This is a genomic window from Frankia sp. CcI49, from assembly GCF_001983215.1.
In the GTDB taxonomy this organism is placed as follows: Bacteria; Actinomycetota; Actinomycetes; order Frankiales; family Frankiaceae; genus Parafrankia; species Parafrankia irregularis.
This window is the reverse complement of the sequence record NZ_MOWP01000020.1, coordinates 1-115,343: the sequence shown is the minus strand read 5'-3', so window position 1 is coordinate 115,343 and position 115,343 is coordinate 1. Positions and strand designations below refer to the sequence as shown.

Here is a 115,343-nt window from a genome sequence, read left to right as displayed (position 1 = left end):
GCGACCGCCGGCACGATCGCCATCGACGGCCGTGACATCACGACGGCGCCGTGCTGGCGCCGGGCCCGGGCCGGAGTGTTCCTCGTCCCCGAGGGCCGCGGGGTGTTTCCCGGGCTCAGCGTCGAGGACAACCTGCGCCTCATGGTGAGCCGGAGCACCGACCTCGCGTCGGTGTACGAACGCTTCCCGGTGCTCGGTACCCGGCGGCGTCAGCACGCGGGAAGCCTGTCTGGGGGCGAGCAGCAGATGCTGTCGCTGGCCCCGATGCTGGCCGAGCCGACAGAGATGCTCATCGCCGACGAACCGATGCTCGGCCTGGCACCCCGGATCTCGGACCAGATCCTCGCTGTGTTCGACGACCTCCGGGTGCGCGGTACCACCATTCTGCTGGTGGGCGAGAGCCCGCACGGCATCGTGGACATCGCCGACCAGGTTTCACTGATCCACGCCGGTCGGATGACCTGGTCCGGCCCCGCCGCCGACCTCGACCGAACCGTGCTCGAGCAGGCGTACTTCGGGCACGACGCGGCCGGTCCTCCCAACGAGTCCGTCTCCTGCGCGGGGCGGGCGAACATCTCGCCCGCCGATGGGTCGCCCTCGTAGACGATCCATCGGCACATCCCGGCGCCAGCAGTTTCCACCATTAGCCATGGCGCCCATCGGGCCATCGCACCAGATGCCCTGTGGCGCCCCGCACAGACGGTGTGAGGACGATGTCGAGCGACGACTTCTGGGAACTCAGTAATCTTGTGGCGCGTTACGCCGAGCTGCTCAATCTCGGCCAGATCGAGGAGCTCGGCGCGCTGTTCGAGCATGGCCGGATCTCCTCGTCGAACATACCCGATGTACATGTGGGGTCAGCCGCGGTCACCGAGATGTACCGGCGGTCGGTGGTGTTCCCCGAAAAGGTTCCCGACACCCTGCTGTTCACCAGCAACCTGCAGTTCCGGATCGACGGTGACGAGGCGTCCGGAAAGGCCTGTTTCATGGCCGTGCACGAGGCCGAGGCCGGCGTGGTCCCGGTGCTCGCCGGCCGATATCACGACGAGTTCCGCAAAATCGATGGCCGGTGGTGGTTCCACCACCGGCACATGCTTCCCGACCTCGTCGGGGATCTCTCGTCGCACCTGCACGAGCCGCTCGAAGGCGTGTAGCCGGCGGCCAGGTGGGCCGCCACCGGCCCCGGTCGGTGGCGGCCCGGGGCCTGGCCGGTTGACGGGCCGGCCGTCAGCTGAGGTAGGCGTCCCGGACGGCCTCGTTGGCCATGATCTCCTCCGGAGTGCCGTGCGCGATCAGCCGGCCCAGCTCGAGGACGCTCACCTCGACGCTGTGGCGCATCACGAACGGGATGTGGTGCTCGATCAGCAGAACTCCGCAGTCGTCCGACCCGGTCAGCCGGTCGACAATCTCCCCGAGCTCCTCGACCTCATGGTCCTCCAGCCCGGAGGTCGGCTCGTCGAGCAGCAGCAACCGAGGCGAGTCGACGATCGCCCGAGCAAGCTCCACCCGGCGCAGCTCGCCAATCGACAGCCCACCGGCGAGCTCGCGGCGCAGGCCGAGCAGTCCGCAGCGCTCCAGGACCTCCTCGACGCGCTCGCGCCGCTCGCGTTCCCGGCGCCGCCGGGCAGGCAGCGCGAGCAGGTCACCGATCATGCCACCGCCGCCGCCGTGCCACTCGACCGCGAGGAGGACGTTGTCCTCCACCGACAGCCAGCCGAACACCTGCTGGCGTTGGAAAGTGCGTCGCAGCCCTCGCCGGGCCCGCCGCACGGAGCTCTCCTTCGTGACGTCGTGCCCGTCGAGCAGGATGGTGCCGCTCACGGGCCGCCGGATGCCGGCGATGCAGTCGAAGAACGTGGTCTTGCCCGCGCCGTTCGGCCCGATCAGGCCGTGAACAGTGCCTGCCCGGACCGTGATGCTGGCACCGTCGACGGCCGTGATCCCACCGAAGCGCTGAGTGACGTCGCGAGCCGCCAACAGCGGGGCCGAGTCGACGACAGCGGACTGACTAGACATTTCGCTCCCCAGACGCCGGGCGCGCCGGCCCGGCGCGGGGATCCCGCTGTCGGGGCCGCCGATGGCGATGTCGTGGTGTGGGCACTGTCCTGCACCACCCGGGTCGACGCTTCCGGAGGCGCGCCCGCGCCGGCTCGGAACTACCGAAAGAGCCGGTGCGCACCTGCCCGACCGGTCGGACGACCCCAGGGTGACCTGCAGCGGGACAGTAGCCGATCGCACCGTATGAACGCAATGCCTAGCTAGTGAGCACTGTTCTAATGTGGCCGTCGAGCAGGAATGGATATAGATAGATCAGATCAGCCGGGCCTGACCGGACTGGGGCCGCGCCCGCCGCCCAGGGCGACCGCCACCGCCCTGTGACGCGGTCCAGGACTCCGGGCCGCCCCCACGTGCGTGCCCCGCCTGACCCATGGACGCCCCCAACGAGGTTGACGCCCCGGAACGGTGCGAACGTCGCCGAGGCGGAGAGCCACTCATCCGCGCGACTGATACATCTAGAGATATTGTGCGACGAACGCCGGGCAGCAGAGTCGGAGCAGCTCGGAAGACCGCGACAACCTTCAGGACATCCCGGGCGAACCGCGCGGACGGACAGGACACCCAGGAGGGCCGTTGTTCACGCAGACCGCGGACCAGGACTTACTCGAGACCACCACGGAGCAGTACCTCGAGGCCACCTACCCCCCCACGCGCATCCGTGAGCTGTCCCGGCAGGACTCGACCTTCGATCCGGTGCTGTGGAAGCGGGGCGCCGAGCTCGGCTGGACGGCGCTGCTGGTCCCGGAGGGCTCCGGGGGCGGCTCGGTCAGCGGCAACGGCCTCACCGATCTCCTCGCGGTCGCCTTCCAGTTCGGGCGGCACGTCGCGCCCGGGCCACTGATCGAGACCAACGTGGTCACCGCGGCGCTGGGCCGGTGGGGCGCCAAGGATCGGCATGGCGGACCGCTGGCGGAGCTGCTCGACGGAGCCGCCACCGCCGCCTGGGGGTACACGCCGCGGACGGGTCCACGCGTCGGCACCGGAATACGCGTGGCCCGGTCCGGCGACGGTTTCGTCCTGGAGGGAGCGGTGCCCTGCGTCGAGAGCGGCGCGCCGGACGGCTACCTGCTGGTCGCCGCCTCAGGCGGCACCACCACCGCTGACGGGGACGGGGACGGGGACGGCCCACGGTCGCACTACCTTGTTCCGTTCGACGCCCCCGGCGTGCATGCCTCCCCGCTGGGCGGCATCGACCTCACCCGGCGCTACCGGTCGGTGACGTTACAGGCGGTCGCTGTACCACCGACCGCCCAGGTCGGCGAACCCGGCTCCGCCGACGATCACGACGAGGTGCTCCTCGATCTCACCGCCGTGCTGCAGGCCGGCGAGATCGTCGGCGCGATGGAGCGCGCCTTCGCGATGACCCTTCGGTGGGTGCAGGACCGGTACTCCTTCGGGCGACCGCTCGGGTCGTATCAGGAGATCAAGCATCGGATGGCCGACCTGCGCACCCAGCTCGAGGCGAGCGCCGCGGTCACCGAGAAGGCGGCGCGGCGCGTCGGCGAGGGCGCGCCCGACGCCCGCTCGTGGGCCAGCGCGGCGAAGGCGCACGTCGGACGGGTCGGTCCGGAGGTCATCCAGGACTGCGTCCAGCTGCACGGCGGTATCGGGATCACCTTCGAGCACGACCTGCACCTCTACCTTCGGCGCGCCATCGTCGACGCGCAACTGTTCGGCACACCGGCCGCCTTCGCCGACCGGCTCGTGGGCCTGACCGAGACCGCCCGGGATGGTGGCAAGTGAGCGAGACCGTGATCGACGTCGACGAGTTCGCGGCGCGCGCCCGCGCCTGGCTGGCCGAGAACATGCCGCCCGCGAATCCCGACCGGGACACCTTCTTCCTCTACGCCGCCACCCATCCCAGCGACGAGGAGGTGCTCGCGCGGGCGGCGACCTGCCGCGAGCTGCAGCGCAGGCTCTTCGACGGCGGGTTCGCCGGCATCTGCGTGCCGACGCGGTACGGCGGGCAGGGGCTGACCCCGGCGCACCAGGCCGCGTTCAACCGGGAGATCAAGGGATACGACTATCCCGCCGAGATCCAGGCGTCCACCTTCATTCCCTGCATGGCCGTGCTGCTGGAGTTCGGCACCGAGGAGCAGAAGCAGCGCCACATCCCGCGGATGCTGCGCGGCGAGGAGATCTGGGTCCAACTCCTGTCCGAGCCGGGCGGCGGCTCGGACGCCGCCGGCGCGGTGACCACCGCCACCCGCGACGGCGACCGGTGGATCCTCAACGGCTCGAAGGTCTGGACGACGTCCGGCTGGTGGGGCGACTGGGCGCTCTGCCTGGCCCGCACGAACTGGGACGTCTCCAAGCACCAGGGCCTGACCGTGTTCAGCCTGCCGATGTCAGCCCCGGGGCTGGAGATCAGCCAGATCGAGCTGGTGAACGGCTCGAAGGACTTCTGCCAGGAGTTCCTCACCGACGTCGTCGTGCCCGACGCCGACCGGATCGGCGACGTCGACGCCGGGTGGAACGTCATGGGCCGCTGGCTGTACCACGAGCGCACGATCTCGGGCGGCTCCCCTTATGTGACCGGCGGCGGGAACCGGCCGAACGACGGCCCGTACGAACCCGCGGCGATGATCGACGCCGCCCGCCGGCTCGGCACGATCGACGACAGCAGCACCCGGGCCCTCCTCGGTGAGGCGCAGACGAGTTCCCTCGTCCTGCGGGCCCTGGTCGAGTCCGTCACGCGCAAGATGGCCGGCGGTGTGCTCCCCCACCACGCGGCGGCGATGACGCGGCTGTTCGGCGGCACGAGCAACGCCCGCCGCGCGGCGATCGCGACGGAACTGTACGGCGGCGCGGGAGTGGTCTGGGCCCCGGGCGAGGAGACCGCCGCCCAGGTCGGACTCGGCTACCTGACCAGGCAGGCCTCCTGCATCGGCGGGGGCACCACGGAGATGGCCCGCAACGTCATCGCCGAGCGGCTCCTCGGCCTGCCGCGCGAGCAGCGCGCCGACACCGGCGCCTTCCGGGACGTTCCCCGCGGACCACAGGCCAGCGGAAACCCGTGAGCGACCACCTTTGCGCCGCCACACCAACCCGAGTAGAAACATCTATATATCTTTCATCTGGCCGGGAGGCAGTCATGGCAGCTGAACAGGGACCGGAGCCGGTGGCGCCGCGGCCGGTCGACGCCGACAACCACTACTACGAGACCCTCGACGCGTTCACGCGCCACCTCGACCGGAAGTTCCGCGATCGCGGGGTGCGTGTCTTCCAGGACGGCCGACACACCGAGATGGTCATCGGTGGAAAGGTCAACGGCTTCATCCCGAACCCGACGTTCGACCCGGTGATCGTTCCCGGCTGCCTCGACCTGCAGTTCCGCGGCCAGATCCCGGAGGGGGTCGACCCGCGCAGCCTCACCAGGGTCGAGCCCATCCGGCCCGAGTACCGGGACCGGGACGCCCGCCTCACGACGATGGACGCCCAGGGCCTCGACGCGGTGCTGCTCTTCCCGACCCTGGGCTGCGGGGTCGAGCAGGCGCTGCGGTACGACGTCCCGGCCACGATGGCGAGCCTGGGCGCCTTCAACCGCTGGCTCGAGGACGACTGGGGCTACTTCTACCAGGAGCGGATCATCTCCGCGCCGATGATTTCGCTGGCCGACCCCGAGGCGGCGCTCGCCGAGATCGACCGGGTGCTGGGCCTCGGCGCGCGGGTCGTCCACGTCCGCCCGGCCCCCGTCCCGACCGGCACCGGCAAGGGCCGCTCGCTGGGCAACCGTGCACACGACCCGGTCTGGGCCTGCCTCGCCGAGGCAGGCGTGCCGGTCGCGTTCCACCTCGGCGACAGCGGATACAACGCGATGGTGGGCGCGCCCTGGGGCGGCGCCGAGGAGTTCGCCCCGTTCCGCTCCCCCGACATGCTCGGCAGCGTGCTCGTCGGTGACCGGGCCATCCACGACACCGTCGCGAGCCTGATCGTCGACGGCGTCTTCACCCGCCACCCGACGCTGAGGGTGGCCAGCATCGAGAACGGCTCCGACTGGGTCTACCCCCTGGTCAAGGGCCTGCGGAAGCTGGCGAACCGGGTCCCGTCGAGGTTCGCCGAGGACCCGCTGGACACGATCCGCAAGCACATCTGGGTCACGCCGTACTACGAGGAGGACCTGCGCAAGCTCGCGGACACGATCGGCGTCGGCCGAGTCCTGTTCGGCTCGGACTGGCCGCACGGCGAAGGCCTGGCCGACCCGGCGGCGTTCACCGACGAGCTGAGCGCGTTCAGCCCCGACGAGGTGCAGCTGATCATGCGCACCAACTGCGCCGAGCTCATCGGGCTCCCCACCTCCTGACCCGGGACCGGCGGCCACCCGCAGCCGTCGGGACGAGTTCACTGATGCGCGGCGTGGGCCACCCTCACACGAGCACCTCCGGGGGGAGCAGGCGCCGCGCGACCTTGCCGGTCAGCAGCCGCGGCAGCTCGGTCAGGAACACGACCGAGCGGGGGCATTTGTAGTGGGCGGCGCGACCCCGGGTGAAGGCGATGAGCTCGGCTTCCAGAGCGGCCGGATCGGCGGGCGGCGTCGCCGGCTCGACGATGGCGCGCACCGACTCCCCCATCTCGGCGTCGGGCACGCCGATCACGACCACGTCGGCGACGGCTGGATGCAGGATCAGCACGTCCTCGATCTCACGTGGGTAGATGTTCACCCCGCCAGAGATGATCATGTTCGAGACCCGGTCGGTGAGGTAGAGGTAGCCCTCCTCGTCGACCCAGCCGACCTCGCCGAAGGTGGCCCACCCACGCTCGTCGAACGCGTCGGCCGTCTTCTCCGGGTCCCCCTGGTACTCGAACCGCTGGGGCGACTCGAAGTACACCCGGCCCTCGGTGCGCGGCGGCACCTCGGCGCCCGTCTCGTCGACGATGTGCACCGCGCCGAGCATCGACCTGCCGACCGACCCCGGGTGGGCGAGCCACTCCTGCGGCCCGATCGTGCAGAACCCGGCGCCCTCGCTGCCGGAGTAGTACTCATGCACGATCGGCCCGAGCCAGTCCAGGACGGCCCGCTTGACCTCGGGCGGGCAGGGCGCCGCCGCGTGCACCACGGTCTTCAGGCTCGACAGGTCGAACCGGGCCCGATCGGCCTGCGGCAGCTTCAACAGCCGGACCAGGTGTGTCGGCACCACCTGGATCAACGTCGCCCGGTGCCGCTCCACGAGGCCGAGGAAATCCAGCGCGTCGAACCGATCGGTGCAGACGACCGTCCCRCCGATCCGATGGATCGCGGTCGCCCAGCCCAGTGGGGCGGCGTGGTAGAGCGGCGCCGGGCTCAGGTAGACGGTCGACTCGTCGCCGCCGTACAGGAAACGGATCATCGCGGTGAACCGGCTGGGCTCGCCCAGTGGGGCACCGACGGTCGCCGGCTTGATGCCCTTCGGCCGGCCGGTGGTCCCCGACGAGTAGAACATCCAGGTGCCCTCGCACTCGTCGTCGATCGGCGAGGTGGGCTGGGCACCGATGACGTCCTCGTACCCGTCGAACCCGTCGATCGCCCCGCCGACGGCGAGGCGCACCTTCACCGCCGGCGCGTCGATCCCGGCGACCACGTCGGCGCACGCCGCGGAGGTCACCAGCGCGGCGGCGCAGGAGTTCTCGACGACGTACCCCGCCTCGGCGGCGGACAGGTGCCAGTTGATCGGGGTGACGAACAGGCCGGCACGCAGCCCGGCCCAGATCACCTCGAAGTACTCGGCCCGGTTGTCCATCAGCACGGCGAGGTGACTGCCGACACCGAGGCCTAACGATCTGAGGGCGTGCGCAAGCTGGTTCGAACGCGCGTCGAGCTCCCGGTACGACACCACCCGGTCGCCGATGATCACCGCTGGCCGCTCCGGCGCGGACACCGCGAACCGCTTCGGATGCTCGATTTCCATGCAGACTCCCTGCGGTTGAGTCGACTCAGGACAGCCGGCCCGGGTTCGGCTGTCCGGTCTTGGGCCGGTTCAGGCGGTCGCGTTCTGGGCGAGGTCGAGGGCGTGCACGCCGAGCTGCTTTTCGAAGCGGCCCTGGTCGAAGCTCCGGATGGAGACGTCGTGCCCGGCGACCGCGGCCCGCAGCGCGCCGACGGTGGACTTCTCCCTGGGCAGATGGGCGAACGGGTCGAACGAGTACCAGCGGCACGCGTTCTCAAAGGTGATCTTGTTGATCTCGTCGTCCGGGACACCAGCGGTGACTGCGGCCAGCTCCTCCGCGGCCGAGGGCCAGGACGAGTCCGAATGCGGGTAGTCACATTCCCATGAGATGTTGTCGATGCCGATGTCGTGGCGCAGCTTCACCCCGACCGGGTCGGCGATGAAACAGGTGAGGAACCGCTCGCGGAAGATCTCGCTCGGCATTTTTCCGCCGAAGTTCTGACCGGTCCACAGATGATGCATCTCGTAGGTCCGGTCGACACGGTCCAGGAAGTACGGGATCCACCCGGTACCGCCCTCGGAGAGCGCGATCCGCAGACCCGGGAACTCCTTGATCACCCGCGACCACAACAGGTCCGCGGCGGCCTGGCAGATGTTCATCGGCTGCAGCGTGATCATCACGTCGACCGGCGCGTCCGACGCGGTCACCGACAGCTTCCCGGACGACCCGAGATGGATCGACAGCACCGTTCCGGTGTCCGACAGCGACTTCCACACCGGGTCCCAGTAGGTGTCGTGGAAGCTCGGGTAGCCCAGCGTCGCCGGGTTCTCGGTGAACGTCAGCGAGTGGCAGCCCCTGGCCGCGTTCCGGCGCACCTCCGCGGCGCACAGCTCGGCATCCCACAGAATCGGCAGGCCCATCGGGATGAACCGGCCGGGATAGGCACCGCACCATTCCTCGATATGCCAGTCGTTGTAGGCCTGCGTCACCGCCAGCGCGAGGTCCTTGTCCTGCGCCGCGGCGAACAACCGGCCGCTGAAACCCGGGAACGACGGGAAGCACATCGACCCCAGGACCCCACCGGCGTTCATGTCCTTGACCCGCTCGTGCACGTCATAGCAGCCCGGGCGCATCTCCTCGAACGCGGTCGGCTCGACCCCGTACTCCTCCCGCGGCCGCCCCGCCACCGCGTTCAGCCCGATATTGGGGATCACCGAGCCGTTGAACGTCCAGACATCGCTTCCCTCATCGGTCCGGACGACCTTCGGCCCCGCCTCGACGAACCGCGCCGGCAGCCGCCCCTCGAACACGTCAGGCGGCTCGACGAGGTGGTCGTCAACACTCACCAGGATCATGTCTTCTGCCTTCACGGCACCCTCACCTCGTACATCACCTGGCCGCATCGATGTGCGCCAGCCCTATGGCTTGATCCGTTTGTCTGAAATGTCTTCTCGGGCGGAACCGGCGGGATCGGCGGGATCGGACCGCGGGGGTCAACCGCCTCCGGACGCCGGGCCGGGGGCCTGCGCTCCGGCATCGATCCAGGCGCGCAGCTCGCGCTTGGCGAGCTTGCCGGTGGCGGTCCGCGGCAGCGGACCGTCGATCAGGTGCCAGCGGGTCGGAACCTTGTAGTGAGCCAGCCGCGCACGGCACCACTCGGCCAGCCGCGTGGCCGTCGGCGCGGCGCCCGGGCGTGGCACGACGACCGCGCACACCGCGTCGCCGGTCACCTCGTCGTCGACCGCGAGCACCGCCGCCTCGTCGACCTCCGGCGACTCCTCGAGCGCGAACTCCACCTCGGTGGGCGAGACGTTCTCCGCGCTCACGAGGATCATGTCGCGAGCGCGCGCGTCGATGTACAGCAGACCGCCCTCGAACCGGGCGATGTCACCGAGTGCCAGCCAGCCGCCGTCCTTCAGGACCTCGGCCGACGCCGCCGGGTCGTTCCAGTAGCCGAGCATCGTGTACGGGCTGCGGACATGGACCTCGCCGTACTCGCCACCCACGGCCGGAGCGCCGGTCTCGTCGCGGAGCTCGATCTCGACCGTCACGGTGGGCCGGCCGGTCGCCGTCGGATGCGCGAGGTACTCGGCTCCGCCGATGTTCGCTATCACGGCCCCGGCCTCGGTGCTGGAATAGCCCATGCCCAGCCGTCTGGCGGCCGAGGGGAAGGCCGCGCGCAGGAGCTCCTGGACGGCCGGGCTCACCGGGGCTCCCCCGACCCCGAGGTAGGCCACGCTACTGGTGTCGTACCTGCCGAGCGCCTCGCAGGTCGCGACCCGCAGCGCGGCGCTGCCGAGCGCCGACCAGCCGGTGACGCGTTCCCTCTCGATGGTCTGCAGCACTCGCTCGGGATCAAACCGCCCGGGCAGCAGGACGATGCGGGAACCCTTAGCAGCCGCCGTCAGCGCGGAGCCCTTGAGCATCGACACATGGAACAGGGGCGCGGTGACCAGCACCACGTCGTCGTTCGGCGCCACGTCATCGATCCGTGCCGGAGCCGGGAGCCCGTAGGCCGCACGGGCCGCCACCTCGGAGAAGAGGTTGGCCTGCGCGAAACCGATGATGGACCGGTGCGGGAGCGTCACCGCCTTGGGCCGGCCGGTCGTGCCGCTGGTGAACATCAGCAGAGCCGGATCGTCCTCGGCGCCCATGACACCGGCCGGCACCGAACCCTCATGCTTCCTCAGCAGCGGGAGCAGATCGTCGTCGAGGCTCAGTACCGGGATGTCGACACCGGCCGCGGTGACACGTTCGAGTCGCTGCCGGTCACCGATCACCAGGGCCGGCTCGACCAGGTCGGCCGCGTGGCGGAACTCCGCCGGTGTCCACCAGCCGTTCATCGCACACGGGATCGCGCCGGCACGCACCACCGCCCAGAACGCGACGAGCCAGTCCCACCGGTTGGCGGCGAAGAGGGCGACCCTGTCCCCGGCCGTGATCCCCAGCTCCGACTGCAGGGCGTGCGCGAGCGCGTTGACCCGGTTCAGGTGCTCGGTGAAGGTGAGTCGGACATCCTCGTCCACGATGTACATCCGGTCGCCGAACCGCGCGGTTTCCTCAAGCAGCTCCCGCAGGGAACGAAGCCTGTTCCGGAACACCGGCATGGCTGTTCCGCGCACGTCCTCGGTCTGGATCTCGAACAACCCGCCGGGCCGGGTCAGCGCGGCCCGCACCTCGCGGGGGTCGGAGGCGGGCAACGGCTGGCCTGATCCGGCCTGTGTCTGCATCGGCGGGCTCCCGGGTCGTTGCGGTCGTGCGTGATGAGGGTCGGGCACCGCGGGGCGCCTCCCCGCCTGGGATCTCGCGTACCGCCTGGGATCTCGCGAACCGTCCGGCGCGGGCGCTGCGTCCGGCGCGGGCGGTGTACCGCGTGCACCGGCCCACGAGCAGGTCATCCGCCACCGATGGCGGTCACTCCCCCGGCGGGACCTCGTAGAACTGGGTCGCCCAGCGTCGGTAGGCCATGTACGGCTTGGCATCCTGCCTGGCCATGATGGGACGCTCGATGTACTCCTGGTGACGCCAGATCCCGAGGTCGTCGTCGAGCGTGGAGAGGAACTCCTTCTCCACCCGTTCGAGCACGTCCGGTGGCGGAACGTCGGAGGTGTCGCCCGGGAGCCGGGGCCACCAGATCGAGTAGAACATGTCCGAGGCGCCGTCCTCGACGGGCGTGGTCGCGAAGATGAGGCGATAGTTGTCCACGCCGGCGAACGCGCTGATCGCACCGCCGAGGCCGAACAGGTAGCTGTGGATGCGCAGGACCATCGCATCCGGGTCGCTGCTGCGGCGGTCGGGCCAGCCGGTCTCGAACAGCCACCCGTGGTCGTCGGCCTTCCAGTCGCGCAGGACCGGCGTCACCGTCGAGTGGTGGACGTACTGGAAGTGCATGCTGTCGGCGGCGTTCTCACCCGGGATCTGCGGGTGCACCGGCTCGCGCTCCATCTTGCGGGACAGCGCCGGGTAGGGCGGATAGTAGGCGTCGGGATCGGTCTCGAACTGCGAGAAGATCCGGAAGATGTCGGTCATCGGCCAGCGCGGTGCCTCGCCCTGCGGCTGATGCCAGACGAACACGCAGCCGTACTGCTCATGCACCGGGTAGACCCGCAGCTGGGCGGCGCGGTTGGGCTTGTCCTGGTACGGGATGTAGTGGTTCCTGCCGTCCGGCCCCCAGCCCCAGCCGTGGAAGGGGCACTCGACGCAGTCGCCGTTGACCTTGCCGCCGTAGCCGATGTGGGCGCCCATGTGCCGACAGTGGGCCGCCAGCACATGCATCTCACCGGACTCGTCGCGGTAGGCGACCAGTTCCTCGCCGAAGTACCGCAGCGGCCGGACCTGACCCGTGCTGAACTCGGCCGACCAGCCGACCATGAACCATCCGGTGGGCTTCCAGGTGAACGGAACCTTCATGCGACGTCCCCTCGTCGAAAGCTCTAGATTTATCTTGCACCGGGCCAGGTGCGCCGGCAAGGGTGCGGACGGTGGCGGGTCGACCGTGGGCCGGCCTGCAGCGTGGCCGTCGCGAGGGGCCTCGCGACGGGCCTCGCAAGGGGCCTCGCGACCTCGGACGACGCGGACCGGCCATTCGACCTCGACCGCTCAAATAATATTTATACATATTACGTGGCTCGGCGGTCATCAGGCCGCCGGCTGTGCGGTGACCGGCATTCGGAGGCTTGCATGGACCTGTCGTTGGACGAGGCGTCGCGAGCGGCGCAGGAGCTGGCCAGGGCCGTGCTCGCCCGCAGCCCGGGGCTGGTGGCGGCCCGGGCCGCCGAGCCACTGGGGCACGACCCGGCGCTGTGGGCGCAGCTGTGCGCGACAGGGCTGCCCGGGCTCGCCATCGCGGAGAAGCACGACGGCGGCGGCGCCGGTCTGCACGCACCGGTCATCGCGGCGATCGAGCTGGGGCGTGTGCTCGCGCCGATGCCGTTCGCCGAGCACGTCGCGGCGGCGCGGCTGCTTGCCGCCGTCGCGCCGGACCATCCCGATCTGCCCGCCGTCGTCGCCGGGGAGCTGATCGCGACGCTGGCACCGCGGGTGCACGCCGGCACCGCCGTCGCGGTGCCGGCGGGGGCGGTCGCCGGGCTGGTGCTCGCGGTGCGCGACGGTCAGCTGGTCGCGGCACGCTCCGTCCCGCCCGGCATCGCCGTGGCCAACCAGGGCGACCTGCCGGTGGCCGACCGTGATCTACGCGAGGCGGTGGTCCTCGGCGGCCCGGCGGCGGTGGCGACGTTCGCGCGGGCCCGGTCGGAATGGCTGATCCTGATGGCTGGTTGGCTCGCGGGCCTCGCCGACGGCGCGCTGGACCTGGCGACCCGATGGGTGAAGGAACGCGTTCAGTTCGGCGTGCCGATCGGCTCGTTCCAGGGGGTGCAGCACGGCCTCGCGGACCTGCCGGGGCTGGTGGACGGGGCCACGCTGTTGTCGCGGGAGGCGGCCTGGAGCCTGGACACCGGGCAACGGTCGGTCACCGGAGCCGACGGGGATCAGCTCGCGGCGATGGCGGCGTTGTTCGCCACCGAGGCGGGACGGCAGGCCTCGGACCGGGCGGTTCAGTACCACGGCGGCCTCGGGGTCTCCCTGGAGCACGACGCGCAGCTGTACTTCCGCCGCGCCCGCGCCTACCCCGCGCTCGCCGGCGCGCCCCGTGTACTCGCCCGCGAACTGGGCCGCGACCTCGTGGACGGCCGGTCGACCACCGCGAACGCCCCGGTGCTCACCGGCACCGCCGCGCAGACCGGTGCGCCGACCGGGTCAGCCGCGTCGGGCCTGGGCGGGACGGACTTCACCCACAACCCGTCCGTCGCCGCGTTCGCCGCCGCAGTCCGCGACTTCGTCCGGTCCTGGCTGACGGACGAGGTCCGCCACGAGGCTCGCCGGACCGGCACCGTGCATGTACCCGCGCTGCACAAGGCCCTCGCCGAGCGCGGCTGGCTCGCCGCGTCGGCACCGGGCGGCCGCGCCGCGCGGGATCCCTACGAGCTGGCCGCCCTCTTCCGGGAGCTTGAGCTCGCGGACGCCCCCTACCACGGCATCGGCACCACCATGATCGTCGCCGGGGTCCTCGACCAGATCGGGAGCCCGGCACTGCGCACCGACGTCCTACCGCTCCTGCTGGCTGGCGAGGCGACCGCCGTGCTGGGCTACTCCGAGCCTGGCGCGGGCTCCGACGTCGCGTCCGCGCGAACCCGGGCCACCCCCGTGGACGACGCGCACACCTCCTGGCGGATCAACGGGCAGAAGATGTGGACCACCCTGGCCCACACCGCCGCACACTGCCTGCTGCTGACCCGCACGAATCCCGATGTGCCCAAGCACCGCGGCCTGACGATGTTCCTCGTCCCGCTGGACACCCCAGGGATCACGATCCAGCCGATCCACACGATCGCCGACGAGCGGACCAACATCGTCTTCTATGACGACGTGATCGTTCCGGACTCCTGCCGAGTCGGCGGGGTCGACGAGGGCTGGCAGGTCATGGCGATCGGGCTGAGCCTGGAACGCGGTGTCATGGGCAGCACCGCGACACTCGAGCCGCTGCTCACCGCGGTGACGGCCTGGGCCCGCGTCCCCACGCCGGCGGGCACCTGGCAGGAAGGGGAACGACCCGGCGACGACCCCGCCGTGCTGACCGCGATCGCGCGGGCCAGGGCCGACGCGGAGGTCTCCTTCCTGCTCACCCAGCGGACCGCCTGGCTCAACATCGCCGGCCAGTCTCCCGCCGTCGCGGGCACGATCGCGAAGCTGTTCGCCTCGACCGCCTACCAGCGCGACAGCCGCGAACTCCAGGACGTCTCCGGCCTCGGCGGCATCCTGCGTGCCCCCGCCAGTGGGAGCTCCATCGCGTCGGCCGCCGGCGGCGAGATCGAACGCGCCGCCCGGCACTCCAGCGCGGTCACCATCCAGGGCGGCACCACCGAGATCGCCCGCAACCTCGTCGCCGAACAGCGCCTCGGCCTGCCGAAGACCCGCCGAGGCACCCGTACCTCCGCCGACCAGGCAGGGACGACACCGAAACAGAATCCCGTGCCCTGACCGCCCGCCGGTCCGTTCACCGGCCGACCCGCGGATCGGCTTCGGGGGCGGCGTGACGTCGCCGGGCGGCAGCTCGGCGGCGTCACGGGAGCAGGCTGGGATCGGAGCGCAGTTCGGCGCGGACAGCGGACTCCCAGAAACCGACGAAGCCGTCGCCGTCGGAGTTCTTCAGGTGGTTCAGGAAGCCCGCCGGGAGGACCGGGGCCGGGGAGCCGCCCGCGGCACGGACGTGCCAGGCGCGCTGACAGCGCTGTTCCAGCGCCACGGCGCGCTGGAAGATGGCGCGGGCGGAGCCGCCGAGCACGAAGACGCCATGGCCCGCGAGGAGGGCGAGGTCGCCGCCGTGCATGGCGTCGATCGCCCCCCGGGCGGTGGTGGGATCGTTGACGGGGCCCTGGTACTCGTTGACGAGGACGAGGTCCCCGCCGCCGCCCAGCGCCGAGCTCTGGTCGTAGATCGGTGGGACCTCGCCGAGATCCGCCCAAACGGTGCCGTAGAGCGGGTGGTTGTGCACGGCCCAGGTGACGTCGGTACGCGCGGAATGCAGCGCGAGGTGCAGCGGAATGCCAAGCGGGACGGGCCAGTCCCCCTCGACCACCCTGCCAGCGAGGTCGATGCGGATGACCTGCTCCGGGCGCAGCTCGTCCCAGCGGACCAGCCACGGGTTGCACAGCAGGGTGCCATCCGGCTGCAGGGCCGTGATGTGGCCGGCCAGGTGGTCGTTGTAGCCCTGCCGCCACAGAGCCCGGGCGAGCAGGGCGATCTCCTCGCGGGCGGTGAGCTCCGGCATGAGTTTCTCGGCGGTCGGGATGAACGTCATGGTCGCGTCCTTCAGTCGGCCGGCAGGACCGTCGGCGGGAGGGGGTGGCGGAACAGGGCCGCGGCGTTCTCGCAGCACATCGCCCGGATCTCGGCGAGCGGAACGTGGCCCCAGACGTCGGCGAGCACGCTCTGGGTGTCCGGCCAGGTGCCGTCGCCATGCGGGTAGTCCGTCTCGACCATGATGTTCTCGACGCCGATCCGGTGGCGGGTGTCGATCGTCGACGGGTCGTCAAGGGTGCAGAACCAGAAGTTGCGGCGCAGCACCTCGGCGGGGCGCAGGTCCCAGCCGGTGCCGTAGCCGGACCGGTCGACGATGTTGTCGAGCCGGTCGAGCAGCATCGCGACCCAGCCGATCCCGCCCTCGCTCATCGCGATCTTCAACGTCGGGAGGCGGGCCGGGTGGCCCGACCACAGCCACTCCGCGCAGGCGGTGAGCGAGGCCTGGCCGAACAGCGTCGCACCCAGCTGCAGGCGGGGCGCGCCGGACGGCGCGTCGGACAGCCCCGAGCTGCCGACGTGCAGGGTGATGACGGTGTCCGTCTCGACGCAGGCACCGATGATCGGATCCCAGTGGGCCCGGTCCCACAGAGACGGCAGGCCGATCGTGTGCGGGCGCTCGGGGAAGGTGACGGCGGTGAAGCCGCGGGCGGCGTTGCGGCGGATCTCCGCGGCGGCGAGTGCCGGGTCCGCCAGGTAGGTGATGCCCATCGGCACGACCCGCTCGGGGTAGGCCTGGAACCATTCCTCGTGCAGCCAGTCGTTCCACGCACGCACGCAGGCGAGGCCTAGATCCCGGTCCCGGGCACCGAAGAACACCCGGCCGCAGAAGCCGGTGATCTGCGAGGGGAAGTTCACCGACGCCCAGACCCCGTTGATGTCCATGTCCCGGACCCTGGCGTCGATGTCGTAGCAGCCGGGACGCATGTGCTCGAACCGGAACGGCTCCAGCTTCACCGTCTCCGGCCGCCGCCCGGCGACGGCGTTCATCCCGACCTGGGTGAAGGTCTGGCCCTCGAAGTGCCACACCTGGTGGCCCTGGTCGGTCTCGACGATGYGGGGGGCGGCGTCGGCGAACCGTGCCGGAACCCGCCCCTCGAACAGGTGCGGAGGCTCGACAACGTGATCGTCGACGGAGATGACGGTGTACCGGACAGCCCGCGGACCGGGCTCGGGTAAGAACAGCGCGGGGTCGAGGTCGGTAGGCACGACGGTGCCGCTCTCTGCGGCGGTACCACTCACTGCGGCGGTGCCGCTCTCTGTGGTGCTGCTCATGAAGGCCTTCCCAGGAGGACGAGGGTCAGGAAGAGCGCGCCGGCCCCACCCGCGGTGCTTGGAGCGTGGCCAGCCCGGCCACATTGGGTCGCAACCATGCATCATCACTCGGACTAATAGTCCGAGTGATGATGACGGAACCGCGAGAGAACGGGTCGCTCATGGCACCCTCACCGCCCCTTCGACCTGCCGACTCGGCAGATCATGCTGGACTGAGCATCGTGGAGCTGCCACGAAGACACCGGCTAGTGTGGACAACCCACTTCACCACACTCCAGATTTGAGCTCAATAGTCTTGCAGCCTGGGGGTCGTCGAGGTCCGCCTCGGCGACCGACGAACCGAACCGTGCGTCTCCGCCAGCTCCACCGCCACACACCCATCCGTCGGCCGATTCGCCCGCCCAGGCCCCCGGCGCGGACCCTGGCGATCCTTTCCCTCGCCTTCCCACGGCTCGCGGCCAGCGTGCCCACAGCTGGCGGCGCGGGATGTGACGACCCCTCTTGCGCGGACGCGGACCACGGCCTACAGATATAGACGTCATCCGTCCGAAATGGAGGAGATATGAAGAGCAGTGCCGCCGTGCTGCACGAACAGCCCGGGAAATGGCAGATCACCGAAATCGAGATCGAGCCACCTCGACAGGGAGAGCTCATCGTCCGGATGGTCGCTGCCGGCTTATGCCATTCCGATGACCACGTCGCGACCGGCGACATGCCCTTCACCGGCGCGCTGCCGCTCGTCGGCGGCCACGAGGGAGCGGGAATCGTCGAACAGGTCGGCCCGCACACCGACGGCTGGCAGGTCGGGGACCACGTCGTACTGCCCTTCCTCCCCGCCTGCGGGCGGTGCCGCTGGTGCTCGTCGGGAATGCAGAACCTCTGCGACAACGGCATCCGGACCCTGTCCGGTGCGCGCGAGGACGGCTCCAGCCGGCTGTCCCTGGACGGCAGGCCGCTGGGCCAGATGGCCGGGATCTCGACCTTCAGCGAGTACACGGCCCTGTCCGTGAACTCGGCCGTCAAGGTCTCCGCCGATCTCGACCTGGTGTCGGCCTGCCTGACCAGCTGCTGCGTGTCGACCGGCTGGGGCGCGGCGGTGAACTCGGCCGAGGTCCGGCCCGGCGATGTCGTCATCGTGCTCGGAGCCGGGGGCATCGGCATGAACGCGGTGCAGGGCGCCGCCCATGCCGGTGCGCGGGTCCTCATCGCGGTCGACCCGGTGGAGTGGAAGCGCGAGCAGGCACTGGGCTTCGGTGCCACGCACGCCGTGGCCTCCGCCGAGGAGGCAACCGAGATCGCCCGAGCGCACACCAACGGCCAGGGTGCCGACGCGGCGATCGTCTGTGTCGGGGTGACGAACGGCGCGCACATCGGTGCGGCGTTCTCGAGCATCCGCAAGGCCGGGACCTGCGTCGTCGTCGGGCTGGGCAACATCCTCGCGGACGGCAGCCTGCCGCTGTCGCTGCATGAGCTCGTGCTGTTCCAGAAGCGGCTGCAGGGCTCGTTGTTCGGCGCGTGCAACCCGATGCGGGACATCCCGGCGTTGCTGGAGCTGTACCGCGCCGGCCAGCTGCGCCTCGACGAGCTGATCACGACCCGCTACTCGCTGGAGCAGATCAACGATGGCTTCGCGGACATGCACGCCGGTCGGAACATCCGTGGCGTCATCACCTTCGACTAGCCCCACGACCAGCTCCGGTCGCGTCCGGGACACCCGGCCCCGGCGCGCCRCAGAACAAGGAGGAACGCGATGAGCGTGGCGACAGGCATCGATCGACATGTACGGCACCCCGACCGGCTGTTCATCGACGGCCAGTGGGTGGCCCCCTCGTCCACCGCGTTGATCGACGTCGTCGACTCGGCGACCGAGGAGGTCTTCCTCCGGGTCGCCGAGGCGGGCGAGGGGGATCTGGACCGGGCCGTCGCCGCCGCCCGCTCGGCCTTCGACGACGGGCCGTGGCCCTCGCTCACGCACACCGAGCGCGCGGCGTACCTGCGCCGGTTCGCCGCCGAGCTGGCGACCCGCGGCGAGGCCGTCAAGGAGCTGTGGCCGCGGGAGTCCGGCGCGCTCGCGTCGGTGGCCCCGTATATGGCGCCGATGGCCGCGGGCGTCTTCGAGTACTACGCCGGACTCGCCGACACCTATCCGTTCGAGGAGCCGTTCACGCCGACGATCGGCAGCGGGTTCGGCCTGCTCGTCCGGGAACCGGTCGGCGTCGTGGGCGCGATCATCCCCTGGAACGTGCCACTGCAGCTGGCCGTCCAGAAGGTCGCGCCGGCGCTGCTGGCAGGCTGCACGGTCGTGCTCAAGGCGGCCCCCGAGGCACCCGGGGCGGCGTACGTGCTGGCCGAATGCGCCGAGGCCGCCGGACTGCCACCGGGCGTGTTCAACGTCGTGACGGCCGACCGCGCGGTGTCCGAGCGGCTGGTGACCGACGCCCGGGTCGACAAGATCGCCTTCACCGGCTCCACCGCCGCCGGCCGGCGGATCGCGTCGCTGTGCGGGCAGCGCATCGCCCGGTACACCCTCGAGCTCGGCGGGAAGTCCGCCGCGGTCGTGCTGGACGACGCCGACCTGACGAAGGCCGCGACGGCCCTCGCCGGCGCCGAGTGCTTCCTGGCCGGCCAGGTCTGCGCCTCGCTCACCCGCATCGTCGTCCCACGCGGCGTGCACGACGAGTTCGTCGAGACTCTCGCGCAGGTGTTCTCCCAGGTGGTCGTGGGCGATCCCTATGACCCGGCGACGCAGATGGGCCCGCTGGCGATGGCCCGGCAGCGTGATCGCGTCGAGGGCTACATCCGGGCCGGCGTCGACAGCGGCGCGAAGCTGGTCACCGGCGGCGGGCGGCCGGGCCACCTGGAGCGCGGCTACTACATCGAGCCGACGGTCTTCGGCGACGTCGACAACAGCTCGACGATCGCCCAGGAGGAGATCTTCGGCCCGGTGCTCAGCGTGATCCCCGCGGCCGACGAGGCCGACGCGATCAGGATCGCCAACGACACCATCTACGGCCTGAACGCCGCGGTCTTCACCGAGGACGTCGACCGGGCACGTGCCGTCGCCGGCAGGCTGCGGTCCGGGACGGTCGGCCACAACGCGATGCGGGCCGACACCGGCATCGCGTTCGGCGGGTTCAAGCAGTCGGGCATCGGGCGGGAGGGCGGCATCGAGGGCCTGCTGCCATACCTGGAGACGAAGACAATCCTGCTGGACGAGGCGCCGGCCAGGTACCGCGAGGAAGCGGCGCGTTGATCTCGCCTCCCGCGCCCGGCGACTTCCTGGGCCGCTGCCTGGTCGGCAGGTGCGCCTTCTCCACCGTACGAGCTACTAGAACCAGAATCTAGAAGGGTCTCGCTCGGGGCCGCGCCAAGGCGGCCCCGCGCCGACCTCGACCAGTCGACAGAAGTTGCCAGCACACACTAGGCTGTGCGTGTTGGATAAAATATTCAACAGGCTCGACGGTTGCCTGACAGACGGGCAGACCGACCAGGCGCTCCCCCAAGTGGCATGAACATGAAACGATGTTCTACCTTGGAAGGCGAGCCGCTGTGTTCGAGGCCCACCTGGGGAGGTTGCGGCGTGACTACGGATGGACTGCGCGCTTTCGACGCGGACAATCACTACTACGAGGCCCTGGACGCCTTCACCCGCCACATCGAGCCCGAGTTCGCCAAGCGCTGCATGCAGTGGGCGGAGGTCGGCGGCCGCACCCGGCTGCTGGTCGGCGGGAAGGTCAACAAGTTCCTGCCCAACCCGACGTTCAGCGCGCTGGCCAAGCCCGGCGCGCTGGAGCAGTACTTCCGGGGCGAGGTCGGCGGCCCGGTCATCAACCTGTTCGGCGAGCTGGCCCCGCCCCGCCCCGAGTACCAGAACCGGGACGCCCGGCTGCGGGTCATGGACGAGCTGGGCCTGGACGGCGCCTACTTCTTCCCGACCCTCGGGGTCGGCATGGAGCGGGCACTGCAGAACGACCTGCCCGCGGCGCGGGCCGCCTTCCGTGCCTTCAACCGGTGGCTGGACGACGACTGGGGCTTCGCCTACCAGGAGAAGATCTTCGCCGCGCCGTACATCTCGCTGTCGGATCCGGCGGCGGCGGTCGCCGAGCTGCGGTGGGCGCTGGACAGGGGAGCCCGCATCGTGGTGATGCGGGCCGGCCCGGTGCGCACCGAGATGGGCCTGAAGTCACCGGCCGACCGGATGTACGACGAGTTCTGGGCGCTCGCGAACGAGGCCCGGGTGGTGTGCGCCTACCACGGCGGCGACGACGTGTACTCGGAGCTGATCGGCTGGTGGAGCGAGAGCGACGAGACCGAGGCGTTCCGCCGCACCCCGCTGCGGGCCCTGCTCTCGCCGACGGCCGTCGCGGACACGTTCGCCGCGCTGCTCGCGCAGGGCACGATGCACCGCAACCCGCAGCTGCGGTTCGCCGCGATCGAGACCGGCTCGGACTGGGTCACCCCGCTGTTCAAGTCCCTGAAGAAGTCGTTCGTGCAGGGCGGCGAGGCGTGGGCGGAGGACCCGCGGGAGACCTTCCGGCGCCAGGTCTGGGTCTCGCCGTTCCACGAGAACGACCTCGCCGAGCTCAAGAAGCTGATCGGCGTGGAGCGGATGCTGATGGGATCCGACTGGCCACACGTCGAGGGCCTGGCCGATCCGCTGTCGTTCACCAAGGACCTGGCCGCGGCCGGCTTCAACGACGCCGAGATCAGGCTCGTGATGCACGACAACGCGGCCTCGCTCATCGGCGTCTGACCGCCCCCGGCGTCTCCCAACGGCACGGTGAAGGAGTGACGGACGTGTCCATCGGTCTCGACGAGGATCACAAGGCGCTGGCCGATTCGGTCCGCGGTTTCCTGTCCCGGTATTCGTCGTCCGAGCAGGTGCGGGAAGGCCTGGCGCGCTGGACCGCCGGTGCGGCGCCGGACTGCTGGCCGGGCATCGTGGAGCAGGGCCTCACCTCGCTGCATCTGCCGGCGGATCTCGGCGGGGCCGACGCCGGTTTCGTCACCCTTGCCGTGGTGCTCGAGGAGACGGCCAGCGGCCTGCTCCCAGGGCCGCTGCTGCCGAGCCTGCTGGCCAGCTCGGTGCTGGCCCGGTACGGCGACGACGAGCTGCGCAAGGCGGTCCTGCCTGCGCTCGCGGCCGGTGCGCCGGCGGCGAGCGCGCTGTCCACCGCCGGACTGACCGCGACCCCCACGGCCGACGGCTCCTACCGGGTGAGCGGGACGGCCGGGCCCGTCCTCGGCGCGCCGGAGGCGACGCTGCTGCTCCTCGGGGCGACCACTCCGGGCGGTGGCGAGCTCTGGTTCACCGCCCGGCCGGGGCCCGGCCTGGCGGTGGTCGCGGCCGCGCCCATCGACCAGACCCGGGCCGTCGGCACGGTGACGCTGACCGAGTTGGCCGTCCACGCCGACCAGGTCATCGAGGTCAGTACCGAGCAGGTCCGGGCGGTGGCGGCCGTGCTGTTCGCCGCCGAGGCCGTGGGGCTGGCGCGGTGGTGCGTGACAACGGGCGTCGACTACGTGAAGGTGCGCGAGCAGTTCGGCCGCCCGGTGGGATCCTTCCAGGCGATCAAGCACAAGTGCGCCCGGCTGTTCGTCGACGTGCAGACGATGTCCGCCGCGGCGTGGGACGCGGCTCGGGCGATGGAGCAGGGCGACGACCAGCTCGCGGTGGCCGCGGCCGGTGCGGCTGTCGCGTGCCTGCCCCGCGCGACCGGGATCGGGCTGGAGTCGATCACGCTGCTGGGCGGGATCGGCTACACCTGGGAGCACGACGCGCACCTGTACTGGCGCCGGGCGATGACGCTGGAGAGCCTGCTCGGTCCCGTCGCCGGCTGGGAGCACCGGCTGGGCGCGCTGGTGCACGGCACGTCCCGCGACTTCAGCGTCGATCTCTCCGCCGCGGACCCCGCCTTCCGCGCCCGCGTCGCCGGGCTGCTCGGCGAGGTGGCCGCGCTGCCGGCCGACGGCCCGGCCCGGCGCGAGCGGCTCGCCGCCGAGGGCCTGGTGGTACCCCACTACCCGAAGCCCTACGGCATCGCGGCGACCCCGGTCGAGCAGCTGGTGATCCAGCAGGAGTACGAGCGCGCCGAGGTCGCGCCACCGAGGCTGATCATCGGAGACTGGGCGCTGCCCACCATCCTCGCCTACGGCACCGAGGAGCAGAAGGACTTCTTCGTCCCGCCGACGCTGCGCGGCGAGCTCGCGTGGTGCCAGCTGTTCAGTGAGCCCGGCGCCGGCTCCGACCTCGCCGCCCTGTCGACCCGCGCTGAGAAGGTCGAAGGGGGCTGGCGCCTGGACGGCCAGAAGGTCTGGACGTCGAACGCGCACGAGGCGCACTTCGGCATCTGCCTGGCCCGGACCGATCCGACGGCTCCGAAGCACAGGGGAATCTCCTACTTCCTCGTCGACATGACCTCACCCGGTCTGGAGATCAGGCCGCTGCGCGAGGCGAACGGCGGCTACCTGTTCAACGAGGTCTTCTTCAACGACGTGTTCGTGCCGGACGACCGGCTCGTCGGAGAGGTCAACCGCGGGTGGGGGCTGGCGAGGACCACGCTGGGCAACGAGCGGGTGAGCATCAGCGGGATGCAGCACATCCCGACCCACCTTCTCGATCTTGTCGCCAGCCAGGAGCTCGTCGCGGCCCCGGACGACGTCCAGCGGGATGTGGGCGCGACGTTCGCGATGGCCCACGCGCTGGCCGCGCTGGCCCTGCGCACCACGTTGCGCAGCCTCTCGGGCCTCCGGCCCGGCGCGGAGTCGAGCGTTTCCAAGATCGCCTCGGCCACGCTGGTGACCCAGATCGCCGAGCGTGCGCTGCGATGGACCGGGCCGGCCGCGGCCACCGCCGACGGGCCCGGCGGCCAGGCGGCGGGGCGTTACCTCACCGTGCCGCCGCAGCTGATCGGTGGGGGGACGGTCGAAATCCAGCTCAACGTCATCGCCGAGCGCATACTCGGGCTCCCGCGCGAGCTGACGCCCAGCTGACGCCTGGTCTAGGGGTGACTCGACAATGGACAGCAACTTAGGAATCGAGCTTCCGGCCCTGCACCCGTTCGTGGGTATGGACGTGACCTCGGCGCTGGAGGAGCGGGCGCGGCGGTACGGCGAGCGCCCGTTCCTCGTCTGGGAGCCGCCGGACGGAGCGCGCCGCACCTGGACCTACGGCGAGTTCGCCCGCGACGTGCGCGCCGTGGCGGCCGGGCTGGCGAGCCGGGGCGTGCGCGCCGGCGACGCCGTCGTGATCCATCTGGACAACAGCCCGGGCTTCCTGCTGGTCTGGTTCGCGTGCGCGCGGCTCGGCGCGGTCGCGGTCGACCTGAACACCCGGTACGCCGAGGATGAGCTGGCGCACGCCGTCGAACTGACCGGCGCGGTCGGGATCGTCACCGACCCGAGGCTCGGGCTCGCCGACTGCCCGGCGGTGACCGCGCTCGGGTGGACGGCTCTGCTCGACCCGGCCACCGGGACCGTGCCGGAGCTGGTCGGTGACCCGGAGCTGGCCCCGCACCGGGAAGCCGACCCGGCGGCGGCACTGTGCGTCCAGCTGACCTCCGGGACCACGGCACGTCCGAAGGCGGCCCTTTTCACCCACGCCAACGCCCTGTGGGCGGGCCGGGTGGGGGCGCTGCTCTGGCGGCTGGCGCCGGACACCATCCAGCTGGTCTACGCCCCGCTGTTCCACACCCACGCGCTGTGCTGGCAGCTGTTGCCCACCTTCTGGGTGGGCGGCACCGTGGTGGTCCAGCCGAAGTTCTCCGCCTCCCGGTTCTGGGAGGTGTCCATCCGCAACAGGTGCACCCACACCGGGCTGCTCCCGCTGCTGCTGAAGGTCGTCACCAGCCAGCCGGTTCCGGAGCACAGCTACCGCAGCTGGATCTTCGGTCTCGAGATGCCCCGGCTGGACACTCTGCTCGGCGTCAGGATCTTCAGCGCCTGGGGCCAGACCGAGGTCGTCAGCACACCTGTCGTCGGTGAGCTCGACAACCCGGTCGACGAGGGCGCGATCGGCCGGCCGGCACCGGGCTATCAGGTCCGGGTCCGCCGGGACGACGGCGCCGACGCCGGCCCTGGCGAGACCGGTGATCTGCTCGTCGGAGGCATCCGCGGCCTGTCGGTGTTCGCCGGGTATCTCGCCGACCCGGCCGCCACCGCCGCCGCCTTCGAGGACGGATGGCTGCTGACCGGGGACCGGGTGACGGTGCTGCCCAGCGGCACCCTGAGGTTCGCCAGCCGCGCCAAGGACATGCTCAAGGTCAGCGGCGAGAACGTGGCCGCCGCGGAGATCGAACGCGTCATCACGACCGTGGCGGGAGTGGGCCAGGCCGCCGTCGTCGCCCGGCCGGACCCGGTTCGAGGTGAGGTAGCCGTCGCGTTCGTCATCGCGGCGGCCGCGCATCCCGACCCCGACGAGACGGCCCTCCAGGAAGCCGTCGTCAGCGCGTGCCAGCAGCAGCTCGCCGACTTCAAGGTCCCCCGCGCCGTGTATGTCGTGCCCGAGCTGCCGACGGCGACCCTCGAGAAGGTGGCGAAGGGGACGCTGCGGCAGTGGGCCGCCGACCGGCACCTCGCGGACAACGCCCCGCCCCTGGAGATGCCGCCCCACCCGGAGATGCCCCGATGAAGGCGCAGATGGCCCGGTCTCGCGGCTATCGGTCCAGGCTGGCCGGCCTGCCGTCGTCGTCGAACGCCGCGTTGACGGCGGCGGTGGCTCGGGTCACGTGGTTCGCGATCTCGTCGGCTCGCCTGGCGGACAGCGCCCGCAGCGGGTGGACGCCGATGCTCGCGGTGACCTGGCGGGTGTGCGGGTCGAACACGGGCGCGGCGATCGCCGTGACAGGCCGCCGGTCCTGGTCCGTCGCGCCGGTGGAGCGCAGGCCGAGGCTGGCGATCTCGGCCAGGACGCCGTCCATCGCTCGCCGCACCGGCTGCGCCTGCGGGTCGGCGCGCAGGCTGGCCATGGCCCTGGCGGCCTGCGCCATGGCGGGGTCCAGGCGCTCGAGGGTGTGGCCACGCTCGCGGGTGGCGGTGAGCAGGCCGTCGAGGCGCTCGGCCAGCACCGGGTCGGTGATCGCGCCGCGGTCCATCCAGGCCCGGCGCCCGTCGCTGTCCTCCCAGGCGGCGAAGACGACGCCGAGCGGCGCCGCGAACGGGAAGCGGTCTCCGGCCGCGGCGTCGGCGACCTGGCACGGGCCCAGGTCGATCGTCGTGATGACGAGCTCGTCGCCGACGCGCTCGGTCATCACGGCGGGGTAGCCGAGGTCCTTCGCGAGTCGGTGGACCGCGGCCCGGGCCGGCTGATGACGCGAGCGCTCGGCGGCGGCTCGGGCCGCGACCGCCGCGAGCGCCGGGCCCAGGGTGAACGTCCGGTGGTCCGGGTCCCTGACGGCCCAGCCGCGTTCGCAGAGGGTCGCCATGATCGCGTGGGCGGTCGCCTGGGTCAGGCCGAGGTCGCGCACGAGGTCGCCCAGCCGCGGAGCGGGCCCGCTCTGCCCGCGCTGAGCGAGGAGTTCGAGGACGTCGAGCACCCGCGTCGTCGGCGGCGATGCGGCGTTCGGCACGGCTTGACCTTTCTCTCGCGGCCACTCTACGGTATCGAAATAACGATGAGATCTCATCGAATATTCGAATTCTTCGTTTTCGATCTCTTCCTCGGAGGTCGAGCGCCCCGGCCGGGCGCGGCAGAAGAGAACGCCGACATGAGAGCGAGGCCTCGTGCAGCCTGACCTGATCAGCACCCAGCGCCGGGGGCGTCGGATCGCCCTGACCTCCGACGAGGTCGACGCACTGCTCACCGAGCACCGCGTGTGCCGGGTCGCGACGTTGACGTCCAGCGGCGCGCCGCACGTCAGCCCGCTCTGGTACGTCTGGGACGGTACCTCGCTCTGGCTGTACTCGATCGTCCGCAGCCAGCGGTGGGCCGACCTGCTGCGCGACGGGCGGGCAGCCGTCGTCGTCGACGCCGGTGACGACTTCGGCGAGCTGCACGGCGTGGAGCTGCGCGGCCGGTTCGAGCCGGTCGGCAGCGCCCCCCGCACCGGCGAGGAGGACCACCCCGAGCTGGCCACGCCGGAACGGCTGTTCGCCGCGAAGTACATCGCCAACCCGGATGGCTCGATGTACCACGACGGCCGGCACGCCTGGCTCCGTCTGACCCCCGAGAAGGTCGCCTCCTGGGACCACCGCAAGATCTAGCGCCCACCAACGCACATCCCCATGGCGGAGGCCAGGTTCACATGAGCTATCTGAACGGCAAGGTCGTGCTGGTCACCGGCGGCGCGAGCGGCTTCGGCCGGGAGATCACCACCCGGCTCGCGCAGGGCGGCGCGATCCCGGTCGCGCTCGACGTCAACGCCGAAGGCGCCGAGAAGCTGGCGGCCTCCCTCGCCGCCGAGGGCCACCAGGCCCGCGGGTTCGGCCTGGACGTCCGCGACCGCCGGGCGTTCGCCGAGGTCGTCGACCGCGCGGTGGCGGACCTCGGGCGGGTCGACGTGCTCGTCAACAACGCCGGCATCATGCCGCTGGCCCACTTCGCCGACCACGAACGGGCCGCCGATGCCTGGGACCGGTGCATCGACATCAACCTCAAGGGCGTGCTGCACGGCATCTACGCCGTCCACGACCACATGCTCCGCCAGGGCGGCGGGCACATCGTCAACATCTCCTCGGTGTACGGCAACGCCGGCATCGCCGGGACAGCTGTCTACGGCGCGACCAAGGCCGCCGTCGCCACCGTGTCGAACGCGCTGCGCGTCGAGAGCCAGGGCCGCATCAAGGTGACGGTGGTCCGCCCCAGCGGCGTCGTCGACACGAACCTCGCCAGCGAGATCATCGACTTCACCGCGCCCGCCGCGCTCACGGCGCACCGCGCCGGCGTTTTCCAGGAGCATGCCCAGGCCTACTTCGGCGGCGGCCCGCCAGCCGCCGGGCTGACCGACCCCGAGGACGTCCGCTACTGGTCGCTGACCGCGGCCCAGGTCGCGGACGAGATCGTCCGCCTCATCGACCAGCCGCTCGGCGTCGCCGTCACCGACATCACCCTGCGAGCCACCGGAGAGGACTATGTCTTCTGACGCGTCTTCTGACACCGTGACGTCCGCCGCCTCCGCGCTCTCCGCCGGCGCCAGCACGGTGGCGATCGAGCGGACCCTCGCCGAGACCCTCGAGGTGTTCGGCGCTCTCACCGCCGATGAGCTCGCGGCCCCGTCCGCCTGCGACGGCTGGACGGTCCACACCACCCTCGCGCACCTCACCATCAGTGTGGCCGGGTTCGCCGGGCTGATCTCGATCACGCCCTACGACCAGGGCCTGGAGTTCGAGGCGGCGGTCGACGCCCACACGCACGAGGTCGCCGAACGGCCGACCGCGGAACTCCTCGACATCATCAGGTCATCGGTGCCAGCTGTGCTGGCCATCTTCGGTGGGCTGACCGACGAACTCGCCACCACGCCCGTGAACATGGGCACCGCCGGCAGCTACCCGCTCGCGAGCCTCGCCGACGCCATCGTCTTCGACCACACCTGCCACATCCGATGGGACGTCCTCACTCCCCGCGGGCCTGTCCGGCGCACCCTGCCCGACCTCGACGGTGAACGGCTGGCCGCCGCGACCCGCTGGCTCATCGGCGGCATCCGGCAGATGACCACCGACCGGTTCCATGAGCTGCTCACCGACCCACTGGCCCTCGTCCTGACCGGACCGGGCGGCACAGCCCTGCGGCTCCTCCCCCACGCCGAGGCGACCGAGCTCCACCACGACGCCACGGCGGCGCAGGACGGCACGCGCGCCACCGTACGCAYGAGCGCCACCGACTTCATCCTCTGGGGAACCGGCCGGGAGGCACGACACGGCCGAGTCGAGATCACCGGCGACACGGCCTACGCCGACACCGTCCTCGACGCCTTCCGCGTCTACTGACCCACCACACGGTCAGGCCACCCCGGCGTCAGGCCGTTCCAGCCTGACGCCGGGGAAGGGCCCTTCAGGCCGTCACCAACTGCTTCTGGGCGTTGAGCAGGGCGCTGTTGGAGTCCTCGGGGAGCGCGTCGAGCGGCTCGGCGATCTCCTCGACGCTCGGGCCGTACTGCGCGGCCAACGGTGCGAGTGCGTCGAGGTCGAAGCCGTAGAGGCGGGCGGCGTTCCCGGCCAGCAGGTCGCGCAGCTCCGGCTCGGGCAGGTCGTGCATGACCTGACGAAGCGCCTGGCGAGTGTACGGCCCGGTTCCCTCGTCGTGCGGGTAGTCGCTGCCCCACATCCACCGGTCGCGGCCGATCACCTCGCGGGCGGCGACGTCGTCCGGCCTCGGGAAGCTGGCGCCCACCCAGCAGTTCTGGTGGAAGTACTCGGTCGCCGAGCGGGGCAGCGCGTTGTCACTGGTGTACTTCAGCTCGCCGATCTCACCGCCGCGGATCTTGGCGATGATGTCGTCGAGCTGCCGCAGCAGCGGTGGAACGAACGAGGCCGAGGCCTCGGTGATGACGAACTTCAGCCGCGGGAAACGCTCGAACACACCGGCGAGCAGCATGTGGACGAACGGGCGCAGGCCGTAGAAGCTGACCTCGCTCATCATGATCGCCGGCACGGAGGCGAAGCGGCCGTAGTTCGGGGAGCCGGTGCCGCCGTGCAGGTTGACCGGGATCTCAAGATCCTGCAGCGCTGCCCAGAGCCGGTCGTAGTCCGGGTGGTAGAGCGGCTTCACCCACTTCACGTCGGGCGCGACGTTCGGCAGCAGCACGCCGCCACGCAGGCCGTGCTCCTTGATCCAGGTCGCGTCCGCGATGGCGTCGTCGATGTCGTTGAGGAAGATCTGCCCGACGCCGGCGCGCTGCGCCGCCTTGCGGGCGCAGAAGTCGGCGAGCCACCGGTTGTGGGCCAGGATGCCGGCGCGGCGGTGCGGGTACTCCTCCGCGGTGGGCGGGCCGGCGAACAGCACGAAGCCCGGGTAGAACGGCGGTACAGTATTCGGGAAGATCACTTCCCCGACGACGCCGTCGGCGAGCTGGTCCCGGTCGCGCCGGTCGTCGTCCCAGTTGCGGACGCGCAGGTCGGTGTCGCGCAGGTCCTTCCAGGGGTTCTTGTACTTCCCCCGCCAGGCGTCGAAGTCGTCGTGGAAGGAGGGGTCGAGGTACTCGCGGTAGGTCGCATGGTTCGCGCCAGCATGGGTGTCGGCGGAGATGATCGTGTATCGGGCGCCCATCAGCACTCCCTCGGATGGAACGGACCGGGCTCAACAGATACTAGAACACGAATCTATTCTTGGTCCCGCGCCGTTACCCGGCCCCGCCCCGTACGACCGACTCGACCAGCGTTCTCATCCACTCCCGCACCCGACGGTCGACGTCCGAGGTCGCCTCGACACCGGCGCCGGTCAGGCCGATCGAACCGAACAGCCGCCAGCCGAGCGCGACCACCTGCAGGAAGGCGGCCAGCAGCCGCGCCTCGTCCTCCGGCAGGTCCAGGCCGTCCTGCCGCGCGGCCCGGACCATCATCGAGGCGACCTGCTGGAGACCGGGCGACGGCCCGAACACGTCGGCGGGATCGCCTTCGAGTGCCGCCCAGCCCATGATGCGCCCGACGCTGTCATCCGCGGTCAGGAAGATGTCGATCGCGTCCGCGAGGTCGTCGATGTGCTCGAAGCGGGTCGCCGACCTCGCCGAGACCCGCTGGTACACGGCCCGCAGCAACTCCTCCCGAGTGCCGAGGTACTGGTAGACGAGACCGAAGTTCACGTCGGCGTCCTCGGCGATCTCACGCAGCCGCACCTTGGACGGCCCCTGCCGCGCGATCAGCCGCTGCGCCGACTCCAGCAACGCCTCGCGTACCTCCGCACGACCGCGCGGCCGCCGAGCGCGGCCCGCGCCGTCGGCCGCCGAGTCCGAGTCGTCCGGGCCCGACTCGGACCGCGATTCCGTTCCGCTGCTACCTGGGGCCACAGGGTCGCATCCTAGGCGCTCCCGGACGGCACGGCCGGAGTCCTCGATGACCGACAGGATGGCCCTTGCATTGATTTAGTCGCCCGACTACAGTCACCTGACTAGGTTACCAATTAGAACTTCGATGCAGCGTTGCCGGCACGAGAGTTCAGGTCGCGCCGGCAACGCTGGCCAGACGCTCGCCGCGGGGCTCCCCCCACGGCGAGCCCGCCTCGACGCCCGCGTCGGCCTGCGCACGCACAATCCCGCGGCCGGCAAGTCGCAGCTCAGAAACGACATCACCTACGGACGCACGGACCGGAGTCGCTTCGTGGCAGACCATCTCACGTTCGACCAGCTCTACATCGACGGCCGCGCCGTAGCCGGAGAGTCGGATGCCCTCGCGGTCGAAGACCCAGCACTAGAACAGAATTTCACTCATGTGCCCACGGCCTCACTGGCCCAGGTGGACCAGGCGGTCGACGCGGCGCGACGGGCGTTCGATGACGGCCCGTGGAGTCGCCTCCCGGTGGCCGAACGGGTCACCGTGCTGCGGCGCTTCGCCGATCGGCTGCGCGAGAGCCGCGACGAACTGATCGAGACGGCGATCCGCGAGACCGGCGCGACCAGGATCGTCGCGCAGTGGGCACAGGTCGACATGGCCCTCGACCAGGCCCGCCAGCTGCCGGACCTGTTCGCGACGCTGCCCGAGTGGGAGCACAACGAGCTGCCCTTGGCGGACTCGTTCGACCCGGCCGGCCGCGACGTGCTGCTCAGCATCCGCCGTTACGAGCCGTGCGGTGTGGTCGCGGCGATCAGTCCCTACAACTTTCCGCTCCAGACGAACGTGTGGAAGGTGGTCTCGGCGCTGGCGGCGGGGTGCAGCGTCGTCCTGCGCCCGAGCCCGCTGACGCCGCTGACCGCGCTGGCGCTGGGCGCGGCCGGGCTCGACGCCGGTCTGCCGCCCGGGGTTCTCAACGTCGTCGTCGAGCGTGACTCCCAGGGCGCGGAACTGCTCACCAGCGATCCGCGGATCGACTGTGTGTCCTTCACCGGGTCCACGGCGGTGGGCCGGCGGATCGCCGCCCAGGCGGCACCGACGGTCAAGCGGCTGCTGCTGGAGCTCGGCGGCAAGTCGGTGCAGCTCTACCTTCCCGACGCGCTCGGCGGGGTGGAGGCCGGGGTGTCGACCGTCTTCGGCTCGCAGAGCGGACAGGGCTGCGCGCTGCAGACCAGGGTGCTGGTGCCGCTGGAGAGCCTGGACGAGGTCGCCGGGCGGCTGGCCGCCGTCGCGGGCGCGCTTCGGGTGGGTGACCCGCACGACCCGGCGACCGTCGTCGGCCCGGTCATCTCGGCCGCGCAGCGGGACCGCGTCGAGCAGCTGGTGGCCGCCGGCGTGGCGGCAGGCGGGCGGCTGGTGGCCGGCGGGGGTCGCCCGGCCCATCTGCCGGTCGGGTACTACGTCGAGCCGACCGTCGTCGTGGTCGACGACAACCGCAATCCGCTTGCCCAGCAGGAGGTCTTCGGCCCGGTGGTGACCGTGCAGGGCTACCGCGACGTCGACCATGCCGTCGCGATCGCGAACGACAGCGAGTACGGCCTGTCCGGCGGCGTCTACACCGCCGACCTGCGGCTCGGGCTCTCCATCGCCGAGCGCATCCGCTCCGGGACGGTGCAGGTGAACCGGGGGGCGGCCAACGCCTACACCCCGATGGGCGGGTACAAGCAGAGCGGAATCGGCCGCGAACGCGGCGTGGCGGGGTTCCGGGAGTACCAGGAGCTCAAGCATGTCGTCGTCGCCGGCGCCCGCTGACCCGATGGCCACCGACGGCGACCGGCGTGCCGACGCGGGCGGATCCAGCCTGCACGTGGACCGCGACCTGTGCATGGGCTCGGGATCCTGTGCGTTCCAGGCACCCGCGATGTTCGACCTTGACGACGAGATGAAGGTCGTGCGCCTCGACGGATCGGACTCCGCGGACGCGCTGCGCGCCGCCGTCGAGTCCTGCCCGTCCGGGGCGCTCAGGCTCGTCACCCGATCCGAACCAGGGGAGATTTCATGACATCGCCATCGTCGTTAGCCGGCCAGGCCGCGGTGATCACCGGCGCCGGTTCCGGCGTGGGCCGTGCGTCCGCCCTGGCGTTCGCCGCCGCGGGCGCGCGGGTGGTCTGCGCCGACGTCCGGGACGACTGGGCGAAGGAGACCGCGCGGCTGGTCGCCGCGGCCGGCGGGACGGCGGTGGTCCAGCACTGCGACGTGGCGGTGGAGGAGGATGTCGCCGCCGCGGTCGCGGCGGCCGTCGAGCATTTCGGCCGCCTGGACGTCATGTTCAACAACGCCGGGGTGACCGGCTTCAAGCCCGGCGCGTCGTTCGAGGACTTCACCGCGGACGACTTCGCCCGGCTGACGGACATCAACTTCCGGGGCGTCTTCAACGGCTGCAAGCACGCGGTGAAGCAGTTCAAGCAGCAGGGCCGCGACGGTGACCGCGGCGGTGTCATCGTCAACACCGGTTCGGTCGCGGGCATCGTCGGGTTCGGCAGCGTCGTCTACGGTGCGACGAAGGGCGCGGTCAACCAGATCACCCGCGGTGTCGCCGTCGAGTGCGCACCGTTCGGCATCCGCTGCAACGCCATCTGCCCGGGTGCCATGCCGCTGACGAACTTCACTCCCGCTTCGCCCGGCGCCGAGTTCCAGCCACCGGAACAGCAGTACCTCGACGAGGTCGCCGCCTACCAGCCGCTGGGACGCTACATCACCGCCGAGGACTGCGCCCAGGCGGCGCTCTTCCTGGCATCGGACGCGTCGAGGAACATCACCGGCGTCCTGTTGCCGGTCGACGGTGGATACATCGCCCGTTGAGGACGCGACCGGGGCCCATGTCAGTCGGCCCCAGGGAAAGGAGGCGAGATCCATGACGGAGAACGCGGCACCGACGACCCGCGACGGCGGTTACACGGCGCCCGATCTGGCACTGTTCGGCGCGGAACACGTCCGCCGTTACGTCGAGACCGGCGGCGCCGTCGGCCACAGCTGGAACGGCGTGACCTGCCTGGTGCTCTGGACGACCGGGCGACGCACCGGGCAGCGCCGGGCGACGCCGCTCATCTACGCGCAGGACGGCGACCGCTTCGTCGTCATCGCCTCCCAGGGAGGCGCGCCGGCTCATCCCGGCTGGTACCACAACCTCCTTGCCCAGCCCAAGGTCGAGGTGCAGGTGCTGGCGGACCGGTTCACGGCGACCGCCCGCACCGCCGAGGGCGCGGAACACGAGCGTCTGTGGAGTCTGATGGCCCAGCGGTGGCCGAACTACGACGAGTACACGAAGCGGACGACACGCAGGATTCCCGTCGTCGTTCTCGAGCGAGGCTGACATGGTCGCGAGTGACGTTCCCACCCTGGACCCGCAGCGCATCCGCGAGCTGTTCGACCTGCGTAGCGACGTCTACGCGAGCCGCGGCGGGGCCTTCGAGACCGACCCGTACCCGGCGTTCCACCGGCTCCGCGAGACCGGGCCGGTGCATCCCGGCATCGTCGGGCCGCTGGTCGGATTCCACGGCGAGGCGTTCTTCCAGGGCCTGCCCTACCCGGAGCTGGCGCACTTCTCGGTCTTCGACCACGCCACCTGCCAGGCGGTGCTGCGCGACAGCGAGACGTTCGTGTCGGCGCCGAGCGCGCCCGGCCCCGAACGCGCGATGGCCGACACGTTGCTGCTCTACATGGACGGGGTGAAGCACCGCCGCTACCGCGCCCTGGTGCAGCCGTCGTTCGTGCCGAAGCGGGGCGGCTGGTGGAGCGAACGCTGGATCGAGTCCACGGTGCGGGCACTGCTCGACGCGATCGAGTCGTCCGGGCGGTCGGACCTCAACGTCGACTTCTGCGCGGCGATCCCACTGCTCACGATCTGCGGCAGCTTCGGCATCGGCGTGTCCGACGCGCTGCGGATCCGCGAGGCAGCCACCTCCGACGGACGCGACGCCCACATCCTGGTCGAGATCCTGGCCCCGATCATCGCCGAGCGCCGCCGGGAGCCAGCGGACGATCTGATCAGCGTGCTGGTCCAGGCGGAGGTCACCGAGGAGGACGGTGAGCGCCATCGGCTCTCCGACGTGGACATCCTGGGTTTCTCCCACCTACTGCTCGCCGCCGGCTCGGGCACGACGTGGAAGCAGATGGGCATCACCCTGCTCGCTCTGCTGACCCACCCGCAGTGGCTCGCCGCCGCCCGGGCGGACCGGGCGGTGTTGCGCGCCGCGATCGAGGAGTCGCTGCGCTGGATGCCGACCGACCCGATGTTCTCCCGCTACGCCACGAAGGACACCACGCTCGGCGGTGTCGACGTCCCGGCCGGATCGGTCATCCACCTGTGCTTCGGTGCGGCGAACCGCGATCCGGCCCGCTGGGAGCGGCCGGACGAGTTCGACCCGAGCCGCCCGCCCGGCGCACACCTCGGCTTCGGCGGCGGCCCGCACATCTGCCTCGGGATGCACGTCGCCCGTGCGGAGATCCTCACCGCGATCTCCGCGCTGCTCGACCGCCTCCCGAACCTGCGCCTCGACCCGGACGCCGAGACGCCGCGGATCATCGGCATGTACGAGCGCGGTCCGACCGCGGTTCCGGTGGTGTGGGGATGACGACCAGCTCCGTCGAGAACTCGCACGCCGCCGCGGTGGTGCCGGGGCAGGTGTGGGTCGAGGAGTTCGGCCGGGTCGCGCCGCCACTGACGGAGCGGACCGCGGCGTTCTGGACCTCGGGCGCGGACGGCGTCCTGCGGATCGCGCACTGCCGTGACTGCGGGCGCTACCTGCACCCACCGCGGCCGGTCTGCCCGGCCTGCCGGGGCCGCGACGTCGGGTTCGACCCGGTCTCCGGCCGGGGCACGGTGTGGTCGTGGACGCTGAACCGCTACCAGTGGGTTCCCTCCATGCCACCGCCGTACCTGGTCGCGGACGTCGAGCTGGTCGAGCAGCCCGGGCTGCGCCTGCTGACCAACGTGGTCGACTGCTCTCCGGAGCGGATCCGTGTCGGGCTGCCGGTGGTGGTCTGCTTCAGCCGGTCCGGTGAGGCGTTCATCCCGCTGTTCCGCCCCGAGCACCCGGCAGCGGAGGATCAGGGGGCCGGCGATGCGCGGGAGTGACGGCCGCCGGCCCGAGGACACGGCGCTGATCACCGGGGTCGGCCGGTCGGCGATCGGGCGGCGGCTGCGGGTGGACCCGTGGGTGCTCACCGCGGACGCGGCACTGGCCGCGATCGCCGACGCCGGGCTCACACCGGACGACATCGACGGGGTCTCGACCTACCCGGGCGCGTTCTGGTCGACGCCCGGCATCACCGGCGCCGGTGTCGACGACGTCCGGGCGATGCTCGGGCTCAGGCTGCGCTGGCACACCGGCGGCGGCGAGCTCGCCGGCCAGCTCGGCTCGATCGTCAACGCCGTGCTGGCGGTCGCCGCCGGCCTCGCGACCCACGTGCTGTGCTTCCGGACGGTGTGGGAGTCGACCGCGCAGGAAGGCTTCGGCAGCCGGTCGGCCACGCTGCTCGGCGGCGGCGGAACCCAGGGCCAGCCGGTGCGCTTCGGCCGGGAGCTCACCCACTGGTCGACGCCGTTCGGGATCGGCTACCCCTGCTACGCGGCGATGGAGATGCAGCGGCGCATCGAGCTGGCCGGTGCCAGCCGGGAGAAGTTCGCCACGCTCGCGCTCGCCACCCGCGCCTACGCGGCCCGCAACGAGGCCGCGGTGTACCGCGATCCGCTCACCCTCGACGACTACCTCGGCGCCCGGATGATCTCCGATCCGATCTGTGTCTACGACTGCGACGTCCCGGTCGACGGTTCGGTGGCGTTCGTGGTCTCGAACGCGGCGGCGGCCGGGGACCCCGGCCGGGCGCTGCGGCTGGAGGCCATGGGCTCCGCCTCCGGGTTCGACGAGTCCGCCGCCATGATGTGGGAGCGGACCGACCTCAGACCGGCCGACGTCGACCTCGCTCAGGTCTACGACGGCTTCTCGGTCTACGCGCTGCGCTGGCTGGAGGCCCTCGGGTTCTGCGGCCGCTACGAGGCGCTCGACTTCATCGAGGGCGGGGACCGGATCGGCCCGACCGGCGATCTGCCGCTGAACACCGGCGGCGGCCAGCTCTCCGGCGGGCGGCTGCACGGCTACGGCGGCCTGCTGGAGGCCTGCCTGCAGCTGCGCGGCGAGGCCGGTGCCCACCAGCTGCCCACCGCCCGTCAGCTTGCCGTCGTCACCAGCGGCGCGGAGTCGTTCACCTCGTCCCTGCTCGTCGGGGCACCGCGCTGAGCGCGCGTCCCCACCAGCGGCACGGTCGCGGACATCGCGAACAGGAGTAGTGCACATGTTGCCAACGACCACCCGAATCATGTCGGCGGACGACCATCTGATCGAACCGGCCCACCTGTGGGTCGACCGTGTCCCGGCGAAGTACCGCGACGGCTGCCCGAAGATCGTGGAGGTCGAGGGCCGGCAGGCCTGGCTCTACGAGGGTGAGCACACCTACATCCCGATGGGCTCCTGTCGTGCGCTGCCCGGCTTCTCCGAGGCCGGCTACCCGCCGGCGCCCGGCACCGCCCGCTTCGACGAGATCCGTCCCGGCTGCTACGACCCGGTCGAGCGGCTGAAGGACATGGACATCGACGGGACGTGGGGCCAGCTCTGCTTCCCGAACTACGCACGGTTCGCCGGGCACCGCTTCTTCCTGAACGTCACCGACCTGGAGCTGGGGCTCGCCTGCCTGCGCACCTACAACGACTACCTGCTCGACGAGTGGTGCGCGACCGACCCCGAGCGCCTCTTCGGCGCCGTCATCCTCCCGCTGTTCGACGTCGAGAAGGCCGTCGAGGAACTGAAGCGGGTGCTCGCCAAGGGCGCGCGGGCGATCGCCTTCTCGGAGAACCCGACCGTGCTCGGCCTTCCCTCGGTCCACACCGACCACTGGGATCCGCTGTGGGCGGTGGCGAACGAGGCCGGCATTCCCGTCTGCATGCACATCGGCAGCTCGTCGCGACTTGTCACGACCTCCGCGGACGCCCCGCCGACGGTGCTCGTCGCGCTCAACGGCGTGAACTCGATGATGGCCGGCGTCGACTGGCTGTTCGCCGGCATTCTGGAGCGCTTCCCCCGGCTTAAGGTCATCCTCTCCGAAGGCGGCGCCGGGTGGATTCCGTACATTCTCGAGCGGGCGGAGAAAGCCTTTCACGACGGCCGCCTGAGCCAGGACACCTCCATCGGCCAGGCCGGCGTCAAGGCCACCCGGTCGCCCCGTGAGGTGTTCGCCGAGCACATGTACGTCTGCCTGGTCGACGAGCGGTTCGCGCTGCGCAGCCTCGCCGACGTCCCGGTGGACAACCTGCTGTTCGAAGGCGACTTCCCGCACGGGGACGGGCTGTGGCCGAACAACCGCGCCTACCTGGAGAAGGCCCTCGCAGACGTGCCCGACGCGGACGCCGTGAAGATCGCCGAAACGAACCTGCGCGGTCTGCTGCAGGCCTGAGTTCGTCCTTCGTCCTGTCTCGCCCCGCCTTCGCCGATCGGCGTTCTCGTGACCGAGAGACCGACGAGAAACCGGAGAGTCATGCCCTACGACCTGCTTGCCGGTGTGCGCGTCATCGAGGCGTCGATGTACGCGTTCGCGCCGTCCGCCGGCGCCGTGCTCGCCGACTGGGGTGCCGACGTCATCAAGATCGTGCCGCCCGACGTCCGCGACCCGATGAGCGGCAACATCATCGCCGGTCTGCCGGAGCGCGAGGTGGGCGTCGCGTTCATGTGGGAGATCACGAACCGCGGGAAGCGCTGCATCGGCGTGGACCAGCGCACGGAACAGGGCCAGAAGATCGTGGCGGAGCTGGCGCGCGGCGCCGACGTCTTCATCACCAACCTGCTCCCGGACGCACGCCGCCGGTTCCGGGTGGACGCCGAGGACCTCACCGCGATCAACCCGAACCTCGTCTACGCCCGGGCGAGCGCGCACGGGCCGGCCGGGCCGGAACGTGACGCCGGCGGCTTCGACCACACCGACTTCTGGGCGCGCACCGGGATGGCCCACGCGGCCAGCCAGGTGAGTGACGAGTTCGTCCCGCAGCCCGGCCCGGCGCTCGGCGACCTCGCCTCGGGCGCCTTCCTGGCTGGCGGCATCGCGGCCGCGCTCTTCCGGCGAGAGCGCACCGGCCGCGGTGGGGTCGTCGACGTCTCGCTGCTCTCCTCCGGCATGTGGATGTTCGGGCCCGGGGTGGTCGCGAGCCAGCTCTACGACGTCGACGCGATCCCCCGCAACCGCCACCACGAGCTGCCGAACCCGTTCGTCGCCGCCTACACCACCCGGGACAACAGGCTCGTCTACCTCTCCGGCATCCAGACGGAGAAGCACTTCGACCGCTTCTGCGAGACCGTCGACCGCACCGACCTGCTCACCGACCCGCGGTTCGCGACCGCCGCGGGACGCGCGGAGAACGCGGCGGCCTGCATCGCCGTCCTCGACGAGATCTTCGCCTCCCGCGACCTCGCCGAATGGATCACGCTGCTGGAGAAGATCGCCACCCCGTGGTCGCTGGTGCAGACCGCCCGGGAGGCGGCAGAAGACCCGCAGGTGCGCGCGAACAACTTCGTCACGACCGTCCAGAAGGACACCGTCACCTACCCGCTGGTGGCCAGCCCCGCGCAGTTCGACGGCGTCGCTCCGGCCCTCGCGCCGGCCCCCGGCCACGGCGAGCACACCGACCAGGTCCTGCTGGAGCACGGCTACAGCTGGGACGACATCGTCCAGCTCAAGATCGACGGAGCCGTGCTGTGACGACCGGACGGGGGCTGTCCCGATGACAAGCGCCGCGTTACCGATACCGGCTTCCACCACATCCGCGCTGACCGCCGCCACCCTCTGGCAGCTCGTGCAGCGGCGCGCCGACGCGACGCCGGACGCACCGCTGCTGCTCGACGACCTCGGCCGCACCCTCACTGCTGCCGGGCTGCGGGACGCGGCGGCAGCCACCGCCGCCGGGCTGCTGGACCTGGGGGTCGGCCACGACTCGGTGGTGAGCTGGCAGCTGCCGACCTCCCTGGAGGCGGTGGTGCTGGCCGTGGCCTGCGCACGGCTCGGGGTCAGTCAGAATCCGATCGTCCCCACGCTGCGTGAGCGCGAGGTCTCGTACATCGTCGAGCAGGTCGGCACCACCCTGCTGGCCGTCCCGCCGGCCTGGCGCGGATTCGACCACCAGGTGATGGCCACGGCCATCGCCGCCGCCCGTGGCTTCCGCATCCTCGTGGTCGACCATCGTGCCGCCGCCGCGGCCGGCGAGCTCGGCCTGCCGACAGGCAGCGGCCCGCTCCCGCCTCCCCCACCGCCCACGGTCGATGCGGCGCAGGAGATCCGCTGGATCTACTACACATCCGGGACCACGGCAGCACCGAAAGGCGTGCTGCACACCGACGCCTCGGTGATGGCCGCCGCGGCCGGCTCGGTCACCGCGATGCGCCTCGGCCCGGACGACGTCTACCCGATCGCGTTCCCGATCGCGCACATCGGCGGCACCGTCATGCTCGCCGCCGCCCTGGCATCCGGTACGCGGCTGCTGCTGGTGGACGCCTTCGACCCGGCGACCAGCCCGCTGACGATGGCGGCGCACGGCGCGACCATCCTGGGCTCGGCGACACCGTTCCTGCGGGCGTACCTCGCGGCCCAGGCCGGCCAGCACCACGGCGACCAGCACCGCGGCAGCGGCGACGCCGACGCCGCTGCCGCTGCACTGTTCCCGCGGCTGCGGGTGGCGGTCAGCGGTGGCGCTGCCAAGCCCGCCGGCCTGCACCGGGAGATCGCCGACGCGCTCGGCGGACGCGGCCTGGTGTCGAGCTGGGGCATGACCGAGTTCCCGCTCGCCACCCACGGCGCCCTGGACGACACCGACGACGACCTGGACCGCACCGAGGGCCGCCCGGCGCCCGGCGTCGAGGTGCGCGTCGTCGGGCCGGACGGCCGGGACTRCCCGGCCGGCGTCGAGGGCGAGCTGCTGGTTCGCGGTCCGCAGCTGTTCGCCGGCTACCTCGCCGCGGCCGGGTCGGATGCGGGCCGTCGGCGGCCGATCGGCGAGCGGCGGTCACGCCCGGCGGAGCTGTTCGACCCGGACGGCTTCTTCCGCACCGGCGATGTCGGTGTCGTCGGCCCGCGTGGGCATGTCCGGATCTCCGGCCGGCGCAAGGACATCGTGATCCGCAACGCGGAGAACATCTCGGCGAGCGAGGTCGAGGAGGTCATCTCCACCCATCCGGCGGTCGACGAGGTGGCCGTCATCGGACTGCCCGACCCACGCACCGGCGAACGCTGCTGCGCGGTGATCACCCTTGTTCCCGGGGCGGCCCCGGTCGGCCTCACCGACCTGGCCCGCCACTGCGAAGACGCCGGCCTCGCCCGCTACAAGATCCCGGAACAGGTCGAGATCGTCGACGTCCTTCCCCGCACCGACATGGGGAAGATCGCCAAATCTGTCCTCCGGAACCGGTTCCAGCCCTGACACCCCGACCGACCGCCATCCCCCATGGCCCGGGGTTCCCGCAGCTCTCCCGGCCCCATGTCCGCTTCCGCGCCCGACAGGGCGCAGCTGACACCCGGCTTCCCGCACCCGCACGCCCACGGAGGAACCGATGAGACGATCCAGGACCGGACTGGTCATCGCCAGCGTTCTCTTACTCAGCATCGCCGCATGTGGCGGCGGAGACGACTCCACCGCCACCACGGCGATCGATCAGAAGATGTTCGACCCGGGACCGGCCACCGGCTGGGACAACACGGGCCTTTCCGTGGACCCGGCCAGCCTGAAATGCGCCGACCCGGGCGGCCCGCAGGCCCGCGGCGTGACCGACACCGAGATCCGGGTCGGTGGCCTGTTGAGCATGACCAGCCCCGCCGGGGTGGCGCTCGCGGCTGCCGAGGCCGGGGCGAAGGTCCGGTTCGACCGTGCCAACGCCGAGGGCGGCGTGAACGGCCGGAAGATCAACTATGTGGGCACCCTCGACGACGGCAGCGACCCGGCCCGCAACGTCTCCCAGGCCAAGGCACTCGTCAACGAGAACGTCTTCGCGGCCGTTCCGACGATGGTCCGCTCGCCCAACTATCGGGACACCTTCTGCAACGACGGCGTGCCCTACTTCGGCTGGGGCACCCAGGAGGCGTACTGCGACACCGCGATCGGCTTCGGTATCACCGGCTGCCTGGTTCCCAGCTCGGGGCACAGCACCAGCTCGGCGTGGGGCATGGTCGGGCGGTCGATTCTCGGTGACAAGGCCACCGGCGGCAGCGTCGCGGCCATCGGGACCGACCAGGACAACGCACGTCTCGGTCTCGCGAGCATCACCAGGTCGTTCACGCAGTCCGGGATGAAGGTCGTCTACGACAAGAGCCCGGTACCGGCGGCCGGGCTGGCCGACGCCACCCCGATCATCGGGGACGTCATGAGCGCCGACGGTGGCGCGCCGCCCGACCTGGTCGTGCTGACCACGGACTTCGGGCCGACCGCGAAGATCGCCGAGGCCCTCGCCGCCGCCGGCTACCAGGGCGCGGTCCTGAGCGCCGTCGGCTACGACCCACGGCTGGAGGGGTACGCAGGACTCCAGGGCACCTACACGCTGCTCCAGTGGTCATCGACACAGACTGACTCGCCCGCGATGAAGCAGCTCGAGGCCGACTTCGCCAAGTACGCCCCGGACCAGGCGGTAGGGCTGGTCGCGATGGCCGGTTACTGGTCTGCCGACTTCTTCCTCGACGCGGTGGCCAAAACCGGCAAGGACCTCACCGTCGACAACCTGTTGAAGACCATCAACGGCGGTGGCTACACCTTCCACCGGGACGGCGCGCTCGCCGAGACGCAGTGGCCGCTCAACCACACCATCTCGGCGCCGTGTGCCAGCACTGTCAGGCTGCAGGACAAGAAATACGTCGAGACCCTGAAGCTCTCCTGCGGCGCCCCGCTGCCCAGCAGCTGACCGTCGACCGACCAGCGGCCCATCATGGATGCGACAGACTCGGCGGCGCGACAGACGCCGCGGACTCGACAGGCGCGGGAGCTGCTCACGGGCGGCGAGGTGACGGTCGGCTGCGTGGCACCGCGATCCCGGGCCGGGGTCGCCGCGCTGGAGGCTGCCGGCGCGGACGCGCTCTGGGTCGGCGGGCATGTCGCCTCGCCGAACCAGAGCCCGGAGGCGATGGCGTGGCTGGCCCGGCTGAGCGCGCAGGCGGAACGGGTCGTCATCGGCACAGCGGTCCTGCTCCTGCCGCTGTACCAACCCGCCATCGTCGCCAAGCAGATCGCCGATCTCGACACGGCCACCGACGGCCGGATCGCGCTCGGGATCGGAGTCGGCGGCGAGTACCCGGCCGAGTTCGACGCCTGCGGGGTGCCGCTGGCCGGGCGGGGCCGCCGCACCGACGAGGCGATCGGGGTGCTGCATGACCTGTGGGGCGGCACCCCGGTCGACCGGCCCGGCCCGCTGTTCCCGATGACGGGCGTGCGGATCGGCCCGCCACCGTGCCAGCCGGGTGGGCCGCCGGTCATCGTCGCCGGCCGCCGGGAGCCGGCGATGCGCCGGGCCGCCCGGCTGGGCGACGGCTGGATGCCCTACCTGTACTCCGCCGAACGCTATCGGCGGTCCGTCGCCGTCGTCCGAGCCGAGGCACACGCGGCCGGCCGCGCCCTGGACGGCTTCGTCTGGGCGGCGTACCTGCCGGTGGTCGTCGACGACGACACCGAGGTCGCCCGGCGGCGCGCGGCCGAGTTCCTCGGCGGGACCTACCGGCAGGACTTCCTGCCGATGGTCGACCGGGTCGCCGTCGCCGGGACCTCGGCACAGGTGGAGGCACGGCTGCAGGACTACATCCGAGCCGGGGCCCGCCACCTGGTGCTCCTGCCGGCCGTCCGTGACGGCGGCGACGACCTGCTCCTTCGTCTCATGACGGACATCGCTCCGCGGCTGCGCGCGGCACCCGCGGAGCAGCCGTCCACCGCCAGCCCACCGGGGCCGGACGGCGGCGACAGCGACAGCGGCAGCAGCGATAAGAGAGGCCAAGAATGACCGTTCCCGTTCCCGGCACGCTCGACGAGATGCTGTCGCCGGACTGGCTGACCGGCGCGCTCGGCGCCCGCTTCCCCGGCATCGCCGTCACCGCGGTCAGGCCAGGACCCGTGATCAGCCGGATCGCCACCAACGCCCGGTTCCGGATCGAGTGCGCGGATGGTGTCCCGGCAGGGCTTTCCCCCGATCTGTGTGGCAAGGGCTACTTCACCGAGGCAGGCCACGCGTTCCGGCACGCGGGGATTCCGGAGGCTGGTTTCTACCGGGATGTGGCGGCCAGATCCGGCGTCCGAACGCTGCGCAGCGTCTACGCCGACGTCGACCCGCGGGAGCGGCAGGGCGTCGTCATCACCGAGGATGTGATCGTCGAGGGCGCGGAGTTCCTCGACGCACGCAGCGACTACACGCCCGACCAGGCCGCCGAGAGCCTCGCGCAGCTCGCCACCCTGCATGCCTCGACCTGGGGCGCCGCCGACCTCGCCACCACCGAATGGCTCGCCCCGCGGCTGACCAGCTATCTCCAGCTACGCGGGGTGGACGAGATCCGGGTCAACTTCGACGGGCCGATCGGCGCCGGCGTGCCGGCGGAGGTGCGCGACGCCGGGCGGCTGGTGCACGCCTACCGTTCGCTTGCCGCGCTGACCAGGCAGGACGATGAGCCCTGGTGCGTGATCCACGGCGACGCCCATGTCGGGAACGTCTTCCTCGACGGCGCGGGCCGGCCGTCCTTCCTCGACTGGCAGCTGGTCCAACGCGGGCCGTGGTACCTCGACGTCGGCTACCATCTCGCCTCCGCGCTGACCGTCTCCGACCGCCGCCGAACCGAGAAGGACCTCGTCGCGCACTACCTCGAACGGCTGCGGTCGGCAGGGGTCGAGACGCCGCCCGACAACGCCGTCTGGCAGGGGATCGGGCGCGGCATCATCCACGGCCTCTACCTGTGGGCCATCACCCTCAAGGTCGACCCGGCGGTCACCAGCCTGCTGCTGACCCGGCTGGGTACCGCGGCGGCTGACCACAACGCCCTCAGCGCATTCGACCGATGACCCACGACAGTGCGACCACCCGCCTCACCGGACACCACCGACCGGAAACGGGAACCAGCGCCAAACAGGACGGAGCACCGACGATGACGACGACGTCGATCGAGGACCGCTGGCTACGCCTCGAGCCGATCAGGATCGGCTGGCTGGGCATGGAATGGCAGCGTTTCCAGCGAGAAATCCAGATGGCCTTCGACGAGGGCATCGAGCGCGGCCTGCTCGACCGCCGCTACGAGTTCCTCTTCGAGGACAACGCGGGTCTGCCCCAGGGAACCGCCAAGGGCGGCATCGACGCGTTCAACCGGCTGGTGGACGCCGGTTGCCTGGCGGTGGTCGGCGCCAACTACACCGACTCGGCGATGGCGCTGGCCGAGCACGCGAACGCCCGGAAGGTCCCGCTCATCAGCATGTGCGGAACCGACGCGTTCCACGGCGAGTACTGCTTCCGGCTCGGCAACGGTGACGTCGGAGGCGACCCGGCGTTGATGGTCAACTGGTTGAAGCGCGAGGGCCACCGACGCGTGGCGGTCGTCATGCCCTGGTCGCCGATCAGCCCCGAGTACGTCCGGTTCTTCCATCAGGAGTGCCGCCGGCTCGGTATCTCGGTCGCCGCCGTCGAGTCGATYACGAACAAGACCACCACCGACGAGCTCGCGGAGAAGTTCGCCCTGCTGCGCGACTCCGGGGCCGATGCGCTGGCCTGGCTCGGTTACGGCGGCCTGGTCGTGAACGGGACGGTACGCGCAGCACTGGAAAAGATCGACTGGGATCCGCCGCGAATCATGACCACCGCGTTCATGCAGTACATCTGGGGCTTCGAGCAGCTGGAAGGCTGGGTCGGCATCGACCAGTGGTGCCCGGAGAACCCGCGCATGCACCGGTTCCACGAGCGGTTCGTCGCCCGCTACGGCGAGGACCCCTGGATGTGGCCGAACGCCATTCCCGGCCTCGCCTACGACATGGCCGCGACCACCGTCGAGGCCCTGCACCGCGCCACCGTCCTGACCGGCCAGGGCGTCAAGGAGGGCATCGAACGGATCCGCTTCATGCCGGCCGTCACCGGTGGCCCGAACACCCACATCGCCGGCGGCCCGTTCGACCACCAGCTGTTCAAGGGCGACTGGCTGCACTTCGGCCGGGTCCGCGACGGCAAGCTCGAGTTCGCCGGCCTCTTCGAGCCGACCGACGACTACTGAGGAAATGTCGACGTCCGGAGTCCTGATGGATTCGTGACCACGTTTCCAGTTACCTGTGACACCGAATGAGGCCGACCGGCTCCTTCCTCCCGTTCTGGAACAGGAGCCGGCCGGCCGTCGGCGTCGATATCGGGAGGGCAGAGATGCTACGGTGGCCCGACCTTCACCGGGTCCCTGAATCGGCTCGCGCACTGCTCCTCGGGCCCGGTGCGCCATTCGAACTGGCCCGCGAGGACGTTCGCGGTGTCGAGATGACGGTTTTCGCGAACCGGCCGCGCAACGTGGTGGAGGTGCTGCGCGCCGCGGGCCGCGATCACGCCGACCGGCCATATCTCATCCTGGGCGACCGCACGGTCACCTACGCCGAGGCCACGGCGGTCGCGGAACGCGTCGCCGCCGTGTTACACGGCCGGCACGGCGTCCGGCGCGGTGACCGGGTGGCGCTGGTCGGCGCGAACAGCGTCGAACACGCCCTGACCATCTGGGCGGTCGTCCTGCTCGGTGGGGTCGTCGTCGGCCTGAACGGCTGGTGGACCGGGCCCGAAATGCGCCACGGCCTCGTGCTGACTGGTCCCCGGCTGCTGGTCGGGGACGAACGCCGGCTCGAGCGGATCGAAAGGCTCGCAGGGATGGCGGATGCCGGCCTGCCGGTGGTGACCTTCGACGAGCTGGCCGCCGAGGCCACCGTGAGCGTCCCGGACGCCCTCGACCGATCGCAGTCGTCCGTCCGGGACGTGGATGTGGACGAGAACCTGTTCGCCTGCGACATCGGTGAGGACGAGCCGATCGCCGTGCTGTTCACCAGCGGGACCACCGGCCGCGCCAAGGGTGCGGTGCTGAGTCACCGCGCGGTCGTCAACTTCGGCCTGGACGCTAGCCTGCGCGGCGCGGTCGAGGTGGTGAGCGGGGATGCCGCGCCGCCCGCCGGGGCCGCCGTCAGCGTGCTCGCGAGCCCGCTCTTCCACATCTCCGGACTCGGCCCGCTGCTCGGCGCTGCGCCGCGATCCGGCATGACGCTGGTACTCGCTCCGCCCGGCCGCTGGGATCCCGCCGCGCACCTGGAACTCACCCGCCGGTACGGCGTCACCCAGTGGACCGGCGTCCCGACCCAGTTTCTCCGCCTGCTGGAGCATCCCGACCTCGACCCTGCCACGCTCGTCACCCTGCGGGGCATCGGTTGCGGCGGCGCGCCGATGCCCCCGGAGCTGCCCCGGGTCGTCGCCGAGCGGCTACCGGGCGTGCGGGTCAGCAGCGGCTACGGGATGACCGAGACCTTCGGGGTGGGCACGGCGATCGGCGGTACCCGGCTCGTCACGCATCCCGGCGCCGTCGGGGTACCCACGCCGACCTCGGAGCTGATGTTGCGAGACGCAGACGGTTCCGAGCTCACAGCAGATGGCGACGTCGGCGAGATCTGGCTCCGCAACCCCAGCGTCTTCCTCGGTTACTGGAACGACGAGGAGGCCACGGCGGCGGTCCTCGACGCCGATGGCTGGTATCGCAGTGGGGACTACGGCCGGATCGTGGACGGCATGGTGTACCTGGAGAGCCGCCTGCGCGACCTGATCATCCGTGGCGGCGAGAACATCTACCCGATCGAGATCGAGAACCGGCTGATCGAGCATCCGGGCATCGCCGAGGCCGCGGTGATCGGGGTGCCACACCACCAGCTCGGCCAGGAGGTGCTGGCTGTCCTGGTCCCCCACGATGGGAGCATCCTCGACCCGGCGGAAGTACGCGACTGGGTCGCGGCCACGCTGGCCGCCTTCAAGGTCCCCGCCCGGATACGCATCGTTGACGCCCTGCCCCACAATGCGTCCGGCAAGGTAATCAAGCGCGATCTCGAGGACCGTTTCGCCGAGGACGCCGATCTTCCACACCCTTGACCCGGCAGCATCCAGCCGGGTTCCGGAGCTGCCGTCCATCGAACCGACGAAGGACGGGCTCGTCGCTCACCGGCCGGCGTATGACAGCCTGGCGCGGCATCGATGTGACGCCGTGGGAAAGGGAGTGCAGCAGTGCCCCGACGGGACGCGGCCGGACTGCCGCCGACCAGCTACGCGGTGCTCGGGCTGTTGGCAGTCGCAGACGTGCCGTTGTCCGCGGTCGAGCTCAAGACCCGCGCGGACTTCAGCCTGCGGTTCTTCTACTGGGCGCCGGCGGTCAGCCATATCCGCAAGGAGCTGGCTCGCCTCGGTGAGCTGGCACTCGTCACCGCCGAGGTGGTGCCGGCGCCGCGGGCCCGGCACACCGTCGTCCACGAGATCACCCCAGCGGGCCGGGCGGTGCTGCGCGGCTGGCTGGACGACCTGCCCGACGACGAGCCCGTCGTCGTCAAGGATTCCGTCCTGCTGCGGGTGTGGCTGGGTGCGGAGGGCGAGCCAGACCAGATCGTGCGGCTGCTAGACCAGCACCTGGCGCGAACCCGGGCCGCGATCGACGAGCTGCAGTGGGGCCGGCGGCGAGCCCGCGAGGTTCATCTGGACGAAGTGACGCGGCTGCGTCACTCCCGCGCCGTCGGCGACTACGTGCTGCGCCGGATGTACGCCGAACTCGCGAGCCTCACCCAGCTGCGAGACGAGATCGCCGATCGGCCGACCGAGCCACGCCCACCCATGGCCGGCCCGCCGCCCCTGCACGACTACGACGAACCGGAATGACGACCGGCGACCGCCCGTCCAGGTCAGCTCAGGTCAGGTCAGGTCGCACGCGGGGCCGCGGCGTGCGCCGGTCAGCGGGAACGGTTCAGATCGCCAGCGGATCACGCGGCAGGCCGAGAATGCGTTCCGCGATCTGGTTGCGGGCGATCTCCGAGGTGCCGCCCGCGATCGTCGCCGCGCGGGAGATCAGCTGGCGCCATCCGACGCCGCCGAGCTCGTCACTGAACGCGGTCTGCTCACCGACGAGGTCGGCGGCCAGGGTCGCGGTGCGCTGCGCGTGCTCGGCGACGACCAGCTTGGTGACATTGCCCTCCGGTCCTGGGCCGCCACCGGCGACCGCCCGCTCGGCGCGGCGCAGGTTCAGCTGGCGCAGTGCGAGGTTCTCAGCCAGGTGCGCGCCGATCCGGGACTCGGCGCCGGGCAGCCGGTGACCGTGTGCCCGGTACAGGTCGAGGTAGTCGACCGATCCCATCATGTCGACGCTGCCACCGAGGCTGACCCGCTCGTTGCCGAGAGTCGCGCGGGCGACCGTCCAGCCCGCTCCCGGCACCCCGACGACGTCGGCGTCCGGGACGAAGACATCGGTGAAGAAGACCTCGTTGAACATGCTGTCGCCGGTGCTCTGGCGCAGCGGGCGGATCTCCACTCCGGGGGCGGCCATGTCGATCACCAGGGTGGTGATGCCGTTGTGCTTGCCGACCCCGCGCTCGGTGCGCACCGTGGCCAGGCCCCAGCGCGCCCGGTGTGCATCGGAGGTCCAGACCTTCTGGCCGTTGACCACCCAGCCCCCGTCGGTCCGCACCGCCGAGGTCCGCACGGCGGCGGCGTCGGAGCCGGCGGCCGGCTCGCTGAACAGCTGGCACCAGATCTCGTCCCCGGCCAGCGCGGGCCGGACCCACCGGTCGACCTGGTCGGGGGTGCCGTGCTGGATCAGGGTGAGGATGACCCAGCCGGTGATCGACAGGTTCACCCGCGCGACGCCGGCGGCCCGGAACTCCTCCTCGATCACCAGCTGCAGGCCGGCGGGGGCCTCGATCCCCCACGGCTTCGGCCAGTGCGGCTGGACGTAGCCGGTCTCGATGAGGCGCTGGCGCTGCTCGGCCGCGGGCAGCGCGGCGATCTCCGCCGCGAGCCGCCGGACAGCCGGTCGCTCGGCCTCGACCTCGGGCGGCAGGTCGAGGGCCGTCTCGCGCGTCACACCGGCCACGCTCAGCCGGGTGACGTCGGCCGCCGCCTCGATCGGGGAGAACAGTGCCCTGAGGACCACGGCGCGCCGCTGCAGCAGGTGGGCGTCGTGCTCCCAGGTGAAGCCGATCCCACCATGCAGCTGGATGTTGCGCTCCGCGTTGGTGACGAAGGCCGGCAGGGCAAGCGCTGCCGCGACCGCCGCCGCCAGCACGAACTCGTCCTGGGGTCCCGCGGCGGCCCGCGCCGCGTCCCACGTCGCCGCGGTACCGAGCTCGGCCGCGACCAGCATGTTCGCCAGGTGGTGCTTGACCGCCTGGAAGGTGCCGATCGTGCGGCCGAACTGCTCACGGACCTTCGCGTACTCGGTCGCGGCCGTCACGCACTCATGGGCACCGCCGACCGCCTCGGCGGCGACCAGCGTGCGGACGACCGCCTCCGCGAAGGGGCGGGCCCCGGCGAGGACGGCGTCAGCGGCGACCGGCACATTGTCGAGGCGCACCCGGGCCGACGGGCGGGAACGGTCGAGGTTCGACGCCGGCACCTCGACCATGACTCCCGGCGCCGCGGCCGAGAGCACGACCAGGTCGTCACCGACGGCAACCAGCAGGATTTCGGCCAGGCCACCGCCGAGCACGGCACCGGCATCGCCGGTAAGCACGTCGCCGCCACCCGTCAGCGTCCCGCCGAGACCGATCGCCGCCACCGTCTCGCCACCGGCGAGGGCGGGCAGCAGCCGGGCGCGCAGGTCCGGGCTGCCCTTGGCCGCGATGACCGCGGAGACCGCCAGCGTCGGCAACACAGGGCCGGGGGCGACGGCCCGGCCGAGTTCCTCGACCACCGCGACAAGCTCCGGCAGCCCCGCCCCGCCACCGCCGAACTCCTCCGGAAGGTGCAGGCCGAGCAGGCCGAGCTCGGCGAGCCCCTTCCAGAAGTCCGGCACCGCTGTGGGCGGCGCGTTCAGCAGTTCCCGGCCCGCGGCACGCGCCCCGTGGCTCTCCAGGTAGGCCCGCGTTGTACGCGCGATCTCCTGGTGCTCGTCGCTGATGGCGATCGCCATGACGCCTCCCCTTCGCCGCGCCCATTAAGGGTGAGATTTCGGACGAACTCGTTCTGTAATAGGCGCAAAGTATTCGACCGACCAACCGGCGTCAAGACGGCCCAGGACCCGCACCCGGCCATGGCCACCACCGCCGGATCGTGAACCAGGGTGGGACACCCACGTGATCAACCGATCAGGTGGGGCTGTGGGATGGTGGGGTGATGTCCACCCCTCCCAGGCGCCGCATCGGGCGCCCCGTGGATCCGACCATCGAGGAGAAGGTCACCGGCGCGGCGATCCAGATCTACGCCGAGGTGGGTTGGTCAGGCTTCACCTTCGACGCGATCGCGGTCCGTGCCGGCGTCGGCAAGGCCGCCATCTACCGTCGCTGGTCCTCCAAGATGGAGATCCTCTCCAGCGCCTTCGCGGCGACGCAGCCGGACCTCGTCGAGCTTCCGGACACGGGCAGCATCCGCGGCGACCTCCTCACGCTGGCCCTGGCCCTGCTCGACCGCCTGGACCAGCCCGCGGGGATTGCGGAGATCCGACTCCTCCTGGACACCAAGCTGTACACGGGAGACGTCGCCTTCCCGGACATCGACCCGGGCAGGCGGCGCAGCCGCGCGCTGGTCCGGGAGGGGGTGAACCGCGCGATCGAGCGGGGCGAGCTCCCGAAGGGCACCCGCCCCGAAATGATCGTCGACGCGGTCCGCGGGACCATCATCCACAACTTCCTCCTCCTGCCGTCGGACAAGACCGACGTCTGGCACGCCCGGCGGGACGCCTACGCGGCGGAGGTCGTGGATCTGGTCCTGGCGGGGGTCCACGCCCGCGCCGCGATCAGCTGATCGCGGCCGGACTCCGGACTCCGGACTCCGGGCTCCGGGCTCCCGAGCCCCGAATTGATCCGGACGACTCTCGTCCGGAACTCTTGACTCCGCGCTTGCGGCGGCCTTAGCGTGCCGCCGAGCACACATCGTCGGACTTCGCCCTGGTTCGCCGGCCGCTTCCGGCCGGAGGTCTCGTCGGTGCACGCGCTCGCACCTGATGCGCGCGGCGCCGGGCGGCTCCGCGGCGGGAAGTAGCCGCACCCCCGAACCGGCACAGGACTCAACGCGCCCGGGTGCCCGCCAGGCCGGTTCCACTCGTCAAGAGCACGTTCGGAGACAGGAATGACCGATAGCACGCTCGGCGGTGCGACCACGGAGGTCGAGCCTGTTCCACCCACGCCTCGCCGTGGCGGCCCGCTCACGCGCCTGCGCGTCGTCGAGCTGGCCGGCATCGGGCCCGGTCCGCACGCCGCCATGCTGCTCGCCGACCTGGGCGCGGACGTCGTGCGCGTCCAGCGTCCCGGGGCGACCGGCATGAACGATCTGATGCTGCGCAACCGTCGCTGGATCGGCGCGGACCTCAAGGACCCCGCCGGGCGGGAAGCCGTGTTGGGGCTGGTGGAACACGCGCATGTGCTGATCGAGGGGTTCCGCCCCGGCACGACCGAGCGACTGGGGCTGGGCCCGGACGACTGTCTCGCCCGCAATCCGCGGATGGTCTACGCACGGATGACCGGGTGGGGGCAGAGCGGGCCGCTGTCCCAGCGGGCCGGCCACGACATCAACTACCTGTCGCTGACCGGGCTCCTGCACGCGATCGGCCCCGCGGACGCCCCGCCCGTCCCGCCGCTCAATCTCGCCGCGGACTTCGGCGGAGGCTCGATGTTCCTGGTCGCCGGAGTGCTGGCGGCCCTGTGGGAGCAGGCGGTCTCCGGGCGCGGGCAGGTCGTGGACGCCGCGATGGTGGACGGCGCCAGCGTGCTCGGGCAGATGGCCTGGGCGCATCGGGCCATGGGGGTCTGGTCGGACGAGCGGTCGTCGAACATCCTCGACGGGGCCGCGCCGTTCTACCGCACCTATGTCTGCGGGGACGGGCGCTACGTCGCGGTCGGCGCGATCGAACCGCAGTTCTACGCCCAGCTGCTCGCCGGCGTCGGGCTCACCGCCGAGGAGCTGCCGGGCCAGTACGACCGGGCCGGGTGGCCGGTGGTGGGCGCTCGCCTCGCCGGGATCTTCGCCACCCGCCCGCGCGACGCATGGGCCGAGGTGTTCGCCGGCACGGACGCCTGCGTGACGCCGGTTCTCTCGTTCGGCGAGGTGTCGACCCATCCACACATGGCCGAACGACAGACGATCGTGACGGTCGACGGCGCGGAACAGGCCGCCCCGGCGCCGCGCTTCACCCGCACCCCGACCGCCGCGCCGGTCGGGCCGCCGCCCACGGGCACGCCGATCGAGGACGTCCTGGCCGACTGGCGGCAACAGACACCGTGAGCCACACATACGCCCTGCCATCCGACGGCACGCCGACGCTCCTCACCCGCGCGGCGATCATCGAGACGGCCGACGCCATCGCGGCGATGCAGGAACCCGACGGGGCGATTCCCTGGTCCCCCGGCGACCACACCGATGCCTGGGACCATCTCGAGTGCGTGATGGCCCTGCAGCTGGCGGGGCGGTCCGACGCCGCCGCCGCGGGGTGGGAGTGGCTGGCACGCAGCCAGCGCCCGGACGGCTCCTGGCCGATGCGCACAGTGGCCGGTGTCGTCGAGGACGCGGGAGCGGACAGCAACCAGTGCGCGTACGTCGCCGCCGCCGCCTGGCACCACTGGCTCGTCACCGGCGACCGCGAGCACGCGGCCCGCGTGTGGCCGGTGGTGCGGGCCGCGCTCGACTTCGTCCTGGACCTGCAGCAGCCGGACGGGTAGGTGTGGTGGGCCCGCGCGGCCGACGGCAGCCCGCACACCGAGGCACTGCTCACCGGGTGCTCGAGCACGCTGCACAGCCTGAGATGCGGCCTCGCCCTGGCCGACCTCGTCGGTGAGCCGCGGTCCGAGTGGGAGCTCGGGGCCGGGATGCTGCGGCACGCGCTGCGCGCTCGTCCGGAGCTGTTCGGCCGCCGGGACCGCTGGTCGATGGACCTGTACTACCCGGTGATCGGCGGCGTCCTCCGCGGCGCCGAGGGGCGGGCCCGGCTGCGGTCACGCTGGGACGACTTCGTCGTCGCCGGGCTGGGTGCCCGTTGCGTCGACGACCAGCCGTGGGTGACCGGTGCCGAGACCTGCGAGCTGGCCATCGCCCTGCATCTGGTCGGGGAGACCGACGCCGCCGTCCAGCTGGTGCGCGACATCGGGCACCTGCGCCACGCCGACGGCAGCTACTGGACCGGCTGGCAGTTCGAGGCCGGCGTCAACTGGCCCGAGGAACGCAGCTCCTGGACGGCCGCGGCGGTGATCCTGGCCGTGGACACCCTGGCCGGCGGGGTGACCGAGACTCTCTTCCGCGGCGACGATCTGCCCACCGGGCTCGTTTTCCCGCGCGACGAAACCGCGGTCCGTCCAGGGCCGGACGAGGTCCTTCTCCCCCGGCCGCGGATGGGCGAACTCGACGAGCGCCGCAAGTAACGCACCGAGGCCGCCGGCGGTAGCGGGTCAACGCTCCCACCGGCGGCCTCGACACCAGATCCTCAGGCCGGCGGCGCCCCCGTCAGCACCGTGTAGCCGTCCGCGTCGAGAAGGTCCGGAAGGCGGGTGAGCCGCATCCGGAACAGCCAGCCTGAGCCGAACGGGTCGCTGTTGAGCAGGGCCGGATCGCCGAGGGCGGCCTCGTTGCGCTCGATCACCTCGCCGTCTCCCGGCGCGCACAGATCACTCACCGACTTCGTCGACTCCACCTCGCCGCACGGCTCACCGGCGGCCAGCGCGGCGCCGATCTCGGGCAGGTCCACGAAGACGACGTCGCCGAGCGCGTCCGCCGCGTAGGCGGTGATCCCGACCCTGGCCAGATCACCGTCGATCTCCAGCCACTCGTGCTCTTCGGTGTAGCGCAGATGGCTCGGGATGGTCATCAGGATTCCTTCCTTCGCCAGGCCGGCATTCGCCAGGTCGGCGTTCGCCGGGTCAGCATTCGGCGAGCGCCACGGACAGGCCGCCGCGCGACGTCTCCCGGTACTCGGCCTTCATGTCGAGCCCGGTCGCCCGCATCGTCGCGACGACCTGGTCGAACGACACCCGGTGGCGCCCGTTGCCGGCCAGCGCCAACCGGGCGGCGGCGATGGCCTTGGTGGTGCCGATCGCGTTGCGCTCGATGCAGGGGACCTGCACCAGCCCGCCGACCGGGTCGCAGGTCAGGCCGAGGTTGTGCTCCATCCCGATCTCGGCGGCGTTCTCCACCTGCGCGGGTGTTCCGCCGAGCACCTCGCACAGCCCGGCGGCCGCCATGGCGCAGGCCGACCCGATCTCGCCCTGGCAGCCGACCTCGGCCCCGGACAGCGACGCCGCGCGCCGGATGACGAGCCCGAACGCCCCGGCGGCCAGCAGGAAGCGGATGGTTCCGGCGTCCGCGGCCGCGTCGTCGGGTGCGACGAACCGGCGGTAGTAGTAGAGCACCGCGGGCACGATGCCGGCCGCGCCGTTCGTGGGAGCGGTGACGATCCGCCCGCCGGCCGCGTTCTCCTCGTTGACGGCGAGCGCCGCGGCGGTCGCCCAGTCGAGCGAGTGCAGCGCGTCGGCCCGGCCCGAACCGTTCCCGTTGATGGCCGCGACCAGCGCGTCGTGCATCTCCCGGGCGCGCCGGCGGACCCGAAGGCCGCCGGGCAGCTGCCCGTCGGCGCGCCAGCCCCGTTCGATGCTCTCGGCCATCGCCCGCCAGCGGTCCAGCAGCTCGCGGCGCAGCGTCGCCGCGCCGTGCCGGGCGGCCTCGTTCACCAGCACCACGTCACTGATCCGCAGCTCGTGTCGCTCGCAGAGGTCGAGCAGCTCGCGGGCGGACGAGTAGGCGTAGACGCCCGCGGTGGCGTCGGGCACGCCCGCGCCATCGCGTTCACTCGACGAGTCGGCCTCCACCGCGCCGCCGCCGACCGAGTAGTACGTCTCGTCGCGAAGCCGTCCGCCGCCGGCGTTCCACGCCACGAATCGCAGCCCGTTCGGGTGCCGCGGGAGTGGCTCGGGCTGCCGGAGCAGGTCACGGTCGACGTCGAACGCCACCTCGTGCGCGTCGAGCAGCCGCAGTCGGCCGCTGACGCGCACGGCGGTGGTGATCGCCGGCACCTCGTCCGGCTCCGCAGTCTCGGGGAGAAGGCCCGCGAGCCCGGCCAGGACGGCGGCGTCGGTGCCGTGGCCCGCGCCGGTGAGTGCGAGCGAGCCGTAGAGCGTCACCTCGACCCGGGCCACCGCGGCGATCGCCGCACCGCACGCCTCGGCGAAGCGGCGAGCCGCCCGCATCGGGCCGACGGTGTGGGAGCTCGACGGGCCGAGGCCGATCGAGAACAGGTCGAGAACGCTGGGCGAGCCCAGCGCGGTTCGGGGTGGCATGGCGCCGAGTCTGACCCGCCCACCTTCACCAGGGCAACCCTTCTCAGGCAGAAAAATGTCATATCACTGTTTGATCATGGCTGCTAAGCTGGGAAAACACTGTGTAAAACGAAACGTATCGTCTTGACACTGCCAACGAGCCCGGTGTCCCATGCGATGCACCGACACGCCGCTACCTCCGTTCTGGATGGCCTATGACTCGCGCTCTGGCGCACCGAATCGCTCAGCTCCTGCCCGTGCTTCTCCTGGTGACGTTGGCGGCGACCGCACTCGTCGACCTGATGCCGGGCTCCCCGGGGCGGGCGATCCTCGGCCCGGACGCCTCACCCGAGACCGTCACCGCGTTCGACAGCCGCTACGGATTCGACCAGCCGCTTCCCCAGCGGTACCTGTCCTGGCTGGGCCACGCGTTGACCGGTGACCTGGGCAGCTCGATCACCAAGCGGCAACCGGTCACGGACCTGATCGCCGACCGGCTGCCCGTGACCTTCGAGATCGCGGCGCTGGCGCTGCTGGTCTCGCTCGCGGTGGCCGTCCCGCTCGGGCTGGCCGCCGCGGCCCGGGCCGGCGGACTCGCGGACCGCGTGATGTCCGTGCTGACGTCGGCGATGCTGTCCACGCCCTCGTTCGCGGTCGCGCTGGTGCTGGCGTACCTGCTGGCGGTCCGCGTCCACGTGTTCCCGGTCGCCGGCTGGGTGCCACTGCACGAGGAGCCGATCGAGAACCTGCGGCATCTGGTGCTCCCGGTCATCGCACTCGCCGTCGTCGAGATACCGGTGCTCGCGCGGATCCTGCGCGCCGACGTGCTCGCCGTGCTGCGGGAGGACTTCATCCTCACCGCCCGGACGAAGGGCTTCTCCCGGCCCTACGTGCTCTTCCGGCACGCGCTGCGGCCCGCATCGCCGTCACTGGTCACGCTGACGGGGCTCGCGGCCGGGCGGCTGATCGGCGGCACCGTGATCATCGAGTCGCTGTTCGCGCTGCCAGGGCTGGGCAATCTCGCGACCCAGGCGATCTACGGCAAGGACCTGCCGGTGATCCAGGCCGTTGTCGTCGTGGTGGCGCTCAGCTACGTCGTCATCAACGCGCTGGTGGACCTGGTCAACGCCGCGATCGACCCCCGGGTACGGACGGCATGAGCGGCCGGCGCGGATGGGCGAAGGGTGCTGGCACGGGGCTTGCGATCGGGTGGCTGGTGGTTCTGGTGCTCGGCGCCGTCACCGCCGGGCTGCTGCCCCTCGACGACTTCGACAAACTGGTCGGCGATCCAGGCGTCCCGGTGTTCTCCGACTGGTCGCACCCGCTGGGAACAGACGGCCTGGGCAGAGACGTGCTGGCCAGGCTCCTGTACGGGGCCCGCTCCTCCCTGGTGGTGAGCGTCGGCGCCGCCGCGGTCGGGCTGCTGGTCGGAGGGCTGCTCGGGGTGCTCGCCGGCTACCTGCGGGGCTGGTTCGAGGCGGTCACGGATGTCCTTTTCAACACCCTGCTCGCGTTCCCGCCCCTGATCATGCTGCTGGCGCTGGCCAGCGTCGTGTCACCGACGCTGTGGACACTGGCCTGCGGGCTCGCCCTGCTCGCCGTCCCGCCCGGCGCGAGACTCGCCAAGGCGAACGTCGCGAGCGCGACCGGGCGGGAGTACGTGCTGGCCGCGCGGGCGATGGGGGCGAGCGGTCGGCGCATCGTCCTGCGGGAGCTGGTCCCCAACATCGTGCAGCCGATGATCTCGTTCGCCTTCGTGGGCATCGCGGGGCTCATCGTGGCGGAGGGCTCGCTGAGCTTCCTCGGGCTCGGCATCCCGCCGCCGAACCCCAGCTGGGGCGGAATGATCGCCGCCGGCAAGGACGATCTGGCCGATCATCCCGCGTACGTGTTCGTCCCGTGTGCAGCCATGTTCCTCACCGTGCTGGCCCTCAACACGGTGGCGAACCGCCTCAACTCCCGCCTCGACGTGCGCGCGTCGAAGGTCTGACGCCGGTGCCCGCCGTCACCACGTGCACTCCCCGCCGACGGCCGCCGGCCCGCGGGCGAACCATCCCACTGAGAGGATCTTCGTGAAACGTCGCGTCGCCGCTGTCCTTGCGGCCGCCCTGGTGTCCCTCACCGCCTGCGCCGGCTCCGACTCCGGCGGGTCGTCATCGTCCGGCAGCGGATCGTCATCGGCCACGCCCACCCGGGGTGGCGCCATGACCGTGTCGCTGGTCACCGAGGCCCGCGGGCTCGATCCCTTCGCCGGGAGCCCGCAGGGCGCCGTCGACGGCAACCGGCTCGCGGCGATCTACGACGTGCTGCTGCGGCTCGATCCGAAGACCGACAAGGTGCAGCCGGGCATCGCGACCAGCGCCACCACCGAGGACAACCTGACCTGGACGCTGAAGCTCCGCGACGGCGTGAAGTTCAGTGACGGCACACCGTTCGACGCCGAGGCGGTGAAGTACACCTGGGAGCAGCATTCGGTCGCGGAGAACGCCTCCCTGCAGAGCGCCACGCTCAGGGGCGACACGTTCACCGTCGTCGACTCCCTCACCCTGCGGATCACGCTGCCGGCGCCGAACGCGCACTTCGACAAGCTGATCGCCCGCAGCGTTCCCTATATCGCCTCACCGACCGCGCTGAAGAAGGGGCTCACCGAGTTCTCCGAGCACCCCGTCGGCGCCGGGCCGTTCGTGGTCTCCGAATGGGTTCGCGACGACCATCTCACTCTGAAGCGCAACCTCACCTACTGGAATGCCCCACTCCCGAATCTCGACGAGCTGACTTTTGTCGTCAACACGGACGAGCAGCAGCGCTACAACTCGTTCGTCGCGGGCGAGACCGACCTGATGCTGACGCAGACCGCCGAGACCATCACCAGGGCGCAGGGCCAGGGCACGGCGGTCGACCTGCACGAGCTCAACGGCGGCGAGGTGCTGCTGTTCAACTCCGGGCGCGCTCCCTTCGACGACGTCCGGGCCCGCCAGGCCGTGGCGGCCGCCCTCTCCCGCGACCGGCTCGACAAGGTCGTGTACGACGGAAAGGGACTGCCCAGCGGCGACCCGTTCCGCAGGGGCTCGACGTTCTATGTCGAGGGCATGGCCACCGACGACGGTGACACGGCGAAGGCGCAGAAACTGCTCGACGAACTGGCGGCGGACGGTAGGCCGCTGGAGTTCGACCTGCTCCTTCCGTCGACGCCGCAGGCCCGTGCGCTGGGCGAGTACATCCAGGCGGCGCTGAGCGGGCTGCGCAACATCAAGGTGGGCCTGAAGACCGTCGACCTGGCCAGCTACCAGGTCAACCTCCTGTTCAACAAGGACTACGACCTCAGCTTCCTGACGATTCGCTATGACGACCCCGAGCCGGTGCTCTACAACCGGCTGCATTCCGGCCGCTCCGACAACTACGGCAACTACGGCAGCCCGGAGATGGACGCCGCGCTCGACAAGGCCCGCGCCACACCCGACGGGCCGGACCGGGTCGCCGCGATCGCCGAGGTCGAGAAGCTCATGAAAACCGAGGTGCCGTTCTGGTTCTACCAGCAGTCCGAAGTCGGGGCGATCCACACCGGTCAGGTGGGCGGCATCGAGTTCTTCAACGAAGGCACGATGCGGGTGGACATCCTCGGCCGGACGGACAACTGATGGCGCCGGCAGCGCAACCGACGGTGCCGGAAGCGCAGCCGCTCCTGCGGGTGGCGGGACTGACCGTGGACATCCCGACCCCCCGGGGCCCGCTGCGCGCCCTCGACGACGTCTCGTTGACCCTGGCCCCACAGCAGACACTGGGCCTGGTCGGTGAGTCCGGATCGGGCAAGTCGATGCTGGTCCGGTCGATCATGGGCATCGTCCCGCCGCGAGCCACCGTGACCGGGACCGTCACGTTCGACGGCGTCGATCTCAACGGGCTGCCCCCGCAGGCGGCCCGCCAGTACTGGGGCCGCCGGATCGCGATGGTGTTCCAGGACCCGACCACATCGCTCAACCCGGTTCTCACCATCGGGCGGCAGCTCACCGAGGCGATGCGCGCCTGGAAAGGGCTGCGCCGCAGGCAGGCCGACGAACACGCCGTCGAACTGCTTGACCAGGTCCGCATCCCGGAGCCGCGGCGGCGGCTGCGCCAGTACCCGCACGAGCTGTCCGGCGGGWTGCGCCAGCGAGTCGTCATCGCGATGGCACTCGCCTGCGACCCCGAGCTGCTCATCGCCGACGAGGCGACGACGGCTCTCGACGTCACCGTGCAGAAGCAGATCCTCGACCTGCTCGCCGAGCTCCAGCGGGAGCGCGGCCTCGCGCTGGTCCTCGTCAGTCACGACCTCGGCGTGGTGGCCGGCCGCACAGACCGTGTCGTGGTGCTTTACGGCGGCCGGATCGCCGAGGAGGCCGGTACCGCAACGCTGTTCGCGGCCCGCCGGCACCCCTACAGCGAGGCCCTGCTCGCCGCCGCCCCGCGTCTGGACAGCCCGCGCGGGGCGGCCCTGCGCGCGATCGCCGGCACCCCGCCGGACCTGGTCCATCCACCGGCGGGCTGCCGCTTCGCGCCGCGCTGCCCGTCGGTCGCCGCGGACTGCGAGCAGGGCCCACCGCCGCGCCGCCAGGGTCTCGACGCGACCCACTCCTATGCCTGTCGGCACCCGGTCGGGGCGCTCACGGCGGTGGCCCGATGACCCCCGGCACCGGTGTGCTGGCCTCGGCCGCCCCCGCGACGGCGGAGCAGCTGCGCCCGGACCCCCTGCTCCGGGTGGAACACCTGGTGGCGCGCTATCGGGTCCGCGGCGGAACGGTCCATGCCGTGTCCGACGTGAGCTTCGACGTGCTCCGCGGCGAGTCGCTCGGCCTCGTCGGCGAGTCCGGATGCGGGAAGTCGACCACCGGCCGGGCCATCCTCCAGCTGCCCCGCCCCACCGCCGGCCGGGTCGTCTACGACGGCGAGGACCTGTGCGACCTCGACGAGAAGCAGCTGCGCCCGCGCCGGCCGCGACTGCAGATGATCTTCCAGGATCCGATCGCCGCGCTCAACCCGCGCCGCCGCGTGCGCGACATCGTCGTCGAAGGCCTCGACATCCGGGGCGACCGGCCCAGGCAGGAACGCGCGGCCCGCGCCGCCACGCTCCTGCGCGACGTCGGCCTCGACCCGGAGCTCGTCGGGGATCGCCATCCGCACGAGCTGTCCGGCGGCCAGTGCCAGCGGGTCTCGATCGCCCGCGCGCTGGCGCTCGAACCCGACCTGCTCGTCTGCGACGAACCGGTCGCCTCGCTCGACGTCTCGATCCAGGCTCAGGTGCTCTCCCTGCTCGCCCGGCTGCGCGCCGAACGCGGGCTCGCCCTGCTGTTCGTCGCGCACGACCTCGCCGTGGTACGCGCCGTCGTCGACCGGGTCGCCGTGATGTACCTCGGGACGATCGTCGAGATCGGCCAGGTCGACGCGGTGTACAACGCCCCGGCGCACCCGTACACCCGAGCCCTGCTGGACGCGGTTCCGGTGCCGGACCCGGCCGTCGACCCGGAACAGGCCCCCGCCCTGGCCGGAGACCTGCCCTCGCCCCTGGACCCACCGGCCGGCTGCCCGCTGCACACGCGCTGCCCCATCGCCGTCGACCGCTGTGTCTCCGAGCGCCCGACGCCGCGTCCCGTCGGCCCCGACCACCAGGTGGCCTGCCACTTCCCGTTGCTCGCGGACGGGTCGGATGGGTCGGACGGAAGCCACAGTGCATGACCAAGGTTGTGAGCTCGGCCGATCGTGGTGCCGCCGCCGGGCCCACGACCAGGAAAATAGCGCCCGTGACCGTTGCCGATGGATCGCCCGACCCGTCCCAGCCCCGTCGTGGCCGCAACCGCAACGCCGCCGCCCATCAGGCGATCCTCGACGCGACGGAGGCGCTCGTGCGGGAGCGTGGCTACGCGGCGGTCACGATCGAGGAGATCGCCGCCCGGGCGGGTGTCGGCAAGGCAACCGTCTACCGCTGGTGGCCGTCACGGGCATATCTCGCGGTCGAGTTGATCATGGACCGCTGGCTCGAGTGGGGCGGGATCCCGGATACCGGCGACACCAGGCAGGATCTCATCGAGTTCAGCTCGGTGAACTTCCGCAACCAGATCGGCATCGCCGGTCAGGTGATGCAGCAGCTCGCCGCCGACAGCAAGGACGCCCTCCAACAGCTGCGCGAACGATTCGTCAAGCCGCGCCGCGAGATGGGGCGCACCATCCTCGAACGCGCGGTCCGCCGCGGCGACCTGCCGCCCAACGCGGACCTCGAGCTGATCCTCGACATCCTCGCCGGCGTGCCGGCATACCAGACCTACTACGCCGGGCGGATCCGGGACCTGCGCGACATCGACCAGATGGTCGACCTGGTGCTGCATGGGATCACACCCACGCGCAGGCGCGGCCGGCCCCGGACCGCCGGGGCAAACGCCCCCCGCGGCACGAACACCGCGGCCCCGCCCCCACCGGCGCAGCCCACGGAGGCTCACCATGACCGACCTGACCACTCCCCCCAGCCCGGCGACGACGCCTGACTCCGGCACCGAACCCGACACCATCCTGACCCTGCCCAAATCCGCGGCCCGGGCCGCGATCCACGCCGCCGACACCGCGCTGTTGACCCTCAGCCACGACCTGCACGCCAACCCCGAGACCAGGTTCGCCGAACGCAAGGCGGCTGGCTGGGCCACCGACCTGCTGGAGCGAAACGGCTTCAGCATCGAACGCGAGGCCGCCGACCTGGAGACCGCGTTCGTGGCCAGCTACGGGACCGGCCCGCTCGTGCTCGGGATCTGCGCGGAGTACGACGCGCTGCCCTCGATCGGGCACGCCTGCGGCCACAACGTCATCTGCGCCTCCAGCGTCGGCGCCGGGCTGGGGCTGGCCGCCGTGGCCGACGACCTCGGCATCACCGTCAGGGTGATCGGCACTCCGGCGGAGGAGGGCGGCGGAGGAAAGATCATCATGCTGGACGCCGGAGTGTTCGACGACGTCCACGCGGCGATGATGACGCACCCGGCCCCCGGCGACTTCGACATCGTCGACATGACGAACACCGTGCTGGCGTCGGTGCAGTTCGAGGTGGAGTACCGCGGCAGGGCGTCGCACGCCGCAGGCGCACCGCACCTCGGCATCAACGCGCTCGACGCGGCGACCATCGCCCAGACCGCGATCGGTGTGCTGCGTCAGCAGCTTCCGGCCGGTGACCTGGTGCACGGCATCGTCACCTACGGCGGCGAAGCACCGAACATCATTCCGGAGCGGACGGTACTGAGCTACTTCGTCCGCTCCTGGACCCTCGAGCGGGCCCACGAGCTGGAGAAGAAGGTCCGGCGGTGCTTCGAGGCCGGTGCCCTGGCGACCGGATGCGAGATGGAGGTCCGCCCCACCTCGAAGACCTACTCGCACATGGAGGCCGACGCCGATCTCAGCCGGCTCTACGGCCGCAACGTCACCGCACTCGGCCGCCAGGCGATCGAGGTCCCCTCCGACGTGCGGATCGGTGCCGGCGGATCGACCGACATGGCGAACGTCTCGCTCGCCCTGCCCGCGATCCATCCAGGTGTCGGCATCGCCAATGCCATCGGATTCCCCCACCACTCCGACTTCACCCGCTCCTGTGCCACCGCCGACGCGGACGCCACAGCCATCCACGCGGCGACCGCGCTCGCCTGGACCGCCATCGACGCCGCTGGCACGGATGACATCCGGGACCGGCTGTTGCGCCGCGAGCGCAGGATCAGCCCCGCTCGCCGAAGCAACACCGCGTAGTCAGTTACAGGCCTTCCGGCTACAGACGCACCATCCCGAGGGCACCTGTCTCTCTCACGCCCGCGGTGCCACCGGCACGGCTCTGCAGGGGCCGGTGGCGCCGCGGTCCGGGCAGAGCCTCGGGAGGCGAGGACCTCCCGCGAGGCGGCCCGCGGCAGACATCAGCAGGTCAGGGTGAACGGAGGGGTAATTCCGGCCCTGATCAGGTCCACACCCCTGGTCCTCAGGTCGCTCATCTGACTGATGGCGTCGCCTATGGAGGAATCCTTCGTCGTCCAGCACGACTCCAGGTCGATCATCAGGTCCGTGAAGGATCCGGCGAAATCCTGCTGGCCGGATCCATCCGACCCTCCGCTGGAAAACGTGTATACCGCGGGCGTTTCGATGACCGGGCCCGCGTACTGAAAACCGTCCCCCACCGCGACCAAACCTCTGCCGTAGTAGACCTCGGCGAACATGTAGTAATGAGCGAAGGTGGACGAGTCGGGGGCACTTTCGTCGGGCGACGTGTCCGTGCCCTCACCCTGCACGGTGATCACCTTTATGGCGTTCAGGGCGTCCGCCACGGTGTTGACGGGGAGCAGCTGATCGGCACCCACGTTGGTGTTGACCTGGTTCGGGGACGGGTTCTGCGGCAGCGATCCGCCGGGGAAGACCTCGGTGAATCCGCGTGCGATCGCGTCGTAGAACTGGCCGATGGTCGGCGCCGCCGGCGGCGGGGGCGGCGGAGGCGTGACCGGCTGCGGCACAGCGGGGCCCGCCTCCGGATACTCGATGGCCATGAACGTCTGCAGCGTCTGCGTCCCCAGCGGCGCCAGCCCGACGACAAGGCCCGGATGTACGCCACCAGGCAGTCCCGTGACCGGGTATCTCGGAACGAAGTCCGCCGCGGTGATCTCACCCTTGAGCGATGCTCCGGTAGCGGTGTACATGTTGCAGGCCAAGCCGAAATGCAGCATCTCCTGCGTCACCACCGTCTTCAGTCGCTTCTCCACCTCACTCGGATCGGGATCCCGGACCGACCACTGTGCACACAGATACGGCGGAATGGTGGAGAACTCCAGCTGGATCGCGGTGAGCAGCGAGGCCTGGAGCTCGAAGAGATCACTGATGCCGTTTTCGACGGTCTCACGGATCGTCCTTCTGTATGACACGAGAACTCCCTGTCCAGATAGCCACCGGCGTGACGGTGACGATGGAGACGTCCGGGTTCGGGCAGGCGGCCGAAACATCCTGCGGCCCTGACCTGCCCGCATCGTTGGACGGCTCGACACGGCAGGCAAGGAACACCACTGTCACCTTGCCGACCCGCCCGGTCCGATCGCCACCCGCGTCGCGACGCGGGACCGCCGCTTTCCTCTTCGCACGGCCACCGCATGATCGACTTGGTCGAGCACCCCGACGAGCTCGCGGCCGCGTACACGCGCGCCTTCGCGACCACCGACCGCCCGTTCCTGGTCGACGTCCGCTGTGACCGCAACTGCCCGACGCCCAACGTCCAGGAGGGGCCGGGACCGTCGGATACCTCGACGACACTGCGCACTCGCGCCCGCGATCACGACGGAAAACGTGAAACGCCCAGCTTCGCCAAGATGGTGCGGGGCGCCGGCCACGGCCCGGGGCCGGGTCTCCTCGAACAGGAACCAGCCAGACTGTCGGCGAAGGCGCCGGGGATCCGCGGGGCGCGGTCCCGTAGACCCCGGCCGCCGCTGTTGAGATGACGGAGGCAGTGATGAGCAAGGACGTGGTGGTCGTCCTCGGTGTGGGCGGCATGGGCGCGGCGATCGCCCGCCGGTTCGGTGGATCCCGGACCCTGTTACTCGCCGACGCCAACGACGACACACTCACGACGGTCGCCGGCGCGCTGCGGGATGAGGGGCACGAGGTCGTCACCCGGCCCGTGGACGTGTCCGAGGGAGAGTCCGTCGCCGCACTGGCGGACGTCGCCGCCGGTCTGGGTCCCGTCACACACGCCGTCCACACGGCCGGTCTTTCGATGGCGCAGGCGGGGCCGGACGCGATCATCCGGGTGGATCTGCTCGGTGTCGCGCACTTCCTCGACGAGTTCGCACGGGTCATCGCGCCCGGCGGAGCCGGCGTGGTCATCTCCAGCACCGCCGGGCACTTCGCGCCGCGGCTGCCCGCCGACCAGGAGCGCGCGCTCGCCATCACACCCGCCTGCGAGCTGCTGGAGCTCCCGTTCCTGTCGAGCCAGGTGGTCACGGAACCGACCGGCGCCTACAGCCTGGCCAAGCTGGGGGCGATGCTGCGCGTGCGGGCGGCGGCTCCGCCCTGGGGGCGGCGCAGGGCCCGCGTCAACTCGGTGAGCCCGGGGGTGATCTCGACGCCGATGGGGCGCCTCGAACTGGACGGGCCCTGGGGTGACGCGCTGCGCTCCGTCACCGACGCGGCCCCCGCGGGACGGATCGGAACACCGGACGACGTGGCCGACGCGGTGTCGTTCCTCCTCGGCCCCCAGTCGACGTTCATCACCGGAACGGACCTCCTGGTGGACGGTGGTTCGGTCGCGATGCATCTCAGTGAGAACTGGGCTCGTCAGCCACTCCGATAGGCGTGGCGGCGGTATCAGTCGCGGCGGCGGTATCAGGCGAGACAGTCACGGAAGTCGCGGGTCTCCGGCGAGACAGATCTGTCGTACTGTGTCGCTGTACAACGTCGGACGAAAACTGTCTCGCCGTTCGTGATCGCCCCGCGCCCACCGGCACGGGCGTCCACCGACTCGGGCGTCCGCCGGCATGGGCCAGGACCATCGCCGGTTCCGTCACCCGATCCGGCTCCGAATCCGGCGGGCCGCGGGCTCGAACTGGAGACCTGCGACGCCCCACGCTTCCAGGAGGACCGTCAGATGACGCGAGCTGTTCACAGCGGGAACCGGCACAGCCGTCCCTTACGGCGAGTCGAGGGCCGATGACGGGCGGCGCACGCTCCGGGTGGGTCGGTGTCGTCACCGGGGCCGCCAACGGCATCGGAAGGGCCGTCACCAGGCGGTTCGTCGCCGAAGGCGGGAAAGTCGTCGGCGGTGACATCGACGAGCCGGGCCTGGCGGCCCTGAGCGCCGAGCTCGGCCCCGACGCCTTCGCGGCCGCCCGGTGCGACGTGACCGACGAGGACGACGTGGCCGCACTGGTCGCGCTCGCCGCGGCCAGGTTCGGCGGGCTCGACGTCGTGGTCGCCAACGCCGGTGGCGGCACCCTCGGCGAGGTCGCCGACCACGACTTCGGCGAGTGGCGGCGGATCGTCGATCTGAGTCTGCACGGGGCGTTCCTGACCCTCAAGCACGGCGGGCGGGCACTGCGGGAGGCCGGGCGAGGAGGGTCGATCGTCACGGTCGCGAGCCTCAACGCGGTGCAGCCCGGCCGCGGTGTGGCGGCCTACTGCGCGGCCAAGGCGGGCGCCGTGGCGCTGACCGAGGTCGCCGCGCTGGAGCTGGGCCGGCACGGAATCCGGGTGAACGCGGTCGCCCCGGGCCTGGTCCGCACCGGGCTCACCGGTGGGGTGTGGCACCTGCCCGGCCTGGTCGACGAGTTCGTCGACAACGCCCCCCTCGGGCGGTTCGCGGAACCTGAGGAGATCGCGAACGTCATCTACTTCCTCGCCTCGGAGCAGGCGTCCTTCGTCTCCGGCTCCCTGTACAGCGTCGACGGGGGCGCGCGGACCGGGCGCTATCCCGACATGATTGCCGGAATGGAGCGGGCGATCCGCTCCGCCGGGAACGGCGCGCCCCGCGCCGCCGGCTGACTCGTTTTCTCAGGCGGTTCCGCCGGCGGCGCCGGATGGCGGCGCACGGCGGGAGCGCGATCTCTCCGGAAGGCAGAGCATGGACCTCTCTGGCGTCGGCGTGTGGAGCCAGCAGCTGCGTTACAGCGACCCCGGCGAAGCCGCCGAGGCGGCGGCCGAGCTCGAGGAGCTCGGCTTCAGCGCGCTGTGGATCCCGGACATGGGCGGCGACACGTTCGAGGCCGCCGAGCGGCTGCTCGCCGCCACTCGCTCCACCGTCGTGGCGACCGGCGTCCTCAACCTCTGGTACTGCCCGGCGGAGCAGGCGGCCGCGTCGTATGCGGCGCTGGCGGCGAAACACGACGACCGGCTGCTGCTCGGCATCGGGGTGAGCCACGCGATCGCCGTGGACTCCGCGGCGGAGCCCGGCAGATACCAGCGGCCGCTGACCGCGATGAAGACCTACCTCGACGGCCTCGACGCCGCGGAGCAGCCCGTCCCCCAGGACAGCCGGGTCCTCGCCGCGCTCGGCCCCCGCATGCTGGAGCTCGCGTCCAGGCGGGCCCGCGGCGTCCATCCCTACCTGGTCACGCCGGAGCACACCCGGATCGCGCGGGAGGCGGTGGGCGACGGTCCGCTCGTGCTGCCCGAGCAGGCCGTCGTCCTGTGCTCCGACAAGGAGGAGGCCCAGGCGATCGCGGGCGGGTGGCTGCGCGGCTACCTCTCCCTCCCGAACTACGCCAACAGCCTGATCCGGCTGGGATTCGAGCCCGACGAGGTGGCAGCCGCGGACGGCCGGGTGTTCGACGCGATGATCGCCTGGGGGGACGAGGCGGCGGTCAGGCGCAGGGTGGAGGAGCACCGGGCCGCGGGCGCGGACCACGTCACCCTCCAGGTGCTCACCGCGGACCAGACCGCCTTCCCCCGTGAGGAGTGGCGCAGGCTCGCCGCGGCTCTGCTTTAGCCGGGCTGGACGTCTGCCGTTCCCAGCTTCCCCGCTCACCGGGCGCTGTCGTCACCGCCGGCCGTGCCCGGGCGCTCGGGACTGTTGCGTCTACCCCCGAGCGCGCTGGATGATTGGATAAATTATCCGAGGAGCACCCAGAGCCACCGGTACAACCTGAGAGGTCACCGCCGTTGCTCAGCAACCAGGAAATTCACGAGGCACTCTGCGCACCGGGGCAGTTCTTCGAGTGGGAGACCGTCGAGGTACGCGGCGTGCCGACCCGGACCTGGAAGAACGCTCCCCGAAACCTCGGTGCCGTCCTGGCTCAGGGAGCGGCGGCCGGCGGCTCGCGGGACTTCATCGTCCTCGGCGAGGAACGAATCTCCCACGTTCGCCACCTCCAGCTCGTCGAGGCCCTCGCCGCCTCACTCGTCGACGAGCTCGGCGTCCGCAAGGGCGACCGGGTGGCGATCGCGATGCGCAACATCCCGGAATGGTCGATCGCGTTCTTCGCCGCGACCAGGATCGGCGCCGTCGCCGTGGCGCTGAACTCGTTCGGCAACGGCGCCGAACTCGCCTACACCCTCGACGACTCCGGCGCCACGGTCGTCATCGCCGACGGTGAGCGGATTGAGCGGCTCGCGACCGTCACCGGCGCGCTCGACGGGCGCACGGTCATCGGTACCCGGCTCGACGACCGCAAGGGCACCGCCGACCTGCCCGCGGGAATCCTGCCGTTCGCGGCGCTCACCGAACGGGAGCACGGCCCCGTCGACGTCGACGTCGAGCCTGACGACCTCGCCACGCTCTTCTACACGTCCGGCAGCACCGCCAACCCCAAGGGCGTCGCCGGGACCCACCGCAACGCCTGCGCGAACCTCATGAACATGATGTTCGTCGGCGCCCGCACCATGCAGCGCGACGCGACACCGTCGGCAGCTCCCTCGGGGCCGACCGTCCAGATGCTGTCGGTGCCCCTGTTCCACGCCACCGGCTGCCACGCGACTCTGGTCAGCACCGCCGCCTTCGGCGGGACCCTCGTCCTCATCCGCCGGTGGGACGCGGAGGTCGCCCTCGATCTCATGGAGCGCGAGCGGGTGACCTCGTTCTCCGGTGTGCCGACGATGCTGTGGGACCTCCTCAACGCGCCGTCGGTCGACCGCCGCGACCTCAGCGCCCTGCAGAGGTTCGGCGGCGGGGGCGCCGCCTCGCCGCCGGCGCTCTCACGCCGCATCCGCGAGCGGTTCCCCACCGTGATCGCGGCAACGGGCTACGGCCTGACCGAGACCTCGGCGCTCACCACCTCGATCAACGGCTCCGACTACCAGAACCGGCCCGCGAGCGTCGGCGCGCCCGTCCCCGTGGCCGAGGTGCGCATCGTCGGTGACGACGGCTCGGACGCCGTGCCGGGGGACTCCGGGGAGATCTGGGTCCGGGGCCCGAACGTCTGCGCCGGCTACTGGAGCCGGACCGAGCTGGCCGCGGTGCCGTTCGAGGACGGCTGGCTGCGCAGCGGTGACCTCGGGCGCTTCGACGACGAGGGCTTCCTCTACATCGTCGACCGGCTGAAGGACATCGTCATCCGGGGCGGCGAGAACATCTCCACGCTCGAGGTGGAGGCCGCGCTGATGGAGCACCCGGCCGTGCTGGAGGCGACCGTCTTCGCGGTGGGGCACCCGACCCTCGGCGAGGAGGTCGCCGCGGTCGTCCATGTCGCGGCCGGCTCCCCGACCACCACCGAGGACCTGCGCGCGCATGTCGGCACGCTCCTCGCCGCGCACAAGGTCCCGGCCCACGTGTGGCTGTCCGCGGAGCCGCTGCCCCGCAGTGACACCGGCAAGCTGCTCAAGCGCGCCATCCGGACCACCTACTCGCCCCTGGCCGGCAACGCCTGACGCCGGGCCGGGCCAGGCCGGCCGGCCTGGCCCGGCGCACCGCTCAACGGCGCACCGCTCAACGGCGCACCGCTCAACGGCCCTGCGCGGACATGCCTCCGTCGACGGTGATCACCGCGCCGTTCACGAATGACGCCTCCAGCGCGGTCAACGCCACGATCATGTGCGCGACCTCCTCGGGTCGGCCGTAACGGCCGGCCGGGATGGCGCGGCGCGCGAACGTCTCCCGGTGCGCCGCCGGGATCGCCTCGGTCATCCCGGTCAGCGTCGCGCCGGGGCATACGCAGTTCGCGGTGATCCCGCGCCGCCCCAGGTCGACCGCGAGTGACCGGGTGAAGCCGAGCAGCCCGTGTTTGGACACCGTGTACGGCCCGGTGAGCCGGCCGGCGCCGAGCGCCTCGGTGGAGGCGACGTTGACGATCCGCCCGGCGCCGCACGCGATCAGGTCCGCCAGGCAGGCCCGTACCACCAGCATCGCGCCGGTCAGGTTGACCGCGAGGGTCCGCTCCCAGGCCTCCGGGAAATGCTCGTCCCCCAGGTTGCCGCCGGCGGGCATCCCGGCCGCGTTCACCACGATGCCGATCGGCCCGAGCTCGTCGCGCACCCGGGCGACGGCCTCGCCGACTGCGGCACTGTCGCTGACATCCACCGGGCCCAGACCGATGCCGCCGCCGGAGGGGCCGACGGCGCCCGCGCGGTCGAGAACAGCCACCCGCACCCCCTGCGCGGCGAGCAGGGCGGCGGTGGCCCGGCCGATGCCGCTCGCCCCGCCGGTCACCACCGCGACCCGCGGTGAGCCGGGCTCCGGCAGCCCCTGGGCACCGGCTGCCGTCGCGGCCGGGTCCGGCCCGCTCACCGTCCCGCTTCCCGGTCGGCGGCGGGCGGCGGCATCTCGATGACGACCTTGCCGAGCGCCCGGCGCTGCCGCACGACCCGCAGCGCCTCGGCGGCCTGCTCGAGCGGGAACCGGTGCCCGATCGACGGCCGGACCAGGCCCTGGCGATACCAGTCGAACAGCGCCCGCATGTCCTGCTCGTTCGCCGCCGGGTCGCGCAGGGCGGACATCCCGTAGGCGACACCGATGATCGAGACGCACTTGAGGATCGTCTGGTTGACGCTCACGGTCGGGATACCGCCCGCGAACCCGATCGTCAGATAGCGCCCGTACCAGGCGAGGGACCGCAGCGGTTCGCGGATGTCGGTGCCGCCCACGGTGTCGAACACGACGTCGACCCCCTCGCCACCGGTGTACCCGCGCACCAGCGCCGAGAGCGCCTTCGGATCCTGCGGGTCGAGCTCCCGGTGGTCGATGACGACGTCGGCGCCGAGCTGGCGGACCAGCGCGGTCTTCTCGGCGCCGCCGGCGACCGCCACGACCCGGGCGCCGGCCGCCCTGGCCACCTGGACGGCGGCCGAACCGCAGCCGCCGCTCGCTCCGGTGATCAGCACCGACTCACCGGCCCGCAGGCTGCCGCGGCGGATCAGCCCGTGGTAGGCGGTGCCGTAGGTGATGGTGAACGCCGCGGCCTCGTCGTAGGGCATCTCGGCGGGGATGCGGTGCACCTGCTGCCACGGCGGCACGGCGTCGGCCTCGGTCGCGAAGGCCCCGGCGCCCACGACCGACAGGACCCGGTCGCCGACGGCGATCCCGCCGGCCTCGGCCCCGACCTCGCTTCCGACCTCGACGACGTCGCCGGCGACCTCCGTCCCGGGTACGAACGGCGGCTCCGTCCGGGCCTGGTACTCGCCGCGGATCATCAGCACGTCGGGATAGTTGACCGACGCGGCCCGGACCCTGATCCGGACGGCCTTCGGCCCCAGCGGCGCGCGGGGCCGGTCCCGCAGCTCCAGGGCGTCCTCGCCCACCAGGTCGGTGCAGACGACGGCGCGCACCTGCTCCTCCGCAGACGTCACGGTCGATGTCATGTTCAGCCTCCGTCCAGCGCGAGCAGCGCGCCGGTCATGTAGGACGACGCGTCCGACGCGAGGAACAGCGCCGTTCCGAGGATCTCCTCGGGGCCGGCGATCCGGCCGAGCGCGATCCGGCCGGCGACCTGTTCGGCGAGCTCGGGCGTCGGGATCGAGCGGTCGAAGCTGTCGGTGTGGAAGGAGCCGCAGACGATCGCGTTCACCCGGACGCCTCGGCTGCCGAGCTCGCTGGCCGCGGCGGCGGTCAGCGCGTTCAGCCCGGCCTTCGCCGCCGCGTACACGACGGTGTGCGGGGCGGGGTGGGTCGCCGCCTTCGAGCTGATGTTGATCACCGATCCGCCCGGGGGCAGATACTCGGCCGCGAGCCCGGTCAGCCGCAGCGGGCCCTTGAGGTTGACCGCGACCGTCTTCTCGAACAGCGCCTCGGTGACACCGGCCAGCGACGGCGGCACCGGCGCGATCCCGGCGTTGTTCACCAGCACGTCGAGCCGGCCCAGCTCGCCCACGGTCCGGGCTACCAGCCGCTCGCAGTCATGCCAGTCGCCGACGTGCGCGCCGACCGCGAGCGCCCGGCGGCCCTGCGCCCGGATCTCGGCGGCCACCGGCTCGCAGGCCGCCGCCGTGCGGCTGGACACGACCACGTCGGCGCCGGCCGCGGCGAACCCGAGCGCGATGGCCCGGCCCAGCCCCCGGCTCGCGCCGGTCACCAGCGCCACCTTGCCGTCGAGGCGGAACGAGGGCCCGGTCATGACGACACGTCCGCGTCCTGGAGGTACTCGTCGCGCAGCGCGCCCTTGGCCAGCTTGCCGGTGGGCATGCGGGGCAGCTCCTCCCGGAAGGAGAAGACCCGGGGGGCCTTGTAGTGGGCGAGGCTCTCGCGGGCGTGGGCGCGCAGGCGCTCCGCGAGCTCCGATGACGGCGCCACCCCGGCCGCCGGCTGGACGACGGCGTGCACGTACTGGCCCATCTCCGGGTCGGGCAGGCCGAACACCGCGACGTCGGCGACCTCCGGGTGCATCACCAGGCAGGACTCGATCTCGGCCGGGTAGATGTTCACCCCACCCGATATGATCATGAAACTCTTCCGGTCGGTGAGATACAGGTAGCCCTCGTCATCGACGTAGCCGACATCGCCGACCGCGGTCCAGTTCGGGTGGTCCGGGTGCCGGCTGGCCCGGGTCTTCTCCGGATCGCCGTGGTAGGCGAACGGTGCCTCGGCCTGCTCGAAGTAGATCAGCCCGGGCTGGCCGGCGGGCAGTTCGGCGCCGTCGTCGCCGCAGACGTGCGGGATGCCGACCAGCGGCCGCCCGACGGAGCCGGGATGGCGCAGCCAGTCGGCGGCGCCGATGTAGCTGAGCCCGGAGCCCTCGGTGCTCGCGTAGTACTCGTCCACGATCGGGCCCAGCCAGTCGATCATCGCCCGTTTGACCGCGGGCGGGCAGGGCGCCGCCGCGTGGACCACGCGGCGCAGACTCGACAGGTCGTACCGCAGCCGCCGCTCGTCGGGCAGCTTCAGCACGCGCACGAGCATCGTCGGGACGATCTGGGTGTGGGTGACCCGCTCGCGTTCGATCACGGCGAGCATGCCCTCGGCGTCGAACTTCTCCAGCACGACCACGGTGCCCCCGAGTTCGTGGACGCCGGCCGACCACTGCAGCCCCGCCGCGTGGTAGAGCGGTGCCGGGCACAGGTAGACGCTGGTCTCGTCCATCCCGAACAGGGCGCGCTCGAGGGTGGAGGTGCCGACGTTCTCCGGGTCGTCGACGCTGCGCCCGGACAGCGGGCGGCGGATGCCCTTCGGGCGGCCGGTCGTTCCGGACGAGTAGAGCATCACCTCTCCCCGCGGCTGGTCGTCCAGCGGCGTGGGCGGCTCGGTGGCCAGCGCCTCCTCGTAGGGCTCGAATCCGTCCAGCGTGCCGTCCAGGACGAGCCGGCAGGCGCAGTCGGGCACCAGTGCCACCGCCTCGGCCGCGGTCGCGCCGAGTGCGGCCGAGGCGACGATCGCCTTCGACCCGCCGTCGCTGAGGATGTAGGCCGCCTCCGCCGGGGCGAGGTGCCGGTTGATCGCGGTGATGTAGAGCCCCGACCGCCTCGCCGCCCAGTACACCTCGAAGAAGGCGGGGTGGTTCTCGGCCAGGATCGAGACCGTGTCCCCCACCTGCAGGCCGCGGGCCCGCAGCAGCCGTGCCAGCTGGGTGGATCTCGCATCGAGCTGTGCGTAGGTGAGACGCTCACCGCCGGCGGCCATGATGACGGCCGGCCGGTCCGGGTCGGTCTGCGCGTGTAAGCCGGGATAGACCATGTCAGCCCTCCAGAAGATCCGCGTAGCGGGTGCGGGCGGCAGCGCGGCGGGCCGGGACATGCTCGCTGGGCCAGCTGTCCGGGCTGGGGCGATGCTCCTTGAGGACCTCCCGCGCCAGGGTGGCCTGATGGACCTCGGTGGGCCCGTCGGCGATCCCGAGCGCGATCGAGCCGAGCAACATCCGGGCCAGCGGCATCTCGTTGGAGATCCCGAGGGCTCCGTGCGCGTGCATGGTGCGCACCACCGCGTCGTGGTACACCTTCGGCGTCGCGACCTTGACCGCGGCGATCTCCCGGCGGGCGGCCTTCGCCCCGTAGGTGTCCACGCACCAGGCCGCGTGCAGCACCTGAAGGCGGAACTGGGTCAGCTCGATCCAGGCGTCCGCGATCTTCTGCTGGGTGAGCTGCTTTCGCGCCAGCAGCTCACCCTGCGTGGTTCGGCTCAACGCCCGCTCGCACAGCATGTCCAGGCAACGGGCGACCGCGCCGACCGTGCGCATGGCGTGATGCAGCCGGCCGCCGCCGAGCCGGGTCTGGGCGATGACGAACGCCTGCCCCTCGGCGCCGAGCAGGTTCTCCGCCGGGACCGTGACCCCGTCATAGCGCACGTAGGGATGGTTGCCGGTTCCCGCGGCGTCGTAGCCCAGCCCGGTGCGCCGGATCACCTCCAGCCCGGGTGTTCCCGCCGGCACGAGGAACATCGACGTGCCCTGGTAGATGGAGACGTCCGGGTTGGTGACCGCCATGACGATCGTGAACGCGGCCTTCTCGAAGCTGGAGGAGAACCACTTCTCCCCGTCGATCACCCAGTGGTCGCCGTCGCGCACCGCGCGGGTGGTGAACAGCGCCGGGTCGGCGCCGCCCTGCGGCTCGGTCATCGCGTAACAGGACGAGATCCGCCCGTCGAGCAACGGCGCGAGATAGCGCTCCTGCTGCCCGGGCGTTCCGTAGTGAGCGAGGATCTCGGCGTTGCCGGAGTCCGGCGCCTGGCAGCCGAAGACCGTCGGCGCGAACGCGGAGCGCCCCAGGATCTCGTTCATCAGCGCGAGCTGGACCTGCCCGTAGCCCTGGCCGCCGAACTCCGGGGTCAGGTGACACGACCACAGCCCGCGCTCGCGCACCCGGTCCTGCAGCGGGCGCAGGTGACGCTCATGCACCGGGTGGGACTTGTCGTACACGATCTCCTCGTCGCCGAACGCCAGGTCCAGCGGCTCGATCTCGGTGGCGACGAACTCCCGGATCCAGGCGAGCTCCGCGGCGAGCGCCGGCTCCACATCGAAACTGACCATCTGTTGTCCCCTTCTGCCCAGCAGGACTGGTGACGCGATACGTGTGGCCCGGGCCTACTCGTGCAGGTGGACGAGCTGGCGGGCGCGGTCGAGGTTCCACCGGGCCCGCGCCCCGACGTCCTCCATGGCGGGGCGGGTCGGATCCCGCAGCGAGCGCTGGTAGATGCCTTCCAGCAGCACGGTGAGCCGGAAGTTGTAGAGGACCTGGTAGTAGGTCAGGTCGGCCAGGCCGAGCCCGCCCACCGCGCCGGGCCCCGAGGCGGCTCCCCCGGCAGCCGAGTACCACTCGATCAGCTGGTCGGGAGTTCCCCACCCGTCGCCCAGGGAGGTGCTCCAGATCTCGCAGAACCCGGCCAGGTCGAGCAGCGGGTCGCCGATCGTCGCGGTCTCCCAGTCGAGGATCGCGACGACCCGCCCCGGCGGTTCCGGCGCGATCAGCACGTTGAGCATGTGGTAGTCGCCGTGGATGAGCGTGGGCGTGAACGACTCCGGCAGATGGCCGCGCAGCCAGGCGGTCACCCCGTCGACGCCCGGGAGCTCCCGGCCCTCGTAGGAGCGCAGCTGGCGCGTCCAGCGCTCGGTCTGCCGCTCGTGGAACCCCTCGGGACGCCCCAGGTCCGCAAGCCCTCGGCCGCGCCAGTCGACGGCGTGCAGCCGGGCCAGCGACTCGGCCATGGACCGGCTGATCTCGACGCGGCCCGGGCCGGTCGCCAGCGGCTGTGGCGGCGGTGTCAGAGCCACCCCGTCGACCCGTTCCATCAGGTAGAAGGTGCGGCCGAGCACGGCCGGGTCCTCGCACAGCGCGACGACCGCCGGGTGAGGCACGCCGGTGCCCGCCAGCGCGGCGAGGATGCGGAACTCGCGCACCATCCCGGCGTCGGCGTTCGGCATGGCGACGGCCGCCGGCCGGCGCAGCACCCACCGCTGGTTCCCGCGGTCCACGGTGAACATGGCGTTGGACCTGCCGCCGGCCAACGGCGCCGCCGAGACCGGCAGTCGTGCTTCGAGTCCCTGTGCGTCGAGCCAGCGTGCCAGCCGGTCGACATCGAGCAGTCCGCTCACGGCGCTCCTTCGCGGCGTTACGCGAATCTTTGTCTAGACAAACTGTGCTGAGGGGACGATAGCCTTGGATCCGCGGACGCGCCAGCCTCGAACCAGTCCGCCCGCACCGGCCCCGCCAGCACGGGCGTCCAGAACGGACAGCCGAGACGGCATCCGGGAAGCTTGCCGACAGGACCGGGGCGACCACAGGGACCAGGGAGGGACCTAGCGTTGGCAGTGCCGCGACATCGGGTACTCACCGAGGAGCTGCTCGCCGGCATCGCCGACGGCCGCTACCCGGTCGGCAGCCGGTTGCCCACCGAGGAACAACTGTGTGCGGCACACGGCCTGGCCAGGGAGACGGTGCGGCGGGCGCTACGGCGACTCGAGGAACTGGGGCTCGTCAACCGCCGGCCCGGCGCCGGAACCACGGTCGTCGCGACCAGGCCGGTCGCCGACTACCAGCCGTTCGCCCAGTCGGCGGACGACATCCTCGCCCTCGCGGTCGAGACCCGGATAGCCCGGCCCACCTCCGCGGACATCGTTCTCGACGCCGACACCGCCCGCCGGGTCGGCGCCGAGGCGGGAACGTCGTGGTTCGTCGTCCGCGGGGCGCGGACCCGGCGCGGCGACGACACCCCGGTCTGCTGGAGCGAGCAGTACCTGCGGGGCGACCTGCCGCATGACCTGATCCTGCGGGTCAGCTTCCAGGCCGCCGACCTCGCCGACAGACCCGTCGAACAGATCATCTCGGCCGACCTGCTCACCGACGAGATGGGCCGCGCCCTCGGAGCCGCCCCCGGATCGGCGGCCCTGGTCATCACCCGGCGGCACTACGGCTCCGACGGCCGCCTGGTGAGCACCGGCATCCACACCCACCCCGCCGACCGCTACCAGATCTCCACCCGGCTCGGCTGATCGGCCAGGGCGTCAGGCCTCGTCGTAGGGGCCCAGGATGAGGCGGACGACCTCCTCCAGCTGGCGGGAGAAGTCGGCGAAGGTGAGCCGGCCGCAGATCCACGCGGTGAGGCCGGAGCCGAGTGTGGCGTTGATGGCCGTCATCGCCGGGCGGACCACATCGGCGGGAACACCCTCCATGAGGGCCATGAGGGTCGCGTAGTTGTCCGAGCGCAGACCGGCGAGCTCCTCACTGGCGAACGGGTCTCCCGACACCTCGACGTAGGCGACGAGGCGGGCGAAGTTCGGGTGCCGCTGGAACGCCCGCGTCTCCCGGCTGAGGAAGGACAGCACCCGGGTGCAGGCACCGCCAGGGGCGGAGCGGTTGCGCGAGGCGTCCCGGCTGACCTCGGCGCGGACCCGGTCGGTGAGCCGCCGCTGCCAGTCCGCCCAGGCCGCCGCGAGCAGATGGTCCTTGGAGGAGAAGTAGCGGTACGCGGTGCCGAGCGCCACGCCGGACCGCTCCGCCACGTCGCGCATCTGCAGCTGCTCGGGACCCATCTGGTCGATCATCTCGATGACCGTGTCGGTCAGCCGGCGCCGTCGCTCGAGCTGGGCCGGCGTCATGGTGCTGACCGGCTGCGGCAGCGTCTCCTCTTTCGCCACGACTACACGCTACCTGAAAGCCGATTCCATCCAGGTTCGGTCGGTCGCCAACCGGCAGCCGACCGGACCAGCCCCCACCACGACAGAACCGGGTTCTAGCATCTGACAGGTCAGGTGTGGGTTCCGTCGACGTAGACGTCGACCTTCTCGTCGTAGAAGCAGACCAGGCCGGCGATGCGGATGCTCTCCGGCAGCGGGGTGCGGTAGATCCAGACGACGTCCTCGTGGACCTTGTCGTTGACCTGGACGGAGAAGTAGCCGGCGGCTCCCTTGTACGGGCAGTGGGTGGACGACTCCGACGACAGCAACAGCTCCGTCCGCACGTCGGTCAGCGGCAGGTAGTAACGCGGGCGGATACCCGACTCGAACAGGACGACCGGCCGGGCCGACTCGGCGACCGTCACGCCGTCGATCTCCACCCGCACCTGCCGGGAGCTGGAGAGGACATCGATGCGGTGATAGGGGTTACGCGCGTGCCCGTAGACGAGCTCGTCCTCCTCCAGCCATTCGTCCATCGCGTCCCAGTCGAGCCGGACGAGGCCACGCAGCTGCGGGATGGGCGAATCGGGGTAGGTGCCCGCGGCGTCCGGGGCCGTCCGGCCGCCGATGACCACGTCGTGGCGGACCGCGTCACCCCGGCTCGGCGAGCGCGCGATCTTCCCGTTCGGCTCCAGGGCCGCCCGGACGTCCTCGGCCGGCAGGTAGTACACGGGATAGTGCGGGCCCTCCCAGACCAGCACGGGCCGGATCGTGTCGACGACGACGTGACCACCGAGCAGCGCACGGACCCGCTTGTTCGCCTGCTCGGCATGGACCCGCCCACGGCTGATGGTGGTCGCCGGCTTCATCGACCCCGCTGCCGGCAGGGACTCCGCCGGTGCCGGCGTACCGGGGCCGGGGCTGAGGGGAGGAGGTGTGGCCATCACGTCTCGTTCCTTCCGCCGGGTCCACCCGCGGGTGCGTTGCTCCGTACCACCATTCGACCGTGCGCCTGGTGCCGGGGTCCAGTGGAACAGCGCACGCGCGGGTTGCCGCTGGTTCCGCGGAACCAGCGGCACTCCGGAACAGGCGGCGCCGCGGAACCAGCCGCACCACGGTTCCACGGAACAGCCGCACCACGGTTCCGCGGAACCGGCGGCGCCGCGGAACCGGCGCTATGCGGCACGGCGGACGGTGGAGGAGACGCGGCGGGTGCTGGCGCCTCAGATGCGACGCTTGCGGTCCAGCAGGTGCGCCGGATCCGCCCGGCCCGCGTTGGCGAGCGCCGTCGTCGTGCAGGTGCCGAGCAGGCCGGCGGCGTCGTGGATGGTCGTGAGGCCGAACGAGACACCGTCGACGGCGTACTGGTCCTGGGCGAGCACGCCGAAGAACTCGCCCACCGGCTCGCGGACCAGCGTCAGGGTGAAGTCCGTGTTGATGTACTGGAGGCCGCCGGTGCCGCGGTGGGTCAACGGGCTGGTCATGTCGGCGACCAGTATCGCCCGCGCCAGGGGTGTCAGCGGCGTGCCCTCGACCACCTCACGCACCTCACGCAGCCACGACCCACCCCGCTGGACGCCAGCCGTCGGAACCACCGCACCGCCGGACTCGTCACCGCGCACCATCGGCCGCACGTCCGCACGCGAGCCCTCCGGCTGCTGCGGGACGGGCGAGCCCAGCCGCGGGGCGGGCCAGACCTCGCGCTCGGCGTGCCAGATCTCGCCCGGCGCGTTGCTGGACGGGCGCAGGAACACCGCCGTCGCCCGGGTGACGACCACACCGTCATGGCTGACGTGGACGTCCGCCACCCGGATCCGCCCGCCGGCCCGGACCAGCGACGTGCTCACCTGCAGCGGCGCGTACGGGATCGAGCGGAACATGTCGACCGTGAGCCGGGCGAGCTGGTAGCCGGGCTCCGCCTGCTCCTGCACCAGGACGTGCCCGATCAGGCCGCCGAGGATGCGCCCGCTCACGGATCCGCTCGCCCAGATGCCGCTGGCGAAGCGGCCGGGCTGGTAGCGGCCGTCGTCGAGACGACGGAAGTAGGCCGACGACGGGCCGCCGTCGGAATCCGGATCGTCGAACGAGGCCTGGTCCGCGAGCACCGCAGGCTGGCCCCCACCCGGATCGGACATACCTACCTCCTCGCACGGCACATGGCACGCGGCACGACGGGAACAGCGCGCTGAAGAACCCTTTCCCGTACTACACGTCGGCCGCCACGACCGGCAAGCAGTCCCGCGGGCCCCCGGCTCCCGCGGGACGCCGGCTCCCGCCGGCCCCGCCCACGGTCAAAGGGAGAGGGTCAAAGGGAGAGGATGGTGACGGCCGCGGTGCCGGGGGCTCCGTAGACCTGCGCGTAGCCGACCCGCGGGCTGCCGGGAACCTGCCGCTCGCCGGCCTGCCCACGAAGCTGGCGGACCAGCTCGTGCACCTGCCGCAGCCCGGAGGCGCCGATCGGCTCGCCGTTGGCGATCAGGCCACCGTCGGTGTTGACCGGCAGCCGGCCGCCGATCTCGGTGGCGCCCTCGGCGAGCAGCTTCTCCTGCTCACCGTCGGCGCAGAAACCGTTCTCGGCGAGATGTATGACCTCTGCACCGGCGTCGGTGTCCTGCAGCTGGACGACATCCACGTCCTCGGGGCCGATCCCGGCGGCCTCGTAGGCCGCCCGCGAGGCGTACACCGTCGGCGCGGCGTCCTCCTCGACGGCCGCCCAGGTGGTGTTCACCTCGTAAGCGCCGTAACGGCGGGTACGGATCACCGAGGCCCGTACGAAGACCGGCGCATCGGTGTAGCGGTGGGCGATGTCGGCCCGGCACAGGACCACGGCCGCCGCACCCTCGTCCGGAGCGCAGAACATGAACTGCGTCAGCGGGTAGTTGAGCACCGGCGAGGCCAGGATCTCATCCTCGGAGATCGGCTTGCGCCGGAACGCGTTGGGATTGAGCACGCCGTTGCGGAAGTTCTTCGCCGCCACCCGGGCCAGTGTGCGGGAGGTGATTCCGTGGTCGTGCATATAACGATTGATCTTCATTCCGAAGAACTTCGTCGTGACGTACTGACCGTTCTCGGCGTACCACGACGGCATGTTCACCAGCATCGGGTCCTCGACGAAGGCTCCGCGCGGATGCTTGTCCAGCCCGACGGCGACGGCGATCTCGCACTGGCCGGTCCGGATGGCATTGGCCGCCTGCTGGATCGCGCTGGCCGCCGTCGCGCAGGCGTTGAAGACGTTGATGAACGGGATACCGGTCAGGCCGAGCAGCCCGGTCAGGGGATCGGTCTGCGCCACCTCCCAGCTGCCCCCGAAGGCGAACTGGACGTCCTGCCAGCCCACTCCCGCGTCGGCGAGCGCGAGGTCGATCGCCTCGGCGCCCATGGCGAACGCAGACTTGGCGCCGAACCGGCCGAAGGGATGAAGACCGGCTCCGATGATCGCGACATCGTTCATCGTGGACTCCTCAGCGGCCATCGGTGTCGGTGCTGCCGGTGCTGCCGGTGCTTTCGGAAACCGGCGCGAAGGCGAAGGTCATGACCTCGTCACCGGCGTCGTCGACATAGAAGGGAACGATCGACAGCTCCATCTCCATGCCGAAATCCAACTTCGCCGGGTCGTTCTCCGTCAGCCTCGACTCGACCCGGATGACATCGTCAAGCTGCACGAGGCCGACCCCGAACGGAGTGAATCCATCCGCCTTGTCGGATCCCGCGTAGGGCAGCTTGGGAACGAAACCCTGCGTCGTCCAGGCCACCAGCCGGCCGCGCCGCGGCAGGAGCAGCTCGGCCATGCTGGACCGCCCGCAGCGGGGGCAGCGGGACTGCGCGGGAAACGTCGTCGCCGCGCAGTCGCCGCACCGGCTGCCGATCAGCTGCGGCGTGTCGTGCGGCCAGGTGAAGACTTCGGCCAGTGGCCTTTGCATGAGCGCCTCGCCCTCTGCTCGATCGACGCCGCCCACCATAACACCAAATGTCTAGAGGTTTCACCAGTCACGGCGACCCGTGCGGCCGCTCGACGCGGTAGACGCAGCGCGTCCCCGAGTAGATGGTCGGCATGCACTCGTTGCAGTGCACGCAGGCGGACCGGGTGGATTCCTCGGCCTGGATCCGCAGGAGCAGGTCCGGCTCGCGCAGCAGAGCACGGCCCATGGCGACGAAGTCGAAGCCCTCCGCCATCGCCTCGCGCATCATGGCCAGGTTCGTGATGCCGCCGAGCAGCACCAGCGGCATCGACAGCTCGCGGCGGAACTGCCGGGCCCGCTCGAGCAGGAATCCGTCGCGGTAGGGGTACTCCCGCAGGAAGTAACGGCCGACCAGCCGGAACCCCCAGCGCGCCGGCGGCGGGAGTCCCTTCGCGAAGGACTTCCGCGGTGCGTCGCCGTGGAAGAGCAGCATCGGGTTGAGCAGCGAGCTGCCGGCGGTCAGCTCCAGTGCGTCCAGCGCACCGTCGGCCTCCAGCCAGACCGCCACCTGCAACGACTCGGGAACCGTGAGGCCGCCCGAAACCCCGTCCTCCATGTTCAGTTTCGCGATCACCGCCAGCCGGCCGCCCACCGCCTCCCGCACCGCCCGGGCGACCTCCCGCGCCAGTCGGGCCCGGTTCTCCAGCGGCCCGCCGTAACGGTCCCCGCGCCGGTTCAGCCTGGGGCTCAGGAACGAGCTGACCAGGTAGTTGTGCCCGAAGTGGAGCTCGACCGCGTCGAACCCGGCCTGCTCCGCCAGCTTCGCCGCATCCGCGTGGGCGGCGACGACCCGCGCGATCCCGTCGATGTCGGGAACCTGCACCGGCCGCATCGCGAGCGGGCTGAACATCCGGCTGGGCGCGAGGGCGGGGGCCCGGTTGGAGGCCGCGTTGGCCACCGGGCCGGCATGCCCGATCTGCGCGCTGGCCGCCGCGCCGTGCGCGTGGACCGCGTCGGTCAGCCGGCGCAGCCCCGGGACGGCCTGCGGGCGCATCCAGATCTGGTGACGGTCGGTGCGCCCGCCCGGGGCGACCGCGCAGTAGGCCACGGTGGTCATCCCGACCCCGCCGGCGGCGACCTCCCGGTGGAACTCGATCAGCTCGTCGGTCACCAGGGCGTCCGGAGTGCGGCCCTCGAACGTCGCCGATTTGATCACTCTGTTGCGCAGGGTGATCGGGCCGAGCGCGGCCGGCGCGAAGACCTCGTTCATCTGCTTCCCCTGTTTCCGCCCGGAGGCACGGTCAGCGGCGACGGTCAGAGGCGTTCGATGATGGTGACGTTTGCCTGGCCGCCGCCCTCGCACATCACCTGCAGGCCGTAGCGGCCGCCGGTGCGTTCGAGCTCGTGCAGCAGGGTCGCCATCAGCCTGGTGCCGGTGGCACCGATCGGATGCCCCAGCGCGATGGCGCCGCCGTTGACGTTGGTGCGGTAGTGGTCGGCGCCGGTCTCCCGCAACCAGGCCAGCACGACGGAGGCGAACGCCTCGTTGACCTCGAACAGGTCGATGTCGTCGATCGACATCCCGGCGCGTTCCAGCGCCCGCCGGGTCGCCGGGATCGGCGCGGTGAGCATCCACACCGGGTCGTCGGCGTACGCGCTGAGGTGGTGGACGCGGGCCCGCGGGGTCAGCCCATGGGTGCGCACCGCGGCCTCGGAGGCGACCAGCAGTGCCGAGGCCGCGTCGCTGATCTGGGAGGCGACGGCGGCGGTGAGCCGGCCGCCGTCGGTCAGGGTGCGCAGGCCGGCCATCTTCGCCATCGAGGTCTCCCGGCGCGGCCCCTCGTCCACCGCGAAGTCGCCGACCGGCTCGATCTCCCGCGCGAATCGGCCCTCGTCAATCGCCGCGAGCGCACGCTGATGGCTGGCGAACGCGAACTGCTCCATCTGCTCGCGGGAGACGCCCCACTTCTCGGCGATCATCTCCGCGGCGCGGAACTGGGAGACCTCCTGGTCGCCGTAGCGTTCCCGCCAGCCGGGTGACTGCGCGAACGGCGTGCTGAAACCGAACTGCGCACCGACGGTCATCGCCGCGGAGATCGGGATCGCGGACATGTTCTGCACCCCGCCGGCGACGACGAGATCGGCCGTCCCGGACAGGACGCCCTGCGCGGCGAAGTGCACCGCCTGCTGGCTGGAGCCGCACTGCCGGTCGACCGTCACCCCCGGGACGTGCTCGGGCAGGCCGGCGACCAGCCAGGACGTCCGGGCGACGTCGCCGGCCTGGGAGCCGAGGGTGTCGGTGCAGCCGAAGATCACGTCGTCGACGGCGCCCGGGTCGATCCCGGTGCGCCGCATCAGCGCGCGCAGCACGTGCCCGCCGAGGTCGGCGGAGTGCACCCGAGCCAGCGAGCCACCGCGGCGGCCGACCGGTGTCCGCACCGCGTCGATGATGTAGGCCTGACCCACCTGAGTCTCCCGTCGCTCACGGATGCCGGCTGCGGAAGCGATGCCGGCCACGGATGCCGGCTACGGATGCTGGCTGCTGACCGAGACGACCTCGCCGGTCAGGTAGGACGAGTAGTCGCTGGCGAGGAAGACCATGACGTTCGCGACCTCCCACGGCGCCGCGGCGCGGCCGAACGCCTCCCGGCCCCGGAGCTCGGCGAGCAGGTCGGCGCTGGTCACCTTCGCCAGGAACGGGTGCATCGCCAGGCTCGGGGCGACCGCGTTCACCCGGATGCCGTGCGCGGCGACGTCGATGGCCGCGCACCTCGTCAGCGCCATCACGCCGGCCTTCGCCGCCGCGTAGTGGGCCTGGCCCTCCTGGGCGCGCCAGCCGACGACCGAGGCGTTGTTGACGATGACACCGCGGGTACCGCGCTCGATCATCCGCCGGGCGGCGGCGCGCACGCAGCGGAACGTGCCGTTGAGGGTGACGTCCAGGACCTTCGACCACTGCTCGTCGGTCATGTCCACGATGGCGGCGGTGCCACCGAGACCGGCATTGTTGATCATGACGGAGACCCCGCCGAACCGTTCCGCCGCGTCGATCAGGGCGGCGACGTCGGCCTCGCGGGTGACGTCGCAGACCAGCGATGCGACGCGCTCGGTGCCGAACTCGGCGCCGAGGGCCTCGGTCGCCTCGGCGAGCCGCCGGGAATGGGTGTCGCTGAGCACCACGGCGCGGGCGCCCTCCTCCAGGCAGCGGCGGACCACGGCGGCGCCGATGCCGGCGCCCGCCGCGGCCGTCACGACCACCGTCCGCTCCGCGAGCAGCCCATGCCCGGGCACGTACGGCGGCGTCGGCGGCACGTACGGCGGCGGCACCTCCGCCGGCCCGCCACCGCTGCTGGTTCCGGACGCGCTGGTCAACCGCGTGGCTCCTTCGGGAGACCGAGCACCCGCTCGGCGATGATGTTGCGCTGGATCTCGTCGGAGCCGCCGTAGATCGTGTCGGCCCGGCTGAACAGGTACAGCGCCTGCAGCCGGTCGAGGCCGTAGGGCGGCTCCGCGACGGTCAGGCCGGCGGCGCCGCGCACCGCCATCGCCAGTTCGCCGAGGTCACGGTGCCAGCGCCCCCACAGCAGCTTCGAGACCGACGCCGATGCCGCCGACACCGACGACGACGACGACGCCGACGACATCGATGCCGCCGGCACCGCGGAACCGGCGTCGTGGGCGCTCAGCGTCCGCAGCGCGTGGGTGCGCAGCACCTCCAGACCGAGCCGGGCCCGCGCGAGGCGATCGGCGAGCACCGGGTCGTCGACCGCGCCGGTGCGCCGCGCCTCGGCGACCACCGCGTCCAGCTCCCGGGCGAAACCGACCTGCTGGCCGACGGTGGACACCCCACGCTCGAACCCGAGCGTCGCCATCGCCACCCGCCACCCGTCACCCGGGGCACCGACGACCAGGTCGGCGGCGGTCCGCGCACCGTCGAAGAAGACCTCGTTGAACTCCGACGTCCCGGTCAGCTGCACGATCGGACGGACCTGCACCCCGGGCTGGTCCATCGGCACCAGCAGGTACGACAGGCCGGCGTGGCGCCGCGAGCCCGGATCGGTGCGGACGACGGCGAAACACCAGTCGGCCTGCTGCGCCAGCGACGTCCACACCTTCTGCCCGTCGATCACCCACTGGTCGCCGTCGCGCCGCGCCCGGGTGCGGACGGAGGCCAGGTCGGAGCCGGCGTCCGGCTCCGAGTAGCCCTGGCACCACAGCTCGGTCGCCGCGGCGATGCCGGGCAGGAAACGGGCGCGCTGCTCGTCGGTGCCGTGCGCGATCAGCGTCGGGCCGAGCAGCTCCTCGCCGAGGTGGTTCACCCGGGCCGGCGCGTCGGCCCGGGCGTACTCCTCGTGGAAGATCACCTGCTGGACCAGGCTGAGCCCACGCCCCCCGAACTCGACCGGCCAGCCCAGGCACGTCCAGCCGGCGGCGGCCAGGTGCCGGTTCCAGGCCACCCGGGCCTCGAACGCCTCGTGCTCGCGGCCGGAGCCGCCCAGCCCGCGCAGGCCGGCGAACTCTCCGACGAGGTTCTCGGCGAGCCACTGCCGCACCTGCTGACGGAACTCCTCGTCGGCAACGGAACTGGTCAGATCCATGGCGACCTCCCGGCCCACCGTCCGGTGCCGGCAGCGGGCGGCCACACACTATCCCACCAAGCACTTGTTTGGTACGGTCACGGCCGGCCCGCACAGTCTGGAGACCCGCACCGCCCGGAGTCCCGCACAGCCTGGAGGCGTGACCTTGACGACGCACGAGCCCGTCGCCGACACCGGCGCGGTCGTCACCTACGAGGTGCGCGGCCCGGTCGCGGTCGTGACCGTCAACCGCCCGCAGTACACAAACGCGCAGAACTCGAAGGTCACCTACGCGCTGGACGCCGCCTTCGTCCGCGCCACCGATGACGACGGCGTGAAGGTCATCGTGCTCGCCGGCAACGGCAGACACTTCAGCGGCGGGCATGACATCGGCACCCCCGGCCGTGACATCGACGAGACCTTCGACCGCCGGGCCGTGATCTGGTGGGACCACGTCGGCYGGCCCGGCCTCGACGGGCGCTTCGCCCGCGAGTCGGAGGTCTACCTCGGCATGTGCCGGCGCTGGCGCGAGATCCCCAAGCCGATGATCGCCATGGTGCAGGGCGCCTGCATCGCCGGCGGCCTGATGCTGGCCTGGAGCTGCGACTTCATCATCGCCTCCGACGACGCCTTCTTCTCCGACCCGGTGGTGCGGATGGGCATCCCGGGGGTGGAGTACTTCGCCCACCCCTGGGTGATGAACCCGCGGGCGGCCAAGGAGTTCCTCTACACCGGCGACCGTTTCCCGGCGTGGCGGGCGCACCAGCTCGGGATGGTCAACCACGTCGTGCCCCGCGCCGAGCTCGCCGACTTCGTGTTCGCGATGGCCGGGCGGATCGCCGCGATGCCGAGGCTGGGCCTCGCGCTCACGAAGAAGGCCGTCAACCAGATCGAGGACATCCAGGGCCTGCGCACCGGGATGGACGCCGCGTTCGGCCTGCACCACGCCGCGCACGCGCACAACGCCGAGGTCGGCACCGACTCCCTCGGCGGCCTGGACGCGAAGGCCATGGCCCGCACCAACAGGCAGGTGGCTGGTGAGGCCATGCCGGACGATGCCGCCGCGGACAAGGCTGCCGCGGGCGGGGCAACGGCAGGCGACGCATGAGCCTGGAGCTCACCCCGCGGGAGCTGGCGTTCCGCGCCGAGGCGCGGACCTGGCTGGCCCGGAACAGCCCCGGCCGGCTGCCGTCGATGGACACCCCGGCCGGTGCCGCCGAGCACCGGGCCTGGGAGCGGGCACTGGCCGCCGCGCGCTGGTCGGTCGTCGCCTGGCCAGCGGAGTTCGGCGGGCGCGACGCGACGCTCACCGAATGGGTGATCTTCGAGGAGGAGTACTACCTCAGCGGCGCACCGACCCGGATCGCCCAGAACGGCATCTCGCTGCTCGCCCCGATCCTGTTCGAGCACGGCACCGCGCGGCAGCGCCAGCGCTACCTGCGCCCGATGGCGGACGGCACCGAGGTCTGGGCACAGGCCTGGTCGGAGCCGGAGGCCGGCAGCGACCTCGCGGCCCTGCGTGCCCGGGCGCGCCGCGACGACGAGCGCGGCGGCTGGCTGCTGACCGGGCAGAAGACGTGGAGCTCCCGGGCCCCGTTCGCCGACCGCGGGTTCGGCCTGTTCCGCACCGACCCGGGCGCCGAGCGCCACCGCGGCCTGACCTACTTCCTGTTCCCGCTCGACGCCCCCGGGGTCACCGTCCGTCCCATCGCGCAGCTCGACGGCGACGCCGGCTTCGCGGAGATCTTCTTCGACGACGTGCTCGTGCCCGACGCCGACGTCCTCGGTGCGGTCGGCGACGGCTGGCGGGTGGCGATGAGCACCGCCGGCAACGAGCGCGGGCTGTCCCTGCGCGCCCCGGGCCGGTTCCTCGCCGCCGCCGGGCGCCTGCTCGAGCTGTGGCAGGAGCGCGGCGCCGACGCCGGGCACCTGCGGGACCGGGTGGCCGACGCCTGGATCGGCGCGCAGGCCTACCGCTGGTACACCTGGGGAACCGTCGACCGGCTCCGCGCCGGCGCGGGCATCGGCCCCGCCGGCAGCGTCAACAAGCTGTTCTGGTCGGAGCTGGACGTCGACCTGCACGAGACCGCCCTGGAGCTGCTCGGCCCCGACCAGGAGCTGCGCGGCCCGGGAGCACCGGCCGGCGGAACCTGGCTCGACGACTACCTGTTCGCCCTCGGCGGCCCGATCTACGCCGGGACGAACGAGATCCAGCGCGACATCGTCGCCGAGCGGGTGCTGGGCCTGCCCCGCGGGGACAGCCGGCGGGCCGGCGCATGAGGTTCTCGCTCTCCCCGGAACAGGGCGCGTTCGCCGCTGCGCTCGACGACCTGCTCACCGCCTCGGACGTACCAGCCGCCCACCGGGCGTGGGCCGACGGTGAAACCGGCCCGGGAATCGCGCTGTGGGAGCGGCTGGCCAAGCTCGGTGTCACGGCCCTCGCCATCGGGCCGGAGCACGGCGGCCTCGGTGGCAGCCCTCTCGACCTGGCCGTCGCGTTCGAACGGCTCGGCTACCACGCCGTTCCCGGGCCCTGGGTCGAGACGGTGGCCCTCGCCCCGGTCCTGCTGCGCACCACTGCGGATGAACACCTGCTGCCCGAGATCGCCGACGGCGCGGCGCGGGTCACCTTCGCCCTGCCGCCGACCGTCCCCTACGCCCTGGACTGCGACGTCACCACCCACGCCTACCTCGTCGACAGCGTTGACGTCGTCAACCGCGTCGCCGACCGTGTGCTGCTGCGCGGGCGGCCGGGCGAGGCACTGCGGTCGGTGGACCCGGCCCGGCGGCTGCACGTCCTGACCGGCGGCGCGCCGGTCGCCGGCCTACGCGAGGGCACGGTGCGCGCCGGGCTCGATCGGGCCGCCCTCGCCGCCACGGCGATCCTGGTGGGCGCCGGGGAGCGCCTGCTCGCCGAGTCCGTCCAGTACGTCGGCGCCCGCCGCCAGTTCGGGCGGGCCATCGGCGAGTACCAGGCGGTCAAGCACGCGCTCGCGGATGTCCGCGTCGCCCTCGACTTCGCCCGCCCGCTGCTGCACGGCGCCGCCCTCGAGCTCGCGGCGGACACCACCGGCGAGGCTGGAGCCGGGGCCGCGACCGCGGCGGACTCCGCGACCGCGGCGCGGGAGGTGTCCGCGGCGAAGGTGCTCGCCTCGACGGCGGCGCTGCGGGCCGCCCGCACCGCGCTGCAGGTCCACGGCGCCATCGGCTACACCCTGGAATGTGACCTGAGCATCTGGATTCTCGGAGTCCGCGCGCTCGTCGGCGCCTGGGGCACACCCGCGGACCACCGGGCCCGCGTCCTGCGCTCCCTGATGTCCCAGCCGGGGGCCTGACCATGCGCCTCGCTCCCAGCGACGAACAGCAGGAGCTCGCCCGCGCGGTCCGCCAGCTGGTCGACCGCCGGGCCGCCGCCCTGGGCACCCGCGCCGCGGCCACGAGCGACCTCGGCTACGACGACATCCTGTGGAAGACCCTGTGCACCCAGATCGGCGGTGCCGCGCTGGCCATCCCGCAGGAGTACGGCGGTGCCGGCGCGACGCTGCTGGAAAGCCACGTGATCCTCGAGCAGCTCGGCGCGACGCTGACTCCGACGCCCTACCTGGGCTCCGCGATCCTCGCCGCGCAGGCGGTGCTCGGCGCCGCCGGGGCCGAGCATCGCGAACGACTGCTGCCCGCGCTGGCCGACGGCACGGTCGGGGCACTCGCCTGGGCCGACGGCACCGGCCGCTGGCGGACGGACGGCGCGGGCGTCCGGGCGACACCGGCCGGCCGCGACACCGGTACCAGTACCGGTACCTGCGACGGCGGGTGGCGGCTGTCGGGCCGCTCAACCCTGGTCCTGGACGGCTCATACGCCGCGATCCTGCTCGCGGTCGCCGAGACCCCCGACGGCCTGGGCCTGTTCGAGGTGGACCCGGCCAGCCCCGGAGTCACCCGCATCCGCGTCCGGGCGCTCGACCTGACCCTGGATCTCGCGACCGTCGCCTTCGACCAGGTCCCCGCCGTCGCGCTGACGTCCGAGGACGCCCGAGTCGGGCCGGCGCTGCGCCACCTGCACGCCGTCGCGGCGACCGCGGTCACGGCGCTGCAGGTCGGCGGGGCCCAGCGCGCACTCGACCGAACCGTCCGCCATCTGCGTGACCGGGTCCAGTTCGGCCGCCCGCTGGGCTCCTTCCAGGCGCTCAAACACCGGGCCGCCGACATGTTCGTCGCGGTCGAGACATCCCGGTCGATGTCCTGGGCCGCCGCCTGGGCCGCCGCCCACGACCCCGCGGACCTGCCACTGCGGGCCGCGCTGGCGAAGGCGTGGTGCTCCGAGGCGTTCGCGGCGGTCGCCGGCGAGTCCATCCAGCTGCACGGCGGCATCGCCATCACCTGGGAGGACGACACCCAGCTCTACTTCAAGCGGGCGCACGCCACCGGCCAGCTTTTCGGCCAGGCCCACGAGCACCGGAAGCTGCTCCTTGACGACCCCCACTGACAACGACCCCCGCTGACAACACCGACAGCTCGATGCATCCGACGGAGGAGGTCAGGTGCGGGACAAGACCATGTCCCTGGCAGACGTCTCACAGCAGATCGAGTCGGGGATGACCATCGGCATCGGCGGCTGGGGCTCACGGCGCAAGCCGATGGCCCTGGTGCGCGACCTTCTGCGCACCGACATCAAGGACCTGACCGTGGTCTCCTTCGGCGGCCCGGACGTCGGCCTGCTGTGTGCCGCGGGCCGGGTGCGACGGGTTGTCTACGGCTTCGTCTCCCTCGACAGCATCCCGCTCGACCCGCACTTCCGCGCCGCCCGCGAGAACGGCTCCGTCGCGACGTCCGAATACGACGAGGGGATGTTCGTCGCCGCGCTGCGCGCCGGTGCCAGCCGGCTCTCCTTCCTGCCGACCCGGGCCGGGCTGGAAAGCGACGTCATGGCCATGAACCCACAGCTGCGCACGGTCGCGTCGCCCTACGACGACGACGTGTACGTCGCCGTGCCCGGCATCCGCCTCGACGTCTCGCTCATCCACCTCAACCGGGGCGACATCCACGGCAACGGGCAGTACCTCGGCCCGGACCCGTACTTCGACGACCTGTTCGCGATGGCCGCCGACCGCTGCTACCTCAGCGTCGAGCGGATCGTGGCCACCGCCGAGCTGACCGCGGCCGCCCCCGTGCAGTCATTGCTGGTCAGCCGGCTGTTCGTGACCGGCGTCGTCGAAGCCCTCGGCGGCGCCCACTTCACCAGCTGCGAACCCGACTACGCCCGGGACGAGCCCTTCCAGGCCGCCTACGCACGGGCGGCCCGCGACGAGCAGTCCTGGCGGGAGTTCACCGAACGGTTCCTCGCCGTGGACGACGCCGGCTACCAGGGGGCCGTCGAGGAGCTGCGCGCGAGCGCCGCTGCCGCCGGAGGGAAGCCATGACGACGACCGGCCGGACGGACTCCGGCCGGACGGACGCCGGCCGGACGGACGCCGGCCGGACGGACGCCGGCCGGACGGGCGCCACCCGGGCCGAGATCTGCGCGGTGGCCTGCGCCGACGCCTGGCGCGGCGCCGGCGAGGTGCTGGCCCACGCGGTCGGCACGATCCCCGCCGTCGGCGTCCGGCTCGCCCGGCTCACCCACTCCCCCGACCTGGTTCTCTCCGACGGCGAGGCCTTCCTGATGAGCGATCCGCCACCGCTCGGCCGGACCGCCGCCGCGGGCGGGACCATCGAGGGCTGGGTGCCCTTCCGGCGGATCTTCGACATCCTGAGCTCCGGGCGCCGCCACAGCATGATGGGGGCCAGCCAGGTCGACCGGTACGGCAACCAGAACATCTCCGCGATCGGCGACTGGCGGCGACCGGAACGGGCGCTGATCGGGGTCCGCGGCGCGCCCGGCAACACCGTGAACCACCGCACCGACTACTGGGTCGCCAGGCACACCGCCCGCGTCTTCGTCCCGGCCGTGGACGTCGTCTCCGGCGTCGGCAACGACCGCGCGCGGGCACACACCAGCACTTCGCTGCGGTTCCACAACCTCGGTGTGGTGATCTCGAACCTCGGCGTGTTCGACTACGACGAGCGGGGCCGGATGAGGGTCCGCTCCCTGCACCCCGGGGTCAGCGCGGACGAGGTCGCGGCCAACACCGCCTTCGAGCTCGACGCCTCCGCGGCGGGCACCACCCGGCTGCCCGACGACCACGAGCTGGAGCTCATCCGCACCGTCATCGACCCGACCGCGGCCCGCGACCGCGAGGTCCCCGGCTGAGGACCGCTCTCGGGCGGGGTGCGTCAGCCGTTCGGGGTTCTCAGCCGTTCGGGGTGTGCTGCAGGAACGCCGGCCATTCGCCGCCGCCGTCGACGTTGAGGACGGCGCCGGTGACATGGCTCGCCAGCGGCGAGGCGAGCAGCAGGCAGGCGGCGCCGACCTCGGCGGGGGTGGCGAAGACCCCGCGCGGAATCGTGGCCGCGACCTTGGCGACCTGCTCGGCGTCACCGTAGTGGTCCATCGAGCCCGGCGTCGCGACGATGCCGCAGCGCACCGCGTTCACCCGGATCCGCGGCGCCCACTCGACCGCCAGGCTGCCGGTCAGGCTCTCCACTGCCGCCTTCGCCGCGCCGTAGACGGCGGTGCCCGGGCTCGGCCGGCGCGCCGAGATCGAGGTGATGTTGAGCAGCACGCCCTCCCCCGCGTAGGCCAGCAGCGGATGCACCGCGTGCGCGACATGCACCGCCGCCATGAAGTTCAACTGCGCGATCTTGCCGTACAGCTGCGCCGACGATGTCGCCAGCGGCGCGTACGGGGAGCCCCCCGCGTTGTTGACCGCGATGTCGAGGCGCCCGCGGCGCTCGGCGATGTCGGCCACCCAGGCCTGGACCGCCGCGGCGTCCCGGACGTCGACCGGGCTGAAATGCGGCCGGCGCCCGGCGACCTCACGCAGCGAGCCGGGGGTCCGGCGACCGCAGATCTCCAGTTCGGCGCCGGCCCGCAGGAACGTCTCGACGATCCCGTCGCCGACCCCGCGACTGCCGCCGGTGACCAGGACGACCTTCCCGGACATGTCGATGGTGAAGGACACCGTGCTGTTCTCCCTCCGCTGCGCCCGACGGAATCGATCTCACTCAGCGCCGCGCCCCGGCACGGCGGGAATGATCTCCGCCGCGAACCACCGGAGGAAATCGAGGTACTCCGCCAGGGAGTCGACCCCGCGCGGCTGCTCGACGGAGGTTCGCGTGATTCCCAGCGCCGGATACTGTTCCGTATAAGCCTCGAGGAGCCGCTCGCGGTAGGCCCGGCGCTCGCCGGGGCCGGCGGCGGTGAACCCACCGGCCGGTTCGACGCCGGCCGGCGGTTTGAGCCAGTTGACGTCGAAGGTCTGCTCCTTGCCCGCGAAGTCGGGCTGGGCCCGGATGTAGTCGAGCAGCGGCGGAATCCCGGTGGCCTCGAAGCCGACCGGATTGGGCTGCCAGCCGTCATACCGGGCCGCCCGGCGCAGCGCCGGCCGGGAGTTCCCCCCGACGCGGATCGGCGGGCGCGGTTTCCGGGTCGGCCTCGGCTCGATCGCGAGCCCCTCGATCGCGAAACGCTTTCCCTGATGGCGGGGCGGATCGCTGCTCCAGAGCGCGTCGAGGGCCGCGAGGATCTCGTCCGCGATGGCACCGCGTTCGGTGAACGGGACGCCCAGCGCGGTGAACTCCGCCTCCGCATGGCCGACCCCGACCGACACCCCGAGCCGTCCCCCGGACAGGACGTCGATGGTCGCCAACGCCTTGGCCAGCCGCAGCGGATGATGATAGGGCAGGACGAGTACGGCCGTGTCGAGGCGGATCCGCTCGGTCGCGGCGGCGATGAACGCCAGCACGGTCAGCGCGTCCTGCCAGTAGGGCCCGAGTCGCCCGACCTCGGCGTCCGGCATGCCGAGATGCTCGGAGACGGACACATTCGCGAAGCCGAGAGTGTCCAGCACCGTCAGCATCTGGCGCATCTGCGGCGGGGAGAGGTGCCGGGCCCAGGGATACATGTCCGGGAGATGGCTCGTGCCCGGCAGGATGACATCGAACTTCATGGAGCCTTTCCACCTCGCATTCCGCATTCCCGCATGAACGGTTCTCCGATGACGCCCTGGGCGGTTCCGCAGAACCGCGAGCAACGCACCTCCCGCCGGTGGCTCTCCGTCCGTGACACCTGGGCGGTTCCGCGGAACCGCGGAACCGCGAAACGAACCGGGGCACCGCGGACACCCGCAGCGCCGTCAGCCGAACAGCGCTCGGCCGGCGTCGAGTGCTGGGCCCCGCGATGATCGGACGTCGAACCCGCCATCAGTCCAGCCGCGCAGCGCCAGGGTCTCGCCCGGAAGGACCGGCCCGGCGAAACGCCCCTCCACCAGGGTGAGGTCTGCCGGATGTGCCCCGGCCCGCGCGGCGACGACGAGTGTCGACGCGGCGAGAGTAGCCAGCCCATGCAGGATCGGCCGCTCCTGCCCGATCGCCGCCGCGGCGGCCGGGTCGACGTGGATGTGGTGCCTGTCCCCCAGCAGGCGGTAAAGAACCGCGGCATTCGCCGCGACGGCGAGCTCACCCGCCCAGGCCGGCTCAGCAGCGGGCGACGGGGGCCGCCCCGGGCCGCGTGCGCCCCCGAAACCGCCCGCCCCAGGCGCGAACAGCGACCAGGTAGCCACGAAGTACGCGCTTTCCACGACGATCTCGAAGACCGCGGCGCCGCCCTTGTCCCACACGTCACCGACCCGCGCCGCCATGGTCAGCTCGCCCTCGGTCGGCAACGGCGCCAGCACCTCCAGCCGCTGGGCGCCGTGCAGCGTCGTGCCGACCTCGAACGCGCCCGCCGCGCCGAGCTGGTCCGGCGCCCACTGGGCCAGCGTCAGCGCGAACGGCGGCAGCACCCGCAGCCGCTCCTCGAAGACGAGGTCAAGCTGGTCGGCCCGAGCACCGACGGCCAGCGCGAACAGGATGACGTCCCGGTCGGTCCACCCGACCGTCCGCTCCCCGAGAAACCGCCCGCACCAGTCGCCGGCGGTCATCCGCGGGCCCTCATCCGCGGGCACCGTAGACCGGCTCGGGGCGCGCGGCCTGCGCCAGCAGGCTGCGCAGCGTGCCCCCGACCGCGGCCGCGTCCCACCGCGCGCCGAGGTCCTTCGCCGGCCCGTGCCGCCAGCCCTCCTCGACGCAGATCCGGCCACCCTCGATCTCGATCAGGCGCCCGGTGACATCGGCGGCGTCGACGCTGGCGAGCCAGGCCACCACCGGGGAGACGTTGCCCGGATGCATGGCGTCGAAACCGTCGGCGGGCGCGGCCATCCGCTGCGCGAACGGCCCCTCGGTCATCCGGGTGCGCGCCGACGGCGCGATGGCGTTCACCGTCACCCCGTACGGACGCAGCTCCTCGGCGGCGACCAGGGTGAGCGCGGCGATCCCGGCCTTGGCCGTGGAGTAGGTTCCCTGGCCGACGCTGCCCTGCAGGCCCGCGCCGGACGATGTGTTGATCACCCTGGCCGCCCGTACCCGCCCGGCCTTTGCCTGGGCCCGCCAGTACGCCGCGGCCTGGCGCAGCGGCGCGAAATGCCCGGTGAGGTGGACCCGCAGCACCGCCTCCCACTCCGCCTCGGTGGTGTTCACCAGCATCCGGTCCCGCACGAACCCGGCGTTGTTGACCAGGATGTCCAGGCTCCCGAAGGTGTCGATCGCCTGCTGCACCAGGCGCTGCGCCGCCGCGAAGTCGGCCACGTCGGCACTGTTGGCGACCGCGATGCCCCCGGCGAGCCTGATCGCGTTCGCCACCTCCTCGGCCGGGCCCGCCGACGCGCCCTCACCCGCACCGGAGGTGCCGAGGTCGTTCACCACGACCGCCGCGCCCTGGCGRGCCAGCTCCAGCGCGTGCTCGCGGCCGAGCCCCCGCCCGGCGCCCGTCACGATCGCGACCCGGCCCCGGAGAATGCCGCTCACCGTTGAATGCCCCTCATGCCAGCGCCACTCCCGTCCGCCGTCGTCGGGTGTTCTCACGGGCCCCATGCGTGCCGTGCAGTCCTTGCCGCGCAGGCCTTCCCACCGCGGCGGACACTGCTACGCTACCAAGCAATCGCTAGGTTAGGAAGACGCTCATGGGCATCACGACCAACCTGCTGGACGGCACGATCGCCGTCGTCACCATGAACTTCCCGCCCGTCAACGCGCTGCCCGTCCAGGGCTGGTACGACGTCGCCGAGGCCCTCCGGGCCGCCGCCGAGACACACCACGCCCGCGTCGTCGTGCTGCGCGCGGAGGGCCGCGGCTTCAACGCCGGTGTCGACATCAAGCAGATGCAGCGGACCGCCGGCTTCGACGCCCTCATCGGCGCCAACCGCGGCTGCCACGCGGCCTTCAAGGCCGTCTACGAATGCCCCGTCCCGGTGATCGCGGCCGTCCACGGGTTCTGCCTCGGCGGCGGCGTCGGGCTGGTCGGCAACAGCGACACCGTCGTCGCCAGCGACGACGCCTACTTCGGCGTGCCCGAGGTCGACCGCGGCGCTCTCGGCGCGGCCACCCATCTCGCCCGGCTGGTGCCCCAGCACCTGATGCGCACCCTGTACTTCACCAGCCGCACCATCAGGGCCGCCGACCTCGTCCAGCACGGCTCGGTGCTGGAGGTGGTCCCCCGCGGCCAGCTCGACGACGCCGCCCTCACCGTCGCCCGCGAGATCGCCGCCAAGGACCCCCGGGTGATCCGGGCCGCCAAGGAGGCCCTCAACGGCATCGACCCGGTCGACGTCAACCGCAGCTACCGCTTCGAGCAGGGCTTCACCTTCGAGCTGAACCTCGCCGGTGTCGCCGACGAGCACCGCGACGAGTTCGTCGACAACGCCCGGATGCCGCGCGCATGACCGCCCAGCGGCTGCGCACCGCCCTGACCGACCTCACCGGCGTGCGCCATCCCGTCGTGCAGACCGGCATGGGCTGGGTCGCCGGGCCGCGCCTGGTCAGCGCGGTCGCCCGCGCCGGCGCCCTCGGCATCCTCGCGTCGGCCACGATGACCCTGGACGAGCTCGACCAGGCCATCCGCAAGGTCCGGGAACGCACCGACGCACCGTTCGGCGTCAACCTCCGCGCCGACGCCGGTGACGCCACCGAACGCGTCGACCTCCTCATCCGGCATGGCGTACGGGTCGCGTCCTTCGCGCTGGCGCCCAGGCCGGAACTCATCGCCCGGCTCAGGGAGAACGGCGTCGTGGTCATGCCGTCGGTGGGCGCCGCGCGGCACGCGAAGAAGGTGGCCGCGTGGGGCGCCGATCTGGTGATGGTCCAGGGCGGCGAGGGCGGCGGGCACACCGGGCCGGTCCCGACCACGCTGCTCCTGCCGACCGTGCTGGACGCGGTCGACATCCCGGTCGTCGCGGCCGGCGGCTACTTCGACGGCCGCGGGCTGGCCGCCGCGCTCTCCTACGGCGCCTGCGGCATCGGGATGGGCACCCGCTTCCTGCTGACCAGCGACAGCGCCGTGCCCGAACCGGTCAAACGCCACTACCTGAGCTACGGCCTCGACGGAACCGTCGTCACCACCCGCGCCGACGGCATGCCGCACCGGCTGCTGCGCACGGACTTCATCCGATCCCTGGAGGACACCGGTACGGCCCGGCGACTCTGGGCGACGCTGCTCCGCACCCGGCAGTTCCGGCGCCTGAGCGGGCAATCCTGGGGTGGGCTGGTCCGCGACGGCTGGCGGATGAAGCGTGCCGGCGATCGTTCATGGGCGCAGCTGGTCCTCGCGGCCAACACGCCGATGCTACTTCGCGCCGGTCTCGTCGAGGGCGACCTCGGCGCTGGCATGCTGGCCTCCGGCCAGGTCGTGGGCCTGATCGACGATCTGCCCAGCTGCCAGGAGCTGATCGACCTGGTGGTCGGTCAGGCCGTCGAACGCCTCACAGCCAACGCGGCCACGCTGGTCTCGGAGCACTGAGCCTTTCTCCGCGAGCACTGAGCCTTTCTCCGCGAGAACCGAGCATTTTCCGCCAGCCGAACCAGAAGGGACGGATCGGCTTCGTGAGCGCGACCCGACCGGAGCCGCGGACCAGGCGTCGCACGGTCTCCGAGGGCACCGGGACCGCCCGGCGCGCGGAGATCCTGGCGATAGCGGCACAGCTCTTCGCGACCCGGGGCTTCCCGCAGACGACGGTGCGCGATATCGGCGACGAGGCCGGAATCCTCTCCGGCAGCCTTTACCACCACTTCGACTCCAAGGAGGCGATGCTGGCGGAAATCCTCCGTGATTTCATGGAGAACCTGCGCGGCCGCTTCGCCGAGGTCGTCGCCCAGGACCGTCCACCGCGGGCCAGGCTCGACGAGCTGGTGCGCGGGAGCTTCGCCACCATCCATCAGCAGCCGCACGCGGTGGCGCTTTACCAGAAGGAGTCCGGCGCGCTCGCCGGCGTGCCGGAATTCCGTTTCGTGGGCCAGATCAGCCTGGAGATCGAGAAGATGTGGGTCGGCGTCATCGTCGCCGGCCAGCAGGTCGGTGATTTCCGCACCGGCCTCGACCCGGAGCTGACCTACCGTTTCATCCGGGACGCCGTCTGGACCTCCGTACAGTGGTACCGGCCACGCGGCCGGCTCCGGCACGACGTCGTCGCGGACCAGTACCTGCTGCTGCTCCACGGCGGCCTACTGGCGGGCGACACCGACCCGGCCTGACACCGGCCCGGCCTCGCCCGTCAGCGGGAGACAGGCTTCTCCGGCCTCAGCGGGGAGCCATTCTCAGTGCGCCGTCCATGCGGATCACCTCGCCGTTGAGGTAGTCCTGGTCGATGATCGACAGCGCCAGCCGCGCGTATTCATGTGGCTGGGCGAGCCGCTTCGGAAACGGCACCGACGCGGCGAGACCGGCGCGGAACTCGTCCGAGACCGTGGCCAGCATCGGAGTCTCCACGATTCCCGGGGCGATGGTGCAGACCCGGATTCCGTACTGGGCGAGGTCACGCGCGGCCGCGATGGTGAGCCCGACCACGCCCGCCTTCGAGGAGGCGTAGGCGGCCTGCCCGATCTGGCCCTCGAACGCGGCGATGGAGGCCGTGTTGACGACGACCCCGCGCTGGCCGTTCTCGTCCGGCTCGGTGGTGGCGATCGCCCGCGCGGCCGTGGAGAGCACCGCGAACGTACCGACGAGGTTGATCTGGATGATCTTGGCGAACAGGTCGATGTCATGCGACTTGCCCTTGCTGAGGATGCGCTGCGAGGGGCCGATCCCGGCGCAGTTGACCACCGTGCGCAGCGGCGGGCCCTCCCCTGCCGCCGCCTCCACCGCCGCGGTGACCTGCGCGGGGTCCGTCACGTCGGCACCGAGGTACTGGACGCCGGTGACCGACGGCGCCTTCTCGATGGACGACGGCAGGTCGAGCGCGAAGACGGTCGCGCCCTTCTCGGCGAGAGCGGCGGCGGTGGCCGCCCCCAGACCGGAAGCGCCGCCGGTGACGATGGCGGCAGTGTCGGTGAGCTTCATTGCGCGGCTCCGGATGTGCGTTCGGCGATGTGGACGGTGGAGGGGCGACCGGCCGCGAGCGCGCGGCCGACCACCATGCGCTGGATCTGGTTCGTTCCCTCGAAGATCTGCATCACCTTGGCTTCCCGCATGTAGCGCTCGACCGGGAAGTCGCGGGTGTAGCCGTAGCCGCCGAGGACCTGGACCGCGTCGGTGGTCACCTTCATCGCGTTGTCCGTCGCGACCAGCTTGGCGATGCTCGCCTCGGTGGCGAACGGCAGGCCCAGGTCACGCAGCCGCGCGGCGGCCAGCGTGGTCGCGCGCGCGGACCCGACGGCCGCGGCCATGTCGGCGAGGAGGAAGGCGAGGCCCTGATGGTCGATGATCGCCTTGCCGAAGGCCTCCCGTTCCTTCGCGTAGGCCACCGCGTGGTCGAGCGCGCCCTGGGCCAGCCCGGTCGCCACCGCGGCGATACCCAGGCGCCCCGAGTCCAGGCCGGCGAGCGCGATCGACAGGCCCTCACCCTCCGCGCCGATCCGGCGCTCGGCGGGCACCCGCACCGCGTCGAACCGCATCGTGGCCGTGTTCGAGCCGGTCAGGCCCATCTTGTGCTCAGGCGGGTCGGCGGACAGGCCCGGCGTGCCCGCCGGCACGAGGAAGCAGCTGATCCCCCGCCGCTCGTCGCTGGTGCGCGCCATGACGGTGTAGAAGTCGGCGTCGCCACCGTGGGTCGTCCAGGCCTTGGCGCCGTTGATCACGTAGTCGTCGCCGTCACGGACGGCACGGGTCCGCATCGCGGCCGGGTCGCTGCCGGCGTGCGGCTCGGACAGGCAGTATGCGCCGAGCAGGTCGCCGCCGAGCATCTCCGGCAGCCACCGCTCGCGCTGCTCCTCGCTGCCGAAGTGGGCCAGCGGGAAGCACGACAGCGCATGCACCGACACGCCGACCCCGACGCTCGCCCAGACGGCGCCGATCTCCTCGAGCGCCTGCAGGTAGACCTCGTACGGCTGACCACCGCCGCCGTACTTCTCGGCGTAGGGCAGGCTGAGCAGCCCGGCACCGCCGAGCAGGCGGAACAGGTCCCGGGGGAAGCTGGCGTCCCGCTCGGCGTCGGCCACGCGGGGGGCGAGCTCACGCTCGGCCAGGTCGCGGGCGAGACGGATCAGCTCCGCGGCCTCGGCGGTGGGCACGACCGGACGATTGGGCATGGTCACCTCAGGGCTAATCGGTCGATCTACCTGGCAGCGGCCACCCGACGGGGACGCCTCGGCATCGGGCGGTTCCGCGGCACCGCTCGATACCTGTGACGGTACCACGGTACCCATTCTGGTACCCGGCACCTGGTACGCTGCGGTGATGGCGGATCGGATGCGGGCGCTGCCGCCCGCGCGCACCGACCTCCGCCGGCAGGAGCTGCTCGCGGAGCTGACGACGCTGTTCCTGCGCGAGGGGTTCTCGGCCTTCAGCCTCGCGATGCTCGCCGAACGCCTCCACTGCTCCAAGACCACGCTCTATCTGGTGGCGGGCAGCAAGGAGCAGATCGTCGTCGCCACCGTCCGGCACTACTTCCGCACCGCGGCGGAACGCATCGAGACGCTCGTCGCCGCCTCCGACGATCCGGTGCGAAGGCTGCGCGGCTACCTGCTCGGCGTGAGCGCCGAGCTGAAACCGGCGTCGGAGGCGTTCTACGCCGACCTCACCGCCTTCGCGCCCGCCGACGCGGTCTACCAGGAGAACACCGTCCACGCGGCCCGCCGGGTGCGCGAGCTCGTGGACGAAGGTGTCGCCGCCGGGGTCCTGCGCCCGGCCCACGCGGCGTTCGTCGGCGCGGCCGTCACCCAGGTGATGACGGCGATCCAGCGCGGCGACATCGCGGCGGCGACCGGCCTCAACCATGCGGACGCCTACCGCGAGCTGACCGACCTCGTCCTCAACGGCCTGGGCACCGGCACCGGCAACTGACCACCACACCTCGTCCGGCACCCGGCGCCTGATGTTCGGCGCCTGCCGTCTCCCGCTCTCGTCGCCGCCTTCGTGCGACGTCCCGACTTGTCGCAGCCGGGGAGTATTGTTCGGCCCGTCATGATCACTGCTCGCCGTGAACGAGGCGGTCAGCAGGCCGCCGCGCGCCACGGCAACGCCCGCCGGGGGCAGGCAGAGACAACGGGAGGGATACCGATGGTGCGGGAAGTGATCTCGATCATCAACATCTGGTGCGACAACACCGGCCGCCACCCCACGGACAAGGCCGCCGCGAAGAGGTCGGTGGCACTGGCCTACGACGGCAAGCTCGTCCGGCTCGACCTGTGCGACGAGTGCCGAGACGAGATGGCGGCCGTGCTCGACGAATACGCGGGCTACGGCCAGGTCGTCGACGCGCCCCGCTCAGGCCGGCTCGACACGGCCTGGACAGCGGTGGAGGACAACAACGCCACGGATGAGGACACCGCGGCGGCCACGCCCCCCGCCTCCGCCTCGAAGCCGGCGTCGAAGCGCTCGTCATCCCCGTCGGCCTCCAGCGCCCGCCGCTCCCGCACCGCCACGCAGACACCGTCCGCGCCCACACCGTCCGCGCCCGCTCCCGCACCGGAACCAGCCATCTGACCTCCTGCCCGGCTTGACCCCCACCCGCGACCATCGTAAGTTTTCGACGATCCGAAGGTTGGATTTCGAATATTCGATGACATCGGCTCTGAAGGCGGTGGCGCAGTGAGTGTCGTGACCAGCAGGCACGGCCGGGTCCTGATCATCCGGATCGACCGGGAGCACAAGCGCAACGCGCTCAACGCCGAGGTCACCGCCGGTATCGACCAGGCCATGAACGAGCTGGAGGACGACCCCGACCTGTGGGTCGGCATTCTCACCGGCGGCCCCAGGATGTTCTCCGCGGGTGCGGATCTCGCCACCGGTCCGGGTGAGCCCACCGAACGCGGCGGGCTCGTCGGGATCATCCACCGCCGGCGGGTCAAGCCGATGATCGCCGCGGTCGAGGGGCTGGCGCTGGGCGGCGGGGTCGAGCTCGTGCTGTGCTGCGACATGGTCGTCGCCGCCCGCACCGCCCAGTTCGGGCTCCCCGAGGTCAAGCGCGGGCTGATGCCCGACTTCGGCGGCGCGTTCCGGGTCACCCGGGTACTGCCCCGCAACATCGCCAACGAGATGCTCGCCACCGGCGACAACCTCACCGCCGAACGCGCCGAACGGCTCGGCTTCGTCAACCACCTCACCGAGCCCGGCGCCGCCCTGGACGGCGCGCTCGCCCTCGCCGAGCGGATCGTCGCGAACGCGCCACTGGCCGTCCGCGCCGCCCTCGGCACCGCCCACCGGGAGGTCACGCCCGACGAGTCCGCAAGCTGGGAGTACAGCGACGCCACCCACGCCGAGCTGCTGAAGACGGCCGACCTCACCGAGGGCCTGGCGGCCTTCTTCGAACGCCGCCCACCCACCTGGAAAGGCGAGTAACACGGGGGACTTACAAAACATCTAAATATTTACTAGGCTCTCGCTCCTGGAGTTCGACGGAGGAGGCATGGTGACGCTTCGGGTGGTTCACAGCGGCACGGGACTGATCGGCCGAGCAACGCTGGACGGCATTCTCAACCACCCGGACCTCGAACTGGTGGGCATGTTCGTCCAGTCCCCGGAGAAGATCGGCAAAGATGCCGGCGAGTTCGTCAGGCGCCCCGCGACCGGTGTCATCGCCACCAACGACTGGGACGAGCTCCTCGACCTGGCGCCGGACTGCCTGTCGTACCAGAGCGACAGCATCGGGCGTGAGGTCGACGCGGCGAACGACGTGTGCCGCTTCCTCGAAGCGGGCGTCAACGCCGTCACCGCCTCGATCTTCGCCTGGGGCTACCCCGCCGACGTGCCGGCGCGGTTCGCCCACGTCCACGACGCCTGCGCCCGGGGGAACAGCAGCGCCTACTTCTCCGGCTCGGACCCGGGCTGGGCGACCACGGACCTGGCCCTCGCCGCGTTACGGATGGCCGACGAGGTCGAGTGCATCCGGGTCTGCGAGCTCGGCTACTGGGGCGGTTACACGGCGGAGTACGTCTGCCGGGAGTACTTCGGGTTCGGCCAGCCCCCCGACTTCGAGCCGATCCTCGTCAAGGGTGGCTTCCTGCGCCAGATGTGGGAGCCGACCCTGAAGGAGCTCTGCGACGCGATGGGCGTCGAGATCGAGGACTGGAACATCGTCTACGAGTCCGACTCGCTCGACCACGACGTGACGACCGGGTTCGGTGTCGTCCGGGCCGGCACCGCCTCCGTCATCCGATTCGAGCTGCAGGCGCTCAACGGCGGACGTCCGGTCGCGGTCGTCGAGCACGTCGACCGGGTCGGCATGGGCGCCGGCCCGCAGTGGAAGGCCCCCTTCGGCCCGGAGGTGTTCGCGTTCCGGATCGAGGTCGAAGGCCGCCCGTCGTTCACCCTCGAGCACCAGGTGTCGAGCCGTCCGCACGGATCCGACGCAGGCGGCCCGAGCGACCCGAGCAGCAGCCTTATGCGCGGCGGGCTCGTCATGGCCGGGAAGAGCACGGCCATGCCGCTCGTGAACGCCATCCCGGCGGTCTGCGCCGCCCGGCCCGGCCTGCTCGGCCCGCGCGACATCGGCCATCCCGTCAGCCGCAACGTGCGCCGCACGGCACCGGCCTGAGCGACTGGGGAAACATCATCCCATGACGATGGAGCTTGATCTCACCGGCCGCCGGGCACTCGTCACCGGCGCCGGCCAGGGCGTGGGCCGGGGAATCGCCCTCGGTTTCGCCGCCGCGGGCGCCGAGGTCGTCGTGAACGACCTTCGGCCCGAGCGCGTAGCCGAGGTCGTCGACGAGATCGCGGCGGCCGGTGGCAGTGCGCTCGGGAGCCCGTTCGACGTCACCGACTACGCGGCCGTCACCGCGGCTGTCGACGCGCTCGCGGGGGTGGACGTCCTGGTGAACAACGCCGGGAACGCGGGGGCGGAAAGCTGGTCGGGCCTGGCGAGGTTCGTCGACACCGAACCCGCGCACTGGGAGCCGTTCCTGCGGGTGAACCTCTACGGAGTCCTGCACTGTTGCCGGGCCGCACTGCCGGCGATGATTGCCAGAGGCTTCGGCCGGGTGATCACGATCATCTCGGACTCGGGCCGCACCGGCGAGGCCAACATGGCCGCCTACGCCACGGCGAAGGCGGGTGCCGCCGGGCTCACGCGGGCCCTCGCGCTGGAGAACGGCCGCCACGGCATCACCGTCAACAACATCTCACTGGGCACCATGCGCACGCCGGTGACCGAACAGACCTGGTCCGACCCCGACAACCCGACGGCCGGGAAGCTGATGGCCCGCTACGCCATCCGGCGCCCCGGCCTGCCCGAGGACGTCGCCGCGCTGGCGGTGTTCCTCGCGAGCTCGCAGGCTTCCTGGATCACGGGCCAGACCTATCCACTCAACGGCGGTATCTCCTTCGCGCAGTGAGATCCGAACCGGCCGCAGTCTGGGAACAACGCCGTCGGAACAGCACCTCGGCACGTCCCGGAGCCGATGGCCGGTGCCGCTTCCGCCGGCCAGCCCCGGTGCTCGGGCGCGTCGAGACGGTTCCGCTGAACCGCCCCACGCCCGTCACGGTGGTCGCGGCCGGGCCGCCGTCGCCACGGCCGGAGTCGAGTTGGGCCGGAGTTGTGAGAACTGTCGGTGGCTGGTGTGACGATGCGCGGGTCCGACTGGTCGACGACACCCCTGGCCCGGTGACTTCATGATCGACGCTGCTGGTGTTCCTCCCTACGACACCCCCACCCCCACCGCCGCTGCGGACGCCGATGCCGCTGCGGACGCTGCTGGTTCCTCGGCGGACCCGGAGGACGTCCCGATCACGGAGCTGGAGACCGCGATCTGCCAGTGGGCGGGCCGGATCGCGGCCGCGACCTGCGCCTGGCTATGCGCACGATCATGCCCGCCATCTACGGGCCCACAGCGTCGTACACTCCGCACATGTCCGGTGACGTCCCGGTCGCGGTCTACGTCCGGATCTCCTATGACCGGTACGGCAAGCGGCACGGGGTCAGTGACCAGACCTCGGACGTCATCGACCTCATCGAGCGGACCCCCGGCCTGGTGTTGGGTGAGGTCTACGAGGACAACGACATCTCCGCGTTCAACAAGGACGCTGAGCGCCCGGAGTACAACCGGCTGATCCGGGACATCCGGGCGGGCAGGTGGACGGCTGTGGGCTGTGTCCGGGGCAGCCGTCTCGTCCGCCAGCGTCTCCAGCGGGCAGAGTTCATCGACCTGATGGAGTCGGTGCACGGCAAGGTCTACACGACCGACGGGACGGTCTACGACTTCGCCAGTGAGGTCGGCCGGGGCCAGTTCGACTCGGATGGGGTGAAGGACACCAACGAGTCGGAGAAGATCTCGGCGCGGGTGACCCGCGCGCACGTCCGGATGGCGAACCAGGGCCGATTCGCTGGCGGGAAGCGCCCGTACGGCTATCAGCGCAAGCGCGAGATCATCGGCGATGAGATCGTGGTGACCTGGCTGATCCAGCCGGAGGAAGCCGAGATCCTGCGGGAAGTGGCCCGCCGGGTGATGCGCGGCGAGTCGGTGCACGCGGTCGCGATGGACCTCAACCGGCGCGGGGTGCCGACCGCGCAAGGTCGGAAGTGGTGGGACGGCCCGGTGCTGGGGCGGATGCTGGTCCGGCCGGGTATCGCGGGTCTGCGCAGCTTCAAGGGCTACGACAACATCGTGGCCCCGGGCGATTGGGAGCCGATCCTGCCGGTGGAGGAGTGGCAGGCGTTGAAGGCCACCATCGAGGAGCGGGCGGCCCGCCGGATCGTGCCCGGCAACGAGGTGAAGCAGCTCCTGGCCGGGTTCATGGTCTGCGCGACCTGCGGCACCCGGATGCGCAGCACCACCAGCAGCCGGCGGCCGGATGCGTTCCGGTGCTCGGTCATCGGCGACTCCTGCTCCACGAAGGTTCACGTACCGGTACGGCCGGTCGAAGACCTGCTGACTGACCTGATCGGACGCCGGTTGCGGGAGTACGCCGAGTACACGGCCGAGGAGGGTCCGTCGACCAGCGCGGCGAAGCTCGCGGAGCTGGGGTCGCGGATGGACCGGCTGGCCGGGATGTGGGCGCGCGGGGAGCTGTCGGATGAGGCTTACGGCAGCGCGCACCGCGCCGCGGAGACGGAACGCAACGACCTGCGTCGGCAGGCCGAGCAGGAGGCCCTGCGGCGGGTTGTCCTGCCCGGCCCGGACGCGATCGCCGCGTGGGAGTCGGGTGACCTGATGCGGCGCCGGTCGATCCTCACGCTGCTGGTCGACCGGATCGAGGTCGCACCGACCCGGTCGGGACGTAAGCCGTTCGACCCCAACCGGGTGACGGTGCACTGGCGGCAGCACGAGACCGAGGCCGCCGGTCAGGATTAGTCGTCGGCGGGCGGGTCGTGCAGGATGCGCGCGATCCGGGCCCGCACCGGCGCGGGTAAGTCCGGTGCACGGGCGAGTGTCTCGGTGAGCCATCGTTCCCGGGCGTCGTCCGTGCCGGGGGTGGGCGCCGGGTCGGGTGTCCGCTGAGCGGGGATCGTGGTCGTGGCAGCCGCGCCGGTAACGGCGCGGCTGTTGCGTTTCCGGGTACGGGTCCGTCGTGTCGTGCGTGTGCAGGCGAGGTCGGGCGACGCGACCGTGATGGCCTCCAGAACGGCGAAACGGGGCAGACACGCCACCGCCCGCCGGGCAGGTGCTGCCGGGCGGGCGGGTCCAGAACCGGAGAACGCCGATCAACCCTGACCGACAGCACCTCCTACTTATTACAACGAATGGTGACCTTGAATTAATCCCATTTCCGGGCGCGGAGTCCGGCCACCGGCGGACCCGGGGCTATCCGTCCGCCGTGGCGGCGTGGCCCGGTGAGTGTCAGGCGATGTTTGAACTGGCCTGCAGGGGCGCTGTGAGCCGGGTTCAGTCGTTCGTGTTGTCGGTGTCGGGATGGGGCCCCGTCATCCGGTCGGGCTCTGCGCCGAGGAACCACGCGACTGGAGCGTCGCTGGCTGGAGCGGCGGCGCGCCGCACACCCCCAGGCCGCCCTGGCGACGCTGGCCGGGCAGGTTCGGCGGTTGGGGCGGAGCCCATGACGAAGGTGCCGATGACGGTCACGCCGTCCTGCTCGTAGACCGGGATCAGGGTTCGCTCGCCAGCCGCACGCCGTGCCGCGGCCTTCTTGCTGAATTCGGCGAATTCGGCGGGGGTCAGATAGGTACCGCGCGCAGCTTCCATTTCGGTCCGCCTGATGTAGCCGCGCTTCCCGTCCCTGAGCCCAGCCGAGATCAGGTCCGGCCAGTCGCTTTGAGGCAGGCCGAGCTTCACGGCCGGCACTGCCGAGCCGTAGGTCTCTCCCGCCGCATTGGTCGGCCAGACTGGTCGTGACTCATCATCGGGCATCGCGCCATTGTCTACGCCCATCCCGTCGACGCTGTGCGCCGCCCCCGACGCCAGGCCCGGGTCGCCGTGATCAGTGGGAACGGACACTTGGCGGGCCACCCCAGGCCGGACCGGATGACGTAAGGCCAGCTACAGGCCACCACCACTGACACAAGACCAGATACGGCGACGCTCGACAAGTGAGGTAGCGCGCTGGCCGCCACGGGTAGCGGTGGCGCTACCCGTGGCGCTACCGGTCGGACCGGGTCTGACCTGCGGACATCGGCGAAGGTAGCGGGTAGCGGCCGGCACCGCCGACCGGCCGTGATCGGCTGTAGATGGGGGTGCGCCGGGCGGCATTGCCGCTACCGCTACCACCGGCGGCCCGCCCGGCCGATGGTCGCGCCCATCGACAACTTTGACAATCGATCACTCTAAGTAACTATCGCAAGCGGGAGGGTCGGACCGGCCTGCCGCACGCGGCCCGGCACGAGGAGGGGTCAGACGCGCGTTTCGGCGGCTTTTCGCGGATCCGACGAGGCACCCGCTAACACGCTAAGTCCCAGCTCAGAAGCACTATGGCCCGCTAACGGTGGTGCTAACAGTTAGCACCCCTGCCGCTAACAACTCGTGCTCCCGACGACGCACCGACCATTACGATTCGTAATCGGAATAGTCGTGCGCACCGGCCGAAGTGACCACGACGCGCACCCCCCGAGGCCTCGGCACCAGCCGACCAACAAACCGCGCACCGTCGCCGGGCGCACCGTGGCCGAGAACCGGTCCGCCGCAACCCGCACCGATCATCACGTGATGACCGTGGCAACCATGCGCGACCGGTACGGACATCCACGGGGCCACTGCCCGCGAACGCGCCGAGACCGTCCCCAGATCCACCGCACGGCCACCCCGCCGGCTACTTTCGGTGATCGACCGCGTGGCGGACGTCTGATCTCCAGACGGTTTGCAGTCGGACGTGGGAAGGGGGCTCGAGGCTGGTTTTCGCCGGTTCTCGCGATTCCGCCGGCTTGGCCGCTTACGCGAAAATACCCAGATCAAAGCCGGTTTCACCCGCTTTACAGGGGTGCTTACGCAAGCAGCCGCGCCGCTTGCAGCAAGCACCACCGACCCGCGCCCAACGCAGCCTCGTTCGTCACTGTCCGCCAGCTCTCCGGGGACAGGAGGTTCCGACGGGCGACGACCGACGGTCGGACCTCAGGCCACAGATCACGTGCCATCGTCAGGGGCAGGCCGACGCCGGGCGATCCACTCCTGAACGTCCGACGGGCGCCACAGCCGGAAGTGCCGGACGGTCTGCACCGGCGCCGGGAAGTCCGGCCGGTGCGAGAGCTGACGCGCCCGCTCTGTCGTGACCCCAAGCTCCTTGGCGATGTCGCCGGTCGTCCACAGCGATTCGTCGGTCACGGCCGCGATGGTATAGCCCAACCCCAAACAGCCACCTACTATTGGGGTTGCCCTACCCCAAGAGGTCCACGCAGCGGTCCGAGGTCAGTGCTGGCACACCGTCCCCGGACCTGGACCACACCCCTGCCACCGACAGGAGACGTGACCCTGTGCCCAGTATTCAGCCCCCCGACCACGGCCCCTGGCGCAACCCGTTCGACGGCCAACGCTTCGTCTCCGTCCGCCGCACCGACCGGGGACTCTACGAACTCACCCTCACCCCCGGCGCCGACCTCCACGACCTCATCGACGTCACCGCAACCCTGCCCCGCGTCGTCTACCTCGACCACCGACCCGCAGAACCCACCGACCCGACCGTCATCCTGACCTTCGGCCCCATCCCCACACCGGCGCGGCGTCCGGCCCATCCCAGCACCGACGGCCCCATCGGCTGGACACCCACCGTCGACACCACCACCGACCCCCCGACGCTGGCCGAAGCCGACTTCCGCACCATCCTCGACGCCCGCATCTACCGCCTGTACGGACGCCACCTCAACGACATCACCCACCCCACACCGTAGATCGTCTAGCAGACCGGAAGGGGCGCCCCAGGGCGCTCCTTTTCGCGTTTCAGGGCAAGCGACCAGACAGCCGCTAGGACGCTAGAGCCCAGTTCACAGCCCCTGTCGGCCGCTAGACAAGCTGCTAGGCCTAGCAGACCCGCCTGCTAGGCCTAGCAGAGGAATCAGGACCCGTGAGGGCGTTCAGCAACATCCGGGCAGTCGAAGCCGATGTGGCAGCAACGCCAGGGGCGTTCAGGTCAAGATCAGAGCCGGCGTCATCCGCGACACCTGGCCCGCTTCGACGGACAGGGTGCACATCTCACCCAGCATCCGCCTCATCACCTTCTGGCATTTGCTGTTCACCAAGAGGATCGGACCAGATCGGGAGTGTGACACACTACGCCCACACCAGGCACCCAGGGAGCACTGACCAGACAATGGCGGAACGCATTATATCGTTTCTACGCACAAGGCCGACAATATTCTGGATTTCAGTAGGCCTGGGGGTTGCGAGTTTTTTCATCATATTCTATGGGGATAGCTACTCGACTGCCTCTCCGGGGGCCCGCTGGGGAAATGCGATCGCCGCAACAATAGTTTTTGGACTAACTCCCATTTTTCTTCGATGGCTAGGTCTGAGCGTGYGCGGGATGGCAGGCAGGATGGCGCGACAGCGGCATGGCCCGCAGATCCCTTCCGGGTCTTTCGGGGTGGCGACAATCGATACCGGTGCGAAAATAGCTTCCAGATCACAGTTTAGATCCGACGAAGTTTACCTTACTACGCCTCGCGCCACCGGCCACGGCTCTCAACTACTCGTAGATCTCGGCGCCTTTCAGCTGCATCCCTGGATCTACGATTTGGCGTTGGTAGACCTTTGGGAGGGTGGACACTTCCGCCAAGCGGTAGAACAAGCAGGCCGTAGCGTCTCGGGTCAAACGCAGGCTAAGTCGCGACGGTTCGACATCGCTGACGACAAGCTCATTCAGGACCTGCTGAGCGACAATGAGCCAAAGCCGGGAGCCCCGCGCCTGCGATTCCCGGGCGATCAAAAGACCCCAACTTGGGGAAACCGCATGCGAGGGGCGCGATTCTTCTCGCAGGGGTGCTATGCGGGAATCAGAAACATCGCGGCGCATGAGCAGCATGTACCCTGGAGCAAGGAGCACTGCCTAGAGTACCTCGCARCCTTCAGTATCCTTGCCCGGTGGATCGACGAGTGCGAACTGTACCGGCTGGACTAACTGAGATCTCAGTAGAAGCCGACACCCTATAGTCATCGGTCTAATATTGCGTCGCCATCCATCGGCTCGCATCCGCCAGCCTTTGTGAAGATGGTCCACGCGATGAGTTCGCATGTCTCGCGCGTGATTCGTCGAGTGATTCTCTGTGTTCGGTCTTCCACCTCTAGCGGGAGAATAACGTTGGGGTCTTGCAGTTTCTCGTGGGCCCAGATGTGGGCTTCGTTCCAGGTGGCGAAGATCGCGACCTGAACACCGTAGCCGTTCAGGACGGCGTAGGGTCGGATGCGTTGGGCTACGGCTTCGCCGAACGTCCTTCCTCTCGGCCGGTGATCTTTGCTAGCTGGTCCTTGATCCACCTGACTTCCTCCGTGGCGTTTTCGGCTCGCTCCATCAGCGCGGCGTATTCGAGGGGTTCGACGGGCAGGCGGTCTCGGTAGCCGAGGAGCCTGCCTTCCAGTTCCTCCATCGCGGTCACGGCGACGTCACCCTGCAAATTCAAAAGTCTCAGCGGGAGATCGGCGCCGAGTTTCGGTGCGCCCGAACGGCCGCCGTTCATGCGTTCCACTTCCTGCCCTTTCTTTCGCCCGGGGTATCGCGTGGAGCGGCACCCGAGGCCGAGGAGCGCACCGCGGCATGCTGGTGTGCGGCTTTCTCGACCCGGCCCCGGGGCCTGACGCAAGCCTGGGATCAAAGACTCGTGATCACTAGAACGGGCACGCATGACCGGCATGCGCCGGGCGCATAGGCGACCGACCGTGGTGGATAGACTACGCAGGCAAGATCCGGGCCTGGGAGGTCACGAAGGGGCGCCCTTGCGATGAGCGACCACGACGGCGATTCTCGCTACTGTCGGTGCGGAACCCGCCTTGCTCGCGACAACGACCGGGGATCGTGCGGACCCTGTCAGCGTCAGGCGCGCAACCTCGGCACTGGCGCACCGCAGGTACCGGCCGGATTCTGGGACGCTTCCGATCAACTCCGGGACGCCCTCGATGAGCGTCACCTCGGCCGGGTGATCACGGCCTACCGCAACCATCCCCACCACCCGGTTGCCCTGTCTCAGGAGACGGTCGCCGGGTGGATGGGCATCACGCAGACGCGGCTGAGCAGAATCGAATCGGGAGATCCGATCACCGATCTCACGAAGCTCATCCGATGGGCCGAAGCTCTGCGCATCCCGGAAGATCTGCTGTGGTTCAAGCTGCCACGACCACGCGCCGGTCAGCCGTCCCGGACCGGCACCGAAGCCAGATCATCGGCCGTGCCGGAGTTTCCCGGCGTTGCCGAAGCGCCGGGCGAGAGTAGTGCGACTCCGCCGGTTGATCAGTACCGGGTCATCGCCGATGTAGGGGAGGTGGTCATCGTGGCCATCGACCGGCGCACCTTCCTCGCCGGAAGCGGCGCGGGATTCCTGGTCGGGGGCAAGGTCATGCCCCTGGCGTCGTATCAGCAGGTCGCGCCCGAGGCCATCGAGCACCTGGCCGCCCAGCTTGACGGCTACTACCGCGCCGACGCCGCACTCGGCCCCCACACCGTGATCCCGTCGGTGCTCGTGCAGCAGGAACTGATCCGGCAGTTCCTACGGGTCGCTCGGGGCCCCGAACGGCAGGCCCTGCTGCGTACCAGCGTCGCCTACGCGGGTCTGACGACCTGGCTTTACCAGGACGCCGGAGACCTGGCGACCGCGTCGCAGTGGGCGAACCAGGCACTCGAACTCGCCCACCGGGTGGGAGACACCCAACTCGTGCGGCACGCGCTGACCAACAAGGCGATGATCTGCACCGACCAGCAGGACGGGCCGGGCGCCCTCGACCTCACCAGCGCCGCACTGGCCGATGAGGACAGTCTCTGCGCGAAGGTCCGGGTACAGGCGATGCAGCAGACCGCCCACGGCTACGCGCTCATCGGCGACCGGCGCGGCGCTGACTACGCCCTCGACAAGGCCGCCGCGCTGCTCTCCCGCGTCGATGACGACTACCCGTGGTTCAACGCCTGCCGACGCACCCCCGGCTACATCGAGGTCCAGCGGGCCACCTGCTACAACCGCCTCGGCCTCGGCCGCGAAGCCCTGCCCCTGTGGGAGCAGGTCATCTCAGCCCTACCCACCACCGCCCGCCGGGACAAGGGCGTCTACCGGGCGCGGCAGGCCACCGCGCACGCTCAGGCCGGGAATCCGGACGCCGCCGCGGACGCTGTGACGCACGCCGTCACCGTCGCTCAGGAGACGAGTTCGGCGCGGCTACGGCAGGAACTCCACGGAGTTTGGCGCCACCTCACGCCGTGGCATGACCATGAGACCGGACGGCAGGTCAAAGCTCTGCTGGCGACGCTGTAGGAAGGGACAACGAGCATGGGACTGCGCGACCCGCTTCCGGCCGACGAGGTCACCCGACGTCTCGCCGCACTCGACGGATGGGTGAAGGCCACCGACCGCGAGGAGATCCACAAGACGTTCCCCGTGGAGTACTACGCCGCGATCCAAGCTCTCGGCGCGGTGGCCGAGTCCGCGAAGGAACTGGAGCACCACCCGGACGTCGAACTGCACTGGGGCGAGCTGACGTTCAGCCTCACCACCTACAGCGCCGGGCAGCGGATCACCGACCTCGACTTCCTGTTGGTCGACCGCATCGAAAGCGTGCTGGCCGGCTACGTCCAGACGGAAGCGGCCGGATAGCCGGAGCGCACCGACCGGCGGACGGGCCGCGTGACCTGCGGAAACGGACCGTCCGCCGCCGTCCGGTCAATACTCCAACGAATGCAGCCATGATCGCGTAAACTGCTGGCTCGGTCTGCTCGCCGCGTTCGACCGCCGTCGCGGCTGGTCGGGGATCGGGATGCGCTCGTGTGCCCACTGGCTGTCCTGGCGGTGCGGGC

The 115,343-nt window shown here is 71.3% G+C and carries 102 protein-coding genes and 1 pseudogene (1 of these 103 running past the window's edge); 64 read left to right on the top strand and 39 right to left on the bottom strand.

The features are described 5' to 3' along the window. Together CcI49_RS19575 and CcI49_RS19570 are read left to right on the top strand one after the other, a co-directional pair. Positions 1-603, top strand: partial view of an ABC transporter ATP-binding protein gene (locus CcI49_RS19575; RefSeq protein ID WP_076828360.1) — the 3' portion only. The gene continues 195 nt to the left of window position 1, outside the view; only the last 603 of its 798 coding nucleotides appear in the window; the start codon falls outside the window, past its left edge; its stop codon occupies positions 601-603. 110 nt (positions 604-713) lie between these two features. Next, positions 714-1,154: a nuclear transport factor 2 family protein gene (locus CcI49_RS19570; RefSeq protein WP_076828358.1), complete on the top strand. Its 441-nt coding sequence runs from the start codon at positions 714-716 to the stop codon at positions 1,152-1,154. A gap of 73 nt (positions 1,155-1,227) precedes the next feature. Here the strand turns inward: CcI49_RS19570 and CcI49_RS19565 are convergent, their stop codons facing one another. After that, on the bottom strand, positions 1,228-2,016 hold the full coding sequence (locus CcI49_RS19565; RefSeq protein WP_076828356.1) for an ATP-binding cassette domain-containing protein: 789 nt from the start codon (positions 2,014-2,016) through the stop codon (positions 1,228-1,230). Between the two features lie 615 nt (positions 2,017-2,631). On the opposite strand from CcI49_RS19565, the gene CcI49_RS19560 reads away from it, so the two are divergent. From CcI49_RS19560 to CcI49_RS19550, 3 genes are all read left to right on the top strand, one after another. After that, the gene (locus CcI49_RS19560; protein ID WP_076828354.1) at positions 2,632-3,801 is read left to right on the top strand and encodes an acyl-CoA dehydrogenase family protein; all 1,170 of its coding nucleotides are present in this window, start codon (positions 2,632-2,634) and stop codon (positions 3,799-3,801) included. Further along, positions 3,798-5,078: an acyl-CoA dehydrogenase family protein gene (locus CcI49_RS19555; protein ID WP_076828352.1), complete on the top strand. Its 1,281-nt coding sequence runs from the start codon at positions 3,798-3,800 to the stop codon at positions 5,076-5,078. The genes CcI49_RS19560 and CcI49_RS19555 overlap by 4 nt, the downstream gene beginning before the upstream one ends. A 74-nt stretch (positions 5,079-5,152) precedes the next feature. Beyond that, positions 5,153-6,361, top strand: a complete 1,209-nt coding sequence (locus CcI49_RS19550; protein WP_076828350.1) for an amidohydrolase family protein — start codon at positions 5,153-5,155, stop codon at positions 6,359-6,361. A gap of 64 nt (positions 6,362-6,425) precedes the next feature. Here the strand turns inward: CcI49_RS19550 and CcI49_RS19545 are convergent, their stop codons facing one another. The 4 genes from CcI49_RS19545 to CcI49_RS19530 form a co-directional block, all read right to left on the bottom strand. Then, positions 6,426-7,943: an acyl-CoA synthetase gene (locus CcI49_RS19545; protein WP_076828347.1), complete on the bottom strand. Its 1,518-nt coding sequence runs from the start codon at positions 7,941-7,943 to the stop codon at positions 6,426-6,428. Positions 7,944-8,012: 69 nt separating this feature from the next. Continuing rightward, positions 8,013-9,293, bottom strand: a complete 1,281-nt coding sequence (locus tag CcI49_RS19540) for an amidohydrolase family protein (protein WP_076828345.1) — start codon at positions 9,291-9,293, stop codon at positions 8,013-8,015. 123 nt (positions 9,294-9,416) lie between these two features. Beyond that, positions 9,417-11,153 carry a class I adenylate-forming enzyme family protein gene (locus CcI49_RS19535; RefSeq protein WP_076828342.1) on the bottom strand — a complete coding sequence of 579 codons (1,737 nt, stop codon included), beginning with the start codon at positions 11,151-11,153 and terminating at the stop codon, positions 9,417-9,419. 184 nt (positions 11,154-11,337) lie between these two features. Further along, positions 11,338-12,333, bottom strand: coding sequence for a Rieske 2Fe-2S domain-containing protein (locus CcI49_RS19530; RefSeq protein WP_076828340.1), 996 nt, complete (start codon positions 12,331-12,333; stop codon positions 11,338-11,340). Between the two features lie 270 nt (positions 12,334-12,603). Between CcI49_RS19530 and CcI49_RS19525 the strand changes: the two genes are divergently transcribed. Beyond that, positions 12,604-14,961, top strand: coding sequence for an acyl-CoA dehydrogenase (locus CcI49_RS19525; RefSeq protein ID WP_076828337.1), 2,358 nt, complete (start codon positions 12,604-12,606; stop codon positions 14,959-14,961). An 82-nt stretch (positions 14,962-15,043) separates the two neighbouring features. On the opposite strand, the gene CcI49_RS19520 is transcribed toward CcI49_RS19525, so the two are convergent. Together CcI49_RS19520 and CcI49_RS19515 are read right to left on the bottom strand one after the other, a co-directional pair. After that, positions 15,044-15,781, bottom strand: a complete 738-nt coding sequence (locus tag CcI49_RS19520) for a class II aldolase/adducin family protein (protein WP_076828597.1) — start codon at positions 15,779-15,781, stop codon at positions 15,044-15,046. 11 nt (positions 15,782-15,792) lie between these two features. After that, the gene (locus tag CcI49_RS19515; RefSeq protein ID WP_076828335.1) at positions 15,793-17,055 is read right to left on the bottom strand and encodes an amidohydrolase family protein; all 1,263 of its coding nucleotides are present in this window, start codon (positions 17,053-17,055) and stop codon (positions 15,793-15,795) included. A gap of 562 nt (positions 17,056-17,617) precedes the next feature. On the opposite strand from CcI49_RS19515, the gene CcI49_RS19510 reads away from it, so the two are divergent. From CcI49_RS19510 to CcI49_RS19490, 5 genes are all read left to right on the top strand, one after another. Next, on the top strand, positions 17,618-18,736 hold the full coding sequence (locus tag CcI49_RS19510) for an NDMA-dependent alcohol dehydrogenase (protein WP_076828333.1): 1,119 nt from the start codon (positions 17,618-17,620) through the stop codon (positions 18,734-18,736). 69 nt (positions 18,737-18,805) lie between these two features. Beyond that, positions 18,806-20,308 (top strand): aldehyde dehydrogenase, encoded by a 1,503-nt coding sequence (locus CcI49_RS19505; RefSeq protein ID WP_054569842.1) that lies wholly within the window; start codon positions 18,806-18,808, stop codon positions 20,306-20,308. 327 nt (positions 20,309-20,635) lie between these two features. Beyond that, on the top strand, positions 20,636-21,808 hold the full coding sequence (locus tag CcI49_RS19500) for an amidohydrolase family protein (protein WP_076828331.1): 1,173 nt from the start codon (positions 20,636-20,638) through the stop codon (positions 21,806-21,808). Between the two features lie 44 nt (positions 21,809-21,852). After that, a complete protein-coding gene (locus CcI49_RS19495; protein WP_054569997.1) occupies positions 21,853-24,048 on the top strand; it encodes an acyl-CoA dehydrogenase in 2,196 nt (731 codons plus the stop codon). A gap of 25 nt (positions 24,049-24,073) precedes the next feature. Then, complete coding sequence (locus tag CcI49_RS19490; RefSeq protein ID WP_054569844.1) at positions 24,074-25,684, top strand: AMP-binding protein; 1,611 nt, start codon at positions 24,074-24,076, stop codon at positions 25,682-25,684. A 25-nt stretch (positions 25,685-25,709) separates the two neighbouring features. On the opposite strand, the gene CcI49_RS19485 is transcribed toward CcI49_RS19490, so the two are convergent. Next, the gene (locus tag CcI49_RS19485) at positions 25,710-26,621 is read right to left on the bottom strand and encodes a helix-turn-helix domain-containing protein (RefSeq protein ID WP_054569845.1); all 912 of its coding nucleotides are present in this window, start codon (positions 26,619-26,621) and stop codon (positions 25,710-25,712) included. Positions 26,622-26,790: 169 nt separating this feature from the next. Between CcI49_RS19485 and CcI49_RS19480 the strand changes: the two genes are divergently transcribed. From CcI49_RS19480 to CcI49_RS19470, 3 genes are read left to right on the top strand one after another with little or no spacing between them, the layout of a single operon-like run. Then, positions 26,791-27,255 carry a pyridoxamine 5'-phosphate oxidase family protein gene (locus CcI49_RS19480; protein WP_116437453.1) on the top strand — a complete coding sequence of 155 codons (465 nt, stop codon included), beginning with the start codon at positions 26,791-26,793 and terminating at the stop codon, positions 27,253-27,255. A 41-nt stretch (positions 27,256-27,296) separates the two neighbouring features. Further along, positions 27,297-28,133, top strand: coding sequence for an SDR family oxidoreductase (locus tag CcI49_RS19475; RefSeq protein ID WP_076828329.1), 837 nt, complete (start codon positions 27,297-27,299; stop codon positions 28,131-28,133). Beyond that, complete coding sequence (locus CcI49_RS19470; RefSeq protein ID WP_076828327.1) at positions 28,123-28,977, top strand: maleylpyruvate isomerase N-terminal domain-containing protein; 855 nt, start codon at positions 28,123-28,125, stop codon at positions 28,975-28,977. Before CcI49_RS19475 ends, CcI49_RS19470 begins: the two co-directional genes overlap by 11 nt. Before the next feature lie 64 nt (positions 28,978-29,041). Here the strand turns inward: CcI49_RS19470 and CcI49_RS19465 are convergent, their stop codons facing one another. Together CcI49_RS19465 and CcI49_RS19460 are read right to left on the bottom strand one after the other, a co-directional pair. Further along, entirely contained in the window at positions 29,042-30,256 is a 1,215-nt protein-coding gene (locus tag CcI49_RS19465) for an amidohydrolase family protein (RefSeq protein WP_054569999.1), read from the bottom strand. 73 nt (positions 30,257-30,329) lie between these two features. Further along, complete coding sequence (locus CcI49_RS19460; RefSeq protein WP_054569848.1) at positions 30,330-30,992, bottom strand: helix-turn-helix domain-containing protein; 663 nt, start codon at positions 30,990-30,992, stop codon at positions 30,330-30,332. 310 nt (positions 30,993-31,302) lie between these two features. Between CcI49_RS19460 and CcI49_RS19455 the strand changes: the two genes are divergently transcribed. From CcI49_RS19455 to CcI49_RS19380, 16 genes are all read left to right on the top strand, one after another. Next, positions 31,303-32,784: an aldehyde dehydrogenase family protein gene (locus tag CcI49_RS19455; protein WP_076828594.1), complete on the top strand. Its 1,482-nt coding sequence runs from the start codon at positions 31,303-31,305 to the stop codon at positions 32,782-32,784. Then, entirely contained in the window at positions 32,759-33,034 is a 276-nt protein-coding gene (locus CcI49_RS19450; protein ID WP_347280132.1) for a (4Fe-4S)-binding protein, read from the top strand. Before CcI49_RS19455 ends, CcI49_RS19450 begins: the two co-directional genes overlap by 26 nt. Then, the gene (locus tag CcI49_RS19445; protein WP_076828325.1) at positions 33,031-33,834 is read left to right on the top strand and encodes a glucose 1-dehydrogenase; all 804 of its coding nucleotides are present in this window, start codon (positions 33,031-33,033) and stop codon (positions 33,832-33,834) included. The genes CcI49_RS19450 and CcI49_RS19445 overlap by 4 nt, the downstream gene beginning before the upstream one ends. A 52-nt stretch (positions 33,835-33,886) precedes the next feature. Next, a complete protein-coding gene (locus CcI49_RS19440; protein ID WP_054569850.1) occupies positions 33,887-34,345 on the top strand; it encodes a nitroreductase family deazaflavin-dependent oxidoreductase in 459 nt (152 codons plus the stop codon). A 1-nt stretch (position 34,346) separates the two neighbouring features. Next, positions 34,347-35,606: a cytochrome P450 gene (locus CcI49_RS19435; protein WP_076828323.1), complete on the top strand. Its 1,260-nt coding sequence runs from the start codon at positions 34,347-34,349 to the stop codon at positions 35,604-35,606. Beyond that, positions 35,603-36,109 (top strand): OB-fold domain-containing protein, encoded by a 507-nt coding sequence (locus CcI49_RS40665; RefSeq protein ID WP_054569852.1) that lies wholly within the window; start codon positions 35,603-35,605, stop codon positions 36,107-36,109. Before CcI49_RS19435 ends, CcI49_RS40665 begins: the two co-directional genes overlap by 4 nt. Beyond that, positions 36,096-37,271, top strand: a complete 1,176-nt coding sequence (locus CcI49_RS19425; protein WP_076828321.1) for a thiolase family protein — start codon at positions 36,096-36,098, stop codon at positions 37,269-37,271. The genes CcI49_RS40665 and CcI49_RS19425 overlap by 14 nt, the downstream gene beginning before the upstream one ends. Positions 37,272-37,326: 55 nt before the next feature. Then, positions 37,327-38,481 carry an amidohydrolase family protein gene (locus CcI49_RS19420; protein WP_054569854.1) on the top strand — a complete coding sequence of 385 codons (1,155 nt, stop codon included), beginning with the start codon at positions 37,327-37,329 and terminating at the stop codon, positions 38,479-38,481. Between the two features lie 81 nt (positions 38,482-38,562). Next, the gene (locus CcI49_RS19415) at positions 38,563-39,777 is read left to right on the top strand and encodes a CoA transferase (protein ID WP_076828319.1); all 1,215 of its coding nucleotides are present in this window, start codon (positions 38,563-38,565) and stop codon (positions 39,775-39,777) included. A 22-nt stretch (positions 39,778-39,799) separates the two neighbouring features. Further along, on the top strand, positions 39,800-41,488 hold the full coding sequence (locus CcI49_RS19410; RefSeq protein ID WP_198955574.1) for an AMP-binding protein: 1,689 nt from the start codon (positions 39,800-39,802) through the stop codon (positions 41,486-41,488). Positions 41,489-41,618: 130 nt separating this feature from the next. Continuing rightward, a complete protein-coding gene (locus CcI49_RS19405; protein WP_076828317.1) occupies positions 41,619-42,956 on the top strand; it encodes an ABC transporter substrate-binding protein in 1,338 nt (445 codons plus the stop codon). Positions 42,957-42,980: 24 nt separating this feature from the next. After that, on the top strand, positions 42,981-44,042 hold the full coding sequence (locus tag CcI49_RS19400; protein ID WP_083749611.1) for an LLM class flavin-dependent oxidoreductase: 1,062 nt from the start codon (positions 42,981-42,983) through the stop codon (positions 44,040-44,042). After that, complete coding sequence (locus CcI49_RS19395; protein ID WP_054569857.1) at positions 44,039-45,088, top strand: aminoglycoside phosphotransferase family protein; 1,050 nt, start codon at positions 44,039-44,041, stop codon at positions 45,086-45,088. The genes CcI49_RS19400 and CcI49_RS19395 overlap by 4 nt, the downstream gene beginning before the upstream one ends. Positions 45,089-45,171: 83 nt before the next feature. After that, entirely contained in the window at positions 45,172-46,281 is a 1,110-nt protein-coding gene (locus tag CcI49_RS19390; protein WP_076828583.1) for an ABC transporter substrate-binding protein, read from the top strand. 251 nt (positions 46,282-46,532) lie between these two features. Beyond that, positions 46,533-48,167 carry a class I adenylate-forming enzyme family protein gene (locus CcI49_RS19385; RefSeq protein WP_083749631.1) on the top strand — a complete coding sequence of 545 codons (1,635 nt, stop codon included), beginning with the start codon at positions 46,533-46,535 and terminating at the stop codon, positions 48,165-48,167. Between the two features lie 132 nt (positions 48,168-48,299). Further along, positions 48,300-48,941, top strand: a complete 642-nt coding sequence (locus CcI49_RS19380; protein ID WP_076828315.1) for a PadR family transcriptional regulator — start codon at positions 48,300-48,302, stop codon at positions 48,939-48,941. 85 nt (positions 48,942-49,026) lie between these two features. Here CcI49_RS19380 and CcI49_RS19375 read toward each other — a convergent pair whose 3' ends face one another. After that, positions 49,027-51,186 carry an acyl-CoA dehydrogenase gene (locus tag CcI49_RS19375; protein WP_076828313.1) on the bottom strand — a complete coding sequence of 720 codons (2,160 nt, stop codon included), beginning with the start codon at positions 51,184-51,186 and terminating at the stop codon, positions 49,027-49,029. Positions 51,187-51,389: 203 nt separating this feature from the next. Here CcI49_RS19375 and CcI49_RS19370 point away from each other — a divergent pair, with 203 nt between their 5' ends. The 3 genes and pseudogenes from CcI49_RS19370 to CcI49_RS19360 all read left to right on the top strand — a co-directional run bounded on the left by CcI49_RS19370 (position 51,390) and on the right by CcI49_RS19360 (position 54,622). Further along, on the top strand, positions 51,390-52,016 hold the full coding sequence (locus CcI49_RS19370; protein ID WP_083749610.1) for a TetR/AcrR family transcriptional regulator: 627 nt from the start codon (positions 51,390-51,392) through the stop codon (positions 52,014-52,016). A 324-nt stretch (positions 52,017-52,340) separates the two neighbouring features. Continuing rightward, entirely contained in the window at positions 52,341-53,492 is a 1,152-nt protein-coding gene (locus CcI49_RS19365) for a CaiB/BaiF CoA-transferase family protein (RefSeq protein WP_083749609.1), read from the top strand. A gap of 86 nt (positions 53,493-53,578) precedes the next feature. Beyond that, positions 53,579-54,622 (top strand): annotated as a pseudogene (locus CcI49_RS19360) (hypothetical protein). Between the two features lie 62 nt (positions 54,623-54,684). Here the strand turns inward: CcI49_RS19360 and gcvH are convergent. Then, on the bottom strand, positions 54,685-55,065 hold the full coding sequence (gene gcvH / locus CcI49_RS19355) for a glycine cleavage system protein GcvH (RefSeq protein ID WP_054569863.1): 381 nt from the start codon (positions 55,063-55,065) through the stop codon (positions 54,685-54,687). A gap of 52 nt (positions 55,066-55,117) precedes the next feature. Continuing rightward, the gene (locus tag CcI49_RS19350; RefSeq protein WP_076828311.1) at positions 55,118-56,530 is read right to left on the bottom strand and encodes an L-serine ammonia-lyase; all 1,413 of its coding nucleotides are present in this window, start codon (positions 56,528-56,530) and stop codon (positions 55,118-55,120) included. A gap of 194 nt (positions 56,531-56,724) precedes the next feature. Here CcI49_RS19350 and CcI49_RS19345 point away from each other — a divergent pair, with 194 nt between their 5' ends. From CcI49_RS19345 to CcI49_RS19315, 7 genes are all read left to right on the top strand, one after another. Next, a complete protein-coding gene (locus CcI49_RS19345) occupies positions 56,725-57,669 on the top strand; it encodes an ABC transporter permease (RefSeq protein WP_076828309.1) in 945 nt (314 codons plus the stop codon). Then, entirely contained in the window at positions 57,666-58,499 is an 834-nt protein-coding gene (locus tag CcI49_RS19340; protein WP_054569866.1) for an ABC transporter permease, read from the top strand. Before CcI49_RS19345 ends, CcI49_RS19340 begins: the two co-directional genes overlap by 4 nt. Positions 58,500-58,581: 82 nt before the next feature. Then, positions 58,582-60,147, top strand: coding sequence for an ABC transporter substrate-binding protein (locus tag CcI49_RS19335; RefSeq protein ID WP_131831135.1), 1,566 nt, complete (start codon positions 58,582-58,584; stop codon positions 60,145-60,147). Continuing rightward, the gene (locus CcI49_RS19330) at positions 60,147-61,169 is read left to right on the top strand and encodes an ABC transporter ATP-binding protein (RefSeq protein ID WP_076828307.1); all 1,023 of its coding nucleotides are present in this window, start codon (positions 60,147-60,149) and stop codon (positions 61,167-61,169) included. Before CcI49_RS19335 ends, CcI49_RS19330 begins: the two co-directional genes overlap by 1 nt. Further along, complete coding sequence (locus tag CcI49_RS19325; RefSeq protein ID WP_054569870.1) at positions 61,166-62,218, top strand: oligopeptide/dipeptide ABC transporter ATP-binding protein; 1,053 nt, start codon at positions 61,166-61,168, stop codon at positions 62,216-62,218. The genes CcI49_RS19330 and CcI49_RS19325 overlap by 4 nt, the downstream gene beginning before the upstream one ends. Before the next feature lie 65 nt (positions 62,219-62,283). Continuing rightward, positions 62,284-63,021, top strand: coding sequence for a TetR/AcrR family transcriptional regulator (locus CcI49_RS19320; protein WP_076828305.1), 738 nt, complete (start codon positions 62,284-62,286; stop codon positions 63,019-63,021). Beyond that, on the top strand, positions 62,978-64,258 hold the full coding sequence (locus CcI49_RS19315; protein ID WP_083749606.1) for a M20 family metallopeptidase: 1,281 nt from the start codon (positions 62,978-62,980) through the stop codon (positions 64,256-64,258). Before CcI49_RS19320 ends, CcI49_RS19315 begins: the two co-directional genes overlap by 44 nt. Positions 64,259-64,419: 161 nt before the next feature. Here the strand turns inward: CcI49_RS19315 and CcI49_RS19310 are convergent, their stop codons facing one another. Next, the gene (locus CcI49_RS19310; protein ID WP_054569872.1) at positions 64,420-65,412 is read right to left on the bottom strand and encodes a ferritin-like protein; all 993 of its coding nucleotides are present in this window, start codon (positions 65,410-65,412) and stop codon (positions 64,420-64,422) included. Between the two features lie 222 nt (positions 65,413-65,634). On the opposite strand from CcI49_RS19310, the gene CcI49_RS19305 reads away from it, so the two are divergent. The 5 genes from CcI49_RS19305 (at position 65,635) to CcI49_RS19285 (ending at position 70,837) form a co-directional block, all read left to right on the top strand. Beyond that, a complete protein-coding gene (locus CcI49_RS19305; RefSeq protein WP_076828303.1) occupies positions 65,635-65,979 on the top strand; it encodes a hypothetical protein in 345 nt (114 codons plus the stop codon). A gap of 11 nt (positions 65,980-65,990) precedes the next feature. Continuing rightward, positions 65,991-66,830, top strand: a complete 840-nt coding sequence (locus CcI49_RS19300; protein WP_076828301.1) for an SDR family oxidoreductase — start codon at positions 65,991-65,993, stop codon at positions 66,828-66,830. A 356-nt stretch (positions 66,831-67,186) separates the two neighbouring features. Next, positions 67,187-68,017 carry an SDR family NAD(P)-dependent oxidoreductase gene (locus tag CcI49_RS19295; RefSeq protein ID WP_076828299.1) on the top strand — a complete coding sequence of 277 codons (831 nt, stop codon included), beginning with the start codon at positions 67,187-67,189 and terminating at the stop codon, positions 68,015-68,017. A gap of 79 nt (positions 68,018-68,096) precedes the next feature. Continuing rightward, a complete protein-coding gene (locus CcI49_RS19290; protein ID WP_076828297.1) occupies positions 68,097-68,960 on the top strand; it encodes a TIGR03620 family F420-dependent LLM class oxidoreductase in 864 nt (287 codons plus the stop codon). Positions 68,961-69,133: 173 nt separating this feature from the next. After that, a complete protein-coding gene (locus CcI49_RS19285) occupies positions 69,134-70,837 on the top strand; it encodes a class I adenylate-forming enzyme family protein (RefSeq protein WP_076828295.1) in 1,704 nt (567 codons plus the stop codon). Positions 70,838-70,910: 73 nt separating this feature from the next. Here CcI49_RS19285 and CcI49_RS19280 read toward each other — a convergent pair whose 3' ends face one another. The 6 genes from CcI49_RS19280 to CcI49_RS19255 are packed head-to-tail and all read right to left on the bottom strand — an operon-like array spanning position 70,911 to position 77,418. After that, complete coding sequence (locus CcI49_RS19280) at positions 70,911-71,693, bottom strand: SDR family NAD(P)-dependent oxidoreductase (protein ID WP_198955573.1); 783 nt, start codon at positions 71,691-71,693, stop codon at positions 70,911-70,913. Beyond that, entirely contained in the window at positions 71,690-72,763 is a 1,074-nt protein-coding gene (locus CcI49_RS19275; RefSeq protein WP_083749603.1) for an NADPH:quinone oxidoreductase family protein, read from the bottom strand. Before CcI49_RS19275 ends, CcI49_RS19280 begins: the two co-directional genes overlap by 4 nt. 2 nt (positions 72,764-72,765) lie before the next feature. After that, positions 72,766-73,515, bottom strand: a complete 750-nt coding sequence (locus CcI49_RS19270; protein ID WP_054569880.1) for an SDR family oxidoreductase — start codon at positions 73,513-73,515, stop codon at positions 72,766-72,768. Further along, a complete protein-coding gene (locus CcI49_RS19265; protein WP_076828293.1) occupies positions 73,512-75,068 on the bottom strand; it encodes an acyl-CoA synthetase in 1,557 nt (518 codons plus the stop codon). The genes CcI49_RS19270 and CcI49_RS19265 overlap by 4 nt, the downstream gene beginning before the upstream one ends. Before the next feature lies 1 nt (position 75,069). Beyond that, the gene (locus tag CcI49_RS19260) at positions 75,070-76,356 is read right to left on the bottom strand and encodes an acyl-CoA dehydrogenase family protein (protein WP_054569882.1); all 1,287 of its coding nucleotides are present in this window, start codon (positions 76,354-76,356) and stop codon (positions 75,070-75,072) included. A 54-nt stretch (positions 76,357-76,410) separates the two neighbouring features. Continuing rightward, a complete protein-coding gene (locus CcI49_RS19255) occupies positions 76,411-77,418 on the bottom strand; it encodes a phosphotransferase family protein (protein WP_083749602.1) in 1,008 nt (335 codons plus the stop codon). Positions 77,419-77,634: 216 nt separating this feature from the next. On the opposite strand from CcI49_RS19255, the gene CcI49_RS19250 reads away from it, so the two are divergent. After that, positions 77,635-78,315, top strand: coding sequence for a GntR family transcriptional regulator (locus CcI49_RS19250; RefSeq protein WP_241840156.1), 681 nt, complete (start codon positions 77,635-77,637; stop codon positions 78,313-78,315). Positions 78,316-78,327: 12 nt separating this feature from the next. Here CcI49_RS19250 and CcI49_RS19245 read toward each other — a convergent pair whose 3' ends face one another. The 9 genes from CcI49_RS19245 to CcI49_RS19205 all read right to left on the bottom strand — a co-directional run bounded on the left by CcI49_RS19245 (position 78,328) and on the right by CcI49_RS19205 (position 87,436). Then, positions 78,328-78,960 carry a TetR family transcriptional regulator gene (locus CcI49_RS19245; protein ID WP_054569885.1) on the bottom strand — a complete coding sequence of 211 codons (633 nt, stop codon included), beginning with the start codon at positions 78,958-78,960 and terminating at the stop codon, positions 78,328-78,330. 110 nt (positions 78,961-79,070) lie between these two features. Beyond that, positions 79,071-79,883, bottom strand: a complete 813-nt coding sequence (locus CcI49_RS19240) for a DUF427 domain-containing protein (RefSeq protein ID WP_076828287.1) — start codon at positions 79,881-79,883, stop codon at positions 79,071-79,073. A 279-nt stretch (positions 79,884-80,162) separates the two neighbouring features. Further along, on the bottom strand, positions 80,163-81,074 hold the full coding sequence (locus tag CcI49_RS19235; RefSeq protein ID WP_076828285.1) for an acyl-CoA thioesterase domain-containing protein: 912 nt from the start codon (positions 81,072-81,074) through the stop codon (positions 80,163-80,165). 170 nt (positions 81,075-81,244) lie between these two features. After that, positions 81,245-82,390 carry a thiolase family protein gene (locus CcI49_RS19230; RefSeq protein WP_076828568.1) on the bottom strand — a complete coding sequence of 382 codons (1,146 nt, stop codon included), beginning with the start codon at positions 82,388-82,390 and terminating at the stop codon, positions 81,245-81,247. Positions 82,391-82,400: 10 nt separating this feature from the next. After that, positions 82,401-82,859, bottom strand: coding sequence for an OB-fold domain-containing protein (locus tag CcI49_RS19225; protein WP_076828283.1), 459 nt, complete (start codon positions 82,857-82,859; stop codon positions 82,401-82,403). A gap of 67 nt (positions 82,860-82,926) precedes the next feature. Further along, positions 82,927-84,108 (bottom strand): NADH:flavin oxidoreductase, encoded by a 1,182-nt coding sequence (locus tag CcI49_RS19220; protein ID WP_076828280.1) that lies wholly within the window; start codon positions 84,106-84,108, stop codon positions 82,927-82,929. A gap of 44 nt (positions 84,109-84,152) precedes the next feature. Then, positions 84,153-85,304 carry an acetyl-CoA C-acetyltransferase gene (locus tag CcI49_RS19215; RefSeq protein WP_076828566.1) on the bottom strand — a complete coding sequence of 384 codons (1,152 nt, stop codon included), beginning with the start codon at positions 85,302-85,304 and terminating at the stop codon, positions 84,153-84,155. A gap of 60 nt (positions 85,305-85,364) precedes the next feature. Then, positions 85,365-86,165, bottom strand: coding sequence for an SDR family oxidoreductase (locus tag CcI49_RS19210; RefSeq protein WP_076828561.1), 801 nt, complete (start codon positions 86,163-86,165; stop codon positions 85,365-85,367). A 41-nt stretch (positions 86,166-86,206) separates the two neighbouring features. Further along, the gene (locus CcI49_RS19205; protein WP_076828563.1) at positions 86,207-87,436 is read right to left on the bottom strand and encodes an acyl-CoA dehydrogenase family protein; all 1,230 of its coding nucleotides are present in this window, start codon (positions 87,434-87,436) and stop codon (positions 86,207-86,209) included. Positions 87,437-87,581: 145 nt separating this feature from the next. Here CcI49_RS19205 and CcI49_RS19200 point away from each other — a divergent pair, with 145 nt between their 5' ends. The 6 genes from CcI49_RS19200 to CcI49_RS19175 are packed head-to-tail and all read left to right on the top strand — an operon-like array spanning position 87,582 to position 93,662. Further along, complete coding sequence (locus CcI49_RS19200; RefSeq protein ID WP_198955572.1) at positions 87,582-88,523, top strand: enoyl-CoA hydratase; 942 nt, start codon at positions 87,582-87,584, stop codon at positions 88,521-88,523. After that, positions 88,520-89,695 (top strand): acyl-CoA dehydrogenase family protein, encoded by a 1,176-nt coding sequence (locus CcI49_RS19195; protein ID WP_076828278.1) that lies wholly within the window; start codon positions 88,520-88,522, stop codon positions 89,693-89,695. Before CcI49_RS19200 ends, CcI49_RS19195 begins: the two co-directional genes overlap by 4 nt. Further along, complete coding sequence (locus tag CcI49_RS19190) at positions 89,692-90,750, top strand: acyl-CoA dehydrogenase family protein (RefSeq protein WP_076828276.1); 1,059 nt, start codon at positions 89,692-89,694, stop codon at positions 90,748-90,750. Before CcI49_RS19195 ends, CcI49_RS19190 begins: the two co-directional genes overlap by 4 nt. A 2-nt stretch (positions 90,751-90,752) precedes the next feature. Continuing rightward, entirely contained in the window at positions 90,753-91,898 is a 1,146-nt protein-coding gene (locus CcI49_RS19185; protein WP_076828274.1) for an acyl-CoA dehydrogenase family protein, read from the top strand. 55 nt (positions 91,899-91,953) lie between these two features. Further along, complete coding sequence (locus CcI49_RS19180; protein ID WP_116437448.1) at positions 91,954-92,832, top strand: CoA-transferase; 879 nt, start codon at positions 91,954-91,956, stop codon at positions 92,830-92,832. Beyond that, positions 92,829-93,662: a CoA-transferase gene (locus tag CcI49_RS19175; RefSeq protein WP_241840139.1), complete on the top strand. Its 834-nt coding sequence runs from the start codon at positions 92,829-92,831 to the stop codon at positions 93,660-93,662. Before CcI49_RS19180 ends, CcI49_RS19175 begins: the two co-directional genes overlap by 4 nt. A 40-nt stretch (positions 93,663-93,702) precedes the next feature. Here CcI49_RS19175 and CcI49_RS19170 read toward each other — a convergent pair whose 3' ends face one another. From CcI49_RS19170 to CcI49_RS19155, 4 genes are all read right to left on the bottom strand, one after another. Then, complete coding sequence (locus tag CcI49_RS19170) at positions 93,703-94,473, bottom strand: SDR family oxidoreductase (RefSeq protein ID WP_116437447.1); 771 nt, start codon at positions 94,471-94,473, stop codon at positions 93,703-93,705. Between the two features lie 39 nt (positions 94,474-94,512). After that, positions 94,513-95,460 carry a TIGR03619 family F420-dependent LLM class oxidoreductase gene (locus tag CcI49_RS19165; RefSeq protein ID WP_054569894.1) on the bottom strand — a complete coding sequence of 316 codons (948 nt, stop codon included), beginning with the start codon at positions 95,458-95,460 and terminating at the stop codon, positions 94,513-94,515. Positions 95,461-95,646: 186 nt separating this feature from the next. Further along, on the bottom strand, positions 95,647-96,432 hold the full coding sequence (locus CcI49_RS19160) for a MaoC/PaaZ C-terminal domain-containing protein (protein WP_076828272.1): 786 nt from the start codon (positions 96,430-96,432) through the stop codon (positions 95,647-95,649). 10 nt (positions 96,433-96,442) lie between these two features. After that, a complete protein-coding gene (locus CcI49_RS19155) occupies positions 96,443-97,354 on the bottom strand; it encodes an SDR family oxidoreductase (RefSeq protein ID WP_076828270.1) in 912 nt (303 codons plus the stop codon). 155 nt (positions 97,355-97,509) lie between these two features. Between CcI49_RS19155 and CcI49_RS19150 the strand changes: the two genes are divergently transcribed. The 3 genes from CcI49_RS19150 to CcI49_RS19140 all read left to right on the top strand — a co-directional run bounded on the left by CcI49_RS19150 (position 97,510) and on the right by CcI49_RS19140 (position 100,072). Then, entirely contained in the window at positions 97,510-98,268 is a 759-nt protein-coding gene (locus CcI49_RS19150; protein WP_076828269.1) for an enoyl-CoA hydratase family protein, read from the top strand. Beyond that, entirely contained in the window at positions 98,265-99,341 is a 1,077-nt protein-coding gene (locus CcI49_RS19145) for a nitronate monooxygenase (RefSeq protein WP_076828267.1), read from the top strand. Before CcI49_RS19150 ends, CcI49_RS19145 begins: the two co-directional genes overlap by 4 nt. Positions 99,342-99,424: 83 nt before the next feature. Continuing rightward, positions 99,425-100,072: a TetR/AcrR family transcriptional regulator gene (locus CcI49_RS19140; protein WP_076828265.1), complete on the top strand. Its 648-nt coding sequence runs from the start codon at positions 99,425-99,427 to the stop codon at positions 100,070-100,072. A gap of 46 nt (positions 100,073-100,118) precedes the next feature. On the opposite strand, the gene CcI49_RS19135 is transcribed toward CcI49_RS19140, so the two are convergent. Both CcI49_RS19135 and CcI49_RS19130 read right to left on the bottom strand, forming a co-directional pair. Then, complete coding sequence (locus tag CcI49_RS19135) at positions 100,119-100,877, bottom strand: SDR family NAD(P)-dependent oxidoreductase (RefSeq protein ID WP_076828262.1); 759 nt, start codon at positions 100,875-100,877, stop codon at positions 100,119-100,121. Beyond that, a complete protein-coding gene (locus CcI49_RS19130; protein WP_076828551.1) occupies positions 100,874-102,064 on the bottom strand; it encodes an acyl-CoA dehydrogenase family protein in 1,191 nt (396 codons plus the stop codon). Before CcI49_RS19130 ends, CcI49_RS19135 begins: the two co-directional genes overlap by 4 nt. Positions 102,065-102,224: 160 nt before the next feature. Here CcI49_RS19130 and CcI49_RS19125 point away from each other — a divergent pair, with 160 nt between their 5' ends. From CcI49_RS19125 to CcI49_RS19100, 6 genes are all read left to right on the top strand, one after another. Beyond that, entirely contained in the window at positions 102,225-102,818 is a 594-nt protein-coding gene (locus tag CcI49_RS19125) for a TetR/AcrR family transcriptional regulator (protein ID WP_054569902.1), read from the top strand. 216 nt (positions 102,819-103,034) lie between these two features. Further along, complete coding sequence (locus tag CcI49_RS19120) at positions 103,035-103,460, top strand: hypothetical protein (RefSeq protein ID WP_054569903.1); 426 nt, start codon at positions 103,035-103,037, stop codon at positions 103,458-103,460. A 105-nt stretch (positions 103,461-103,565) separates the two neighbouring features. After that, on the top strand, positions 103,566-104,315 hold the full coding sequence (locus tag CcI49_RS19115) for an enoyl-CoA hydratase-related protein (RefSeq protein ID WP_076828258.1): 750 nt from the start codon (positions 103,566-103,568) through the stop codon (positions 104,313-104,315). A 67-nt stretch (positions 104,316-104,382) separates the two neighbouring features. Continuing rightward, positions 104,383-105,510: a dihydrodipicolinate reductase gene (locus CcI49_RS19110; protein WP_241840138.1), complete on the top strand. Its 1,128-nt coding sequence runs from the start codon at positions 104,383-104,385 to the stop codon at positions 105,508-105,510. 22 nt (positions 105,511-105,532) lie between these two features. After that, positions 105,533-106,309 carry an SDR family NAD(P)-dependent oxidoreductase gene (locus tag CcI49_RS19105; RefSeq protein WP_054569905.1) on the top strand — a complete coding sequence of 259 codons (777 nt, stop codon included), beginning with the start codon at positions 105,533-105,535 and terminating at the stop codon, positions 106,307-106,309. 420 nt (positions 106,310-106,729) lie between these two features. Then, positions 106,730-108,265, top strand: coding sequence for a recombinase family protein (locus tag CcI49_RS19100; protein WP_083749599.1), 1,536 nt, complete (start codon positions 106,730-106,732; stop codon positions 108,263-108,265). Here the strand turns inward: CcI49_RS19100 and CcI49_RS19095 are convergent. From CcI49_RS19095 to CcI49_RS19085, 3 genes are all read right to left on the bottom strand, one after another. Further along, entirely contained in the window at positions 108,262-108,561 is a 300-nt protein-coding gene (locus tag CcI49_RS19095) for a hypothetical protein (protein ID WP_076828254.1), read from the bottom strand. The genes CcI49_RS19100 and CcI49_RS19095 overlap by 4 nt on opposite strands. 235 nt (positions 108,562-108,796) lie before the next feature. Continuing rightward, the gene (locus CcI49_RS42600) at positions 108,797-109,363 is read right to left on the bottom strand and encodes a hypothetical protein (RefSeq protein ID WP_198955571.1); all 567 of its coding nucleotides are present in this window, start codon (positions 109,361-109,363) and stop codon (positions 108,797-108,799) included. A gap of 1,119 nt (positions 109,364-110,482) precedes the next feature. Beyond that, a complete protein-coding gene (locus tag CcI49_RS19085; protein ID WP_241840137.1) occupies positions 110,483-110,707 on the bottom strand; it encodes a helix-turn-helix domain-containing protein in 225 nt (74 codons plus the stop codon). Positions 110,708-110,829: 122 nt separating this feature from the next. Here CcI49_RS19085 and CcI49_RS19080 point away from each other — a divergent pair, with 122 nt between their 5' ends. Then, a complete protein-coding gene (locus CcI49_RS19080; RefSeq protein WP_076828249.1) occupies positions 110,830-111,243 on the top strand; it encodes a hypothetical protein in 414 nt (137 codons plus the stop codon). A 1,518-nt stretch (positions 111,244-112,761) separates the two neighbouring features. Here the strand turns inward: CcI49_RS19080 and CcI49_RS41595 are convergent. After that, positions 112,762-113,034, bottom strand: coding sequence for a hypothetical protein (locus CcI49_RS41595; RefSeq protein ID WP_131831133.1), 273 nt, complete (start codon positions 113,032-113,034; stop codon positions 112,762-112,764). A 252-nt stretch (positions 113,035-113,286) separates the two neighbouring features. Between CcI49_RS41595 and CcI49_RS19065 the strand changes: the two genes are divergently transcribed. Both CcI49_RS19065 and CcI49_RS19060 read left to right on the top strand, forming a co-directional pair. Further along, positions 113,287-114,804, top strand: coding sequence for a helix-turn-helix transcriptional regulator (locus CcI49_RS19065; RefSeq protein WP_076828243.1), 1,518 nt, complete (start codon positions 113,287-113,289; stop codon positions 114,802-114,804). Positions 114,805-114,819: 15 nt separating this feature from the next. Beyond that, complete coding sequence (locus tag CcI49_RS19060) at positions 114,820-115,143, top strand: 4a-hydroxytetrahydrobiopterin dehydratase (protein WP_076828241.1); 324 nt, start codon at positions 114,820-114,822, stop codon at positions 115,141-115,143. The last annotated feature ends 200 nt before the right edge of the window (positions 115,144-115,343 follow it).

Excerpts from the sequence above, each read along its gene's own strand:
- CcI49_RS19570 (WP_076828358.1), top strand. The coding sequence starts at position 714 with ATGTCGAGCGACGACTTCTGGGAACTCAGTAATCTTGTGGCGCGTTAC.
- CcI49_RS19565 (WP_076828356.1), bottom strand. The coding sequence starts at position 2,016 with ATGTCTAGTCAGTCCGCTGTCGTCGACTCGGCCCCGCTGTTGGCGGCT.
- CcI49_RS19550 (WP_076828350.1), top strand. The coding sequence starts at position 5,153 with ATGGCAGCTGAACAGGGACCGGAGCCGGTGGCGCCGCGGCCGGTCGAC.
- CcI49_RS19535 (WP_076828342.1), bottom strand. The coding sequence starts at position 11,153 with ATGCAGACACAGGCCGGATCAGGCCAGCCGTTGCCCGCCTCCGACCCC.
- CcI49_RS19530 (WP_076828340.1), bottom strand. The coding sequence starts at position 12,333 with ATGAAGGTTCCGTTCACCTGGAAGCCCACCGGATGGTTCATGGTCGGC.
- CcI49_RS19525 (WP_076828337.1), top strand. The coding sequence starts at position 12,604 with ATGGACCTGTCGTTGGACGAGGCGTCGCGAGCGGCGCAGGAGCTGGCC.
- CcI49_RS19520 (WP_076828597.1), bottom strand. The coding sequence starts at position 15,781 with ATGACGTTCATCCCGACCGCCGAGAAACTCATGCCGGAGCTCACCGCC.
- CcI49_RS19510 (WP_076828333.1), top strand. The coding sequence starts at position 17,618 with ATGAAGAGCAGTGCCGCCGTGCTGCACGAACAGCCCGGGAAATGGCAG.
- CcI49_RS19505 (WP_054569842.1), top strand. The coding sequence starts at position 18,806 with ATGAGCGTGGCGACAGGCATCGATCGACATGTACGGCACCCCGACCGG.
- CcI49_RS19490 (WP_054569844.1), top strand. The coding sequence starts at position 24,074 with ATGGACAGCAACTTAGGAATCGAGCTTCCGGCCCTGCACCCGTTCGTG.
- CcI49_RS19475 (WP_076828329.1), top strand. The coding sequence starts at position 27,297 with ATGAGCTATCTGAACGGCAAGGTCGTGCTGGTCACCGGCGGCGCGAGC.
- CcI49_RS19465 (WP_054569999.1), bottom strand. The coding sequence starts at position 30,256 with ATGGGCGCCCGATACACGATCATCTCCGCCGACACCCATGCTGGCGCG.
- CcI49_RS19450 (WP_347280132.1), top strand. The coding sequence starts at position 32,759 with ATGTCGTCGTCGCCGGCGCCCGCTGACCCGATGGCCACCGACGGCGAC.
- CcI49_RS19445 (WP_076828325.1), top strand. The coding sequence starts at position 33,031 with ATGACATCGCCATCGTCGTTAGCCGGCCAGGCCGCGGTGATCACCGGC.
- CcI49_RS19440 (WP_054569850.1), top strand. The coding sequence starts at position 33,887 with ATGACGGAGAACGCGGCACCGACGACCCGCGACGGCGGTTACACGGCG.
- CcI49_RS19435 (WP_076828323.1), top strand. The coding sequence starts at position 34,347 with ATGGTCGCGAGTGACGTTCCCACCCTGGACCCGCAGCGCATCCGCGAG.
- CcI49_RS40665 (WP_054569852.1), top strand. The coding sequence starts at position 35,603 with ATGACGACCAGCTCCGTCGAGAACTCGCACGCCGCCGCGGTGGTGCCG.
- CcI49_RS19425 (WP_076828321.1), top strand. The coding sequence starts at position 36,096 with ATGCGCGGGAGTGACGGCCGCCGGCCCGAGGACACGGCGCTGATCACC.
- CcI49_RS19420 (WP_054569854.1), top strand. The coding sequence starts at position 37,327 with ATGTTGCCAACGACCACCCGAATCATGTCGGCGGACGACCATCTGATC.
- CcI49_RS19415 (WP_076828319.1), top strand. The coding sequence starts at position 38,563 with ATGCCCTACGACCTGCTTGCCGGTGTGCGCGTCATCGAGGCGTCGATG.
- CcI49_RS19405 (WP_076828317.1), top strand. The coding sequence starts at position 41,619 with ATGAGACGATCCAGGACCGGACTGGTCATCGCCAGCGTTCTCTTACTC.
- CcI49_RS19400 (WP_083749611.1), top strand. The coding sequence starts at position 42,981 with ATGGATGCGACAGACTCGGCGGCGCGACAGACGCCGCGGACTCGACAG.
- CcI49_RS19395 (WP_054569857.1), top strand. The coding sequence starts at position 44,039 with ATGACCGTTCCCGTTCCCGGCACGCTCGACGAGATGCTGTCGCCGGAC.
- CcI49_RS19385 (WP_083749631.1), top strand. The coding sequence starts at position 46,533 with ATGACGGTTTTCGCGAACCGGCCGCGCAACGTGGTGGAGGTGCTGCGC.
- CcI49_RS19375 (WP_076828313.1), bottom strand. The coding sequence starts at position 51,186 with ATGGCGATCGCCATCAGCGACGAGCACCAGGAGATCGCGCGTACAACG.
- CcI49_RS19370 (WP_083749610.1), top strand. The coding sequence starts at position 51,390 with ATGTCCACCCCTCCCAGGCGCCGCATCGGGCGCCCCGTGGATCCGACC.
- CcI49_RS19365 (WP_083749609.1), top strand. The coding sequence starts at position 52,341 with ATGACCGATAGCACGCTCGGCGGTGCGACCACGGAGGTCGAGCCTGTT.
- gcvH (WP_054569863.1), bottom strand. The coding sequence starts at position 55,065 with ATGACCATCCCGAGCCATCTGCGCTACACCGAAGAGCACGAGTGGCTG.
- CcI49_RS19350 (WP_076828311.1), bottom strand. The coding sequence starts at position 56,530 with ATGCCACCCCGAACCGCGCTGGGCTCGCCCAGCGTTCTCGACCTGTTC.
- CcI49_RS19345 (WP_076828309.1), top strand. The coding sequence starts at position 56,725 with ATGACTCGCGCTCTGGCGCACCGAATCGCTCAGCTCCTGCCCGTGCTT.
- CcI49_RS19340 (WP_054569866.1), top strand. The coding sequence starts at position 57,666 with ATGAGCGGCCGGCGCGGATGGGCGAAGGGTGCTGGCACGGGGCTTGCG.
- CcI49_RS19325 (WP_054569870.1), top strand. The coding sequence starts at position 61,166 with ATGACCCCCGGCACCGGTGTGCTGGCCTCGGCCGCCCCCGCGACGGCG.
- CcI49_RS19315 (WP_083749606.1), top strand. The coding sequence starts at position 62,978 with ATGACCGACCTGACCACTCCCCCCAGCCCGGCGACGACGCCTGACTCC.
- CcI49_RS19305 (WP_076828303.1), top strand. The coding sequence starts at position 65,635 with ATGATCGACTTGGTCGAGCACCCCGACGAGCTCGCGGCCGCGTACACG.
- CcI49_RS19300 (WP_076828301.1), top strand. The coding sequence starts at position 65,991 with ATGAGCAAGGACGTGGTGGTCGTCCTCGGTGTGGGCGGCATGGGCGCG.
- CcI49_RS19295 (WP_076828299.1), top strand. The coding sequence starts at position 67,187 with ATGACGGGCGGCGCACGCTCCGGGTGGGTCGGTGTCGTCACCGGGGCC.
- CcI49_RS19290 (WP_076828297.1), top strand. The coding sequence starts at position 68,097 with ATGGACCTCTCTGGCGTCGGCGTGTGGAGCCAGCAGCTGCGTTACAGC.
- CcI49_RS19275 (WP_083749603.1), bottom strand. The coding sequence starts at position 72,763 with ATGACATCGACCGTGACGTCTGCGGAGGAGCAGGTGCGCGCCGTCGTC.
- CcI49_RS19270 (WP_054569880.1), bottom strand. The coding sequence starts at position 73,515 with ATGACCGGGCCCTCGTTCCGCCTCGACGGCAAGGTGGCGCTGGTGACC.
- CcI49_RS19265 (WP_076828293.1), bottom strand. The coding sequence starts at position 75,068 with ATGGTCTATCCCGGCTTACACGCGCAGACCGACCCGGACCGGCCGGCC.
- CcI49_RS19260 (WP_054569882.1), bottom strand. The coding sequence starts at position 76,356 with ATGGTCAGTTTCGATGTGGAGCCGGCGCTCGCCGCGGAGCTCGCCTGG.
- CcI49_RS19240 (WP_076828287.1), bottom strand. The coding sequence starts at position 79,883 with ATGGCCACACCTCCTCCCCTCAGCCCCGGCCCCGGTACGCCGGCACCG.
- CcI49_RS19235 (WP_076828285.1), bottom strand. The coding sequence starts at position 81,074 with ATGTCCGATCCGGGTGGGGGCCAGCCTGCGGTGCTCGCGGACCAGGCC.
- CcI49_RS19230 (WP_076828568.1), bottom strand. The coding sequence starts at position 82,390 with ATGAACGATGTCGCGATCATCGGAGCCGGTCTTCATCCCTTCGGCCGG.
- CcI49_RS19225 (WP_076828283.1), bottom strand. The coding sequence starts at position 82,859 with ATGCAAAGGCCACTGGCCGAAGTCTTCACCTGGCCGCACGACACGCCG.
- CcI49_RS19220 (WP_076828280.1), bottom strand. The coding sequence starts at position 84,108 with ATGAACGAGGTCTTCGCGCCGGCCGCGCTCGGCCCGATCACCCTGCGC.
- CcI49_RS19205 (WP_076828563.1), bottom strand. The coding sequence starts at position 87,436 with ATGGATCTGACCAGTTCCGTTGCCGACGAGGAGTTCCGTCAGCAGGTG.
- CcI49_RS19195 (WP_076828278.1), top strand. The coding sequence starts at position 88,520 with ATGAGCCTGGAGCTCACCCCGCGGGAGCTGGCGTTCCGCGCCGAGGCG.
- CcI49_RS19190 (WP_076828276.1), top strand. The coding sequence starts at position 89,692 with ATGAGGTTCTCGCTCTCCCCGGAACAGGGCGCGTTCGCCGCTGCGCTC.
- CcI49_RS19185 (WP_076828274.1), top strand. The coding sequence starts at position 90,753 with ATGCGCCTCGCTCCCAGCGACGAACAGCAGGAGCTCGCCCGCGCGGTC.
- CcI49_RS19175 (WP_241840139.1), top strand. The coding sequence starts at position 92,829 with ATGACGACGACCGGCCGGACGGACTCCGGCCGGACGGACGCCGGCCGG.
- CcI49_RS19165 (WP_054569894.1), bottom strand. The coding sequence starts at position 95,460 with ATGAAGTTCGATGTCATCCTGCCGGGCACGAGCCATCTCCCGGACATG.
- CcI49_RS19160 (WP_076828272.1), bottom strand. The coding sequence starts at position 96,432 with ATGACCGCCGGCGACTGGTGCGGGCGGTTTCTCGGGGAGCGGACGGTC.
- CcI49_RS19150 (WP_076828269.1), top strand. The coding sequence starts at position 97,510 with ATGGGCATCACGACCAACCTGCTGGACGGCACGATCGCCGTCGTCACC.
- CcI49_RS19145 (WP_076828267.1), top strand. The coding sequence starts at position 98,265 with ATGACCGCCCAGCGGCTGCGCACCGCCCTGACCGACCTCACCGGCGTG.
- CcI49_RS19135 (WP_076828262.1), bottom strand. The coding sequence starts at position 100,877 with ATGAAGCTCACCGACACTGCCGCCATCGTCACCGGCGGCGCTTCCGGT.
- CcI49_RS19130 (WP_076828551.1), bottom strand. The coding sequence starts at position 102,064 with ATGCCCAATCGTCCGGTCGTGCCCACCGCCGAGGCCGCGGAGCTGATC.
- CcI49_RS19125 (WP_054569902.1), top strand. The coding sequence starts at position 102,225 with ATGCGGGCGCTGCCGCCCGCGCGCACCGACCTCCGCCGGCAGGAGCTG.
- CcI49_RS19120 (WP_054569903.1), top strand. The coding sequence starts at position 103,035 with ATGGTGCGGGAAGTGATCTCGATCATCAACATCTGGTGCGACAACACC.
- CcI49_RS19110 (WP_241840138.1), top strand. The coding sequence starts at position 104,383 with ATGGTGACGCTTCGGGTGGTTCACAGCGGCACGGGACTGATCGGCCGA.
- CcI49_RS19105 (WP_054569905.1), top strand. The coding sequence starts at position 105,533 with ATGACGATGGAGCTTGATCTCACCGGCCGCCGGGCACTCGTCACCGGC.
- CcI49_RS19065 (WP_076828243.1), top strand. The coding sequence starts at position 113,287 with ATGAGCGACCACGACGGCGATTCTCGCTACTGTCGGTGCGGAACCCGC.
- CcI49_RS19060 (WP_076828241.1), top strand. The coding sequence starts at position 114,820 with ATGGGACTGCGCGACCCGCTTCCGGCCGACGAGGTCACCCGACGTCTC.